Source organism: Streptomyces aureus (genome assembly GCF_000725495.1).
Classification (GTDB): Bacteria; Actinomycetota; Actinomycetes; order Streptomycetales; family Streptomycetaceae; genus Streptomyces; species Streptomyces aureus_B.
Genome location: NZ_KL647042.1, coordinates 56,173 through 171,515 on the forward strand (window position 1 = coordinate 56,173; position 115,343 = coordinate 171,515).

At 71.4% G+C, this 115,343-nt stretch carries 98 protein-coding genes and 1 tRNA gene (2 of these 99 only partly in view); 44 read left to right on the forward strand and 55 right to left on the reverse strand.

The window, feature by feature from the left end; translation table 11 throughout:
- On the reverse strand, nt 1–586 hold the 5' portion of the coding sequence (locus tag IO36_RS41400) for a quaternary amine ABC transporter ATP-binding protein (protein WP_037628397.1). It extends 494 nt beyond the left edge of the window; 586 of the gene's 1,080 nt are visible here — the first part of the coding sequence; the start codon lies at nt 584–586; the stop codon falls past the left edge of the window.
- Between the two features lie 178 nt (nt 587–764).
- Here IO36_RS41400 and IO36_RS41405 point away from each other — a divergent pair, with 178 nt between their 5' ends.
- The 4 genes from IO36_RS41405 (at nt 765) to IO36_RS41420 (ending at nt 5,402) form a co-directional block, all read left to right on the forward strand.
- Nucleotides 765–1,703, forward strand: a complete 939-nt coding sequence (locus tag IO36_RS41405) for a 5'-3' exonuclease (RefSeq protein WP_245173675.1) — start codon at nt 765–767, stop codon at nt 1,701–1,703.
- A gap of 100 nt (nt 1,704–1,803) precedes the next feature.
- On the forward strand, nt 1,804–2,640 hold the full coding sequence (locus IO36_RS41410) for a siderophore-interacting protein (protein ID WP_037628402.1): 837 nt from the start codon (nt 1,804–1,806) through the stop codon (nt 2,638–2,640).
- Between the two features lie 248 nt (nt 2,641–2,888).
- Nucleotides 2,889–4,439, forward strand: a complete 1,551-nt coding sequence (locus IO36_RS41415; protein ID WP_037628404.1) for an amino acid permease — start codon at nt 2,889–2,891, stop codon at nt 4,437–4,439.
- Nucleotides 4,440–4,442: 3 nt separating this feature from the next.
- Entirely contained in the window at nt 4,443–5,402 is a 960-nt protein-coding gene (locus tag IO36_RS41420; RefSeq protein ID WP_037628406.1) for an RluA family pseudouridine synthase, read from the forward strand.
- Nucleotides 5,403–5,516: 114 nt separating this feature from the next.
- Here IO36_RS41420 and IO36_RS41425 read toward each other — a convergent pair whose 3' ends face one another.
- The 6 genes from IO36_RS41425 to IO36_RS41450 all read right to left on the reverse strand — a co-directional run bounded on the left by IO36_RS41425 (nt 5,517) and on the right by IO36_RS41450 (nt 11,064).
- Complete coding sequence (locus IO36_RS41425; protein ID WP_037628408.1) at nt 5,517–7,019, reverse strand: cytochrome P450; 1,503 nt, start codon at nt 7,017–7,019, stop codon at nt 5,517–5,519.
- Between the two features lie 76 nt (nt 7,020–7,095).
- Complete coding sequence (locus IO36_RS41430) at nt 7,096–7,716, reverse strand: GTP-binding protein (protein ID WP_037628410.1); 621 nt, start codon at nt 7,714–7,716, stop codon at nt 7,096–7,098.
- Nucleotides 7,697–8,146 carry a DUF742 domain-containing protein gene (locus IO36_RS41435; RefSeq protein WP_037628411.1) on the reverse strand — a complete coding sequence of 150 codons (450 nt, stop codon included), beginning with the start codon at nt 8,144–8,146 and terminating at the stop codon, nt 7,697–7,699. The genes IO36_RS41430 and IO36_RS41435 overlap by 20 nt, the downstream gene beginning before the upstream one ends.
- Complete coding sequence (locus IO36_RS41440; RefSeq protein WP_037628413.1) at nt 8,143–8,550, reverse strand: roadblock/LC7 domain-containing protein; 408 nt, start codon at nt 8,548–8,550, stop codon at nt 8,143–8,145. Before IO36_RS41440 ends, IO36_RS41435 begins: the two co-directional genes overlap by 4 nt.
- Nucleotides 8,547–10,133 carry a sensor histidine kinase gene (locus IO36_RS41445; protein ID WP_037628415.1) on the reverse strand — a complete coding sequence of 529 codons (1,587 nt, stop codon included), beginning with the start codon at nt 10,131–10,133 and terminating at the stop codon, nt 8,547–8,549. Before IO36_RS41445 ends, IO36_RS41440 begins: the two co-directional genes overlap by 4 nt.
- A gap of 304 nt (nt 10,134–10,437) precedes the next feature.
- Complete coding sequence (locus IO36_RS41450) at nt 10,438–11,064, reverse strand: TetR/AcrR family transcriptional regulator (RefSeq protein WP_037628417.1); 627 nt, start codon at nt 11,062–11,064, stop codon at nt 10,438–10,440.
- A 179-nt stretch (nt 11,065–11,243) separates the two neighbouring features.
- On the opposite strand from IO36_RS41450, the gene IO36_RS41455 reads away from it, so the two are divergent.
- The 4 genes from IO36_RS41455 (at nt 11,244) to atzF (ending at nt 18,046) form a co-directional block, all read left to right on the forward strand.
- Entirely contained in the window at nt 11,244–12,068 is an 825-nt protein-coding gene (locus tag IO36_RS41455) for an urea amidolyase associated protein UAAP1 (RefSeq protein ID WP_037628419.1), read from the forward strand.
- On the forward strand, nt 12,065–12,664 hold the full coding sequence (locus tag IO36_RS41460) for an urea amidolyase associated protein UAAP2 (protein WP_037628421.1): 600 nt from the start codon (nt 12,065–12,067) through the stop codon (nt 12,662–12,664). Before IO36_RS41455 ends, IO36_RS41460 begins: the two co-directional genes overlap by 4 nt.
- Nucleotides 12,661–16,188, forward strand: coding sequence for a 5-oxoprolinase/urea amidolyase family protein (locus IO36_RS41465; protein ID WP_037628423.1), 3,528 nt, complete (start codon nt 12,661–12,663; stop codon nt 16,186–16,188). Before IO36_RS41460 ends, IO36_RS41465 begins: the two co-directional genes overlap by 4 nt.
- 193 nt (nt 16,189–16,381) lie before the next feature.
- The gene (gene atzF / locus IO36_RS41470) at nt 16,382–18,046 is read left to right on the forward strand and encodes an allophanate hydrolase (protein WP_037628425.1); all 1,665 of its coding nucleotides are present in this window, start codon (nt 16,382–16,384) and stop codon (nt 18,044–18,046) included.
- A gap of 291 nt (nt 18,047–18,337) precedes the next feature.
- Here atzF and IO36_RS41475 read toward each other — a convergent pair whose 3' ends face one another.
- The 12 genes from IO36_RS41475 to IO36_RS41530 all read right to left on the reverse strand — a co-directional run bounded on the left by IO36_RS41475 (nt 18,338) and on the right by IO36_RS41530 (nt 30,809).
- Nucleotides 18,338–21,199, reverse strand: coding sequence for a DEAD/DEAH box helicase (locus IO36_RS41475; protein ID WP_037628427.1), 2,862 nt, complete (start codon nt 21,197–21,199; stop codon nt 18,338–18,340).
- Nucleotides 21,200–21,239: 40 nt separating this feature from the next.
- Nucleotides 21,240–22,130 (reverse strand): diacylglycerol kinase, encoded by an 891-nt coding sequence (locus IO36_RS41480; RefSeq protein ID WP_037628428.1) that lies wholly within the window; start codon nt 22,128–22,130, stop codon nt 21,240–21,242.
- Nucleotides 22,131–22,333: 203 nt separating this feature from the next.
- Nucleotides 22,334–23,278, reverse strand: a complete 945-nt coding sequence (gene tatC, locus IO36_RS41485) for a twin-arginine translocase subunit TatC (RefSeq protein WP_037628429.1) — start codon at nt 23,276–23,278, stop codon at nt 22,334–22,336.
- Nucleotides 23,279–23,325: 47 nt separating this feature from the next.
- A complete protein-coding gene (gene tatA / locus IO36_RS41490) occupies nt 23,326–23,610 on the reverse strand; it encodes a Sec-independent protein translocase subunit TatA (RefSeq protein WP_037628430.1) in 285 nt (94 codons plus the stop codon).
- A gap of 251 nt (nt 23,611–23,861) precedes the next feature.
- Complete coding sequence (locus tag IO36_RS41495; protein ID WP_037628431.1) at nt 23,862–24,056, reverse strand: hypothetical protein; 195 nt, start codon at nt 24,054–24,056, stop codon at nt 23,862–23,864.
- Between the two features lie 21 nt (nt 24,057–24,077).
- The gene (locus IO36_RS41500) at nt 24,078–24,338 is read right to left on the reverse strand and encodes a hypothetical protein (protein WP_037628432.1); all 261 of its coding nucleotides are present in this window, start codon (nt 24,336–24,338) and stop codon (nt 24,078–24,080) included.
- A gap of 143 nt (nt 24,339–24,481) precedes the next feature.
- On the reverse strand, nt 24,482–25,507 hold the full coding sequence (locus IO36_RS41505; RefSeq protein WP_037628433.1) for a helix-turn-helix transcriptional regulator: 1,026 nt from the start codon (nt 25,505–25,507) through the stop codon (nt 24,482–24,484).
- A 15-nt stretch (nt 25,508–25,522) separates the two neighbouring features.
- Nucleotides 25,523–26,476: a helix-turn-helix transcriptional regulator gene (locus IO36_RS41510; RefSeq protein ID WP_037628434.1), complete on the reverse strand. Its 954-nt coding sequence runs from the start codon at nt 26,474–26,476 to the stop codon at nt 25,523–25,525.
- Between the two features lie 133 nt (nt 26,477–26,609).
- The gene (locus IO36_RS41515; protein ID WP_037628435.1) at nt 26,610–26,981 is read right to left on the reverse strand and encodes an FKBP-type peptidyl-prolyl cis-trans isomerase; all 372 of its coding nucleotides are present in this window, start codon (nt 26,979–26,981) and stop codon (nt 26,610–26,612) included.
- Between the two features lie 61 nt (nt 26,982–27,042).
- Nucleotides 27,043–28,050 (reverse strand): FKBP-type peptidyl-prolyl cis-trans isomerase, encoded by a 1,008-nt coding sequence (locus IO36_RS41520; RefSeq protein ID WP_037628646.1) that lies wholly within the window; start codon nt 28,048–28,050, stop codon nt 27,043–27,045.
- Between the two features lie 128 nt (nt 28,051–28,178).
- Complete coding sequence (pafA, locus tag IO36_RS41525; RefSeq protein ID WP_037628436.1) at nt 28,179–29,540, reverse strand: Pup--protein ligase; 1,362 nt, start codon at nt 29,538–29,540, stop codon at nt 28,179–28,181.
- Nucleotides 29,541–29,549: 9 nt separating this feature from the next.
- A complete protein-coding gene (locus tag IO36_RS41530) occupies nt 29,550–30,809 on the reverse strand; it encodes an MFS transporter (RefSeq protein ID WP_037628437.1) in 1,260 nt (419 codons plus the stop codon).
- Between the two features lie 107 nt (nt 30,810–30,916).
- On the opposite strand from IO36_RS41530, the gene IO36_RS41535 reads away from it, so the two are divergent.
- Nucleotides 30,917–31,930 carry a LacI family DNA-binding transcriptional regulator gene (locus IO36_RS41535; protein ID WP_037628438.1) on the forward strand — a complete coding sequence of 338 codons (1,014 nt, stop codon included), beginning with the start codon at nt 30,917–30,919 and terminating at the stop codon, nt 31,928–31,930.
- Between the two features lie 114 nt (nt 31,931–32,044).
- Here the strand turns inward: IO36_RS41535 and prcA are convergent, their stop codons facing one another.
- The 6 genes from prcA to arc all read right to left on the reverse strand — a co-directional run bounded on the left by prcA (nt 32,045) and on the right by arc (nt 38,160).
- Nucleotides 32,045–32,788 carry a proteasome subunit alpha gene (gene prcA / locus IO36_RS41540; RefSeq protein ID WP_037628439.1) on the reverse strand — a complete coding sequence of 248 codons (744 nt, stop codon included), beginning with the start codon at nt 32,786–32,788 and terminating at the stop codon, nt 32,045–32,047.
- Between the two features lie 56 nt (nt 32,789–32,844).
- On the reverse strand, nt 32,845–33,690 hold the full coding sequence (gene prcB / locus IO36_RS41545) for a proteasome subunit beta (protein WP_037628440.1): 846 nt from the start codon (nt 33,688–33,690) through the stop codon (nt 32,845–32,847).
- The gene (locus IO36_RS49485; RefSeq protein WP_425535577.1) at nt 33,642–33,875 is read right to left on the reverse strand and encodes an endonuclease VII domain-containing protein; all 234 of its coding nucleotides are present in this window, start codon (nt 33,873–33,875) and stop codon (nt 33,642–33,644) included. Before IO36_RS49485 ends, prcB begins: the two co-directional genes overlap by 49 nt.
- A 397-nt stretch (nt 33,876–34,272) precedes the next feature.
- A complete protein-coding gene (locus IO36_RS41555; RefSeq protein ID WP_037628443.1) occupies nt 34,273–34,491 on the reverse strand; it encodes a ubiquitin-like protein Pup in 219 nt (72 codons plus the stop codon).
- A gap of 156 nt (nt 34,492–34,647) precedes the next feature.
- The gene (gene dop, locus IO36_RS41560; protein ID WP_342455147.1) at nt 34,648–36,159 is read right to left on the reverse strand and encodes a depupylase/deamidase Dop; all 1,512 of its coding nucleotides are present in this window, start codon (nt 36,157–36,159) and stop codon (nt 34,648–34,650) included.
- A 234-nt stretch (nt 36,160–36,393) separates the two neighbouring features.
- On the reverse strand, nt 36,394–38,160 hold the full coding sequence (arc, locus tag IO36_RS41565) for a proteasome ATPase (RefSeq protein ID WP_037628445.1): 1,767 nt from the start codon (nt 38,158–38,160) through the stop codon (nt 36,394–36,396).
- Between the two features lie 253 nt (nt 38,161–38,413).
- Between arc and IO36_RS41570 the strand changes: the two genes are divergently transcribed.
- On the forward strand, nt 38,414–38,719 hold the full coding sequence (locus IO36_RS41570; protein WP_037628447.1) for a ferredoxin: 306 nt from the start codon (nt 38,414–38,416) through the stop codon (nt 38,717–38,719).
- A 98-nt stretch (nt 38,720–38,817) separates the two neighbouring features.
- On the opposite strand, the gene IO36_RS41575 is transcribed toward IO36_RS41570, so the two are convergent.
- The 3 genes from IO36_RS41575 to IO36_RS41590 form a co-directional block, all read right to left on the reverse strand.
- Entirely contained in the window at nt 38,818–39,393 is a 576-nt protein-coding gene (locus IO36_RS41575) for a hypothetical protein (RefSeq protein ID WP_037628449.1), read from the reverse strand.
- 945 nt (nt 39,394–40,338) lie between these two features.
- On the reverse strand, nt 40,339–41,241 hold the full coding sequence (locus IO36_RS41585) for a tRNA (adenine-N1)-methyltransferase (protein ID WP_037628452.1): 903 nt from the start codon (nt 41,239–41,241) through the stop codon (nt 40,339–40,341).
- Between the two features lie 41 nt (nt 41,242–41,282).
- Nucleotides 41,283–43,076: a site-2 protease family protein gene (locus IO36_RS41590; protein ID WP_037628453.1), complete on the reverse strand. Its 1,794-nt coding sequence runs from the start codon at nt 43,074–43,076 to the stop codon at nt 41,283–41,285.
- Nucleotides 43,077–43,280: 204 nt separating this feature from the next.
- Between IO36_RS41590 and IO36_RS41595 the strand changes: the two genes are divergently transcribed.
- Together IO36_RS41595 and IO36_RS41600 are read left to right on the forward strand one after the other, a co-directional pair.
- The gene (locus tag IO36_RS41595; protein WP_037628455.1) at nt 43,281–44,273 is read left to right on the forward strand and encodes a RecB family exonuclease; all 993 of its coding nucleotides are present in this window, start codon (nt 43,281–43,283) and stop codon (nt 44,271–44,273) included.
- A 38-nt stretch (nt 44,274–44,311) separates the two neighbouring features.
- Entirely contained in the window at nt 44,312–44,983 is a 672-nt protein-coding gene (locus IO36_RS41600; protein WP_037628456.1) for a response regulator, read from the forward strand.
- 227 nt (nt 44,984–45,210) lie between these two features.
- On the opposite strand, the gene IO36_RS41605 is transcribed toward IO36_RS41600, so the two are convergent.
- From IO36_RS41605 to metH, 3 genes are all read right to left on the reverse strand, one after another.
- Entirely contained in the window at nt 45,211–46,815 is a 1,605-nt protein-coding gene (locus IO36_RS41605; RefSeq protein ID WP_037628457.1) for an ABC transporter substrate-binding protein, read from the reverse strand.
- Nucleotides 46,816–47,279: 464 nt separating this feature from the next.
- A complete protein-coding gene (locus tag IO36_RS41610) occupies nt 47,280–47,981 on the reverse strand; it encodes an HAD family hydrolase (protein ID WP_037628458.1) in 702 nt (233 codons plus the stop codon).
- Nucleotides 47,982–48,121: 140 nt separating this feature from the next.
- Nucleotides 48,122–51,649 carry a methionine synthase gene (gene metH, locus IO36_RS41615; RefSeq protein WP_037628459.1) on the reverse strand — a complete coding sequence of 1,176 codons (3,528 nt, stop codon included), beginning with the start codon at nt 51,647–51,649 and terminating at the stop codon, nt 48,122–48,124.
- Between the two features lie 267 nt (nt 51,650–51,916).
- Here metH and IO36_RS41620 point away from each other — a divergent pair, with 267 nt between their 5' ends.
- From IO36_RS41620 to IO36_RS47245, 7 genes are all read left to right on the forward strand, one after another.
- On the forward strand, nt 51,917–52,681 hold the full coding sequence (locus IO36_RS41620) for an IclR family transcriptional regulator (protein ID WP_037628648.1): 765 nt from the start codon (nt 51,917–51,919) through the stop codon (nt 52,679–52,681).
- Nucleotides 52,682–53,255: 574 nt separating this feature from the next.
- On the forward strand, nt 53,256–54,044 hold the full coding sequence (locus IO36_RS41625) for an MIP/aquaporin family protein (protein WP_037628461.1): 789 nt from the start codon (nt 53,256–53,258) through the stop codon (nt 54,042–54,044).
- A gap of 115 nt (nt 54,045–54,159) precedes the next feature.
- Entirely contained in the window at nt 54,160–55,698 is a 1,539-nt protein-coding gene (gene glpK / locus IO36_RS41630; RefSeq protein WP_037628462.1) for a glycerol kinase GlpK, read from the forward strand.
- Between the two features lie 19 nt (nt 55,699–55,717).
- Nucleotides 55,718–57,334 carry a glycerol-3-phosphate dehydrogenase/oxidase gene (locus IO36_RS41635; RefSeq protein ID WP_037628463.1) on the forward strand — a complete coding sequence of 539 codons (1,617 nt, stop codon included), beginning with the start codon at nt 55,718–55,720 and terminating at the stop codon, nt 57,332–57,334.
- Nucleotides 57,335–57,644: 310 nt separating this feature from the next.
- Nucleotides 57,645–58,847 carry a PAC2 family protein gene (locus IO36_RS41640; protein WP_078943780.1) on the forward strand — a complete coding sequence of 401 codons (1,203 nt, stop codon included), beginning with the start codon at nt 57,645–57,647 and terminating at the stop codon, nt 58,845–58,847.
- 459 nt (nt 58,848–59,306) lie between these two features.
- A complete protein-coding gene (locus IO36_RS41645; protein ID WP_037628464.1) occupies nt 59,307–61,049 on the forward strand; it encodes a S8 family peptidase in 1,743 nt (580 codons plus the stop codon).
- 63 nt (nt 61,050–61,112) lie between these two features.
- On the forward strand, nt 61,113–61,745 hold the full coding sequence (locus IO36_RS47245) for a hypothetical protein (protein WP_037628466.1): 633 nt from the start codon (nt 61,113–61,115) through the stop codon (nt 61,743–61,745).
- Nucleotides 61,746–61,844: 99 nt separating this feature from the next.
- On the opposite strand, the gene mshC is transcribed toward IO36_RS47245, so the two are convergent.
- From mshC to IO36_RS41670, 4 genes are all read right to left on the reverse strand, one after another.
- Nucleotides 61,845–63,074, reverse strand: a complete 1,230-nt coding sequence (gene mshC / locus IO36_RS41655) for a cysteine--1-D-myo-inosityl 2-amino-2-deoxy-alpha-D-glucopyranoside ligase (RefSeq protein WP_037628468.1) — start codon at nt 63,072–63,074, stop codon at nt 61,845–61,847.
- Between the two features lie 105 nt (nt 63,075–63,179).
- Complete coding sequence (locus IO36_RS41660) at nt 63,180–64,007, reverse strand: SCO1664 family protein (RefSeq protein ID WP_078943781.1); 828 nt, start codon at nt 64,005–64,007, stop codon at nt 63,180–63,182.
- On the reverse strand, nt 63,971–64,561 hold the full coding sequence (locus tag IO36_RS41665; RefSeq protein WP_037628470.1) for a DUF3090 domain-containing protein: 591 nt from the start codon (nt 64,559–64,561) through the stop codon (nt 63,971–63,973). Before IO36_RS41665 ends, IO36_RS41660 begins: the two co-directional genes overlap by 37 nt.
- A 115-nt stretch (nt 64,562–64,676) precedes the next feature.
- Nucleotides 64,677–65,363 carry a histidine phosphatase family protein gene (locus tag IO36_RS41670; RefSeq protein ID WP_037628472.1) on the reverse strand — a complete coding sequence of 229 codons (687 nt, stop codon included), beginning with the start codon at nt 65,361–65,363 and terminating at the stop codon, nt 64,677–64,679.
- Between the two features lie 98 nt (nt 65,364–65,461).
- Here IO36_RS41670 and corA point away from each other — a divergent pair, with 98 nt between their 5' ends.
- Nucleotides 65,462–66,460 carry a magnesium/cobalt transporter CorA gene (gene corA / locus IO36_RS41675; RefSeq protein WP_037628651.1) on the forward strand — a complete coding sequence of 333 codons (999 nt, stop codon included), beginning with the start codon at nt 65,462–65,464 and terminating at the stop codon, nt 66,458–66,460.
- A gap of 14 nt (nt 66,461–66,474) precedes the next feature.
- Here the strand turns inward: corA and IO36_RS41680 are convergent, their stop codons facing one another.
- Together IO36_RS41680 and IO36_RS41685 are read right to left on the reverse strand one after the other, a co-directional pair.
- Nucleotides 66,475–67,263 (reverse strand): hypothetical protein, encoded by a 789-nt coding sequence (locus tag IO36_RS41680; RefSeq protein ID WP_037628653.1) that lies wholly within the window; start codon nt 67,261–67,263, stop codon nt 66,475–66,477.
- A 228-nt stretch (nt 67,264–67,491) separates the two neighbouring features.
- A complete protein-coding gene (locus IO36_RS41685) occupies nt 67,492–68,547 on the reverse strand; it encodes an LLM class F420-dependent oxidoreductase (RefSeq protein WP_037628474.1) in 1,056 nt (351 codons plus the stop codon).
- 154 nt (nt 68,548–68,701) lie between these two features.
- Here IO36_RS41685 and IO36_RS41690 point away from each other — a divergent pair, with 154 nt between their 5' ends.
- Entirely contained in the window at nt 68,702–69,685 is a 984-nt protein-coding gene (locus IO36_RS41690) for an aldo/keto reductase (RefSeq protein WP_037628476.1), read from the forward strand.
- The gene (locus tag IO36_RS41695) at nt 69,682–71,964 is read left to right on the forward strand and encodes a helix-hairpin-helix domain-containing protein (RefSeq protein WP_037628478.1); all 2,283 of its coding nucleotides are present in this window, start codon (nt 69,682–69,684) and stop codon (nt 71,962–71,964) included. Before IO36_RS41690 ends, IO36_RS41695 begins: the two co-directional genes overlap by 4 nt.
- 104 nt (nt 71,965–72,068) lie before the next feature.
- Here the strand turns inward: IO36_RS41695 and IO36_RS41700 are convergent, their stop codons facing one another.
- Entirely contained in the window at nt 72,069–72,761 is a 693-nt protein-coding gene (locus IO36_RS41700; RefSeq protein WP_037628480.1) for a hypothetical protein, read from the reverse strand.
- 47 nt (nt 72,762–72,808) lie between these two features.
- On the opposite strand from IO36_RS41700, the gene IO36_RS41705 reads away from it, so the two are divergent.
- Nucleotides 72,809–72,997 carry a DUF5703 family protein gene (locus tag IO36_RS41705; RefSeq protein ID WP_037628483.1) on the forward strand — a complete coding sequence of 63 codons (189 nt, stop codon included), beginning with the start codon at nt 72,809–72,811 and terminating at the stop codon, nt 72,995–72,997.
- A 180-nt stretch (nt 72,998–73,177) separates the two neighbouring features.
- Here IO36_RS41705 and IO36_RS41710 read toward each other — a convergent pair whose 3' ends face one another.
- From IO36_RS41710 to IO36_RS41720, 3 genes are all read right to left on the reverse strand, one after another.
- The gene (locus IO36_RS41710; protein WP_037628485.1) at nt 73,178–74,125 is read right to left on the reverse strand and encodes a chaplin family protein; all 948 of its coding nucleotides are present in this window, start codon (nt 74,123–74,125) and stop codon (nt 73,178–73,180) included.
- Nucleotides 74,126–74,344: 219 nt separating this feature from the next.
- On the reverse strand, nt 74,345–74,578 hold the full coding sequence (chpH, locus tag IO36_RS41715; protein ID WP_037628487.1) for a chaplin ChpH: 234 nt from the start codon (nt 74,576–74,578) through the stop codon (nt 74,345–74,347).
- 246 nt (nt 74,579–74,824) lie between these two features.
- Nucleotides 74,825–76,150: a M20/M25/M40 family metallo-hydrolase gene (locus tag IO36_RS41720; protein WP_037628489.1), complete on the reverse strand. Its 1,326-nt coding sequence runs from the start codon at nt 76,148–76,150 to the stop codon at nt 74,825–74,827.
- 198 nt (nt 76,151–76,348) lie between these two features.
- On the opposite strand from IO36_RS41720, the gene IO36_RS41725 reads away from it, so the two are divergent.
- From IO36_RS41725 to IO36_RS41750, 6 genes are all read left to right on the forward strand, one after another.
- Nucleotides 76,349–76,433: transfer RNA gene (locus tag IO36_RS41725), tRNA-Leu, on the forward strand.
- 359 nt (nt 76,434–76,792) lie between these two features.
- A complete protein-coding gene (locus IO36_RS41730) occupies nt 76,793–77,734 on the forward strand; it encodes a glycoside hydrolase family 11 protein (RefSeq protein WP_051901343.1) in 942 nt (313 codons plus the stop codon).
- Nucleotides 77,735–77,766: 32 nt separating this feature from the next.
- Complete coding sequence (locus tag IO36_RS41735; RefSeq protein ID WP_051901334.1) at nt 77,767–78,771, forward strand: polysaccharide deacetylase family protein; 1,005 nt, start codon at nt 77,767–77,769, stop codon at nt 78,769–78,771.
- 328 nt (nt 78,772–79,099) lie between these two features.
- Nucleotides 79,100–82,975: a Pls/PosA family non-ribosomal peptide synthetase gene (locus IO36_RS41740; protein WP_037628490.1), complete on the forward strand. Its 3,876-nt coding sequence runs from the start codon at nt 79,100–79,102 to the stop codon at nt 82,973–82,975.
- Nucleotides 82,976–83,048: 73 nt separating this feature from the next.
- The gene (locus IO36_RS41745; RefSeq protein WP_051901335.1) at nt 83,049–84,476 is read left to right on the forward strand and encodes a M1 family metallopeptidase; all 1,428 of its coding nucleotides are present in this window, start codon (nt 83,049–83,051) and stop codon (nt 84,474–84,476) included.
- A gap of 4 nt (nt 84,477–84,480) precedes the next feature.
- Complete coding sequence (locus IO36_RS41750) at nt 84,481–84,855, forward strand: YchJ family protein (protein WP_037628492.1); 375 nt, start codon at nt 84,481–84,483, stop codon at nt 84,853–84,855.
- Between the two features lie 23 nt (nt 84,856–84,878).
- Here IO36_RS41750 and IO36_RS41755 read toward each other — a convergent pair whose 3' ends face one another.
- Nucleotides 84,879–85,580, reverse strand: coding sequence for a FadR/GntR family transcriptional regulator (locus tag IO36_RS41755; protein ID WP_037628494.1), 702 nt, complete (start codon nt 85,578–85,580; stop codon nt 84,879–84,881).
- Nucleotides 85,581–85,710: 130 nt separating this feature from the next.
- Between IO36_RS41755 and IO36_RS41760 the strand changes: the two genes are divergently transcribed.
- Together IO36_RS41760 and IO36_RS41765 are read left to right on the forward strand one after the other, a co-directional pair.
- Nucleotides 85,711–86,238 (forward strand): gluconokinase, encoded by a 528-nt coding sequence (locus IO36_RS41760; protein WP_037628496.1) that lies wholly within the window; start codon nt 85,711–85,713, stop codon nt 86,236–86,238.
- A 133-nt stretch (nt 86,239–86,371) separates the two neighbouring features.
- Nucleotides 86,372–87,769, forward strand: coding sequence for a GntP family permease (locus tag IO36_RS41765; protein ID WP_037628497.1), 1,398 nt, complete (start codon nt 86,372–86,374; stop codon nt 87,767–87,769).
- Nucleotides 87,770–87,949: 180 nt separating this feature from the next.
- On the opposite strand, the gene IO36_RS41770 is transcribed toward IO36_RS41765, so the two are convergent.
- The 5 genes from IO36_RS41770 to IO36_RS41790 form a co-directional block, all read right to left on the reverse strand.
- Nucleotides 87,950–88,585, reverse strand: a complete 636-nt coding sequence (locus IO36_RS41770) for a cytochrome b/b6 domain-containing protein (RefSeq protein WP_037628499.1) — start codon at nt 88,583–88,585, stop codon at nt 87,950–87,952.
- The gene (locus tag IO36_RS41775) at nt 88,569–89,258 is read right to left on the reverse strand and encodes a molybdopterin-dependent oxidoreductase (RefSeq protein WP_051901344.1); all 690 of its coding nucleotides are present in this window, start codon (nt 89,256–89,258) and stop codon (nt 88,569–88,571) included. Before IO36_RS41775 ends, IO36_RS41770 begins: the two co-directional genes overlap by 17 nt.
- A 462-nt stretch (nt 89,259–89,720) precedes the next feature.
- Nucleotides 89,721–91,286 carry an APC family permease gene (locus IO36_RS41780; protein ID WP_037628501.1) on the reverse strand — a complete coding sequence of 522 codons (1,566 nt, stop codon included), beginning with the start codon at nt 91,284–91,286 and terminating at the stop codon, nt 89,721–89,723.
- Between the two features lie 40 nt (nt 91,287–91,326).
- Nucleotides 91,327–92,274 (reverse strand): hypothetical protein, encoded by a 948-nt coding sequence (locus IO36_RS41785; RefSeq protein WP_037628503.1) that lies wholly within the window; start codon nt 92,272–92,274, stop codon nt 91,327–91,329.
- Nucleotides 92,275–92,587: 313 nt separating this feature from the next.
- Complete coding sequence (locus IO36_RS41790) at nt 92,588–94,243, reverse strand: FAD-binding dehydrogenase (protein ID WP_037628505.1); 1,656 nt, start codon at nt 94,241–94,243, stop codon at nt 92,588–92,590.
- A 299-nt stretch (nt 94,244–94,542) separates the two neighbouring features.
- On the opposite strand from IO36_RS41790, the gene IO36_RS41795 reads away from it, so the two are divergent.
- The 6 genes from IO36_RS41795 (at nt 94,543) to IO36_RS41820 (ending at nt 99,381) form a co-directional block, all read left to right on the forward strand.
- The gene (locus tag IO36_RS41795; RefSeq protein ID WP_037628506.1) at nt 94,543–95,436 is read left to right on the forward strand and encodes a DMT family transporter; all 894 of its coding nucleotides are present in this window, start codon (nt 94,543–94,545) and stop codon (nt 95,434–95,436) included.
- A 98-nt stretch (nt 95,437–95,534) separates the two neighbouring features.
- Nucleotides 95,535–96,050 (forward strand): NUDIX hydrolase, encoded by a 516-nt coding sequence (locus IO36_RS41800; RefSeq protein WP_037628508.1) that lies wholly within the window; start codon nt 95,535–95,537, stop codon nt 96,048–96,050.
- Nucleotides 96,051–96,204: 154 nt separating this feature from the next.
- Nucleotides 96,205–96,597, forward strand: coding sequence for a YidH family protein (locus tag IO36_RS41805; protein WP_037628510.1), 393 nt, complete (start codon nt 96,205–96,207; stop codon nt 96,595–96,597).
- A complete protein-coding gene (locus IO36_RS41810) occupies nt 96,594–96,932 on the forward strand; it encodes a DUF202 domain-containing protein (protein ID WP_037628512.1) in 339 nt (112 codons plus the stop codon). Before IO36_RS41805 ends, IO36_RS41810 begins: the two co-directional genes overlap by 4 nt.
- A gap of 205 nt (nt 96,933–97,137) precedes the next feature.
- Complete coding sequence (locus IO36_RS41815) at nt 97,138–98,160, forward strand: phosphotransferase family protein (RefSeq protein WP_037628664.1); 1,023 nt, start codon at nt 97,138–97,140, stop codon at nt 98,158–98,160.
- 6 nt (nt 98,161–98,166) lie between these two features.
- Nucleotides 98,167–99,381: an acyl-CoA dehydrogenase family protein gene (locus tag IO36_RS41820; RefSeq protein WP_037628514.1), complete on the forward strand. Its 1,215-nt coding sequence runs from the start codon at nt 98,167–98,169 to the stop codon at nt 99,379–99,381.
- Nucleotides 99,382–99,522: 141 nt separating this feature from the next.
- Here IO36_RS41820 and IO36_RS41825 read toward each other — a convergent pair whose 3' ends face one another.
- From IO36_RS41825 to IO36_RS41835, 3 genes are all read right to left on the reverse strand, one after another.
- Entirely contained in the window at nt 99,523–100,116 is a 594-nt protein-coding gene (locus IO36_RS41825; RefSeq protein WP_037628516.1) for a TetR/AcrR family transcriptional regulator, read from the reverse strand.
- A 68-nt stretch (nt 100,117–100,184) separates the two neighbouring features.
- Complete coding sequence (locus IO36_RS41830; RefSeq protein ID WP_037628517.1) at nt 100,185–101,840, reverse strand: class I adenylate-forming enzyme family protein; 1,656 nt, start codon at nt 101,838–101,840, stop codon at nt 100,185–100,187.
- The gene (locus IO36_RS41835; protein WP_037628518.1) at nt 101,837–102,601 is read right to left on the reverse strand and encodes an SDR family oxidoreductase; all 765 of its coding nucleotides are present in this window, start codon (nt 102,599–102,601) and stop codon (nt 101,837–101,839) included. Before IO36_RS41835 ends, IO36_RS41830 begins: the two co-directional genes overlap by 4 nt.
- A 205-nt stretch (nt 102,602–102,806) precedes the next feature.
- Here IO36_RS41835 and IO36_RS41840 point away from each other — a divergent pair, with 205 nt between their 5' ends.
- Both IO36_RS41840 and IO36_RS41845 read left to right on the forward strand, forming a co-directional pair.
- Complete coding sequence (locus IO36_RS41840; RefSeq protein WP_037628519.1) at nt 102,807–104,051, forward strand: exo-beta-N-acetylmuramidase NamZ family protein; 1,245 nt, start codon at nt 102,807–102,809, stop codon at nt 104,049–104,051.
- Nucleotides 104,052–104,177: 126 nt separating this feature from the next.
- Nucleotides 104,178–105,491, forward strand: coding sequence for a serine/threonine protein kinase (locus IO36_RS41845; protein ID WP_037628520.1), 1,314 nt, complete (start codon nt 104,178–104,180; stop codon nt 105,489–105,491).
- A gap of 60 nt (nt 105,492–105,551) precedes the next feature.
- Here the strand turns inward: IO36_RS41845 and IO36_RS41850 are convergent, their stop codons facing one another.
- The gene (locus tag IO36_RS41850; protein ID WP_037628521.1) at nt 105,552–108,344 is read right to left on the reverse strand and encodes a penicillin acylase family protein; all 2,793 of its coding nucleotides are present in this window, start codon (nt 108,342–108,344) and stop codon (nt 105,552–105,554) included.
- A 297-nt stretch (nt 108,345–108,641) separates the two neighbouring features.
- On the opposite strand from IO36_RS41850, the gene IO36_RS41855 reads away from it, so the two are divergent.
- On the forward strand, nt 108,642–109,244 hold the full coding sequence (locus IO36_RS41855) for a hypothetical protein (protein WP_037628522.1): 603 nt from the start codon (nt 108,642–108,644) through the stop codon (nt 109,242–109,244).
- Nucleotides 109,245–109,402: 158 nt separating this feature from the next.
- Nucleotides 109,403–110,509 carry an RNA ligase (ATP) gene (locus IO36_RS41860; protein ID WP_037628523.1) on the forward strand — a complete coding sequence of 369 codons (1,107 nt, stop codon included), beginning with the start codon at nt 109,403–109,405 and terminating at the stop codon, nt 110,507–110,509.
- A gap of 23 nt (nt 110,510–110,532) precedes the next feature.
- Here IO36_RS41860 and soxR read toward each other — a convergent pair whose 3' ends face one another.
- Nucleotides 110,533–111,111: a redox-sensitive transcriptional activator SoxR gene (gene soxR / locus IO36_RS41865; RefSeq protein WP_051901336.1), complete on the reverse strand. Its 579-nt coding sequence runs from the start codon at nt 111,109–111,111 to the stop codon at nt 110,533–110,535.
- 106 nt (nt 111,112–111,217) lie between these two features.
- On the opposite strand from soxR, the gene IO36_RS41870 reads away from it, so the two are divergent.
- Nucleotides 111,218–111,679 carry a MaoC family dehydratase gene (locus IO36_RS41870; protein WP_037628524.1) on the forward strand — a complete coding sequence of 154 codons (462 nt, stop codon included), beginning with the start codon at nt 111,218–111,220 and terminating at the stop codon, nt 111,677–111,679.
- A gap of 99 nt (nt 111,680–111,778) precedes the next feature.
- Here the strand turns inward: IO36_RS41870 and IO36_RS41875 are convergent, their stop codons facing one another.
- The 3 genes from IO36_RS41875 to IO36_RS41885 all read right to left on the reverse strand — a co-directional run bounded on the left by IO36_RS41875 (nt 111,779) and on the right by IO36_RS41885 (nt 113,971).
- Nucleotides 111,779–112,405, reverse strand: coding sequence for a TetR/AcrR family transcriptional regulator (locus IO36_RS41875; RefSeq protein WP_037628668.1), 627 nt, complete (start codon nt 112,403–112,405; stop codon nt 111,779–111,781).
- A gap of 93 nt (nt 112,406–112,498) precedes the next feature.
- The gene (locus tag IO36_RS41880) at nt 112,499–112,753 is read right to left on the reverse strand and encodes a YiaA/YiaB family inner membrane protein (protein ID WP_037628525.1); all 255 of its coding nucleotides are present in this window, start codon (nt 112,751–112,753) and stop codon (nt 112,499–112,501) included.
- A gap of 66 nt (nt 112,754–112,819) precedes the next feature.
- The gene (locus IO36_RS41885; RefSeq protein ID WP_037628526.1) at nt 112,820–113,971 is read right to left on the reverse strand and encodes an acyl-CoA dehydrogenase family protein; all 1,152 of its coding nucleotides are present in this window, start codon (nt 113,969–113,971) and stop codon (nt 112,820–112,822) included.
- A gap of 117 nt (nt 113,972–114,088) precedes the next feature.
- Here IO36_RS41885 and IO36_RS41890 point away from each other — a divergent pair, with 117 nt between their 5' ends.
- Nucleotides 114,089–114,730: a TetR/AcrR family transcriptional regulator gene (locus IO36_RS41890; protein WP_037628527.1), complete on the forward strand. Its 642-nt coding sequence runs from the start codon at nt 114,089–114,091 to the stop codon at nt 114,728–114,730.
- Nucleotides 114,731–114,936: 206 nt separating this feature from the next.
- Nucleotides 114,937–115,343 carry the beginning of a DMT family transporter gene (locus IO36_RS41895; RefSeq protein WP_078943782.1) on the forward strand. 769 nt of this gene lie beyond the right edge of the window, so the window shows 407 of its 1,176 coding nt (coding positions 1–407); its start codon is at nt 114,937–114,939; the stop codon falls past the right edge of the window.

Consider the following 115,343-nt stretch of genomic DNA (forward strand, 5'->3'; position numbering starts at 1 on the left):
GGTCGAGCGCGCTGAACGACTCGTCCATGAGCAGCAGGTCGGCGTCGGTGGCGAGCGCGCGGGCGAGCCCCACGCGCTGCTGCATGCCGCCGGAGAGTTCGTCGGGCCAGGACTTCTCCCAGCCGGCGAGTCCGGCCAGTTCCAGGGCCGTGGCCGCCCGCTCGCGGCGTTCGGCGGCCGGTACGCCCTGGACCTCCAGGCCGTAGGCGGCGTTGTCCAGCACGCTGCGGTGCGGGAACAGCGCGAAGTGCTGGAAGACCATGCTGATCTTCCTGGAGCGGACCTCGCGCAGTTCGCGGGCGCTGAGCGCGGTGAGGTCCTGGCCGTCGAAGCGCACGTGTCCCGCGGTGGGCTCGAGCAGTCCGTTGAGCATGCGCAGGAGCGTGGACTTGCCGGATCCGGACAGGCCCATGACGACGAATATCTGCCCCGGTTCCACGGTGAAGGACGCGTCGATCACGGCGGCGGTGGTGCCGTCGGCGCGCAGTTCCTCGCGGTCGGCCCCCTGGCGGAGCCGTTCCACGGCCACTTGCGATCGTCTTCCGAACACCTTGTACAGATGGTCGGCCTCAAGCCTGGATGACACAGGTGCCTCTCGTCGTGGCAGGGAACACGCCGAACGGTGGATCTCCGTGTTCCGGGCTGCCGATGACGGTCGAGTACGTTGAATACACAACCGAGTTCGTTCAGTGGCCGCGCCTGCCCGGGCTCACACGGAGCAAACACGGGAGTGGTCCAGGTCACTGTCGGTGGCGTACGGCATGATGCGGAGCGTGACTCCCCCGACGCGCCGCCTCATGCTTCTCGACACCGCCTCGCTGTACTTCCGCGCCTACTTCGGCGTCCCGGAGTCGGTGAAGGCCCCGGACGGCACCCCCGTGAACGCGGTGCGCGGACTGCTGGAGTTCATCGACCGCCTGGTCAAGGACCATCGCCCGGACGACCTCGTGGCCTGCATGGACGCGGACTGGCGCCCGCAGTGGCGGGTGGACCTGATCCCGTCGTACAAGGCGCACCGGGTCGCCGTGGAGACCGAGACGGGTCCGGACGAGGAGGAGGTGCCGGACACGCTCTCGCCGCAGGTGCCGGTCATCGAGGAGGTCCTGGACGCCCTGGGCATCGCCCGCGTGGGGGTCGAGGGGTACGAGGCGGACGACGTGATCGGTACGTTCACCGGACGCGCCGCGGGCCCCGTCGACATCGTCACCGGCGACCGCGACCTGTACCAGCTCGTGGACGACGGGCGGGGGGTGCGCGTGCTGTACCCGCTCAAGGGCGTCGGCACCCTGCAGCTCACCGACGAGGCCTGGCTGCGTGAGAAGTACGGCGTCGACGGTCCGGGGTACGCGGATCTGGCGCTGCTGCGCGGCGACCCGAGCGACGGACTGCCCGGGGTGCCCGGCATCGGGGAGAAGACGGCCTCCAAGCTCCTCGCCGAGTTCGGCGACCTGGCCGGGATCATGGCCGCCGTCGACGACCCCAAGGCGAAGCTGACGCCCTCGCAGCGCAAGCGGCTCGACGAGTCCCGCCCGTACATCGCGGTGGCGCCGACGGTCGTCAAGGTGGCGGGGGACGTTCCGCTCCCCGAGGTGGACACCTCGCTGCCGCACGCCGCGCGCCACCCCGCGGCACTGGACGAGCTGGCGGCGCGCTGGGGTCTGGGCGGCTCGCTGCACCGTCTGCTCACCACACTGCAGGCTTAGGTGAACACTTCTGACATGACCGATACCGGTTCATGCATGGTTACCGCATCGGAAGAGGTGCTAACTTAGGTAAGCCTAAGCATGTGAACAGGAGGCAGTCATGGCAGAGCGCCCGGAACGCAAGCCCCGGAAGCCCCACTCCGCGAAGGTCGTGCGGACCGAGCGGCTGACCCCCCACATGCAGCGGGTGGTGCTGGGCGGCGACACCCTCGCGGACTTCGCCACGAGCGGCAGAACCGACCACTATGTGAAGCTGCTCTTCGGCCCCCCGGGCCTCACCTATCCCGAGCCCTTCGACCTGGAGCGCATCCGCGAGGAGTTCCCGCGCGAGCAGTGGCCGGTGACCCGGACCTACACCGTGCGCGCCTGGGACCCCGAGACGCTCGAGCTGTCCCTGGACTTCGTGGTGCACGGGGACGAGGGACTCGCCGGGCCGTGGGCCCTTCGGGCGCAGCCGGGCGAGGTCGTCCGTTTCATGGGACCCGGCGGCGCGTACGCGCCCGACACGAGTGCCGACTGGCATCTGCTCGCCGGTGACGAGAGCGCGCTGCCGGCGATCGCCGCCGCGCTGGAGTCGCTGCCCGACGCGGCCACGGTCCGCGCCTTCGTCGAGGTCTCCGGGCCCGAGGAGGAGCAGAAGATCGACTCCGACGCGGAGATCGTCTGGCTGCACCGCGGCGACCGGCCCGTCGGCGCCGCCCTGGTGGAGGCCGTACGGGCGCTGGAGTTCCCCGAGGGCCGGATGCACGCGTTCGTGCACGGCGAGGCCGGCTTCGTGAAGGAGCTGCGCGCGCTGCTGCGGGTCGAGCTCCAGGTCCCGCGCGAGGACCTGTCCATCTCCGGCTACTGGCGGCTGGGCCACAACGAGGACGGCTGGCAGGCCTCGAAGCGCGAGTGGAACGCCAAGGTGGAGGCCGAACAGGAGGCCCCGGCCTAGGACGTGTTGCGAAAGTCCCGCCTGCCGCGACTTTCGCAACACGCCCTAGACATCGGCCACTCCCCCGCCGTATCCGGAGGCGGACCCGCAACGCGGGTCCGCCTCCCGGCGTTTGCGCGGGCCGCGGGCACGTGAGGAATTGGGCCCGTCGCCGACACGGCCGCGACACGCGGGCGAAACAGGGTCTCCCTAATTTCTGTCACCCGACAGGAATCCGTTCGCCCTTCGCGCCGAAGGCAGGTGCCGCCGTGACCACCACCGCCCCCTCCGACGTACGCCCCGACCCGCCCGCGTCCCCGGACGACGCCTCACTGACCGAGTTCGGCTACCGCCAGGAACTGCACCGCAGCCTCGGCCGGTACGCCTCGTTCGCCGCCGGGTTCTCCTTCATCTCGGTCCTCACCACCGTCTTCCAGTTCTTCGCCTTCGGGTACGCGTTCGGCGGCCCGGTCTTCTTCTGGACCTGGCCGGCCGTGTTCGCGGGCCAGTTGGCGGTCGCCGCCTGCTTCGCGGAACTCGCCGCCCGCTACCCGATCTCCGGCGCGATCTACCAGTGGTCCTCGCGACTGTCGAACCCCTCCTTCGGCTGGTTCGCCGGCTGGATCATGGTGATCGGACAGATCGTGGTGGTCGCGGCGGCTGCCCTGGCGCTGCAGATGGTCCTGCCCGCGATCTGGTCCGGCTTCCAGCTGATCGGCGACGACCCGTCCCCCACCAGCCCCGACGGCGCGGCGAACGCGGCCGTGCTCGGCGTCGTCCTGCTCGTCCTGACCACGCTGGTGAACGTCCTCGACAACCGGGTGATGTCCGCGGTCAACCGGATCGGCGTCACCGCCGAGATCATCGGCGCCGTCCTGATCATCGTGCTGCTGTTCACCCACTCCGAGCGCTCCCCCGGCATCACGTTCCACACCGGCGCCGGCACCGGCGGCCTGTTCGGGGCGCTGATGGTGGGCTCGTTCATGGCCGCCTACGTGATGATCGGCTTCGACAGCGCCGGGGAGATGAGCGAGGAGACCCATCACCCGAGGCGCACCGCGCCCCGGACGATCCTCACCGCGCTCGGCGCCGCGGGCCTGCTCGGCGGGCTGATCGTGCTGGGCGGCCTACTCGCCGCCCCGAGCCTGACCGACGGCCGTCTCGGCGTCGACGGACTGGGCTACGTCCTGACCAGCAGCCTCGGCGACGGGGTCGGCCGGGCGCTGCTCGCCGACGTGGTGGTGGCCGTCGCGGTGGCGACACTGGCGATCCAGACCGCCGCCGGCCGGATGCTGTTCTCCATGGCCCGCGACGGCCGGCTCCCCTTCTCCGCCCGGCTCGCGAAGGTCGACCCGCGCACCGGTATGCCGGGTGCCCCCGCCGTGGTCGTCGGTGTCCTCGCGGCGGCCCTGCTGCTGCTGAACTTCGCCTCCCCGGACGCGTTCCTGGCGATCGGCACCACCTGCATCGTGATGCTGTACCTCGCCTACGCGATGGTCACCGGTCCGCTGCTGGTGCGCCGGCTGCGCGGGGGCTTCACCGCGCAGGGCACCGACGAGACGGGCGCCCCGCTCTTCTCGCTGGGCCGCTGGGGTGTCCCCGTCAACGCGCTCGCCCTCCTCTACGGGCTGTTCATGACGGTCAACCTGGCCTGGCCGCGCGCCGCGGTGTACGACCCGGCGGGCGGACACTGGTACTTCCGCTGGTTCACCCTGCTGTTCCTCGGGGTGACGCTGGCGGTGGGCGCGGGGTACCGGGCGTTCGCGGCCCGGGCGGCGAAGGCGCGGACACCGGAGGCGGCCGAGGCCTCGTACGCTTGACCGGTGCGACGCAAGCCCCGGATCCCGCCCACTCCCCTCCCCCAGCGCCACGGGGTCGACCCCGTGCGGATCAAGCTGCCGCCGGAGGGGAGCTGGGCCACCGCGCGGGCGTACCTGGTGGACCGGCTCGCGGCGGGCGACGGTGTGATCGACGCGATGATCGGCGAGGGGCTGATCGTCGGCGAGGGCGGCCGGCCGCTGACCGCCGAAGCCGCCTACGAACCGGGGATGTTCCTGTGGTTCCACCGAGAACTGCCCGACGAGGAGCCGGTGCCGTTCCCACTGGAGGTGGTGTACCGGGACGACCACATCGTCGTCGCCGACAAGCCGCACTTCCTGGCCACCACACCGCGCGGCAGCCACGTCGCCGAGACGGCGCTGGCCCGGCTGCGCCGTGACCTCGGCCTGCCGGAACTGGGCGCGGCGCACCGCCTCGACCGGCTGACCGCGGGACTCGTCCTGTTCACCGTGCGGCCCGGGGAACGCGGCGCGTACCAGGCGCTGTTCCGCGACAGGCTGATCGGCAAGGAGTACGAGGCCGTGGCACCGTACGACCCCGGGCTCGCCCTCCCGCGCACGGCCCGCAGCCGCATCCTGAAGGAGCGCGGGGTGATGGCCGCGCGGGAGGTGGCGGGCGAGCCGAACGCGGTCACCGAGGTCGAACTGGCCGAGTTCCGGGACGGGTTGGCCCGCTACCGGCTGATCCCGCGGACCGGGCAGACCCATCAGCTGCGGGTGCACATGAACACGCTGGGCGTGCCCATCCTGGGCGACCCGCTCTACCCGGTGGTGACCGGTCCGGTGCCGCCCGGCGACTTCCGGCGTCCGCTGCAACTGCTGGCGCGGACACTGGAGTTCACCGATCCGCTCACCGGCCGGGCCCACCGGTTCGCGAGCGGGCGAACCCTGGAGGCGTGGACCTCGTACGCGACCTGGTCGGCCGGGGAAGCCGGACAGCCGTAGGCCCGCCACCGGGCGCGCGGAGCACGGACCGCCGCGGGCCCGGGGCGCACGGACCGCCGCCGCCCCGGGCGCGTGAGGTCCGTGCCCGGGGCGGCGGTCCGGCCGCAGAGTGGATCAGTAGCCGCGCCACCAGCGCAGCAGGCGCTGCCAGGCGCCCGGGCGCCCGGCGGGTCCTGCCGGTTCGGGGGCGGCCGGCCCGGTTGTGGGAACGGCGGGTGCGGACGCGGGGACCGCGGGTGCGGCGGGGGCCGTGTCCTCGGTGGTCACCTGCCAGGGGGCCCGCTGGGAGGGCAGCGCGCGCACGGACGGCCGCTGCATGACGTCCTGGGTCGGCTTGGGCTCGAACCGCACGGGCAGGTCGACGAGGTGGCGCGAGGACATGGTGCTGCGCCAGCGCAGGTCGCTCTCGTCGCAGTCGAGTTCGACGTCCGGCAGCCTGAGCAGCAGGGCGTCGACGCCGACGTCGGCGATGGCGCGGCCGATGTCCTGTCCCGGGCACTCGTGCGGGCCGCCGCCGAAGGCGAGGTGGGAACGGTTGCCCTGCATGCTCGCGGCGAGGTCGGGCCGGATGCGGGGGTCGACATTGCCGGGCGCGATGCCGAACAGCAGCCCGTCGCCCTTGCGGATGCGCTGGCCGCCCAGCTCCGTGTCCTGCTTGGCGAAGTAGCCGAGGACGGCGCTGAAGGGCGGCTCGTTCCACAGCGACTGCTCGACCGCCTCGGGCACGGTCATCTGCCCGCCGTTGAGCTGGGCGCGGAAGCGCGGGTCGGTGAGCAGCATGCGCAGCACGTTGGCGATGAGGTTGGCGGTGGCCTCGTAGGCGGCGAGGAGGACGAGCCGCAGGTGCTGGGCGACCTCGTCGTCGGTGAGCCGGGCCGGGTGGTTGATGAGATGGGTGGTGAAGTCGTCGTCGGGTTCGGCCCGGCGCCGCAGGGTGTGCTGGGTCAGCAGGCTCATCACGTACTCGTTGCTCGCGATGGCGGTGTCGGTGCCTTTGAGCAGGTCGCGGGTGGCGTGCACCATGCGGTCGTTGTAGTCCTCGGGCATGCCGATGATCTCGCAGAGCACGGACATCGGCAGATGCTCGGCGAACTGTCCGACCAGGTCGGCCTTGCCGAGCGGGCAGAACGCGTTGACCAGGCGCTGGGTGGCGCGGTTGATGTAGCGCCGCAGGCTGCGGAAGTCGATGGTGGACATGGCGCCGGTGACGGCGCCGCGCAGGCGCAGGTGCTCGTCGCCCTCGGCGTGGGAGCAGATGGGCTGCCAGGCGATGTGGGGCGCGAGCGGGTGGTCGGCGCCCGCCGTCCCGTCCTGGACGGCGGTCCACAGCCGGCTGTCGCGGGCGTAGTGCGCGGGGGTGCTGACCATGTGCAGGTTCTCGGCGTGGCCGAGGACCACCCAGATCGGGACGTCGTTGTGCAGCAGCACGGGGGCGACGGGGCCGTGCTCGGCGCGCAGCTTCTCGTACAGCGCGCCCAGGTCCTCGGCCTCGGGCCCGTACAGACGGCGCAGTCCGCCCGGTCCGACGCCGGGTCCTGCGGCGTGTGCGGGGCAGCCCGGCGGGGGGCCGAACGCGGGTTCTTCCGTACCTGTGGGGGTATGGGATTCGGTCGTCACAATGATCGCTCCGAAGCTCAAATACGTTCTATGGATGGGCAGTTGGCGTACGGATGCCACTTTCACCGTACGGCGTTCAGCGGTGCGCCGACGTCATCGCGAGGGAATGGAGGAACCGCATCAGGGTCATCAGGGTGTCCCGGCTCGACGCCCTGCGGCGGGCGTCGCAGCGCACGATCGGGATCTCCTCGGGCAGATCGAGCGCGGCCCTCAGGTCCTCGACGGGGTACCGGGGGGCGTCCGGGAAGTCGTTGATCGCGACGACGAACGGGACCCCGCGCTCCTCCAGGCGTCCGATGACGTCGAAGCTGACCTCCAGCCGGCGGGTGTCGATCAGGACGACGGCGCCGAGCGCTCCCTCGAACAGGCCGTTCCACAGGAACCAGAAGCGTTCCTGGCCCGGAGTGCCGAACAGGTAGAGGACGAGCTGGTCGGTCAGGGAGATCCGGCCGAAGTCCATGGCGACGGTGGTGGCCGTCTTGGTCTCGGAGCCGTAGTCGTCGTCGACGCCGATGCCGGCCTGCGTCATGGTCTCCTCGGTCGTCAGCGGTCTGATCTCGCTGACGGAGCCCACCATGGTCGTCTTGCCGACGCCGAAGCCGCCCACGATCACGATCTTGACCGCCGCCCGCGCGGTGTGCGGGAGGTGGTCCTCGGCGCGAGGACCCGTGACGGTGTCAGAGCCTTTGAAGTCCATGCATCACCGCTTCGAGGAGGGAACGGTCGGGGAGCGCCTGACGGACGATCGGGGCGCGCGCCCGCACCAGTTCGGCCGCCAGCAGCTCGGTGAGCAGGACGGTCACCACGCTGAACGGCAGATGGAGATAGGCCGAGATCTCGGCCACGGACAGGGGGGTCGCGCACAGCCGCAGCAGCGCCGACTGTTCGGGCTGGATGCCGGGCGGGGGTGTGGCGTCCCGGGCGACGACCAGGGTGACGAGGTCGACCTCGGCCCGCTCGCCGCCCTCGGCGCCGCCCGTGAGGACGTAGAGGCGCTCGGGGTTCCCGGGCCGGGCCGGGCCCGCCTCCCCCTCGGGGCCTTCCGGGTCCACGGGGGGAGGCGGGGGTGCGGGGGGTTCCGGGGGCCGCTCCCTGGGCTGGCGCCGCCGTCGTTGCGGAGGACTCATACGGTCTGCCCGTTGCGGCGCGGAGGACTGGTGAGATGGGCGCCGATGCGGACGACGAGGTCGCGCATGCGGTTGCTCATCAGTCCGGGCTCCGCGGTCTGGTTGGCGAGCACGGCGAGGTAGGCGTTGGGTCCCGCCGACATCAGGTAGAAGTAGCCGCCGTCGATCTCGATGATGACCATCCGCATCCGGCCGTCGCTCCTCGGGATCTCGCCCGCGACGGCGCCCGCGAGGCTCTGCAGGCCCGCGCAGGCGGCGGCCACCCGGTCGGCGGCGTCCGGGTCGCCGCCGTAGCGGGCGATGCGCAGCCCGTCGGCGGAGAGCACCACGATCTGCTGGATGCCCGGCACTCCGTCGGCGAGTTCCTTGAGCATCCAGTCGAAGTTCGCTCGCTGCTGGATCACTTGAGGTCCCCCTCGTCGTCGGCCTCGGCAGGGGCCGGCTGGTTGTCCGTGCTGAACGCGGTCGGGTCCGGGTCGCCCTTGAGCCCGTTCATGAACGCCTCGACCCACAGCCCGGGTTCGGGCTCCTTCTCCTTCGGCGCGGGTTCGGCCTCCCAGGCGACGGCGGTCGCGGCGGACTCGGCCGCCTCCTGCTCGGCGCGCGCCTCGGCGTAGCGCCGGCTGAGCGGGACCTTCATCCGGCTGCGGCGCTGGGGAAGACCGTTCGGGGTCCATTCCGTGACGACCGGGACGTCGTCCTCGCGCGGGTCGGCGCCGGAGGAGGGGATGCGGGGGCCGGTGGTGGGCTTGCGCTTCTTGGGCTTGCGCGCGGGGCCCTCGACACCGCCGTTGTCGATGCCGGCCACGGAGGAGGCCCCGACGCCGTGCGCGAGACCGGGGGCGAAGTCGGTGGTGAGCATGGAGTGCGGGGCGACGAGGACGGCGCGGACACCGCCGTAGGCGGACTGCCGCAGCGAGACCTGCATGCCGTACATCTGCGCCAGTCGTCCGACGACGGCCATGCCGAGGCGGGGTGCCTGGCCCATGGTGTTGGGGTCGACGCCCTCCGCGGCCAGCCGGAGCAGCTCCTCGATCCTGCCGCGGGCCTCGTCGCTGAGGCTGACGCCGCCGTCCTCGATCTCGACGGCGATGCCGGTCTGCACCTCGATGGCGGTGACGTGCACCTTGGTGTGGGGCGGCGAGTACCGGGTGGCGTTGTCCATGAGCTCGGCCAGGGCGTGGATGAGCGGCTCGACGGAGACGCCCTCGACGGCGATGTCGACGATGTTGTGCAGCTCGATGCGCCGGTACTCCAGGATGCGGGACATCGCGCCGCGCAGGACGCTGAACAGCGGTACGGGCTCGGGCCACTGGCGTCCGGGACGGCCGCCGCCGAGCACGGCGATGGAGTCGGCGAGCCGGCCGATCAGCGCGGTGCCGTGGTCGATGCGCAGCAGGTCGTCGAAGACCTCGGGGTTGCGGCCGTGATCCTCCTCCATCTCGCGCAGTTCGTTGTTCTGCTGGTGCACGATGGCCTGGACCCGCCGGGCGATGTTGACGAAGGAGCGCTGGGCCGCGTCCCGCATCGACTCCTCGGTGTCGATGATCTTGAGGAGCTTCTTCAGCAGGTCCTTCTGGGCCGCCGGGATCTCGTGGAAGCCGGGGGTGTCGCGCCCCAGGGTGCGGACGACCTCCGAGGGCGAGTCCCCGTCGTGCAGCCGGTCGATCGCGTACGGCAGGACCTCGCGGGTGAAGCGCACGGTCTCCTGGTCGTGCGCGGCGACGCGCCGCTCCAGGGACGCGGTGCGGCGCGCGAGGTCGGCGCGCAGTTCCCGGGCGACGCGGCCGCGGCGGACGGCCTCGCCGCCGACCGCGATGACCAGCAGCGTGGCGAAGCCGCCGCACAGGGCCACCGCGACCCGGGCCGGCTCCGTCACCGAGGCGACGGCGGCGCCGGTCGCGACCGCCATCAGGACGGCCGGCAGCAACAGCACGCGCGCGTAGGGAAGTTCACTGTCACCGGGAGGCGATTGAACACTCACCATGTATGCCCTCTGAGACAAGTCGGCTGGGGGTGGGGGAGATGTGCGGGCGAAACGGCACGGATCGGCATGGGTCAAACCAGATCTTCGGAACTTTTGGGAACAAGCGCACGATTACATCCCAACCCGGTGCGCTGCGGGCGAGCTTAGTCCGACCGGATCATCGCTGTGTCATATTCAGCAAGCACCTGAAACCGCCCATAAGACTGGAGTACCCTCAGCCTCATTTACACGCTGTGCCCCCATTCGCACACGGTGCGTAATGGTGAACAGGCGTACGGGAGCGCCTCGACGGAGGCCCGGGGCCTCAGATTCCGGCGATGCGCAGCGCCGCGTCGGCCGTGGCCTCGGCGAACGCCGACACGGGGCGCTGCGGGTCGGAGCGGTGCACGAGGATGACCCCCTCGATCAGCCCGAACAACAGATCCGTACGCAGCTCGAGCTCACTCTTGGCGAGCGCACCGCCGGCCGCGGTCGCGGCGAGCAACTGACGGTAGGTGTCCTTGAGTTCGGCCCGCACGGCATGGAATCCGGCGAAGCGTTCGGTGCGCACCTCGGGCAGCAGATAGAGGCCGCCGAGGTTGTGCGGTCCCCCGCAGAGCACCTCCACGTCGGTGCGGCACAGCACCCACAGCCGCCGCTCCGCGGGCGCCGTGTCGTCGGCGAGGAGCTCCCGGGCACAGGAGAGGGAGGGCCTGACCGTGGACTCCAGGAGTTCCGCGAGCAGTTCCTCCTTGCCGGTGACGTAGTGGTACATCGACGCCTGGCGCATGCCCGCGCGTTCGGCGACGGCCCGCGTGGTGGTGGCCGCGTATCCCCGCGTGGTGAACAACTCGGCGGCGGCGTCGAGGAGTTCGGCGCGCGGCTCCAGCCCGCTGTCCGGCCGCTGCGCGGCCCGAGGCCGCCCGACCCGGCGTCCACCACCCGTTCCCATGCGTTCGATCCTCGCACACGCCCCGCGCCCCGACCGGGCACGACGGCCCCCTCCGCCCCCGCCGCGTCCACGGTGAGGGACCGGTAACCACGCGGCAACACACGGGACACGGCCGTGACGCACCCCGCCCCTAATTTCTGTCGCGCGACAGAAATGACCGAGGAGCCGGAGGACCCGCGATGGCGACAGCGACCACCCACGGAGCACGCGATCACGCCCGCGCCCAGCAGGGGACCCGCGCCGAGGCCATGCCCGTCGTCCCCGCGGACGACTGGCCGGCCCCGCCGCCAGGGGCGGGCCCGCTCGTCTGGGCCGAGACCGTGGCGGGCGGCAACTACACCCACAAGGTCCTGGCCCGGGGCACCGAACTGCGCCTGACCGACCTCACCGGCGACGGCTGCGCGCATCTGCTGCTGTACGTCGCGGACCGGCCGTGGGAGCGCCTGAACGTCGCCGACACCGTCAAGGTCCAGTGGAACGCCTATCTGGGCGAGGGCCGGCTGCTCCTGTCCGACCAGGGCCGCGTCCTCGCCTCGGTGGTCGCCGACACCTCGGGGCGGCACGACGCCCTGTGCGGCACCTCCACGCTCGTACGCAACACCGGGCGCTACGGGGACGGCACCCCGCAGTCGGCGTCCCCGGCCGGGCGGGAGCTGTTCAAGCTCGCCGCCGCCAAGAACGGCCTCGGCCCCCGCGATCTGCCGCCCTCGCTCTCCTTCTTCCAGGGCGTGCGGATACGCGAGGACGGCTCCCCGGACTTCACCGGCTCGGCCGGACCCGGCGCCGCCGTCACCCTGCGCGCCGAACTGGACCTCACCGTGCTGATCGCCAACGTGCCCCACCCGGCCGACCCGCGCCCCGACTACACCAGCGGCCCGCTGGAGGTACTGGCCTGGCGCGCCCGGGCCACCGCGCCGGGCGACCCGCTGTGGGACGCCACCCCCGAGGGCCGCCGCGCCTTCCTGAACACCGCCGAATTCCTTGCCACGAGGGGGCTCGCATGACGCACGCAACCGTCCCGGCCCGGGCCGCCTGGTCCGCCGTCGTCCGCGCCGGCCAGACGCTCACCGTCACCGACCTGCACGGCAACCAGGCCGTCGACTTCCTGGTCTACGACGCCGCCGACACCGCCGTCCGCTACAGCGCCCCCGACACCGTCCAGGCCCAGGGCACCATCTTCCTGACGACCGGCAGCGTGCTGATGTCCAACGAGCACACCCCGCTGATGACCGTCGTCGCGGACGAGGTCGGCCGCCACGACACGGTCGGCGGCGCCTGCTCCAAGGAGTCGAACACCCTGCGCTACGGCCACCACACCTGGTCCCAGCACGCCTGCGTGGACAACTTCCTCGCCGAGGGCGCCCGGTACGGCCTCGGCAAGCGCGACCTGGTGTCGAACATCAACTGGTACATGAACGTGCCCGTCGAGCAGGACGGCACCCTCGGCATCGTCGACGGCATCTCCGCCCCGGGCCTGGAGCTGACCCTGCGCGCCGAACGCGACGTGATCGTGCTGGTCTCCAACTGCCCCCAGATCAACAACCCGTGCAACGGCTTCGAGCCCACCGCGGTCGCGATGACGATCGGGGAGCCCGCATGAGCTTCGACACGCTCCTGGTCGCCAACCGCGGCGAGATCGCCGTCCGGATCATCCGCACCGCCCGCGAACTGGGCCTGCGCACCGTCGCCGTGTACTCCGACGCCGACCGCGCGGCCCCCCACGTCCGCCTCGCCGACGAGGCCGTGCGGCTCGGCCCGGCCCCCGCCAAGGAGTCCTACCTCGACGGCGACCTGGTCCTGAAGGCCGCCAAGGACACCGGGGCCGGGGCCATCCACCCCGGCTACGGCTTCCTCTCCGAGGACGCGGCCTTCGCCCGCCGCTGCGAGGACGCCGGGATCGTGTTCGTCGGCCCGACTCCGGAGCAGCTGGAGCTGTTCGGCGCCAAGCACACCGCGAGGGCGGCGGCCGAGACCGCCGGGGTCCCGCTGGCCCCCGGCACCGGGCTCCTCCCCGGCCTCCACGAAGCGCTGGAGGCCGCAGGGCGCATCGGCTATCCCGTCATGCTCAAGGCCACCGGCGGTGGCGGCGGCATCGGCATGTCCGCCTGCCGGTCCGCCGCCGAACTCACCGAGGCCTGGGACCGGGTGCAGCGCGTCGCCGCCGCCTCCTTCTCCTCGGCCGGGGTGTTCCTGGAACGCCTGGTCGAACACGCCCGCCACGTCGAGGTGCAGGTCTTCGGCGACGGCCACGGCCGGGTCGTCACCTTCGGCGACCGCGACTGCTCGCTCCAGCGCCGCAACCAGAAGGTCCTGGAGGAGGCACCCGCCCCCGGCCTGCCCCCCGCCGTCAGGGAACGACTGGCCTCCGCAGCCCGGGAGCTGTGCGCCTCCGTCGGCTACCGCTCCGCCGGCACCGTCGAGTTCGTCTACGACGCCGCCCGCGAGGAGGCGTACTTCCTGGAGGTCAACACCCGCCTCCAGGTGGAGCACCCGGTCACCGAGGAGATCTACGGCGTCGACCTGGTCGCCTGGATGCTGCGTCTGGCCCGGGGCGAGTCCGAGGTCGTCCGCGAGCCGGGGGCGCCCCGCGGTCACGCGGTCGAGGCCCGCGTCTACGCCGAGGACCCCTCCCGCGACCACCGCCCCAGCGCGGGCCTGCTGACACGGGTCGCGTTCCCCGCCGGCGTCCGCGTGGACGGCTGGGTCGAGACCGGCACCGAGGTCACCACCTCCTACGACCCGATGCTCGCCAAGGTCGTCGCCCACGGCAGCGACCGGGCCGAGGCCCTGGAACGCCTCGACCGGGCCCTCGCCGCCACCCGCGTCGACGGGATCGAGACCAACCTCGGCCTCGTACGCGCCGCGCTCGCCGAACCCTCCTTCCGGCGGGCGGCCCACTCCACGGCCACCCTGGCCCGGGTGAGCGACCCCACCCCGCGCATCGAGGTCGTCTCCGGCGGCACGCTCACCACCGTCCAGGACTGGCCAGGACGCACCGGCCACTGGCAGGTCGGGGTCCCGCCGTGCGGCCCGATGGACGACCTCTCCTTCCGGCTCGGCAACCGCGCCCTCGGCAACCCCGAGGGCGTACCGGGCCTCGAATGCACGCTCCAGGGGCCGGCGTTGAGGTTCACCCACGCCACGACGGTCTGTGTCACGGGCGCTCCCGCCCCGGTCACCGTCGACGGGTCCGCCGTCGCCCAGTGGGAGCCGCTGACCGTACCCGCCGGGGCCGTCCTGGAGGTCGGAGCGCCCACCGGGCACGGACTTCGCACCTATGTGCTGTTCGCGGGCGGCGGCCTGGACGTGCCCGACTTCCTCGGCAGCGCGTCCACCTTCACCCTGGGCCGCTTCGGCGGCCACGGGGGACGCGCCCTGCGCACCGGCGACGTCCTGCACGGCGGCACGGCCACCGGCGGGGGAACACCCGTGCCGCCCGCCGAACGCCCCGGTTTCACCTCCGAGTGGCGCGTCGGCGCCCTCGAAGGACCGCACGCCGCACCGGAGTTCTTCACCGAGGACGACATCCACGACTTCTACGCCGCCGACTGGAAGGTCCACTTCAACTCGGCCCGCACCGGCGTACGGCTCGTCGGGCCCAAGCCCCGCTGGGCCCGCACCGACGGCGGCGAGGCCGGTCTGCACCCCTCCAACATCCACGACACCCCCTACTCGGTCGGCGCCGTCGACTACACCGGCGACATGCCCGTGCTCCTCGGCCCCGACGGGCCCTCCCTCGGCGGCTTCGTCTGCCCCGCGACCGTCGTCAGCACCGAGCGCTGGAAACTCGGCCAGCTCCGCCCCGGCGACACCGTGCGCTTCGCCCCGCTCGCCGACGACGGCACCGAGCGGCCCCCGATCGTCGACGGCGGGATCCTCGCCCGGGACGGTGACGTCACCTACCGCCGCAGCGGCGACGACAACCTGCTCGTCGAGTTCGGCCCCATGCAGCTCGACCTCGCCCTGCGCATGCGGGTGCACGCGCTGATGGAGGCCGTGGCGGCGGCCGGCCTCGACGGCGTCACCGACCTGACGCCGGGCATCCGCTCGCTCCAGATCCGGACGGACCCCGTCCGGCTCCCCCAGCGCGAACTCCTGGACGCCGTACGGCGCACGGTCCGCGCACTGCCCCCGACCGACCGGCTCGTCGTCCCCTCCCGCACCGTCCATCTCCCGCTGTCCTGGGACGACCCCGCCACCCGCGAGGCCATCGCCCGCTACATGGCCGGCGTCCGCGACGACGCCCCCTGGTGCCCGTGGAACATCGAGTTCATCCGCCGCGTCAACGGCCTGGACTCGGTCGACGACGTGTACCGCACCGTGTTCGACGCCGAGTACCTGGTCCTCGGCCTCGGCGACGTCTACCTCGGCGCCCCGGTCGCCACCCCGCTCGACCCGCGCCACCGGCTGGTCACCACGAAGTACAACCCGGCCCGCACCTGGACCGCCGAGAACTCGGTCGGCATCGGCGGCGCCTACCTGTGCGTCTACGGCATGGAGGGCCCCGGCGGCTACCAGTTCGTGGGCCGTACGACCCAGGTGTGGTCGGCCTGGCAGCAGCGCGGCGCCTTCGAACCCGGCAAGCCGTGGCTGCTGCGCTTCTTCGACCGGATCAAGTGGTACCCGGTCGAGGCCGACGAACTCCTCGAACTGCGGGCGGACATCGTCTCCGGCCGCTTCGTCCCGCGTGTCGAGGAGGGCACCTTCTCGCTCGCCGCCTACGAGACCTTCCTCGCCGAGAACGCCGAGTCCATCGCGGACTTCCGGTCCCGGCAGGGCGAGGCGTTCACCGCCGAGCGGGAGGCCTGGGAGGCGGCGGGCGAGTTCGCCCGGGCGGAGGCCGCGGCCGCACCGCCGGCACCGCCCGCCGAGATACGGATCCCGCGGGGCGGCCGGCTGGTCGAGGCCGAGTTCGCCGCGTCGGTGTGGCAGCTGAACGTGGCACCGGGCGACCGGGTCACGGCGGGGCAGCCGTTGCTCGCGCTGGAGGCGATGAAGATGGAGTCCCGCGTCCCCGCACCCGTCGACGGCATGGTCCACCAGGTCCTCACCCGCCCGGGCGACCAGGTGGAGGCGGGCACGGCCCTGCTCGTCCTCGCCCCCCTGGAACCGTCCGCGCCCTGAATCCCCCGCCATGCCCGCCCCCGGCCCGGGTGGGGCACGGCACCCGGCCAGTACGGCCCCCGACCGGCACGGCGATCGGCCGGTACAGCACCCGGCCGGCACGGCACCGTCGTCCGCCCGTGCGGCCCGGCACGCGGGCCGTACGCACCCCGGTCCGCGCGCCGCCGGGAACCGCCCAGCACAAGGAGACCCGATGTCCGCCCTCACCCGAGTCCGTCTGGCGTACGACCGTATCGAGGCCGTGGACCGGCCCGAGATCTGGATCGGCCTGCGTCCCCGCGCGGAGGCCGAGCGCGAGGCCCGTGCCGTGGACGAGCGGGTCGCCGCCGGCGAGCGCCTTCCGCTCGCCGGCCGGGTCCTCGCCGTGAAGGGCAACATCGACGTGGCCGGGCTGCCCACCACCGCCGGATGCCCGGCCTACGCGTACACCCCCGCGGCCGACGCGCCCGCGGTCGCCCGGCTCAGGACCGCCGGGGCCGTCGTGCTGGGCACCACCAACCTGGACCAGTTCGCCACCGGACTGGTCGGCACCCGCTCCCCCTACGGCGCCGTCCGCGGCGCCCTGGACCCGGAGCGGATCAGCGGCGGCTCCAGCTCGGGCTCGGCCGTCGCCGTGGCCCTCGGCATCGCCGACCTCGCCCTCGGCACGGACACCGCGGGCTCCGGGCGCGTGCCCGCCGCGTTCAACGGAATCGTCGGCCTCAAGCCCACCCGCGGCCTGGTGCCGACCACCGGCGTCGTCCCCGCCTGCGCCTCCCTGGACTGCGTGACCGTGTTCGCCCGCACCCTGACCGAGGCCGAGCAGGCCCTCGCCCACCTCACCTCCCCCGCCGCACGCGAACTCCCGCCCCTGGCACAGCGCTCGCCCGGCCCCTGGCGCGTGGCGGTCCCGCCGACGGCGCAGCTCGGCGAACTGGACGAGGGCTGGGCGGAGGCGTTCGAGGCGGCCGTGGACCGACTCGTCGCGGCGGGCGCGGAGGTGCGCTCCCTCGACCTCACGCCGTTCACCGAAGCCGCAGCGATGCTCTACGAGGGCGCGTTCGTCGCCGAGCGCTACACCGCCGTGGGGAGCTTTGTCGACAAGCAGACCGCCGAGGGAGGAGCCGGGCTCGACCCGACCGTCGCCGGGATCATCACCCGCGCCCGGGAAATCCCGGCACACCGGCTGTACGCGGACCAGGAACGGCTGGCCGCGCTGCGCACCCGGGCCCTCGCCGAACTGGGAGACGCCGACGCGTTGTTGCTGCCGACGGCACCGGGTCATCCCACGCTCGCCGAGGTCGCCGCCGACCCGCTGGGCGCCAACGCCCGGCTCGGTCGCTTCACCAACTCCACGAACCTCTTCGACCTGGCGGCCATCGCCGTCCCCGCCGGGCGGACCCCGGCGGGGCCCCCGTTCGGCGTGATGCTGATCGGGCCGGCCTTCACCGACGAGCGGCTCGCCCGGATCGCCCGCTCGCTGGAACCGGACACCCGCCTCGCCGTGGTCGGGGCGCATCTGACCGGTCAGCCGCTCAACACCCAGCTGCTGTCCCTGGGCGCCCGCCTGGACCGTACGACGACGACCGCCGCCGTCTACCGGCTGCACGCCCTGGACACCAGCCCGCCGAAGCCGGGGCTCGTCCATGTCGGTGCGGGCGGGGCCGCGATCGAGACCGAGGTGTGGCGCCTCCCGCCGGACGGCCTCGGACGTCTGCTGACGGCACTCCCCCGCCCGATGGCCCTGGGCAGCGTCGAACTGGCCGACGGCACCCATGTTCCGGGCTTCCTGTGCGAGCCGGGTGCCGTGGCCGGAGCGGCCGACATCACGGCGTACGGGGGCTGGCGCGGGTATCTGGACCGCGACACGGACGACTGACCCGCCCTCGGCCCCGTCCTCGCCCTCGCCCCGTTCCCGACCTCGCCTTCGTCGGCGTCGGCACCTGCCGAGGCCCTTCACCCGCCCCGGAACGCATGTGGCCGGTGATGTGCGGCCTCCCTTCGGGAAGACAGCACACCACCGGCCACAACGGCTCGGCTCCACACCGGCCCGGCTCCACGACGGCCCGACTCCACACCCCGGCTCCACAGCAGCCGGGCGGGGCCACCCGGGCCTCTCGGCCCGTCGCTCCCCCGGCCGCCCCTGTCCGCCGGTCTTCCGGTCTTCCGGTCAGCCCACCGACGAGTAGGCCACCACCCCGCGCAGCAGGCCGTCGACCGCCTTGCGGGCGTTCTTCGCGACCGTCGACTTCTCCCCGCCCGAGACGGGCGCGGCGGCCGCGATCTGGCCGAGGACGTCGATGACCTGCTTGCACCAGCGCACGAAGTCACCGGCGGGCATCTCGGCCTCGCGCAGCACCTCGTCCAGGCCCTTGCCGGAGGCCCACTCGTGGGCGGCCCAGGCGAAGCCGAGGTCCGGCTCGCGCTGGCCCACGCCCTCGGTCTGGTTGATCCGGAAGTCCTCCTCCAGCGCGTCCAGCCGGCCCCAGATGCGCACCATCTCGCCGAGCGCGGCCTTGGCCTTGCCGGAGGGCACCTTCGGGGCCATCGCGTCGTCCGAGACCCGCGACTCGTACACCAACGCCGAGACACAGGCGGCCAGTTCGGCCGGGGACAGTCCGTCCCAGACGCCGGCCCGCAGGCATTCGCTGGCCAGCAGGTCGAGTTCGCCGTACAGCCGGGCGAGCCGCTTGCCGTGCTCGGTGACCTCGTCGCCGCGCAGGTAGTCCAGCTCGGTGAGCAGGGCGACGATCCGGTCGAAGGTGCGGGCGATGGTGTTCGTCCGGCCCTCGATGCGGCGCTCGAGCTGCGAGGTGTCGCGCTTGAGCCGGTGGTAGCGCTCGGCCCAACGGGCGTGGTCCTCGCGGTCGTTGCACCCGTGGCAGGGGTGGGCGCGGATCGCCGCGCGCAGCCGGGCGATCTCGCGGTCGTCGGCGGCCTCGGAGCGCCGCTTGCGGTGCCGGTCCGGGACGATGTGCCCGGCCTTGGTGCGCAGCGCGGAGGCGAGGTCCCGACGGGACTGCGGCGACCGCGGGTTGAAGGACTTGGGGATCCGCATCCGGTCGAGCGCCTCGACCGGCACCGGGAAGTCCATCGAGGCCAGCCGCTTGACCTGGCGCTCGGCGGTCAGCACCAGCGGGCGCGGGCCGTCGTGCTGCTCGAAGCCCCGGTGGCCGTTGGAACGGCCCGCGGGCAGCCCCGGGTCCAGGACGAGTGCCAGTCCCGCGTACTTGCCGGTGGGCACGTGGATCACGTCACCGGGCTTCAGCTTCTCCAGGGCGACGGCCGCCTCGGCACGGCGCTGGGACATGCCCTGGCGGGCCAGTTCGGTCTCGCGGTCCTTCAGTTCGCGGCGCAGCCCCATGTAGGCGTCGAAGTCCCCGAGGTGGCAGGTCATCGACTCCTTGTAGCCATCGAGGCCCTCTTCGTTGCGCTGGACCTGCCGGGAGATCCCGACGACCGACTTGTCGGCCTGGAACTGCGCGAAGGAGGTCTCCAGCAGCTCGCGCGAGCGGTGCCGGCCGAACTGCTCGACCAGGTTCACCGCCATGTTGTAGGACGGCTTGAAGCTGGAGCGCAGCGGATAGGTGCGGGTGCCGGCGAGGCCGGCGAGGTGCTCGGGACTGAAGCCGCGCTGCCACAGCACGACCGCGTGGCCCTCGACGTCGATGCCGCGGCGGCCGGCCCGGCCGGTGAGCTGGGTGTACTCGCCGGGTGTGATGTCGGCGTGCTGCTCGCCGTTCCACTTGACGAGCTTCTCCAGCACCACGGAGCGGGCCGGCATGTTGATGCCGAGCGCGAGGGTCTCCGTCGCGAAGACGGCCTTGACCAGGCCGCGGACGAACAGTTCCTCGACGACCTCCTTGAAGGTCGGCAGCATGCCGGCGTGGTGGGCGGCGATGCCGCGCTCCAGGCCCTCCAGCCACTCGAAGTAGCCGAGGACGTGCAGGTCCTCGTCCGGGATGGAGGAGGTGCGTTCCTCGACGATCTCCCGCACCCGGGCGCGGGCGGCGTCGTCGTTCAGCCGCAGTCCGGCGTACAGGCACTGCTGGACGGCGGCCTCGCAGGCGGCGCGGCTGAAGATGAAGGTGATCGCGGGCAGCAGTCCCTCGGAGTCGAGCCGCTCGATGACCTCGGGCCGGCCCGGCGTCCAGATCCGCGAGCGCTGTCTGCGCTCGCGCTCCCGGTCGGCCTCGCGCATCGCGCGGCCGCGTCTGCGGTCCTGGTACGAGGGGCGGCTCGCCTCCATGCGCGCCATGCGCGTGAGGTCGGGGTTGACGGCCTTGCGCTGGCCCTCGCCCTCCTCGAACAGGTCGTACATCCGGCGTCCGGCCAGCACGTGCTGGAACAGCGGGACGGGCCGGTGCTCGGAGACGATCACCTGGGTGTCGCCGCGGACGGTGTCCAGCCAGTCACCGAACTCCTCCGCGTTCGACACGGTCGCCGACAGTGACACCAGGGTCACCGACTCGGGGAGGTGGATGATCACTTCCTCCCAGACGGCTCCGCGGAAGCGGTCGGAGAGGTAGTGCACCTCGTCCATCACCACGTAGCCGAGCCCGAGGAGGGTCTGTGATCCCGCGTACAGCATGTTCCGCAGGACCTCGGTGGTCATGACGACCACCGGTGCCTCGGAGTTGACGCTGTTGTCGCCGGTGAGCAGGCCGACCTTGTCCGCGCCGTAGCGTCGGCACAGGTCGGCGTACTTCTGGTTGGAGAGCGCCTTGATCGGCGTGGTGTAGAAGCACTTCTTGCCCTGCTGGAGGGCGAGGTGGACGGCGAATTCGCCGACGATCGTCTTGCCCGAGCCGGTGGGCGCGGCCACGAGCACACCCTTGCCCGCCTCGAGCGCCTGGCAGGCCTCGATCTGGAAGGGGTCGAGGCCGAAGTCGTACATCTCGCGGAAGGACGCGAGCGCGGTGGCCTGCTCGGCAGCGCGCCTGCGCGATGCCGCATACCGCTCGGCCGGTGAGAGGTCCTCTGTCATCGTGCTTTCGAGACTACCGGGAGGCACTGACACAAGGACGATCATTATCCGGATCAGGGGCCGTGAAACCCCGGATCCGCGCAGCTCAGGGAAGTGCGACGCGGACCGCACCGCGTATGCACTCCGCGGTGAGCGGCAGCGGGCCGAGCGCTTCGCCGTCCGCGTAGCCGGTGACGCCCTCGGCGAGGAGTTCCACGCGGGCCGCCCGGTGCACGCTGACCACGGGATGGCCGACGTGGGTGCCCCGGTAGACGCGGGGGAAGATCTTGAGCAGGGTGGCGCGCGAGCAGTCCCCGACGACCGTGATGTCGAACAGCCCGTCACCGAGGCTCGCGCCGGGGCAGATCCTCATGCCGCCGCCGTACGACGATCCGTTGCCGACGGCGACCAGCGTGGCCTCGATGTCCCGGGTCTCGCCGTCGTCGAGCGTGATGCGGTACGGGAGGGGCCGGAAGGCGGCCAGCTCGGCGACCATGGCGACGTCGTACTTGAAGCGGCCGACGGGCAGCCGCATGCGGTTGCCGCGGTCGTTGACCTTGGAGTCGAACCCGGAGGCCAGCACGGTGCCGAACCAGGTGTCGTTCACCCGGCCCAGGTCGACCTCGCGCAGCCGCTCGCCCTTCAGCGCCTCGGCGATCATGCGGCCCGCGGCGGCGGGGTCCGCCACGGGCAGCCCGAGGGCGCGGGCGAAGTCGTTGCCGGTCCCGGCGGCGACGAGGCCGAAGGGGGTGCGGGTCCCGGCGACGGCCTGGAGGGCGAGGTTGGCCATCCCGTCACCGCCGACCGCGACGAGGGCGCCGGTGCCGCCGGCGACCGCCTCGCGGGCCCGGGCGAGCGCGTCGGCCGCGTCCTCGCCCTGGACCGTCTCGACGGAGAAGCCGGCGGTGCGCAGGGCCTCCGCGGCGGGCAGCGCCGCCCGGGCGCCCCGTCCGCGGCCCGCGGTGGGATTGACGATGAGGGTGATCTCGCTGGTCACAGCCCGACCCTACGAGCTCCGCGCCCCCACCGGGTCACGTCGCCATAACCGTTGCCCCGCCTTGACGCGGTGGATCTCCTCGACGCCCGTTCCGCCGGGCGCCGTCGCCGTTTTCCACTGGTCGCCACACGCGAGTGGGGCCCGGCCGGTGATCAGGTCGGGCCCCACTCGTATGTCTTTCGGCGCGCGTGCGCGGGCCGGGATCAGGTCACGTCGTCGTAGCCGTTGATCCGCTCGCCATTGGCCTGTTCCGGGAGCGACCGGCTGGCCGTCACGGGCTCGATCTCGCCGATGGCCTCGGGGGTGAGGTCGAGGTCGGAGGCTTCGTCGTCCCCGGGGCCCTCGGCCTCCTTGCGGGCCCGGCGCCGGTCGTTGAGCAGCGCGAAGCCCACGGCGATGAAGTAGAGGCCCCAGATCGGTGCGGCGAGCGCCAGCATCGTCATCGGGTCCGGGCTCGGGGTCGCCACGGCCGAGAAGGCCGTGATGCCGATGATCATGCCGCGCCACCAGCCGAGCATGCGCTTGCCGGACAGCACCCCGGTCAGGTTCAGCAGGATCAGCAGCAACGGCATCTCGAAGGCGAGACCGAAGACGACGATCATGCGGGTGACCAGATCGAGCAGGTCGTCCAGCGGCAGCAGGTTCTCGGCGCCGTCGGGCGTGAGGTCGATCATCACCTTGGCCGTGGTGGGCAGCACCGAGAAGGCGAGGTATCCGCCGGCGAGGAACAGCGGGAAGCCGAAGCCGACGAACGCGTACGCGTACTTCTTCTCGTTGCGGTGCAGGCCCGGCGCGACGAACGCCCACAGCTGGTACAGCCAGATCGGCGCCGCGAGCACGACACCGGCCATCAGGGCGACCTTCAGCGCGAGCGTGAACGGCGCGAGCAGACCACTGACGGTGATGTGCGCGCAGTGGACGTTCTTGGACTTGGCCAGCTCGCCGAAGGTCTGATGGCAGCCGATCTCGTCGAGCATCGGCTTGGTGATGACATCGATGATGTCCCTGTAGAAGAAGGCCGCGACGATCGTGACGACGAGGATCGCCAGAACACCCTTCGCAAGCCGGTTGCGCAGCTCACGCAAGTGATCCACGAGGGGCATCCGGCCCTCGGGATCCCTCTCCTCATTGCGGGCGGACTTGAGCAACCCACATCCTCATCTCGTGCAGCGGACCGGTTGTCCCGGTCCTCGCGTCAGCGCTGGGTCGTGTCCGTGGGCTCGTTGACCGGGCGGGAGCTGGTCACATCGCCGGGCGACGCCTGGATCGTGCGCTGAGCGGGAGCGGGCTCCTCGGCGGGCTGCGCGCCGGTGTCGGCCTGCTTGCCGTCGTCCTTCATCGCCTTCGCCTCGCTCTTGAGGATGCGGGCGGACTTGCCGAGCGAGCGAGCCATGTCGGGCAGCTTCTTGGAGCCGAACACGAGAACGATCACCACGACGAGGATCAGCAGGTGCCACGGCTCAAGTCCGTTGCGGAACATAGAATTCACCTTCTCAGCGAGGCGGGGCGACGGGCCCGTCCGACCAGTCGGACACGTGTCCGAACATCATGCTTGCAGCGATCGTAGCGCCTGGCGGTGAACGCGGAACAATCCCCATGCGTACACCTGCCCCGCGGACCGTGCCTCGTTGCCGGGCCGCGATCAGCAGCGTACCTGGCGGGACGGGCGGCACGACAGAGCGGACGCGTACCGCTTTCGCGGCACTGGTCACATTGGTTCCGCTTTGACCGTCACGGGTGCTCGGCGGCGCGGGCCGCGTTCACCGCCGCCCGTTCGAGCTCCTCGGCCGCCTTTCCGATACGGCCCGCCGAGTCCGCGACCTGCGCCCCCAGACGCCGCGCCTCCAGGAAGACCTGGACGGCGAACACACCCAGCACCGCAAGACCCAAGAAACCCGCGCACACAGCGAACATCGGCCAGAACATGGCCCCGAGCCTAGTCCCCCGTCAGGCCGTGGAATGCAGCCGCAGCGTACGGACCCCGCCGCCGGTGAGGAGTTCGACGATGCGTTCGCCCGCGGGCTTGCGCACCGCGGAGCCGCAGGCGGGGCAGGTGAAGGAGTAGAACGTCGTGCGACTGCTGGCGCCGATGGCCAGGCGCAGGGCGCCGGGGGTCAGCTCGAAGCCGGCCCGGCAGTCGGGGCAGGCGGCTTTGAACATGACCTCGACGACCCGGCGCATCCCGGCGAACGCCGTCCCCACCGACATCTCCGCCGCGCCCGAGGACGACCCTCCCCGGCCCGGCGCTCCCGCGGACACCCCGGGGCGAGCCTGCGCGCCCGCCCGTCGCCCGTTCCCCGGCTTCCCGGAGCCCCCCGGCCCGCCCTGCGCACCCGACATCGACGACGTCCTCAAAGCCCTTGCTCCCGCCCCTCGTACGGTCTGTCCCGGACCTCCCCGAGCCCGTCGGGCCCGTCGTAGGCGGCGAGCGCCTCACGGGCCGCGAGCCGGGCGCTGTCCGCGAGAGCCGCCGGCGAGACGATCCGTCCGTCACCGCCGAGACGCAGGGCCAGCCGCCGCAGCGAGGCGGGATCGGGTGTCCGCAGGGTGATACGCAGCCCGCCGTCCGGCAGCTCATCCGCGCTGTCGTGCGGGTAGTACTCGGCGACCCAGCGCCCGCCGGGACCGACCTCGACGACCACCTCCGGATCCTCGGCCGCGGGCTGGACGAGCCCCTCGGACAGGTCCCGCAGCTCTATCTCGGGCGGCGCGGACGGCTCGTCCAGGATGCGGATCTCGGCGACCCGGTCGAGCCGGAAGGTCCGGCGCGCCTCCGAGCGCCGGCACCACGCCTCGACGTAGGTGTGCCCCACGGTGACCAGGCGGATCGGGTCGATCTCGCGCTCGCTCAGCTCGTCCCGCGCGGGCGAGTAGTAGCGGATCCACAGCCGGCGCCGCTCGGAGATCGCCCGGTCGACGTCGGCGAAGACACCGCCCTCGGACTCGAAGGTCACCGACAGCCGGGAGCTGGCCCCCGCCGCCTCGCCCGAGGCGGCCTCCACCTTGGCGGTGGCCCGCAGCAGCGCCTGCCGGTCGCCCTCGCGCAGCCCCGGCAGCGTGGACACCGCACGGGCGGCCACCAGCAGCGCGGTCGCCTCGTCGGCGGCGATCCGCAGCGGTTCGGCGACGTCGTCCGGGTTGTGCCACCAGATCCGGTCGCCGTCGGTGTCGATGTCCAGCAGATCACCGCCGCGGAAGCTGGTCCCGCACAGCGGCAGCACGTCGAGGTCGGAGATCAGCTCGTCCTCGGTGATCCCGAAGGCACGGGCGACGTCGCCGACGCGGGCGCCGGGGCGCTCACGCAGATAGGTCACCAGCGAGAGCATCCGCCGGGTCTGGTCGATCGCGTTCGCGGGCCTGGCCGGTCTTCCTGCCACGTTCTTGCTTTCCCCTCAGCCCTTGGCCACGGCGCGCAGCCGGTCGATCACTTCGGCCCTCAGTTCCGCGGGCTCCACGACCACCACGTCCGGCCCGAACTCGACCAGCAAGGCGTCCAGGCCGTGCCCGTACGGAATTTCCAACTCGTCCCAGCCGTCCCCGAGTTCCCGCACGGAGACCGCCTTGGCCCGCAGCGGGTAGCCCGCGCCCGAGCGCAGCCGGATCAGCGCGGAGCGGTCGGCGATCTCCCCGGCCCAGCCCGCCACCGTCTCCCGCACGGTCACGACGTCGGGCACCTCGGCGGTGTACCGGCCCGCGCGGGCGCGGACCTTGCCGGTGATCCGCGAGAGCCGGAAGACGCGCTCCGCGCCGCGGTCGCGGTCGAAGCCCGCGAGATACCAGTGGCCGCGCCAGCACTCCAGCGCCCAGGGCTCCACGTGCCGGGTCCCGGGCTGCGCGGCGTTGGCCTTGCGGTAGTCGAAGACCACCGGGCGGCGGTCGCGGCAGGCGAGCATCAGCGGCTCGAAGGCGGCCTCGTGGACGGGGATGTGCGGCTCCAGGGCTCCGTGGGAGCCGTAGGGGTCCACGTCCTCGGGCAGGCCCGCGGCCCGCAGCTTCTGCAGCGCCCCGCTCGCGGCGCCGGCCAGCCGGGCCTGCTGCCAGACCTTGGCGGCCAGACCGAGGGCGGCGGCCTCCTCGGCGTCGAGGGTGATCGGCGGCAGGCGGTTGCTGTCGCGGCGGGCGAGATAGCCGACCTCGCCGTCGAGGTTCTCCACCGTCTCGATGACCAGGCCGAGTTCGCGCAGATCGTCCTTGTCCCGCTCGAACATCCGGTTGAAGCTGTCGTCCGATCCGGCTTCCATGTAGGCCTCGATGGACTCGCGCAGCTCCCGCTTGCTGAGCGGCCGCCGCGTCCCGAGCAGACACAGTGCGAGGTTCATCAGCCGCTCGGCCTTGGCAATGGCCATCGACGCCCTTCCTATGGTGCTTCCGACCGATGACCGTACCGCCCCGGGGTGTCGCGGCAAAAGCCGAGGGCCCATGCCCGGACGGGCATGGGCCCCAGATGATCCGATACGGATCGGATCCGGTCCGCCGTGATCAGACCGCGATCAGGTCGACCACGAAGATCAGCGTCTCGCCCGGCTTGATCGCCGGGGTCGGGCTCTGGTTGCCGTAGGCGAGGTGCGCGGGGATGGTCAGCTGGCGACGGCCACCGACCTTCATGCCCTGCACGCCCTTGTCCCAGCCCTTGATGACACGGCCGCCGCCGAGCGGGAACTTGAACGGGGCGCCCCGGTTCCAGCTCGCGTCGAACTCCTCACCCGTGCTGAACGACACACCCACGTAGTGCACCGTGACGTTCTGGCCCGACTTGGCCTCGGGGCCGTCGCCCTCCCAGATGTCCTTGATCTGAAGGTCCGCCGGCGGCTCGCCCTCGGGGAAATCGATCTCGGGCTTCTCGATGCTCACGTCTTTGCTCCTGCTTTGTGTACGTAAGGACAACACGGACAGTCTTACATCCCCGGAGGGGTTACATCTTCGCCAGGATGTCGACCGAGAAGACGAGCGTGGAGTCCTTCTTGATACCGCTGCCGGCCGGCGGGTTGTCGCCGTAGCCCAGCGCCGGCGGAATCACGATGAGGACGCGGCTGCCCACCTTCTTGCCCGTCAGCCCCTGCGCCCAGCCCTTGACGACCTGCTGCAGCGAGAACGACGTCAGCTGACCCCGCTTGTACGTCGAGTCGAACTCCTTGCCGCTGTCCCACAGCACACCCTCGTACTGCACCAGGACCGTGCTGTCGGCCTTCACCTCGGGACCGTCACCCTCGATGACATAGTTCGCCACGAGCTTCGTCGGCGCGTCCTTCTTCGGCACCGTGATCTTGGGAGCCGAACCGTCCGTGTTCGTGCCCACCACGGGCAGCGACGCGTCCTTCTGCGGCACGTCCTTGCCCTTGGCCGAACTCTTCGAGTTGAACGTGTCCTCGATGTCCACCACGAACACCAGCGTGTCGGTGCCCTTGATCCCCGCCTGAGCGTTCCCCGACGTGCCGTAGCCCCACGTCGGCGGCACCGACATCTCGACCCGGCTGCCCGTCTTCTTCCCGACCAGGCCATAACGCCAGCCGTCGATGATCTGGCCCTGCGCCAGCTGGATCACCAGCGGCGTCCCCCGGTCGTAGGAATTGTCGAAGACCTTCGCCGTGGCCCAGATCTGCCCCAGGTAATTGGCCTGGATGTAGTCGTTCTCCGCGACCGTCTTGCCACCGCCCGCGATCACCGTCCGCACCGCCAGATCCTTCGACGGCTCCCCCGGCCCCTTGGCCACGGTCGGCTTCTCACCGAACTTCGTCCCCGCCGTGATCGCCGGCAGCGGACCGTCCACGATCTTCGGCGGCGGCGGCGCCGACGCGGCCTCCGAAGCCGAGGGCGACGGGGTCTTGCTGGACTTCGCCGAACCGGAATCACCGTCGTCACCGCATCCGGCGAGCGTGACCAGTCCAGCGGGTACGGAAAGAAGGAGTGAGCGTCGGCGCACGGTGGGAGCCTCGTATCGGTCGATCATGGTTGATGGCGTGCGCGCAACTCTACGACGTGAGAAGGGCGCCGTACGGAAAACGTACGGCGCCCCGCGTTGCGTTCCGCGTCACCCACGGAACACCCGGCTCACATCCCCGCGATCAACTTCTCCACCCTGTCGTCCACCGAACGGAACGGGTCCTTGCACAACACCGTGCGCTGCGCCTGGTCGTTGAGCTTCAGATGCACCCAGTCGACGGTGAAGTCCCGCCGCTGCTCCTGGGCCCGCCGGATGAAGTCGCCCCGCAACCGCGCCCGAGTCGTCTGCGGAGGCACCGACTTGCCCTCGAAGATCTTCAAGTCGTTGCAGATCCGAGCCGCTTGCCCCTTGCGCTCCAGCAGGTAGTACAGCCCACGACGCCGGTGGATGTCGTGATACGCGAGGTCTATCTGCGCGACCCGCGGATGCGACATCGTCATGTTGTGCTTCGCCCGGTACCGCTCGATGAGCTGGTACTTCATGACCCAGTCGATCTCCGTGCCGATCCGGTCCAGATCCTCGGCCTCGATCGCGTCCAGCGTACGGCCCCACAGTTCGAGGACCTGTTCGACCGTCCCCGTCCGGATGCCGCGGCGCTCGCAGAAGTCCACGGCCTTCTCGAAGTACTCCCGCTGCACCTCCAGCGCGGAAGCCTCACGACCACTCGCCAGCCGGACCTTCCGGCGCCCCGTGATGTCATGACTGACCTCACGGATCGCCCGAATGGGGTTCTCCAGCGTGAGGTCACGCATGACCGTGCCCGCCTCGATCATGCGCAGCACGAGATCCGTGGCACCGACCTTCAGCAGCATCGTCGTCTCGGACATGTTCGAGTCGCCCACGATCACGTGCAGACGGCGATACCGCTCGGCGTCCGCGTGCGGCTCGTCCCGCGTGTTGATGATCGGCCGGGACCGGGTCGTCGCGGAACTGACACCCTCCCAGATGTGCTCGGCCCGCTGACTCACGCAGTACACCGCACCACGCGGCGTCTGCAGCACCTTCCCCGCGCCGCACAGCAACTGCCTCGTCACCAGGAACGGGATCAGAATGTCCGCCAGCCGCGAGAACTCCCCGTGCCGCGCCACCAGATAGTTCTCGTGGCACCCGTAGGAGTTTCCGGCCGAGTCGGTGTTGTTCTTGAACAGATAGACGTCGCCCGCGATCCCTTCCTCGTGCAGGCGTCGTTCTGCGTCCACCAGGAGACCCTCGAGAATGCGCTCGCCGGCCTTGTCGTGGGTGACGAGCTCCGTCACGTTGTCACACTCGGGTGTCGCGTATTCCGGATGTGATCCCACGTCGAGATAAAGGCGGGCACCGTTCCGCAGAAAGACATTGCTGCTGCGGCCCCATGACACGACACGGCGGAAGAGGTACCGCGCCACCTCGTCGGGAGACAGTCGACGCTGTCCCCTGAACGTACACGTGACGCCGTACTCGTTCTCCAGCCCGAAAATGCGGCGGTCCATGACAGAACATTACGCCCGATCCCCTGAGCTGAAACGGGGTTCGACGGCTCGGTTTGGATCATTTTCCGATGACACCGCGACAACACCACCTCTCCCGGGCACCCCCAGCACCCGGCCCGTGGCCAGCAGAACCACCAACGCGGCGGCCCCCGCCACCCCCGGAACGGCGAAACCCCACGCCGCCCCGCCCCACTCCACCACCGGGCCCGCGAGCCCCGTCCCCACCGACGCGCCCACCGTGAACGTCGTCACCAGCCAGGAGAACGCCTCCGTCACCGTACCCGCCGGCGCATGCCGGTCCACCAGCACGAACGCACACGCGATGCTCGGCGCCAGGAACACCCCCGCCAGCGTCGCCAGAGCCGTCATCGCCACCGGACCCGGCACCAGCATCAGCGGCAGGTAACACACCGCCAGAAGAGCCACCAGCACGCGCAGTCGCCGCTCCGGCGCCCCGCCCCACCTGCGCGCCCCGTACACCACACCGCCCAGCAGCGCACCGAGCCCGATCCCCGCCATCATCCAGCCGTACACCGCGTCCCCGCCGTGCACATCCGCGTACGACACCGCCGCCACCGTGATCGAACCCAGCGCGATCCCGATGAACAGGAACGCCCCCAGCAGCGCCAGCAGCCCCGGCGAGCGCAGCGCGCCCAGCCAGTGCGCCTCACGCGGCGCCGAACGCCACGCCCGCGAAGGCTCCGAGACCACCACCGACAGAGCCCCCAGCACACCGATCACAGCGAGGATCAGCAGCGCCGCCTGCGCCGACCACAGCGACACGCACAGGGTCACCAGCAGCGGCCCGACGGTGAACATCACCTCCTGCGCCACCGCGTCCATCGCGTACGCGGTGTGCACCTGCTCCTCCTCGCGCAGCACCGACGGCCACAGCGCCCGCAGCCCGCCCTCCAGCGGGGGCGTGAACAGGCCCGCCACGGCCATCGCGGCACAGGCGAGCGCCACCGGATCCGTACCGGCCAGCGCGAAGACCACCATGCCCAGCGCCGAGACGACCGCCGCCGGCAACTGCACCCGCGGCTGGCCGTACAGGTCCACCAGCCGGCCCAGCACCGGCTGCCCCACGGCGTTGGCCACCCCGTACACGGCGGCGAGCGCGCCCGCCAGGCTGTACGTGCCGCCCCCGGCCCGCACGAACAGCACCACCGCGATCGCCGCGGTCGCGTTCGGCAGCCGCCCCACCAGCGTCCCGACGAGCAGCCGGGTGGCGTGTCTCGCCCTGAGGATCTCCAGGTATCCCGCGGCCATGACCTGCCCTTCCGGTAGCGCACGACGCCCAAGTTTTACGTATAACGTCCTGCTCAATACGTACCATGTCCGCTGACCACGAGTCCAGACGAAGGAGCAGCCCCACGGTGCCAAGAGGGAGCACGCGCCCCACCAGCCGGGACGTCGCCGAGGCCGCCGGGGTCTCCCAGGCAGCCGTCTCCCTGGTCCTGGGCGACAAATGGCGCGGCCGCGTCTCCGCCGCCACCGCCGACCGCGTCCGCCACGCCGCCCAGGAACTCGGCTACCGGCCCAACCTCGCCGCCCGCAACCTCCGCCTCGGCCGCACCCGCACCGTCCTCCTCGTCGTCCCCGCCCTCACCACCGAATTCTTCGCCGGCGTCTACACCGGCGCCGCCCGCGTCGCCGCCCAGCACGGCTTCGGAGTCGTCCTCTACCCCTCCCCCGAGGGCATCGGCCCCGCCCGCGACCCCTTCGGTTCCGCCCAGGCCGCCCTCGACGGCGTCATCGCCTCCTCCATGGCCGCCGACGCCCTCACCGCCATCCGCGGCGACCAGCTCCCCCTCGTCATGCTCGACAGCGACCCCACCGGCAGCCAGGGCGCCGCCACCGTCAACCTCGACATCGCCGACGGCGTCCGCCAGATCAGCGGCCACCTCCTCGGACTCGGCCACCGCCGCTTCCTCCACCTCGCCGCCGACATCCCCTCCTGGACCTTCGAGGTCCGCGCCCGCGAACTCGCCGCCTGCCTCGTCGAAGTCCCCGGAACCAGCCTCCACGTCGCCCGCGCCCCCATCTCCTTCGAAGACGCCCTCGCCGCCACCCAGACCGCCCTCACCACCCCCGGCCCCCGCCCCACCGCCGTCATCTGCGACGACGACAAACTCGCCGCCGGCGCCTACAAGGCCGCCCGCCGCCTCGGCCTGCGCATCCCCGACGACATCTCCATCACCGGACTGGACGACCTCGCCCTCGCCCGCGCCCTCGACCCCGAGCTCACCACCGTCCACCTCGACGCCGAGCGCTTCGGAGAACAGGGCATGAAAGCCCTCCTGGCCGTCCTGGACGGCCGCACACCCCCCGAGGAGGACATCCCCGTCCACCTCGTCGTACGCGGCTCCACGGCCCCACCGAACGCCTAGAACCCCGCCACCCGCACCGGCCCCGGACACACGGAAGGGGCCGCACCGGTCTGCACCGGAGCGGCCCCTTCCCCACGAGCACCCGCGAAACGGGCACCCGGTCACACCACGACCTCACTCGTCGTCGGCGTCCTCCGCCTCCGTCGCGGTCTCCGCACCCCCGGCCTCCAGCAGCCGGGACAGCTGCCGCCCGACGATCCGCTTGAACTTCCGCTGCTGCGGACGCGTCCGGTCCAGCACCGCGACCTCGAGACGCTCCGCCGGAATCTCCCGCTCGCCGCCGTTCGGCTCCCGGGACAACGACTGGACGGCCAGCTTCAGCGCCTCGGCCAGCGACATGCCGTCCCGGTGCTGAGTGTCCAGATACGTACTGATCTGCTCGGCGTTACCACCGACGGCCACCGAACCGTGCTCGTCCACGATCGACCCGTCGTGCGGCAACCGGTAGATCTGGTCACCGTCCGGCGTCTCACCGACCTCCGCGACCACCAGCTCCACCTCGTACGGCTTCTCCGCCGCCGACGAGAAGATCGTGCCCAGCGTCTGCGCGTACACGTTCGCCAGACCACGGGCGGTCACGTCGTCACGGTCGTACGTGTAGCCACGAAGATCGGCGTACCGCACACCGCCGATCCGCAGGTTCTCGTACTCGTTGTACTTGCCGGCGGCCGCGAAGCCGATCCGGTCGTAGATCTCGCTGAACTTGTGCAGCGCACGGGACGGGTTCTCGCCGACGAACACGATGCCGTCGGCATACTGCAGCACGACCAGGCTGCGGCCACGCGCGATGCCCTTGCGGGCGTACTCCGCCCGGTCCGCCATCGCCTGCTGGGGTGAGACATAGAACGGCGTCGACACCGGCTATCCGTCCCTTTCTGTCGAAGTCACTGGATCACCTGGGAGTGGGACGGTCTTCAGTACAGCGCGGCACGCGGGCCGTCGGGCTGCTCGAGCCGCCTCTCCAGGATCACGCGGGCGATCTCGGAGGCCTCCTCGTCGGTGAGCCGGCGGAAACCGCTCTCCGTGATCACGGTGACGATCGGATAGATCCGGCGCGCGACATCGGGACCACCGGTCGCCGAGTCGTCGTCGGCCGCGTCGTAGAGAGCCTGGATGACCAGCGTCGTGGCCTGGTCCTCCGTCAGATCCTTGGCGTAGAGCTTCTTCATGGCACCGCGCGCGAAGAGCGAGCCGGAGCCCGTGGCCGCGTAGCCGTGCTCCTCGGAGCGGCCACCGGTGACGTCGTACGAGAAGATACGGCCCCTGCCGCGGTCCACGTCGTACCCCGCGAACAGGGGGACCACGGCCAAGCCCTGCATCGCCATGCCGAGGTTGGAACGGATCATCGTGGACAGGCGGTTCGCCTTGCCCTCCAGGGAGAGCTGCGCGCCCTCCACCTTCTCGAAGTGCTCCAGCTCCAGCTGGAACAGCTTCACCATCTCCACGGCCAGACCCGCCGTGCCGGCGATGCCCACCGCCGAGTACTCGTCGGCCGGGAAGACCTTCTCGATGTCGCGCTGGGCGATGATGTTGCCCATGGTGGCGCGGCGGTCGCCGGCGAGGACGACTCCGCCGGGGAACGTGACGGCGACGATCGTCGTGCCGTGCGGGGCCTCGATCACGCCCTGGACGGGCGGCAGTTGCCGCTTGCCCGGGAGCATCTCCGGCTGGTGCTCGGAGAGGAAGTCCATGAAGGACGACGACCCGGGCGTCAGGAAGGCAGCCGGTAGACGCCCGGTGCTACGAGTGTTGGCTTCCACGCGTTTCCTTCCAGGTATGTCGCAGCCCGTCTCATGACATCGGGCCGATCCTTGAACTGCCCCAGTGCGGCGTTGCAGCTGAAGCACAGTACGCCTCGGACCCTACCCGTCTGATGGCAGTGATCCACATGTTCGGCAGGGGCGGTTAGGCAGATGCAGCAGATGCCCCGCTGATCCGCGACCATCGCGTCCAACTCGGCCGGTGTGAGGCCGTATTTACGCTGGAAATAGCTGATCCGGTTCCGCTCCGCACGACACGTACGGCAGTAACTCGCCCAGCCGTCCGACGAAGACTTGTTGCGCTCCCATGCGGAGTGCGGCTTCACGACCTGGCACTGTGGGCAGCGCTTGTGACCCCGCGGTACGGGCACCTTGACCCGTACCGCTTTACCCTTCGCCTCTTGACGCTGCCGGTAGTACTCCGCGGAGCATTCCCGGCAGTACGCCTGGAGGCCGTCGGCCGCCGACCTGTTGCTCGCGAAGGCTGCCCGCGGTTTGCTCTGCTTGCACCGCGAGCAGCTTCGCGCTTCCACTTCTTCAGCCACGTTCGACTCGAACCTGCGATTCGATGGAAAAAGTGGCTTACTGCCCGCCCTTCTGAACGAAGGACCTCACGAAATCCTCGGCGTTCTCTTCGAGTACATCGTCAATTTCGTCAAGAACCGAGTCGACATCGTCGCTCAGCTTTTCCTGGCGTTCCTTGAGGTCGTCGGTCGTGTTCGCTTCCTGCGACTGTTCCTCGACCTCCTCGGTGGAACGCGTCGCCTTCTGCTGTCCGCCGCCGGTGTCCTTGGTCGCCATAACCCTCACCCCGCTCGGTTCGACGTTCTTGATCAGACCCTACAAGCAGGGTCCGACATCGGCCCCGCAGTTGCCACAACGTACGGGGACCACCTCGATGATTCCCGTAACGCCGGGTGTTCCACCCTGTTCGGCCCGTGCCGTCCCGGGGGAAGTTCAGTTGCCCGAAAGGACCCTGACCAGGTCCTCCGCCGTCCGGCAGCGGTCCAGGAGCTCCTTGACGTGATTACGCGTTCCGCGAAGGGGCTCCAGGGTTGGGACGCGCTGGAGCGAGTCCCGGCCGGGCAGGTCGAAGATCACCGAGTCCCAGGAGGCCGCCGCGACGTCGTCCGCGTACTGCTCGAGGCAGCGGCCGCGGAAGTAGGCGCGGGTGTCCTCCGGCGGGGTCGTACGGGCCCGCTCGACCTCGTTCTCGTCCAGGAGCCGCTTCATCCTGCCGCGGGCCGCCAGACGGTTGTAGAGGCCCTTCTCGGCGCGTACGTCGGCGTACTGGAGGTCGACCAGGTGGAGCCGGGCGGCGTCCCAGTCGAGGTCGTCGCGGCGCCGGTAGCCCTCCATGAGCTCGCGCTTGGCGACCCAGTCCAGTTCGCCGGAGAGGCTCATCGGGTCGTTCTCCAGCCGGTTCAGGGTGTCCTCCCAGCGCAGGAGGACGTCCTTGGTCTGTTCGTCGGCGTCCGCCCCGAACCGCTCCTCGACGTACTTGCGCGACAGCTCGAAGTACTCCATCTGCAGTTGCACGGCGGTGAGTGTGCGGCCGCTGCGGAGCGTGACGAGGCGCTTGAGGGTCGGGTCGTGGGAGACCTGGTGGAGGGTGCGTACGGGCTGGTCGACGGCCAGGTCGACGGCGATGAAACCGTCCTCGATCATGGACAGGACGAGTGCCGTCGTGCCGAGCTTGAGGTACGTCGAGATCTCGGAGAGGTTCGCGTCCCCGATGATCACGTGCAGCCGGCGGTACTTCTCGGCGTCGGCGTGCGGTTCGTCGCGGGTGTTGATGATGGGGCGCTTGAGGGTGGTCTCCAGGCCGACCTCGACCTCGAAGTAGTCGGCGCGCTGGCTGAGCTGGAAGCCGTGTTCGTGTCCGTCCTGGCCGATGCCGACGCGGCCCGCTCCGGTGACGACCTGGCGTGAGACGAAGAACGGGGTGAGGTGGCGCACGATGTCCGAGAAGGCGGTCTCGCGCTTCATCAGGTAGTTCTCGTGCGTGCCGTAGGAGGCGCCCTTGTTGTCGGTGTTGTTCTTGTAGAGGTGGATCGGCTGGGCGCCGGGGAGCTGGGCGGCCCGTTCGGCGGCCTCGGCCATGATCCGCTCGCCGGCCTTGTCCCACAGGACGGCGTCGCGGGGGTTGGTGACTTCGGGGGAGCTGTATTCCGGGTGTGCGTGGTCGACGTACAGCCTGGCTCCGTTGGTGAGGATGACATTGGCCAGGCCGATGTCCTCGTCGGTGAGCTGGCTGGAGTCGGCGGCCTCCCGGGCGAGGTCGAAGCCTCGCGCGTCCCGCAGCGGGTTCTCCTCCTCGAAGTCCCAGCGGGCGCGGCGCGCCCGGTGCATCGCCGCCGCGTAGGCGTTGACGATCTGGGACGAGGTGAGCATGGCATTGGCGTTGGGGTGACCGGGGACGGAGATCCCGTACTCCGTCTCGATGCCCATTACTCGCCGTACGGTCATGCGGCCCTCCTTGCCCGGCGGCGCCCTCGGTCGGGGGCGCTGCTCAAGTACCGCTGGCGCTCCGGTGCGTGTGCGGTGCCCGTCCCCGCACTGCGCGACTCGGCGGTACGAAAGAGCCTAGAACGCCTCTGCGCTGGTGGGGAGATCATTTGCGTCATTGCTGTGTTCCGGCCGTGACCGGAAAAGCAGGCGGCTGCGGGTGCCCGTGGTGGGCACCCGCAGCCGCCCTGTCTTTTACAGGTATTGACCGGTGTTGGCCACCGTGTCGATGGAGCGTCCGGTGTCTGCGCCCTGCTTTCCGGTGATGAGCGTACGGATGTAGACGATCCGTTCGCCCTTCTTTCCGGAGATGCGGGCCCAGTCGTCGGGGTTGGTGGTGTTGGGGAGGTCCTCGTTCTCCTTGAACTCGTCCACGCATGCCTGGAGGAGGTGGGAGACCCTGAGGCCCTTCTGGTCGTGTTCGAGGAAGTCCTTGATGGCCATCTTCTTGGCGCGGCCGACGATGTTCTCGATCATGGCGCCGGAATTGAAGTCCTTGAAGTAGAGGACTTCCTTGTCGCCGTTGGCGTAGGTGACTTCCAGGAAGCGGTTCTCCTCGGATTCGGCGTACATCTGTTCCACGGCGGTCTGGATCATGCCGTGGACGGTGGCCGCCTTGTCTCCGCCGTGTTCTCCGACGTCTTCGGAGTGCAGGGGGAGGCGTTCGGTGAGGTACTTCTGGAAGATGTCCTTGGCCGCTTCGGCGTCCGGGCGTTCGATCTTGATCTTCACGTCGAGCCGGCCGGGCCGCAGGATGGCGGGGTCGATCATGTCCTCGCGGTTGGAGGCGCCGATCACCACGACGTTCTGCAGGCCTTCGACACCGTCGATCTCGGCGAGGAGCTGGGGGACGATGGTGTTCTCCACGTCCGAGCTGACGCCGGATCCGCGGGTGCGGAAGAGGGATTCCATCTCGTCGAAGAAGACGATGACGGGGGTGCCCTCGCTGGCCTTCTCCCGGGCACGCTGGAAGACGAGGCGGATCTGCCGCTCGGTCTCGCCGACGTACTTGTTCAGGAGCTCGGGGCCCTTGATGTTGAGGAAGAAGCTCTTGCCGGTGGCCTGGCCGGTGACTTCGGCGACCTTTTTGGCCAGTGAGTTGGCCACGGCCTTGGCGATGAGCGTCTTTCCGCATCCGGGGGGTCCGTAGAGGAGGACTCCCTTGGGCGGACGCAGTTCGTGTTCCTTGAAGAGGTCGGGGTAGAGGTACGGGAGCTCGACGGCGTCGCGGATCATTTCGATCTGGCCGCCCAGACCGCCGATCTGCTCGTAGCCGATGTCGGGGACCTCTTCGAGGACGAGTTCCTCGACCTCGCTCTTGGGAACGATTTCGTAGACGTATCCGGATCGGGGTTCGAGGAGCAGGGCGTCTCCGGGGCGGATGGTGACGTCCAGGAGTGGTTCGGCGAGCCGGACCACTCGTTCCTCGTCGGTGTGTCCCTGGACGAGGGCGCGTTCGCCGTCCTCCAGGATCTCCTTGAGGGTGACGATGTCGCCGACGCTCTCGTATTCCATGGCCTCGACCACGTTGAGGGCTTCGTTGAGCATCACTTCCTGGCCGCGCCTGAGCTCGTCGAGCTCGACGCTGGGGCTGACGTTCACGCGGAGTTTGCGGCCTCCGGTGAAGATGTCGGCGGTGCCGTCCTCGTTCGCCGCGAGGAAGACGCCGAAGCCGGCCGGTGGCTGTGCGAGCCGATCGACCTCTTCCTTGAGGGCCACGATCTGGTCGCGGGCCTCACGGAGGGTGTTCGCCAGTCGTTCGTTCTGTGCGGACACGCCTGCCAGGTTGGTCTGCAACTCGACGATCCGCTCTTCGAGAATCCTCGTGTGTCGCGGAGAGTCGGCGAGCTTGCGCCGCAGGACGGCGATCTCCTGCTCAAGGTAGGCAATCTGCCCGGCGGGGTCATCGGACCCTCTTCCCGGGCGGATGCCGCGGTTCATGTCGTCGTCGTGGGCTGCCACGGTCCTCACCTCCTCCAAGGGGAGCTGGACGCTTCCAGACCCTACCTGGGTGGGTGTCGATTGAAACCCCTAGATCACAAAGACTGTCGGGGTGTGTCCGATCTTCACCCTTGCGCTCTCCCTCACGCCAGGGGAATACCCACCGAACATGATTGGGAAGCGGGCGGAGGTAGGGTCGAAGTGTTCAACACCCGTCAGAGCTGGCCCGATTCCCCAGTCTTCGGTTCGCTCGACGCAGAAAACGGCAGGAGAAATGACCGTGCAGCAGGAGGCCGGAGTCGACGGCGAGGCGCTTGAGGTCTGGATCGATCAGGATCTCTGTACCGGCGACGGGATCTGCGTGCAGTACGCGCCCGAGGTCTTTGAGCTGGACATTGACGGTCTGGCGTACGTGAAGAGTGCCGAGGACGAGCTGTTGCAGGAGGTGGGGGCCACAACGCCCGTGCCGCTGCCGCTTCTGCGTGATGTCGTGGACTCGGCGAAGGAGTGTCCGGGGGACTGTATTCATGTCCGTCGGGTTTCGGACAAGGTCGAGGTCTTCGGGCCTGACGCGGAGTGACCTCTCGGGCACCCCGCGTCGCCCCCTGACCGGTTGAGAACACCCTCCGCGGCGCGGAGGGTGTTCTCTTTTGTTCGGGTTTCGCGCCGGGGGCGCGTTCAGGTTCCGTGCGCTTCGGACGGCGTCGAGCGGATGAACGCGCCGTTCTTCCACTGCCACTTGGCGGTCTGCTTCAGGTCGGGGCAGCAACTGGGTACGTCGATCGAGGAGTAGCCGAGGAGCATGGCGGTGACGGCTCCGTCGCGTACGGCGAAGTCCGTGACGCTGAGGCGGTCCTTGGGGTCGATCAGGGTCGCGACGACCCTGGGCTGCTTGGCTCCCTGGGCCTGGGTGAGGACGTAGACGCCGTCGGGAGGGGTGCCGGAGCCGGCGTCGCAGCGGACGACGGCGACGGTCTCGGGGCGGCCGTCGCCGTCGAGGTCGCCGCCGGCCTTCTTCTCCACGAGCGCTTTGGTGGGGCCGCAGACGATCGGGAAGTCCACGCCGGCTGTGTCGGGGGCGGTCGCTGGAGCTGCCGCGGGTCTGCCGCCGGTGCCGGGCTGGGCCGCCCTGGCCGCGTCGGGCTGGACGACGGAGGACAGGGCCACGACTCCGGCGATGGCGGTGGCCGTGGCGACCCACTGGAGGGGGCTGGTCTGCGTGTGTGCCAGTTCCGGGACAACGGATTGCTGCACTGGGGGTGTCTCCCGCGAGGGCTGTGCCGGTGGGGTGGGTGTCCCGCATGGTGCCACACGTCACAGCCTGGTGGAACGGCGGGGTCCGGAGTTGTGAAGAGTTCCGGTGCGGTGTCCGTCGGGGTCTGCGGGCGGCCCCTCCGTCCCGGCCGGGGTGGCCGGAGGGTGGGGGGCGGGCCCCTGCGGGGAAACCGCGGGCGGAGGACCGGGGCCCGCCCCGCGCGGATCCACGGCCGGGTGACCGGAGGTTCCGCGTGGAGCACGTGGAGCCAGGGGCGTGGCCTGCTCGGAGCCGTGGCGGCCCGGCACCGGGCCATGTGCGGGGCCTGTCGGACGGCGCCCGGAGAGTCCGGCGAAGGGCTCCGCGCGGAACGAGGGGCGGGGCGGGCGGGGCCGGTACGGAGCCACTGGCGGGGGCCTACCGGACGGCGCCCGAGACTCCTGAGCAGGACTTGACGCGGAACGACGGGCGGGGCCGGTACGGAGGCACTGGCGAGCCCGGTATGGAAGGGCGGGCAGGTCCGGTACGGAATCACGGGCGGGCCCGGTACGGAACCACGGGCAGGGACCCGCACGGAACTACCGGACGGGGCGCGGCACCGGGCGGCGGGCCCGGCCAACGGTGCGGCTGCGGCTGCGGCTGCGGCTGCGGCTGCGGTCATCGTGCTCGCCGCGGGTCACCGACGTCTCCGCGCGGTCGGTCGGGGCGTGGATCAGGGTCGCTGCCGGACTGCCGGGCACCCGGTTCCGCGGCTCCGGCCGAAGCATCGGGCGGCGGTCCTGCCGAGTGATACGGGGGGCCGGCTCGGTGGCTCCGGCGGGTGGTGTCCCCGGGCTTCTGCCGTACGGGGCACGGTTTCTGGTGGTGTGTCAGCGGCGAAGAACTGTGGCCGAGTTACCGGAGAGGTCCGGGAACTCGGCCACAGGGCTGGTGCGTTGGGCGGGTCAGCGGCCGGCGCCGCCGTCCGCGTTCGGGCCGGCGTAGTCCTCGCCGTAGGCGCCCTTGGCGGGGCGGCGTCGGCGCATGGGCGGTTCGACGCCGTCCGCGAGGCGGCGGGCGGTGAGGAGGAAGCCGGTGTGGCCGATCATCCGGTGGTCCGGGCGGACGGCCAGGCCCTCGATGTGCCAGTTGCGGATCATCGACTCCCAGGCGGTCGGCTCGTTGAAGCAGCCGATCTCGCGGATGGACTCGACAGTGCGCGCGAGCTGGGTGGTGGTCGCCACGTAGCAGCAGAGGATGCCGCCGGGGACGAGCGCCTTGGAGACGGCCTCCAGGCACTCCCAGGGGGCGAGCATGTCGAGGATGACCCGGTCGACGTCGGTGTCGCTCAGGTTGTCCTGGAGGTCGCCGACGGTGAGCTGCCAGGCGGGGTGGGGGCCGCCGAAGTAGCGCTCCACGTTCTGCTGGGCGATCTCGGCGAAGTCCTCGCGGCGCTCGTAGGAGTGCAGCATGCCCTGGTCGCCGATGGCGCGCAGCAGGAAGCTGCTCAGCGAGCCGGAGCCGACTCCCGCTTCCACGACGCGGGCGCCGGGGAAGATGTCGGCGAAGGCCAGGATCTGCCCCGCGTCCTTGGGGTAGACCACGGCGGCGCCGCGGGGCATGGACAGGACGTAGTCGGGGAGCAGGGGGCGCAGCGCGAGATAGGCGACGTTCCCCGTGGTGCGGACAACGCTGCCCTCGGGAGCGCCGATCAGCTCGTCGTGGGGGAAGGAACCCTTGTGGGTGTGGAAGTTCTTCCCGGCCTCGAGCGTGAACGTGTAGTGGCGGCCCTTGGGGTCGGTCAGCTGAACCTGGTCCCCGACCTTGAAGGGCCCGCGCCTGCGGGCGGCACCGGTCGGTTCGGACATGTGAACAGCCTACCGGTCCCGGACGGGGCCGCCGACCACGGTCAGGAGGGGCGGGCCATGGCCTTGACGAAGGCGCGTTCCACGTCGGCGGCGGACAGGACGCCGTAGATCTCTCCGGAGTCCTCGACGACGAGGTATTCGGTGGCGGGGCTGGCGCGCAGGGCGTCGAGGAGGTCTTCTCCGGCGAGTTCGGCGGAGACGCGCATGCCGTCGGTGAGGTCCTGGGCGAGGCCGCTGACGGCGACCCAGGGGCGGCGGTGTTCGGGGACGCCGACGATGGCGGCCTCGCGGACGAGGGAGAGGGGTTCTCCGTCGGCGTCGACGACGACCAGGGCGCGGGCGCCGACGTCGTTGGCGCGGCGGAGTGCCTCGGAGAGGGGGGTGGTGGTCTCGACGGGGACGGCGCGGCGGGTGAGGGCGCGGGCGCGGAGTTCCGGGAGGTGTTCGCGCAGGCGGGCCATGCGGAGGCTGTTTCCGGCGCCGGTCCAGATGATCGCCGCGAGGATGGCGGCGAGGAGGGCGTCGGTGATGGTGTCCATGCTGCCGGTGTTCTCGGGGGCGGCGCCGAGTGCGTCGGACTGCGTGAGGAGGGGGAGTCCGATGAGGACGGAGACGGCGAGGGCGCGGCCGACCCAGGCGGCGGCGACGGTGCCGCTCATGGCCCTGCCGGTGATCTTCCAGACGACGGCGCGGAGCATGCGGCCGCCGTCGAGGGGGAGGCCGGGGAGCAGGTTGAACGCGGCGACGATGAGGTTGGAGATCATCAGGCCGGCGAGGAGGACGCCGGGGACGGTGCCGGGCTCGACGGGCTGCATGGCGAGGTAGAAGACGCCGGACAGGACGAGGGAGAGCAGGGGGCCGACGAAGGCGAGGACGAACTCGCGGCCGGGGGTCTCGGCTTCCTTCTCGATCTCGGAGACGCCGCCGAAGAACTGGAGCTGGATGCGGCGGACCGGGAGTTTGAAGCGGAGGGCGGCGACGGTGTGGGCGAGTTCGTGGACGAGGACCGAGGCGTAGAAGGCGACGGCGAAGAAGAGGGAGACGAGGTAGCGGGCGGCGCCGAGGTCGGGCAGGACGCGGTCGAGCTGGCCGCCGAAGACCCAGGTGATGAGGGCGGCGACGAGAAACCAGCTGGGTGCGACGTAGACGGGGACGCCGAAGGGGCGGCCCATGAGGATGCCGCCGCCGGGTTCCTTGGGCCTGCGGGGCGGGCGTCCCTTGCCGGTGCGGGCGCGGGTGCGGTGGGGGGCGCCGGGGTCGTCGCCCTGGGTTCGGCCCTGGCCGCCGGGGGGCCCGGGGGCGCGGTCCGGCTCGCTGCCAGTGGTGTCGTCCCGGGTGGGCTCGGTGTGCGCGGCGGTGGCGGGGGCCTTGGCCAGCGGGTCGCGGGGGGACGGAGTGTGGGGCGCGGTCTCCGGTGCCGGGGGCTCGACCGGCGTACGGGTGCCGGCATCCGCGTCGGAGGAGACGGTGGCGTGGTCCGCGTCGGAGGAGACGGTGCCGGTGTCGGTGTCGGTATGGGTGTCCGTGGCCGGGTCGGCCGGTGCGCTGCCGGAGTCGCTGCCCGACGGTGAGACGCCGGACTCGGCGGGGCTCGACGAGGAGACGTCGGAGTCGGCGGCGGCGTCGGGTCCGGACGAGGTGGTGCCGGTGTCCGTGCCGGACGGTGTCCGGGAGTCGTGATCGGGGGCCGTGGGCCTCGGCCCGGTGGTCTCGGGCCGTGCCGGTCCCGGGTGCGCGCCGGAGGCCGCACCGGTGGAGGCGGTGGGCCTCTCCTGGTGCTCGGTGGCCCCGCCGGTACCGGACCGCGGCTGCCCGCTCCCGCCGCTCTCGTCCACGATGTCCCCTCGTTCGAAGCGTCCCCCGCCCCCCGGTTCGTGCGGAGCGGGAGGGTCTGGGTCGATGGTATGCGTCCGTCGCGGTGCGTTCCGCCCCGGCACCCCCTCTGTTTTCCGTGCCGTGGTGCCCGCCGCGTCCCGGCGTGCCGTCGTTGTCCACCGGTGCGGGTTCCGTGTCGGTGGCGGGCCGTATGGTCTGTTGTCATGGAAACCAGCACCGAGGGCGCCTCGCCCGAAGAGGGGGCCGTGGCGGGCGAAGCCGTCGCGGGCGTTCCGGCTCCCGCGACGGGAGAATCCGTGCCCGGCGGAACCGTGACGGAGCAGAACGTGCCGGAGCGATCCGTGCCGCACGTCCCGGCTCCCGTGGTCGCGCGGGCGCCCGCCTCGCTGTCGCCCTCGCGCGCCGGCGACTTCATGCAGTGTCCGTTGCTGTACCGGTTCCGGGTGATCGACAAGCTCCCGGAGAAGCCGAGTGAGGCGGCGACCAGGGGGACCCTGGTGCACGCGGTGCTCGAGCGGCTGTTCGACGCACCGGCCGCGGACCGTACGGCGCCGCGCGCGAAGTCGTTGATCCCGGCGCAGTGGGACCGGCTGCGGGAGTCGAAGCCCGAGGTCATGGAGCTGTTCGCGGACGACCCCGAGGGTGAGCGGCTGGCGCGCTGGCTGTCCGAGGCGGAGCGGCTGGTGGAGCGCTGGTTCACGCTGGAGGACCCGACGCGGCTGGAGCCGGCGGAGCGGGAGCTGTTCGTGGAGGCGCGGCTGGATTCCGGGCTGACGCTGCGCGGGATCATCGACCGGGTCGACGTGGCGCCGACGGGCGAGGTCCGGATCGTCGACTACAAGACGGGGAAGGCACCGCGGCCGGAGTACGCCGAGGGTGCCCTGTTCCAGATGAAGTTCTACGCGCTGGTGGTGTGGCGGCTGAAGCGGGTGGTTCCGCGCCGGCTTCAGCTCGTCTATCTGGGCAGTGGTGACGTGCTGACGTACGACCCGGAGATCGGGGATCTGGAGCGGGTCGAGCGCAAGCTGCTGGCGCTGTGGGACGCGATCTCGGAGGCGACGGAGACGGGCGAGTGGCGGCCGCGCCCCACGAAGCTGTGCGGCTGGTGTGATCATCAAGCGGTGTGTCCGGAATTCGGTGGTACTCCCCCGGCATATCCGCTGCCGGTCAGGGCGCCCGGGTCGGGTGCCGGGTAGCAGGGCAGAATGGGGCCGGACTAGCGAAGGAGACTTACGTGGCCATCCGCGTCCTACTGGTCGACGACCAGCCGCTGCTGCGCACCGGCTTCCGGATGATTCTGGAAGCGGAGCCGGACCTCGCGGTCGTCGGCGAGGCCGGTGACGGTCTCCAGGCACTCGATCAGGTGCGTGCCCTGCAGCCCGATGTGGTTCTGATGGACATCCGTATGCCGCGGATGGACGGTGTGGAGGCGACCCGGCAGATCACGGGTCCCGGCCGGGACGGTCCGGCGAAGGTGCTCGTGCTGACGACGTTCGACCTCGACGAGTACGTGGTGGAGGCGCTGCGGGCGGGGGCGAGCGGTTTTCTGTTGAAGGACGCTCCGGCCAATGAGCTGGTGCAGGCGATCCGGGTGGTCGCGGCGGGTGAGGCGATGCTCGCGCCGAGCATCACGCGCCGGCTGCTGGACAAGTACGCGGGTCATCTGCCGTCGGGGGACGAGCCGGTCCCGGACACGCTGCACACGCTGACCGACCGTGAGGTCGAGGTGCTGAAGCTGGTGGCGCGGGGTCTGTCGAACGCGGAGATCGCGGCGGACCTGTTCGTCAGCGAGACGACGGTGAAGACGCATGTGGGGCATGTGCTGACGAAGCTGGGGCTGCGCGACCGGGTGCAGGCCGCGGTGTACGCGTACGAGAGCGGGCTGGTGCGTCCCGGGGCACAGTAATCCCGGCCGGGTCGCGGCCGGTCCCGGCCCGTATACGAAAGGGCGCCCGTTCCATTTCGGAACGGGCGCCCTTTCGTATACGGACTGCCGGCGTGGGTGCCCGGAGCGGGTGCCCGGAGCCCGACGTGCGGCCGTCGGGTCCGGCTCGCCGCAACCGAAAGACCCGGGACCGTCGGTCCCGGGTCTTGTCCCGGGCCTGGGGCCTCGGGTCGTTCGGCTGGGTCAGATCACTCGCTGACGCCTCGGCCCAGCTCCCACAGCTGCAGGGTGGAGGAGGAGTTGAGCGCCCACTCCGAGCCCGTGATGTCGTCACGCGCGGCTATGTACTGCTTGCCCTGCCAGAGCGGGATCACGGGAACGTCGTTGGCGACGATGTTCTGGATCTCGGTGAGGCTCTTCGACGCGGTGAGTCGGTCGGCCTCGCGACGGGAGTCCGGGATCAGGGTGTTGTTGATCCGGGTGTTCACGTACGGGGAGCCGAGGAAGTTGTCCTTGTCGAGGAACGGCGCCAGGTAGTTGTCGGCGTCGGGGAAGTCGGGGAACCAACCCATGCCGTAGACGTCGTAGTCACCCTTCTGCTCCGCGGGGCGGAACTTGGCCCACGGGGTGCCCTGGACGGTGACGTCGAAGAGACCGCTCTTGTTGAGCTGGTTCTTCAGGACGGTGAACTCCTCCGCGGTGACCGCACCGTAGTGGTCGGTCGTGTAGTGGAGGGTGAGCTTGACCGGGGTGGTGATACCGGCCCTGGCCAGCAGGGACTGGGCCTTGCTGACGCTCGGGTCGCCGTACTTGTTGAAGAACGCGTTGGCGTGGCCGGTGATGGTCGCGGGGACCAGCGAGTAGAGCGGCTCGGCCTGGGATCCGTAGACCTTGGAGACGAGCTCGCCGCGGTTGATCACCTGGGCCATGGCCTGGCGGACGGCGGTCGTCTTGACCGTCGGGGCCTTGGTGTTGAAGGCGAGGTAGCGGATTTCCAGACCGGGCATCTCGTTCAGGTTGACGTTGCCACCCGAAGCGTTGTCCAGCTTGGTGATCTGCTCGGGCGTCATCGAACGCGTCATCAGGTCGATGTCGCCCTTGTCGAGGGCCGAACCCATGGTGTCGGCGTCCGCGAAGGAGCGCAGCTCGACCTTGGAGTTCTTGACCTTCAGCTGTCCCTTGTACCGGGAGTTCTTCGTGAAGACGGCCTTGGTGACGGTGTCGTCGGTGGAGTCGATCTTCACGGTGTACGGGCCGGAGCCGTCCACGGAGAAGCCGTCGCGCAGCTTGTTGCGGTCGTAGTCGTTCGGGTTCACGATGCCGGCGACCGGGGTCGACAGCTTGAACGGGAACGTGGCGTCGGCGATCTTCAGGTGGAAGATCACCTCGCGGTCGCCGCGGGTCTCGACGGTGTCGATGGTGGAGAGCAGGGCCGCCACACCACTGTCGGCCTTGATGGCGCGCGCACGGTCGATCGAGAACTTGACGTCCCTCGCGGTGATCGCGTCACCGTTGGAGAACTCCAGGCCCTCGCGCAGGGTGCACGAGTAGCGCTCGTTCCCGCTGTCGGTGAAGCCGCACTTCTCGGCCGCTTCGGGCTGGGGCTCGCCGTCGCCACGGGGCTGGATCATCAGCGTCTGCACGGTCTGGCGCAGCACGTTCCACGTGCCGACGTCGTACGCGTACGCCGGGTCGAACGGTGCCGGGGCATCCTTCGACGCGGTGAACTGGTCCGTGGTACCGACAACGATGGCATCGCCGCTGTCGCCCCCGCTGGCGGACCCGCCGCACGCGGCGAGCACTGGGGCGAGCAGGCCGACCACGGCCGGCATCACCAAAGTCTTGCGGTTCATGCTCGTGTTTCTCCAGAGCTGTAGGTTCCGCGAACCGGCATGCAGGGGTGGCGCGGCGGTCACGGGGTTACGGCGATGTTCTCGCGATGACATTAGTCCGCACCACAAGGTCGGCCATACCGATGCCGGAACGGTATTTCGCTCACGCTGCGAAACCGGACGCGGACGCACCGATAAGTGGACACGGGAAGGATTAGTGCAGCCTTTCACCAATCGGGACACAAGGGCACGTGAGGGCTTCGTGAAGGAGTGGTGCGGGCACAAGTCGGTCCCGCTGTCGACCCTCCGTCACGTGGCGAACGTCACACGGTAAAATTGATTGAGCGTTCCGGAATTAGTCATTCCGCCCCGATTTGCATTCCGGGGAATCCTCGCCCGCGCTTACCACAGAGAACCGCCGCCACATTTCCGCGCGGGTGATTCCCGACGCTGTGTGACGGCGGTGACGACGTTCGGTGATCGGCTCAGTGACTTTTTGTCATCAGCCGATGCAGAAAGGGCAGGTCGACCTCTTCGAGGGAATGGACCACGGTGCGGCGGGCGGCCGGGGCGATGGGTTCGACGGAGGGCACGGCGACGACCTGGCAGCCTGCGGCCTCCGCGGAGGCGACGCCGGTGGAGGTGTCCTCGATGACGGCGCAGCGTGCCGGTTCGGCGCCGAGCCGGGAGGCGGCCAGGAGGTAGGGGTCGGGGAACGGCTTGGTCCGTTCCACCTCGTCGCCCGCCACGGTCAGGGCGAAGTAGTGGGAGCCGACGGCGCCGAGGACACGGTCGATGATCCGCCGGTGCGAGGCGGAGACCAGCGCGGTCGGGATCTCGTGGGCCGAGAGTTCGGCGAGGAGTCTGGCGGCGCCCGGCATCAGCGGCAGGGAGTGCCCGATGCGCTCCTCGAAACCGTCGTTGAGCAGCACGGACAGTTCGGGGAGGGTGATGTCGGCGCCGGTGGCCTCGATGAGGAATCCCGCGCTGCGGGTCATGGGGCCGCCGACGACGACATGGCGCCAGGAGTCGTCCAGCGTGTGTCCGAGGGCTTCGAAGACCGCGACCTCCACGTCCCACCAGAAACCCTCGGTGTCCACCAGGGTTCCGTCCATGTCGAGGAGTACGGCCTGCAGGGCTGAGCCTTCGGCCGTACGAGTTCCGAGCGCGGGGACCGTACTGGTCATCCTGGCGCACCTCCCTTGAGGGACGATCAGGCCGGCCGCCCCCTGTACGCCAGGGGACGACCGGCCTGCGATGGACCGACCAGTGTACGACTTATCCGATCAGTGTGCGTCGAGCCGGGCGCCTGGGCGCGTCGGGACGATCACCGTGCGTTGAAGTACTTCGCCTCGGGGTGGTGGATCACGATGGCGTCGGTGGACTGCTCGGGGTGGAGCTGGAACTCCTCGGAGAGGTGGACGCCGATGCGCTCGGGTTCCAGGAGCTGCGCGATCTTGGCGCGGTCCTCCAGGTTCGGGCAGGCGCCGTAGCCGAGGGAGAAGCGGGCTCCGCGGTACTTGAGGGCGAACATGTCGTCGATGTCGGAGGGGTCCTCCCCCGCGAAACCGAGCTCCGAGCGGACGCGGGCGTGCCAGTACTCGGCGAGGGCCTCGGCGAGCTGGACGGACAGGCCGTGCAGTTCGAGGTAGTCGCGGTAGGCGTTGGCCTCGAAGAGCTTGGCGGTCTCCTCGCCGATGCGGGATCCGACGGTGACGACCTGGAGGCCGACCACGTCGGTCTCGCCGGATTCCTCGGGGCGGAAGAAGTCGGCCAGGCACAGCCGGCGGCCGCGGCTCTGCCGGGGGAAGGTGAACCGGGTGCGCTCGTTGCCGCGGTCGTCCAGGATGATCAGGTCGTCGTCCTTGGAGACGCACGGGAAGTAGCCGTAGACCACGGCCGCTTCCAGCAGGTTGTCGCGCTGGAGCCGGTCGAGCAGTCCGCGCAGCCGGGGCCGGCCCTCGGTCTCGACGAGTTCCTCGTACGTCGGTCCGTCGCCGGCGCGGGTCTGCTTGAGGCCCCACTGGCCCTTGAACAGGGCACCCTCGTCCAGCCAGGAGGCGTACTCCTTGAGCTGGATGCCCTTGATCACGCGGGTGCCGGTGAAGGGCGCCTTCGGGACGGGGTTGTCGGTGGCGACGTCGGAGCGGACGTGGCCCTCCTGGGGCCGCTCCTCGGTCTGGACGGCGGTGGTGGCCCGCACCCGGCGCTGCTTGAGCTCGGGCAGGACCGCGCCGGGCACTCCGCGCTTGACGCCGATGAGGGCGTCCATCAGCCGCAGGCCCTCGAAGGCGTCGCGGGCGTAGCGGACCTCGCCCTGGTAGATCTCGTGCAGGTCCTGCTCGACGTAGGCGCGGGTGAGGGCGGCGCCGCCGAGGATGACCGGGTAGTCGGCGGACAGGCCGCGCTGGTTGAGCTCTTCCAGGTTCTCCTTCATGATCACCGTGGACTTGACCAGCAGCCCGGACATGCCGATCACGTCGGCCTTGTGCTCCTCGGCGGCGTCCAGGATCGCGGAGACCGGCTGCTTGATGCCGAGGTTGACGACGTTGTAGCCGTTGTTGGACAGGATGATGTCGACGAGGTTCTTGCCGATGTCGTGGACGTCGCCGCGCACGGTGGCGAGCACGATGGTGCCCTTGCCCTCCGCGTCGGACTTCTCCATGTGGGGTTCGAGGTAGGCGACGGCCGACTTCATGACCTCGGCGGACTGGAGCACGAACGGCAGCTGCATCTGGCCGGAGCCGAACAGTTCGCCGACGACCTTCATGCCGTCGAGCAGGGTCTCGTTGACGATGTCGAGGGCGGGGCGGTCCTGGAGGGCGTCGGCGAGGTCGGCCTCGAGGCCGTTCTTCTCGCCGTCGATGATCCGCCGCTTGAGGCGCTCGTCCAGGGGCAGCGCGGCCAGTTCCTCGGCCTTGCCGGCCTTGAGGGACTTGGTGGTGGCGCCCTCGAACAGGGCCATCAGCTTCTGCAGCGGGTCGTAGCCCTCGGCGCGCCGGTCGTGGATGAGGTCGAGGGCGGTGGTGACCTCCTCCTCGCTGAAGCGGGCGATCGGCAGGATCTTGGAGGCGTGCACGATGGCCGAGTCGAGGCCCGCCTTCACGCATTCGTCCAGGAAGACGGAGTTCAGCAGGATGCGGGCGGCCGGGTTCAGGCCGAAGGAGATGTTCGACAGGCCCAGGGTCGTCTGCACGTCGGGGCGGCGGCGCTTGAGCTCGCGGATCGCCTCGATGGTGGCGATGCCGTCCCCCCGGGACTCCTCCTGTCCGGTGCAGATGGTGAAGGTCAGACAGTCGATGAGGATGTCGGACTCGTGGATGCCCCAGTTGGTGGTGAGGTCCTCGATGAGCCGCTCGGCGATGGCGACCTTCGTCTCCACCGTGCGGGCCTGGCCCTCCTCGTCGATGGTGAGCGCGATCAGCGCGGCGCCGTGCTCCCGGGCCAGCCGGGTGACCTTCGCGAACCGGGACTCGGGTCCGTCGCCGTCCTCGTAGTTGACCGAGTTGATGACCGCGCGGCCGCCCAGGCGCTCGAGGCCGGCGCGGATGACCTCGACCTCGGTGGAGTCGAGCACGATGGGCAGGGTGGAGGCGGTGGCGAAGCGGCCGGCCAGTTCGTCCATGTCGGCGACGCCGTCGCGGCCGACGTAGTCGACGCACAGGTCGAGCATGTGCGCGCCTTCGCGGATCTGGTCGCGGGCCATCTCCACGCAGTCGTCCCAGCGGCCCTCCAGCATGGCCTCGCGGAACTTCTTCGAGCCGTTGGCGTTGGTCCGCTCGCCGATCGCCATGTAGGCGGTGTCCTGGCGGAACGAGACGGTCTGGTAGAGGGAGGCGGCGCCGGGCTCGGGCCGGGGGTCGCGCCCGGCGGGGGCGAGGCCGTTGACCCGCTCCACCACCTGGCGCAGGTGCTCGGGGGTCGTGCCGCAGCAGCCGCCGATCAGGGACAGTCCGTAGTCCCGTACGAAGCTCTCCTGCGCGTCGGCCAGGCCCTCGGCGTCCAGGGGGAAGTGGGCGCCGTCCTTCGTCAGGACCGGCAGGCCGGCGTTGGGCATGCACAGCAGCGGGATGCGGGAGTGCCGGGTGAGGTAGCGCAGGTGCTCGCTCATCTCGGCGGGGCCGGTCGAGCAGTTCAGGCCGATCATGTCGATGCCGAGCGGTTCCAGCGCGGTCAGCGCGGCGCCGATCTCGGAGCCCAGCAGCATGGTGCCGGTGGTCTCGAAGGCCATGGAGACCAGCAGGGGCACCCGGTGGCCGGTGGCCTCCATGGCGCGGTGCGCGCCGAGGACGGACGCCTTGGTCTGCAGCAGGTCCTGGGTCGTCTCGACGATCAGCGCGTCGGCGCCGCCGGACAGCAGGCCCTCGGCGTTCGCCTGGAAGCCGTCGCGCAGGGTGCCGTAGGAGACGTGGCCGAGGGTGGGCAGCTTGGTGCCGGGGCCGATCGAGCCGAGCACCCAGCGCTGGCGGCCGTCGCGGGCGCCGAAGGAGTCGGCGACCTCGCGGGCGATGCGGGCGCCGGCCTCGGAGAGCTCGTTCACGCGGTCCGCGATGTCGTACTCGGCCATCGCGGAGTGGTTCGCGCCGAAGGTGTTGGTCTCGACGCAGTCGACGCCGACCTCGAAGTACGCCTCGTGGACGGAGCGCACGATGTCGGGGCGGGTGACGTTGAGGATCTCGTTGCAGCCCTCGAGGTTCTCGAAGTCCTCGAGCGTCGGGTCCTGCGCCTGGAGCATCGTGCCCATCGCGCCGTCGGCCACCACGACACGGGTGGCGAGCGCTTCTCGAAGTGCTTCGGTCCGCCTGCGGCCCTCGGCGGGACCGGACGAAAGGGACGGGTTCGGCAACGAGGCCATGAAGGTGCTCCCTGGAGTGCGACGGCTGTCGGCTTTGCGCTTCCCATGGAAGGCGCACGCCGTCAGGGTAGCCCGGAGCACCGCGGAGGGGGCGGGGGCGTCCACGAGGCGGACGGGCGTGGCGTGGGTGACGCCCGTGTGGCGGCGGACGGAACGCGGGGCGACCACCCATTGGCGGGAGCTCGGTGACGACCGGTAGTGTTCGACATTGCCGAACGGCAGCGGGTGGACGCGCCGACGGTCGAAGGGGACGGAGGCAGCACGGCGATGGCACGGAACATCCAGTCGCTCGAACGGGCAGCGGCCATGCTGCGGCTGCTCGCGGGCGGCGAGCGGCAGCTCGGCCTGTCGGACATCGCCTCCTCGCTCGGTCTGGCCAAGGGTACGGCCCACGGCATCCTGCGCACCCTCCAGCAGGAGGGGTTCGTCGAGCAGGACTCGGTCTCGGGCCGCTACCAGCTGGGCGCCGAGCTGCTGCGGCTGGGCACCACCTATCTGGACGTGCACGAACTGCGGGCGCGCGCCCTGGTGTGGACCGACGACCTGGCCCGCGCCAGCGGTGAGAGCGTGTATCTGGGCGTGCTGCACCAGCAGGGCGTGCTGATCGTGCACCACGTCTTCCGGCCCGACGACAGCCGGCAGGTCCTGGAGGTCGGGGCGATGCAGCCGCTGCACTCCACGGCGCTGGGCAAGGTGCTGTCGGCGTACGACCCGGTGGCGCACAGCGAGGTCCTGGAGGTCGAGCGCAAGGCGTTCACCCCGCGCACGATCAGCGAGCTCGACGACTTCGAGGGTGTCCTCGACGTGACCCGGGCGCGCGGCTACGCGGACGACGTCGAGGAGACGTGGACGGGGGTCGCCTCGGTGGCCGCGCCGATCCACAACCGGCGGCGGATGCCGGTCGGCGCGGTGGGCGTCACCGGGGCCGTGGAGCGGGTCTGCAAGGACGGCGAGCTGCGCCCGGAGCTGATCGCGGCGGTGCGCGACTGCGCCCGCGCGGTGTCGCGCGACCTGGGCGCCGGACGCTTCTGACGCGAACGACGTTCGCGGAGCCCTGGCGGCGCGTTCGCAGGGTCTCAGCAGCGCGTTCCCCGGCTCCAGCGGCTCGTTCGCGGGGTCCTTGCAGCGCCTTCGCAGGCCCCAGCAGCACGTTCGCCGGCCCGTAGCGGCGCGTACGGCGCCCGCCGGGAGCTTCCGGCGCCTCGGGGACCCCGGGGCGGCCGCTCCGCGGCGAGGGCCCGCCGACGGCGTTTTTCACACCCCTGGGTCCCGTTTTCGTACGGGCCGGGATGAGGCACACGCAGGGCTCGAGGCCGGGAAGCGGAACGCTTCCCGGCCTCCTTCGCATGCCCTCGGACGTGCGGCGACGCACCGATAGCACACAGCTATCAATAACGATCGCGTTTTCAATAACCGAACCCTTGACGGAGCGATGAAGCGGGAGCAAGACTCCCGTCCATCGGTCGACATTGTCGAACACCTACCGGCAATAGGCGTTAAGGTGTGGCAATGCCGGGGCCGACATCGCTCTCACTCCCCGAGAGCACGAACCACCGGTGGGACCCGGGGTTCGGCTTCCCCTGGACGAAGGACAAAGGAGTCGCGGGTGTCCAGCTCCGACATCTTCATCGGCGAGACCATCGGTACCGCCGTTCTCATCCTGCTCGGCGGCGGCGTGTGCGCCGCCGTGACCCTCAAGGCCTCCAAGGCACGTGCCGCCGGATGGCTGGCCATCGCCTTCGGATGGGGCTTCGCGGTCATGACCGCGGTCTACATCTCGGCGCCGCTGTCCGGCGCCCACCTCAACCCGGCCGTCAGCCTGGCGCTCGCCATCAAGGACGACGACTACAGCAACCTCGCCACCTACTGGGGCGGACAGCTGCTCGGCGCCATGATCGGCGCGGTCCTGGTCTGGGTCGCCTACTACGGCCAGTTCCTGGCGCACCTCACCGACAGAGAGATCGTCGGAGTGCCCGAGGAGAAGGTCACGAAGGCGGTCGAGGCGGAGGAGTCCGGCGCCGGCCCGGTGCTCGGTGTCTTCTCCACCGGCCCCGAGATCCGCAACGCCGTGCAGAACCTCGCCACCGAGATCATCGGCACGGTGGTGCTGATTCTCGCCATCCTCACGCAGGGCCTGAACAACAACGGCGACGGCCTGGGCGTCCTCGGCGCCCTGATCACCTCCTTCGTGGTCGTGAGCATCGGTCTCTCCCTCGGCGGCCCCACCGGCTACGCGATCAACCCGGCCCGTGACCTCGGACCGCGCATCGTGCACGCCCTGCTCCCCCTGCCCAACAAGGGTGGTTCCGACTGGAGCTACGCCTGGATACCGGTCGTCGGCCCGCTCATCGGCGGCGCGATCGCAGCAGGCATATACAACGTCGCCTTCGCCTAGGAGCCCCGCTCCAGCACGCTTGGAAGCCGCGTCCCATGCACCATGAGCCGCACAGCACAGCTTTGAAGCACAGCGCCGTATACAGCCCCTCTCCCACGGACACCAGGAGCACCAAGTGACCGACGCACACACCGCCGGCCCCTTCATCGCCGCGATCGACCAGGGCACCACCTCGTCGCGCTGCATCGTCTTCGACCGCGACGGCCGCATCGTCTCCGTCGACCAGAAGGAGCACGAGCAGATCTTCCCGAAGCCGGGCTGGGTCGAGCACAACGCCGCCGAGATCTGGACCAACGTCCAGGAGGTCGTCGCCGGAGCCGTCTCGAAGGCCGGCATCACCCGGGACGACATCAAGGCCATCGGCATCACCAACCAGCGTGAGACCACGCTGCTGTGGGACAAGAACACCGGCGAGCCCGTCCACAACGCGCTCGTCTGGCAGGACACCCGCACCGACGCGCTCTGCAAGGAGCTCGGCCGCAACGTCGGCCAGGACCGCTTCCGCCGCGAGACCGGCCTGCCGCTCGCGTCGTACTTCGCCGGCCCCAAGGCCCGCTGGCTGCTGGACAACGTCGAGGGCCTGCGCGAGCGCGCCGAGGCCGGGGACATCCTCTTCGGCACCATGGACACCTGGGTCATCTGGAACCTGACCGGCGGTGTGAACGGCGGCAAGCACGTCACCGACGTCACCAACGCCTCCCGCACCATGCTGATGAACCTGCACACGCTGGAGTGGGACGACAAGATCGCCGAGTCCATCGGCGTCCCGCTGGCGATGCTGCCGGAGATCCGCTCCTCCGCCGAGGTCTACGGCGAGATCACCGGCGGACCGCTCGGCGAGCTGCTCGGCGGCATCCCCGTCGCCTCCGCGCTCGGCGACCAGCAGGCGGCCCTGTTCGGCCAGACCTGTTTCTCCGAGGGCGAGGCCAAGTCCACCTACGGCACCGGCACGTTCATGCTGATGAACACCGGTGACAAGATCATCAACTCCTACTCGGGGCTGCTGACCACGGTCGGCTACCGGATCGGCGACCAGGACCCGGTCTACGCCCTCGAAGGCTCCATCGCCGTCACCGGCTCGCTCGTCCAGTGGATGCGCGACCAGATGGGCCTGATCCAGTCCGCCGCCGAGATCGAGACGCTCGCGTCCTCGGTCGAGGACAACGGCGGCGCCTACTTCGTGCCGGCCTTCTCCGGTCTGTTCGCCCCGTACTGGCGTCCCGACGCCCGCGGTGTGATCGCCGGACTGACCCGGTACGTCACCAAGGCGCACATCGCGCGCGCCGTCCTGGAGGCCACGGCCTGGCAGACCCGTGAGATCAGCGACGCCATGACCAAGGACTCCGGCGTCGAGCTCACGGCCCTCAAGGTCGACGGCGGCATGACCTCCAACAACCTGCTGATGCAGACCCTGGCCGACGTCCTGGACGCACCCGTGGTGCGCCCGATGGTCGCCGAGACCACCTGCCTCGGCGCCGCCTACGCCGCCGGCCTGGCCGTCGGCTTCTGGACCAACACCGAGGACCTGCGCGCCAACTGGCGCCGGGCCGCGGAATGGACCCCCAACATGGCCGCGGACGTGCGCGACCGTGAGTACAAGAGCTGGCTCAAGGCCGTGGAACGGACCATGGGCTGGATCGAAGACGAGAACTGACGAGGAGTAAGAACCCGCAATGACCAGTCAGTCCACCCTGCAGTCCGTGCCCGCCCTCGGTACGCACCCGGCCTCCGGCTCGAACCCGAGCCGCGCCGAGGCCCGGGAGCAGCTCTCCAAGGCGACGTACGACCTCCTCGTCATCGGCGGCGGCATCCTGGGCATCTCCACCGCCTGGCACGCCGCGCAGTCCGGGCTCAGGGTGGCGCTGGTCGACGCCGGCGACTTCGCCGGCGCCACCTCCTCCGCCTCCTCCAAGCTCCTCCACGGCGGTCTGCGCTACCTGCAGACCGGCGCGGTGAAGCTGGTGGCGGAGAACCACTTCGAGCGCCGTGCGGTCTCCCGCCAGGTGGCCCCCCACCTGGCGAACCCGCTCACGTTCTACCTCCCCGTGTACAAGGGCGGGCCGCACGGCGCGGCGAAGCTCGGGGCGGGCGTCTTCGCCTACTCCGCCCTGTCGGCCTTCGGTGACGGGGTCGGGCACCTGCTCAGCCCCTCGAAGGCCGCGCAGGACGTGCCCGAGCTGCGCACCGACAACCTCAAGGCCGTGGCCGTGTACGGCGACGACCAGATGAACGACTCCCGGATGGCGCTCATGACGGTCCGCGCGGCCGTCGAGTCGGGCGCCACGGTCCTGAACCACGCCGAGGTGACGGGCCTGCGCTTCACCCGCGGCCGGGTGACGGGCGCCGAGCTGCGGGACCGGCTGTCCGGCGACGAGTTCGGCGTGGACGCCCGGCTCGTGCTGAACGCGACCGGCCCCTGGGTCGACCACCTGCGCAGGCTGGAGGACCCGAACGCCGCTCCGTCGATCCGGCTGTCCAAGGGCGCGCACCTGGTCCTCAAGCGCACCTCCCCGTGGAAGGCGGCGCTGGCCACCCCGATCGACAAGTACCGCATCACCTTCGCCCTCCCCTGGGAGGACATGCTCCTGCTCGGCACCACCGACGAGGAGTACGAGGGCGACCCGGCGGACGTGGCGGTCACCGAGAAGGACACGGCCCAGATACTCGACGAGGCCGCGTTCTCCATCCGCGACCAGCAGCTCTCGCGGGACCTGATCACCTACTCCTTCGCCGGTCTGCGGGTGCTGCCCGGCGGCCCCGGCGACACCTCGAAGGCCAAGCGCGAGACGGTCGTCACGGAGGGCCGCGGCGGGATGCTGTCCGTCGCGGGCGGCAAGTGGACGACCTTCCGCCACATCGGCCGTACGGTGATGCAGAAGCTGGAGTCGCTGCCGGGCCGCCCGCTCGGCGAGGACTTCGAGCCGATCTCCGAGCTGCCGCGCAAGCTGCCGCTGCCCGGTGTCGCCAACCCGCGCGCGGTCGCCCACCGGCTGCTGGTGGACGGCCCGGCGCCCGGTCCGCGCATGGCCGCCGACACGGCCCGGCACCTGGCCACCCACTACGGCTCGCTGGCCTTCGACATCGCCCGGCTGGCGAACGAGAACCCGGCGCTGGGTGAGCGGGTCCACCCCGACGCCCCGGAGATCTGGGCACAGGTCGTCTACGCCCGGGACAACGAATGGGCCGAGACGGCGGACGACGTGCTGCGCCGCCGTACGACCCTGACGATCCGGGGTCTGGCCACGGACGAGGTCCGCGGCCGGGTCCAGGACCTGCTCGACGGCAACTAGGCGCCCGCCCGGACCTGACCCGGTGCGGGACGGCCGAGGGGCGGCTCCCACGGGGGGTGCCGCCCCTCGGCCGTGTGCGTTCGCCCCGCGTCCGCGGACCCGTCCGCCCCGGCAAGGCGTCCGGCGGACCCGCGAGTTGGCCGGGTGCGGCGCGGACGGGCGCGCGGGTCGGGGTCGCGGGCGCGCGTGTTTCCGGGCCCCGGACGGGGCAGTGATCCGTTCACTCCCCCGTGCAAGGGGGCTGCGGAGGCCCCCTCGGCACGCCGTAAGGTTGAGGCGCACGTGAGGGCAGATCGGAAGGAGGCGCTGGGTGATCGAGCTGGAGGGGGTTCCCGAGCTGATCGACCCAGTCATGGTGGCCGCGTTCGAGGGCTGGAACGACGCCGGTGACGCCGCCTCCGCCGCGGTCGCGCATCTGGACCGGGAATGGAAGGGCGAGGTGTTCGCGGCGCTGGACGCCGAGGACTACTACGACTTCCAGGTGAACCGTCCGACGGTGTGGCTGGACGGCGGCGTACGCAAGATCACGTGGCCGACCACGCGGCTGTCGGTGGTCCGCGTCGGCGGCGAGAAGCCGCGCGACCTCGTGCTGGTCCGGGGCATCGAGCCGTCGATGCGCTGGCGCTCGTTCTGCAACGAACTGCTGGGCTTCGCGCACGAACTGGGCGTGGAGCTGGTGGTGATCCTGGGCGCGCTGCTCGGTGACACCCCGCACACCCGTCCGGTGCCGGTCAGCGGGGTCACCTCGGACTCCGACCTGGCGCGCACGATGGACCTGGAGGAGACCAAGTACGAGGGCCCCACGGGCATCGTCGGCATCCTCCAGGAGGCGTGCACGCACGCGGGCGTACCGGCCGTGTCCCTGTGGGCGGCCGTACCGCACTACGTGTCGCAGCCGCCGAACCCGAAGGCGACGCTGGCGCTGCTCAACCGCCTGGAGGACCTCATCGACCTGCGCATCCCGCTGGGCGAGCTGCCCGAGGACGCGCGGGCCTGGCAGCTGGGCGTCGACCAGCTGGCCGCCGAGGACAGCGAGGTCGCCGAGTACGTGCAGACGCTGGAGGAGGCCCGGGACACCGCCGAGCTGCCGGAGGCCTCGGGCGAGGCGATCGCCCGCGAGTTCGAGCGGTATCTGCGCCGCAGGGACGGCGGGGGTCCGACGGCGGGAGCCTCCGGCCTCGCGACGGAGGGCGGCGAGCCCGCCTCGTACCTCCGGGACACTCCGGGGGGCCGCACCCGGCCGCCGGTGGCACAGCGCCCCGAGTCCGGCAACGGACAGGAGGGCGGCCCGGACGCCCGGGACCGTACGTCCGGCTCCGGGGACGGTCCGGGATCGCCCGACGAACCCGACGCACCGGCGGCGGACGCGGCGGCGCCCGAGGAGACACCGGAGTCCCCAGAGCCACCGGATGCCTCCGGGCCGTCCGATCCGCCCGGCTCCTCCGACTCCCCCGGCTCCCCCGGTTCCTCCGACTCGCCGGGCTCCGGCGGGGAGGACTCCTCCGAGGAGTGACAGGCCCGCAAGGGGCGGTACGCGCCACGCGTACCGCCCCTTCGTGTTGCCCGGGGTCCCCGGCGCGGACGCGGCCGGACCAAGCCCGCGCCGGCCCGGTCCCCCACGTCCGCCGCGGTGCCGTCCGCCCGGGCGGCTCGTGTCCGGGGGCGTTCAACCACCCATGGCGTCCCACGACATGACATCCGTCTCGCCTGCCTTCGGCCGGAATTCGGCGTGACATCTGTTTCAGGACGGATTGCACACGTTGCCCAATTCAACTTGTTCTCAAACCAAGTTGGCGCATTCGGGGTGGACGGGATCCGGTGGGCGTGCCAGGTTGTGCGTCGAAGGCGCCGCCCCTCGAGGGGAGTCGGCGCGCGGCGCCGGCCGCAGGACAGCGCACGGCACGGCGCGGGACACGCAGCGAACGGCACACGCAGGGACCGGCACCCCAGGGATCGAAGGGAGCGGTACGCGATGACCGACCAGGTACAGCCGGCGCAGGGCCCGGGATTGTCCGGGCCGGGGCCCGACGGAGCGGGATTCACCTACCGAGGAGCCGAGCAGGAGCTGATCGTCGTCGCCCGTCCGGAGGTCAGGCTGCGGGCACGGGCCGAGGGCGTCCGCTCGGCCGCGGGCGCGGACGTCTCGGCCCTCGACATGTTCCTCAGTGACGAACAGCTCGTGCTGGAGCCGCTGTTCGGCGGCGAGGACCGGATCGGGCAGTCCGCGGCGGGCACCGGGAACGGGCCCGACCTCGCGCTGTTCTACCGGCTGCGCGGTGCCCGCAGTCGTGCTCAGGAGCTGCGGGCGCGGATCGCCGCGCTGCCGGGGATCGACGCGGCGTACGTGAAGCCGGGTGCCGTTCCCGCGGCGCCGGAACCGGCGCTGTGGGCCGGCCGCGGCGAGGACGACCGGCGGCTGAAGGAAGGGGCGCCCATCACCCCGGACTTCACGGGGCGGCAGGGCTATCTGCGCCCGGCGCCCGAGGGCGTCGACGCGTACTGGGCGTGGCAGCGTCCGGGCGGTTCGGGCCGGGGCGTCACCGTGATCGACGTCGAGGGCGCCTGGCAGCTCGGGCACGAGGACCTGGCGTCGAAGCTGGCCGGTGTCGTGGTGGGCACACCGCACACGGACCTGGCCTGGCGCAACCACGGCACCGCCGTGATCGGGGTGATCGGCGGTGACCGCAACGAGCACGGGATCACCGGAATCGTGCCGGAGGCCGTGACCGCGGCCGCGTCCGTCCAGGGCATCGGGACGGCCGCGGCGATCCACGCGGCGGCCGAACGGCTGGGCCCGGGCGACATCATCCTGGTCGAACTGCACGCTCCGGGGCCCCGGTTCGACTTCGAGGAGCGCGACAGCCAGGCCGGCTACATCCCCCTGGAATGGTGGCCCGACGACTTCGCCGCCATCCAGGACGCGACCGCCCGGGGCATCCTCGTGGTGGCGGCCGCCGGGAACGGCGCCGAGTCGCTCGACGACGCGCTCTACGAACGCCGTCCCGCGGAGTTCCCCGAGTGGTGGCGCAACCCGTTCAATCCCTCCAACCCCTCCTCCGGCGCGATCCTGGTCGGCGCGGGCGCGCCGCCGCCCGGCACCCACGGGCGCGACCACGGGCCGGACCGTTCACGGCTCGCGTTCTCCAACTACGGCGCGCGCGTGGACGCGCAGGGCTGGGGACGCGAGGTCACGACCACCGGCGGCTTCTGGGACCGGCCCGGCGATCTGCAGGGCGGGGCCGAGGAGATCGCCTGGTACACGGACACGTTCTCCGGGACCTCATCCGCCTCCCCGGTGGTGGTCGGTGCCCTGGCCGCGCTGCAGGGCATGCTCAAGGCCGCGGGCCAGGCGCCGATGTCCTCGGAGCGTGCGCGCGTCCTGCTGCGGGCGACGGGTTCCCCGCAGCAGGACGCGCCGGGCCGGCCCGCCTCCCAGCGCATCGGCAGCCGGCCCGACATCAAGGCGGCGGTGACCCGTCTGCTGCCGGAGGCGGTCGGCTCGGGCCGCGCCGAGCGGTACTGGGACGAGCTGCTGCCGTATCCGCGTGAACTTCCGCCGAGGCTCCGGCTGTTCGTCGCCGGTGCCTGGCGCAGCCTCGACAGTCCGTCCCCCGAGATCCGCCAGGCGGTGCACACCGCCTTCGCGGGGGGACGGCCCGACGTGAGGGTCTGGTTCGCGGACGACGAGATCGTCGGCCTGGTGATCACGGGCTGAGGACGTCGTCCCGCCGGACCGGAACGGAACGCAACCAACCATGAATGGAAGGTGGCACCGAGCATGAGCACGATCCCGCAGATGAGCCAGCAGGGACAGCAGCAGTACCCGAGCACCTCGCCCTACCAGCAGCAGGGCATCGCCCAGCAGCAGCCGTTCGGGCAGCAGATGCCGTTCGCGCAGCAGATGCCCCTCGGCCAGCAGATCAGCCAGCAGGCGCAGATGGGGCAGCAGGCGCACATCGGGCCGCAGACGCAGTTCGGACCGCAGACTCAGCAGTCCTTCGGCCGGCCCGAGACCGGACAGCAGGTTCCGCAGCATCTTCAGCAGCAGCTCCAGCAGCTCGGGCAGCAGCCGCCGTTCCAGCAGCTGCTCCAGCAGCTCGGCGGTCAGCAGCTCGGCGGTCAGCAGCAGCACCAGCGGATCCAGCAGGGCGAGGCGCTGATCCTGCAGAGCGCCGTGGAGACCAGGTCCCTGGCCATCGGCATGGCCCAGCACTTCCAGGACGTCGTGACCCCGCTGCCCGGCCAGCCGCAGGCCCTGTACCTGTTCATCGACAACGGCTGGCGCCGGCTCGTCCACCCCGACCCGGTGACCCACGAGGTGGTCCAGAAGGCCTTCGCCTACGGGCAGCAGGTCTACGGGATCTACGACACCGCCACCGGGGCGGTCCAGTCCGTCATCGTGACCCGCTAGGAGCAGGGTTCCGCGAGAACGCCGAGTGCCGGGCGGAGGAGGTCTCCGCCCGGCACTCGGGTGTCCCGCCGCGCTCGGGGAGCGCGGCGGCAGGGGTTGCTACAGGGCGACGCCGAGGAGGGCGTCGACGGCCCGCGAGACGACGCCGGGGGCGCTCTCGTCCGTGCCGCCGCTCTCGTGCTGGAGCGCGGCCCACCGGTCGACGGCGGCGAGCGCGGCCGGGGCGTCGAGGTCGGCGGAGAGCGCGGCGCGGATCTCCTCGACGAGCGCGTCGGCGGACGGCCCGTCGGGGCGGGACACCGCGGAACGCCAGTCGGCCAGGCGGGCGACGGCCTCGTCGAGGACGCTGTCCGTCCACTCCCAGTCGGAGCGGTAGTGGTGCGCGAGCAGCGCCAGCCGGATGGCGGCGGGGTCGACCCCGTCGCGCCGCAGGCGGGACACGAAGACGAGGTTGCCCTTGGACTTCGACATCTTCTCGCCGTCCAGCGCGACCATGCCGGCGTGGACGTACGCCTTGGCCATCGGGAACTCGCCGGTCAGCACCTGGGCGTGGGAGGCGCCCATCTCGTGGTGCGGGAAGGCGAGGTCGGAGCCGCCGCCCTGGACGTCGAAGGTCATGCCGAGGTGGTCGAGGGCGATGGCGACGCACTCGATGTGCCAGCCGGGGCGTCCGCGGCCCAGTGAGCCGCCGTCCCAGCTCGGCTCGCCGTCGCGGGCGGCCATCCACAGCATCGGGTCGAGGGGGTTCTTCTTGCCGGGCCGGTCCGGGTCGCCGCCGCGCTCGGCGGAGAGCAGGCGCATGGTCGCGGCGTCCAGGTTGGAGACCTTGCCGAAGTCGGGGTCGGCCTCGACGGAGAAGTACACGTCGCCGTCGAGTTCGTACGCCGCCCCGGCGTCCCGGAGCCGCTCGACGAGCGGCACGATGCCGGGTATCGCCTCGACGGCGCCTATGTAGTGGCGCGGCGGCAGCATCCGCAGGGCCGTCATGTCCTCACGGAAGAGGGCGGTCTCCTTCTCGGCGAGTCCCACCCAGTCGACGCCGTCGCGCTGGGCCCGCTCCAGGAGCGGGTCGTCGACGTCCGTCACGTTCTGGACGTAGTGAACCTGCCGCTTGGTGTCGAGCCACACGCGCTGCACGAGGTCGAACGCGTTGTAGGTCGCCGCGTGCCCCATGTGGGTGGCGTCGTACGGCGTGATACCGCACACGTAGATACGGGCGACGGGACCGGGGGTGAGGGTGACGAGCCCACCGGTCGCGGTGTCGTGGATCCGGAGGTCGCGGCCCTCACCAGGCAGGGCGGGGACCTCAGAAGCGGGCCAGGCATACATGTCATGAGCCTAACCGGACGGGACTTCCGCATACGAACCGGGCAGCACCGGTTGGCCGGAAGAGGCTCTTTTCCCCGGCCCGCGCGGCACGGACGGGCCCTCGCGTTACACGGGGGGCCAGGGAATGGCGGGCCAGTCGCCGCTCGGTTCCGGGTGCCTGCCGGAGGCGAGCATCGCCCCGACCCGGGCGCGGGTGGCCTCGATCTCGGCGGCGGTCACGAGTTCGGCCAAGCGGGTGGCGAGCGGTGCGCCCGGCTCCAGCGCGTCGCGCAGGGAGGCCAGGACCTGGAGGGCCTCCTCGGTGAGCGGCTCCCCGGCCCAGCCCCACAGCAGGGTGCGCAGCTTGTTCTCGGCGTTGAAGGTGACCCCGTGGTCGATGCCGTAGAGGCGGCCCTCCTGCGACGGCAGCAGATGGCCGCCCTTGCGGTCGGCGTTGTTGATCACGGCGTCCAGGACGGCGAGCCGGCGCAGCCGGGCGTCGTCGGCGTGCACGAGCAGCGCCGTCTCGCCCTCGCCGACCTCGGCGAAACCGATCGCCTTCCAGCCCTCGGCGGGCTCCTCGCCCTCCACGAGCGCGAGCAGTCCCTGCCCGTCCTCGGTGGCGGTCGGCTCGATCCACATCTGGCACATGCCCTCGCCGTAGGGCCCGTCGCGGAGCACGGTGGTGGGCACGAGCCCCCAGCCGGTGGCCTCGGAGACCTCGTAGGCGGCGACCTCGCGCTGGGCGAGGGTGCCGTCGGGGAAGTCCCACAGCGGCCGCTCGCCGGCGACGGGTTTGTAGACGCAGAACGCCTCGCGGCCCTCGTAGGACACGGAGCAGTACAGCACCGTGTTGGAGGCCTCACGGATCTGTCCGCGCACCTTCAGCTCGCCCCGGGCGAGCAGCTCGGCGGTCGTCACGCTCCGCGGCGGTATCCGTTCTGGCGCGGACATACGTGTCCTTCCGGGTCGAGCGGGAGGCTGCAGAGCGGGCAGGGGGGCCGGCCGGCGTTGACGACGTCGAGGGCGCGCTTGGCGAAGGCCCTGGCCTGGGTGCCGGTGAGGCGGACGCGGAGCATCGGGGGGCCGTTCTCCTCGTCCTGGAGGAGCCGCTCCTCGGCCTCGGCGAGGTCCTCGTCGGACTCCGCCTCGACCTCCACGAGGGCCTGCGCCTCGACGATCATGCGCTGTTCCTCGCCGTCCCAGGCCAGTGCCATGGTGCCGACCCGGAACTCCTCCTCGACGGGGGTGTCGAGGGGCGCGGTGTCGGACACGTCCGTCGCGGCCATGGCGGGGACGGGGGCGCTGCCGCCGGTGCGCCGGACGACCTCGTCGAGGAGCTCGTCCATGCGCTCGGCGAGCGCGGCGACCTGGGTCTTCTCCAGGGCCACGCTCGTCACCCGGGGGCCGGAGGATGCCTGCAGGAAGAAGGTACGGCGTCCGGGCAACCCGACCGTGCCGGCCACGAAGCGGTCCGGGGGGTCGTAGAGGAACACCTGACGGGACACGTCCTGTCTCCATTGAATCGGCATGGGCCGGCGGTCGGCGCCGGCCCGCATCGGCGGGGAACGGGTTGACAACTACTGTGCTGGTTCGACCGCTTCACCCTACTGCGGCCGACGATCACGGTGCGCCCGCACCGCCCCCGACCGGAGCGTCGCCGTCCGGGGTTTCCTCGCGCGGGGCGAGCGAGGCGAGGTCGCCGGTGTCTCCGAGGCGGACGAGAAATGGCCTCAGCCGGGTGTAACGGATCGCCGTTATGGAACACGGTTCTACGGAGATCCGCTGAAAGAGGTCGAGATGAAGTCCGAGTGCGTCGGCGACGAGCGACTTGATGATGTCGCCGTGCGAGCACATGAGGTAGACGGCGTCGGCGCCGTGGTCGCGCTCCACGCGCGCGTTCCACTCGCGTACCGCTTCGGCGGCGCGGTGCTGCATGGCCCGCATCGATTCGCCGCCGGGGAAGGCGGCCGCGGAGGGGTGCGCCTGGACGACGTCCATCAGCGGCTCGTCCTTGAGCTCGGCGAGCTTGCGGCCCGACCAGTCGCCGTAGTGGGCCTCTCCGATGCGTTCCTCGGTGTGTACGGGGACGTCGGGGCGGGCCTCGAGCAGCGGCTGGACGGTTTCGCGGCAGCGCTGGAGGGGGCTGGTGACGACCTCGGCGATCGGGAGTGCGGCCAGCCGGCCGGGCAGGGCGGCGGCCTGCTGCGTCCCGCGTTCGTCGAGCGCTACGCCGGGTGTCCAGCCGGCGAGCAGTCCCGCGGTGTTGGCGGTGGAGCGTCCGTGCCGGACGAGGATCAGCGTGGGCATGCGGCCCAGCGTAGACGGACGGCGCCGAAAGGCGGCGGGCCCTGTGGAAAGCGGCCCCCGGTGTGCGCGGGGGCCCCGGCGGCGGGAGAATGCGCACCGTGATCGTCGACTGCGCCATCTATCGTGACGGCCGCCGCACCGAGGGTGCCGACGACCTCTCCGAGGCCCTGGCCCAGTGCCGTGCCGGTGGCCACGCCTTCGTGTGGATCGGTCTGCACGAGCCGACGGAGGACGAGTTCGACCTGGTCACGGAGGAGTTCGCGCTGCATCCGCTGGCGGTCGAGGACGCCCTCAAGGCCCATCAGCGGCCGAAGCTGGAGGTGTACGAGGACTCGCTGTTCGTGGTCCTCAAGCCGGTGTCGTACGAGCCGAAGAGCGACACCGTCACCTCCGGCGAGGTCATGGTGTTCGTGGGCGACTCGTTCGTGGTGACCGTGCGGCACGGCGAGGAGTCGCCGCTCAAGGCGGTCCGGCAGCGCCTGGAGGCGGATCCCGACACGCTGCGGCACGGGCCGACGGCGGTGCTCTACTCGATCGCGGACGCGACCGTGGACCACTATCTGGAGGTGGCGACCGAGCTCGGCACGGACCTGGAGGAGCTGGAGGCGGAGGTGTTCTCGCCGCAGCTCGGCGGGTCGCGCCACACCGCGTCGCGGATCTACGCGTTCAAGCGGCAGGTCCAGGAGTTCCGCCGGGCGACGGTGCCGCTCGCGGTGCCGCTGGCCCGGCTCTCGGGGTCGGGCCTGAAGGTGGCGGACGTGCCGTTCGTGCACGACGAGGCGCAGCCCTTCTTCCGGGACGTCAACGACCACCTGATGCGGGTGAACGAGTCCGTGGAGCAGTTGGACCGGCTGGTCTCGGACATCCTGTCGGCGCATCTGGCGCAGATGAGCGTGCGGCAGAACGACGACATGCGGAAGATCTCCGCGTGGGCGGCCATGGCCGCGGTCCCCACGATGATCGCGGGGGTCTACGGCATGAACTTCGACCACATTCCGGAGCTGCACTGGCGGTGGGGCTATCCGGCGGTGATCGCGGTGATGGCCGTGCTGGAGGTCCTGCTGTTCCGGCTGTTCAAGCGCCGGGGCTGGCTGTAGCGGGCCCGCGGGGGTCAGGCGAACTCCGGTGCGGCCGTGGCGGGGCCGTTCAGGGCGCCGCGCCGTTCGGGCATCTTCAGGGTGACCATGCGGCGCCAGCCGGCGGCCCGCTCGTAGGCGTGGACGGCGTGGATGCCGGCGGCGAGGACGGCGGCCTTGGGACGGGACCAGCCGAGGATCCGGCCCATGCGGGCCATCACGGCGAGGCTGACGTCCCGGTAGACGCGGATCTCGGCGAGGGCGCACTCGCGCAGGGCGCGCTGGATGGCGCGGCCGTGGCCGGCGTAGGCGAAGCGGAGCAGTTCCTCGTGGCAGTAGGCGAGGTGGTTGTCCTCGTCGGCGGAGATCATCCTGACCGCGCGGCCGATGTCGGGGTGGTCTGCGAAGTGCCTGCGCAGGAGGTCCATCTGCTCGGAGGCGCGCTGCTCGGTGACCCGGCTGTGGGCCAGATAGGTGACGATGTCCTGCACGGTCAGGGGCTGCTCGCCCTTGAGCTTGTCGTGCGCGAGGCCGATGCCGTGCCGTTCCAGGAGCATCGTGTAGTCGGTGTCGGAGGGCACCTCGACGGGCTGGAGGCCGCGCTTCCTCAGGAGGGCGTTGAAGATCCTGCCGTGCTTGTCCTCGTCGGCGCCGTGCCGGGCGATCTTGGGGGCGAGGTCGCGTTCGGCCGCCGGGACGAGTGCGGCGATGCGGGCGTTCTCCCAGCCGCCCTGCGACTCGCCGCTGGCGGCGATGGAGCAGAAGAGACGGTAGGACTCGTCGTTGTCGAGGATTTCCTGGAACAGGCTCTTGGCGGACAGCATCATTGACACCCTCTCTGCAGAGTTGTGCAGAAAACGAGTCAAATGGGTTGTTCACGGACCGGCAACCGATGTGTCCGACTAATCGGCCGAACGATGGACGACGAACGAGGTCCGGGGGCGCGTAACCAAGGGGCCGTCCGTGCGTTGTTCCTCGTGACGGCCGTGGCGGGGAAGACCCCCGAGCCCCCACCACGGCCGCAGAACTTTCCCGCCGGCCCCGCGCCCCGGTTACGCGAGTCCGGCCCGCTCCAGGGCCTCGGTGCCGGCCCGCAGCGAGGCGAGCCGGTCCTCCAGCGTGAAGCCCGCGGGGGCCAGCGTGAGCGTGGTGACCCCGGCGGCGGCGTAGGCCTGCATGCGGTCGGCGATGCGGTCCACGGAGCCGAGCAGGGTCGTCTGGTCGATCAGGGAGTGCGGGATCGCGGCCGCCGCGCCCTCCTTGTCGCCGGACAGGTACTTCTCCTGGATCTCGGCGGCTTCCTTCTCGTAGCCCATGCGCCGGGCCAGCTGGTTGTAGAAGTTCTGCTTGAAGCTGCCCATGCCGCCGACGTACAGCGCCGTGTACGGGCGGAACATGTCGGCGAGCGCCGTGACGTCCTTGTCGTCGCCGACGGCGAGCGGCAGGGTCGGGCAGACGTCGAAGCCCTCCATCGTCTTTCCGGCCTTCTCGCGGCCCGCGCGCAGGTGCTTGATCGCGGTGTCCTCGAGGTGCTCGGCGGAGGGGAAGATGAGCAGCGCGCCGTCCGCGATCTCGCCGGTCTGCTCCAGGTTCTTCGGGCCGATCGCGGCGATGTAGAGCGGGATGTGCTCGCGCTCGGGGTGCACGGTCAGCTTGAGCGGCTTGCCCGGGCCGCCCGGCAGCGGCAGCGTCCAGTGCTCGCCCTCGAACGACAGCCGCTCGCGCGTCATGGCCTTGCGGACGATCTCCACGTACTCGCGGGTGCGGGCCAGCGGCTTGTCGAACCTGACGCCGTACCAGCCTTCGGACACCTGGGGGCCCGAGACCCCGAGGCCGAGGCGGAAGCGGCCGCCCGACAGCGAGTCCAGGGTCGCGGCGGTCATCGCGGTCATCGCGGGCTGGCGGGCCGGGATCTGGAAGATGGCCGAGCCGACGTCGATGCGCTCGGTCTGGGCGGCGACCCAGCTGAGCACGGTGGCCGCGTCGGAGCCGTAGGCCTCGGCGGCCCAGCAGACGGCGTAGCCGAGGCGGTCGGCCTCCTGGGCGACGGCGAGGTTGTCCGCGTCCATTCCGGCGCCCCAGTAGCCGAGATTGATGCCGAGCTGCATGGCCGATCCCCTTACCGATCAGTAACGTCCCTTGTGCCCGAGACCCTAGCGTGCGGGTGCCCCGGCCGGGGAGGCACGGTGTCCGGGCCGCACCGGGATTTCCGTTGTCCACAGGCCCCCACATCATCGGTGCCGGACAGTAATCTCGGCGTCCATGGAGCAGAGGCATCTCGGCCGTACCGGCCTGCGTGTTTCCCGGATCGGACTCGGCACCCTCACCTGGGGCCGGGACACCGACGAGCATGACGCCGCGGACCTCGTGAAGACGTTCTGGGAAGCGGGCGGGAACCTCGTCGACACGGCGGACGTGTACGGCGACGGGGACGCCGAATATCTCCTCGGGCGGCTGATGGAAGGGCTCGTTCCGCGCCGGGACCTGGTCATCTCGACGAAGGCGGGGAGCGTGCGCGAGCCGGACCGCCGATTCGACGGCTCGCGCAGCCATCTGCTGTCGGCGCTGGACGCCTCGCTCGCCCGCCTGGGCACCGACTACGTGGACGTGTGGCACGTCCACGCCTACGACCCCGACACCCCGCTGGACGAGACCCTCCAGGCCCTCGACCTGGCCGTCAGCAGCGGCCGCGCGCGCTACGCCGGCGTGTCCAACTTCTGCGGCTGGCAGCTCGCCAAGGCCGCCACCTGGCAGCTCGCGGCCCCCGGTATACGCACCCGGCTGGCCAGTACGCAGATGGAGTACTCCCTGTTGCAGCGCGGCGTCGAGCGCGAGGTGCTGCCCGCCGCCCTGGACCTGGGCGTCGGCCTGCTGCCGTCCTCGCCGCTCGGGCGCGGTGTGCTCACCGGCAAGTACCGGGGCGGCACGCCCGCCGACTCCCGGGGCGGCTCGGAACACCTCGCGCCCTTCGTGGCGCCCTACCTCGACGACACGGCGAGCGGCGTCGTGGAGGCCGTGACGACCGCGGCGGACGGCCTGGCCGTGACACCGCTCCAGGTGGCCCTCGCCTGGGTCCGCGACCGGCCGGGGGTCGTCGCCCCGATCGTCGGCGCGCGCAACGCGCAGCAGCTCACGGCGGCGTTGTCAGTGGAGACGCTTAGTCTTCCTGACGAGATCTGCCGGGCGCTCGACGACGTGTCGGCCCCGGTGCACCACTATCCCGATCACGACTGGAGCACGCTGTGAGCACCGAGCCCGAGACCACCCAGGACGCGGAGCCGGGGACGCCGGGCTCGGACACGGCAGCCGTGCCCGCACCGGCGGGCGAGGACGCGGACCGGGCGGACGGGCTCTCCGAGGACGCCTCGGAGGAGGTGGCCGAGGACGCTTCCTCCGAGGACACCGCGGGCGAGGGAGCGGACGCCGGGGAGGCCGGGTCCGCCGAGGCCGCCGAGGGCGCCGCCCAGGTCTCCGAGGCGGCCGCCGAGCTCGCGGCCCAGCGCGTGGAGCGGGAGCGGATCGAGCGGCGCAAGGCCGAGAAGCAGGGCCCGATCGAGGCCGGGGGCAAGCTCAGCGGCACGGCCGCGGACCTGCTAGCGGCGGTGCGGGCCGTGGAGAGCGGCGAGAAGCCCGTGGCCACCCCCTTCCGTGAGCCGGAGCCCGCTCCGCGCAGGGCCGCCCCGGAGCCCGTGCGGCGGCCTCAGCCGATCGCCGCCCCGGCCGCACCGGCGCCGGGCGCCGCGCCCGAGGCCGTGGCCGCCGTCCGCGCGGTGCTCGCCGGTGCCGGTGCTCCCGAAGGGCTCGCGGCCCAGGTCGTCGCGGTGCTGGGCGAGGGAGCCGCAGGTCAACTGCGCGAGGACCCCTGGCAGTTGCTCCGGGTCTCCGGTGTGCGGCCCGAGCAGGCCGACGGGTTCGCCCGCGCGGTGCTCGGCGCGGAGTGCGGTCCGGACGACGAACGCCGTGGCACGGCGCTGACCGTGTGGCTGCTGGAGCAGGCAGCCGTCGCCGGGCACACCGCGCTGGACGCCCCGGTCCTCGTCTCGGCGCTCTCCCAGCGCTCGGTGCCGGACCCGGACGCGGCCGTGCAGAGCGCCCTCGCGGAGGGGGAGGCACTGGTCTTCCAGGACGCGCTGGACAGCGCCGCCCCGGCGCCGGCCGCCGAGGAGGACGCGGAGGAGCCCCAGGAGCGCCCGGTACGGATCCTGATCGGCCTGGAGCGGTACGCGCTGGCCGAGGAGAGCCTCGCCGACGGACTCGCCCGGCTGATGAACTCGGTGCCCAAGGCGGACGGTTCGGCCGACGACTGGGAGCGGGCCGCGGCGTCGGCACCCCGTTCCGCGGGTGAGCTGATCCGGACGGTCGGCGCCCACGGTCTGGTGCTGCACACCGGCGGGGACGCCTCCCGGGCGGAGGCGGCGGCGCTGCTGCGGGCGTGCCGTGCGCTCGGTCTGCGCGGCTGGGCCGCCACGCACACCGATGGCGGCCGGGACTCCTTCGCGGCCCGCGCGACCGGGTCGGCGGAAGGCGCCGCGGACGGGTCCGGGGACGGTCACGGGGACGGCCCGGCGGCCGGTGCCGTCACCGTCGCCGGACTCCTCTCCGGCGCCGAAGGACCGGGCCGGGACGCGGACGGCGCGCTGGACCTGGACGTCCTGGTCGTCCTGGACGCCCCGCAGCTCGACGTCGAGACGGCGGCGATGCTCGCGGAGTCGCTCGCGGACGGGGCCCGGCTCGTGCTGAGCGGTGACCCGGGTGTGCTGTGGTCGGCGGGCCCGGGCCGGGTCTTCGCCGACCTCCTCGCCGCCCGCGCCTGCCCGCAGGTGGCCTCGCGGACCCCCGACCCCGGGCCCCTCGGCGAGCTGGTCTCCGGTATCGGGATCGGCGAGCTCAACCAGGTCGAGGCGCCCGGCAAGGAGGTCGTGATCGTCCCGGTGCGCGACGCGGGCGAGGCGGTCCACCGGACCGTGCAGCTCGTGGCGGACTCGGTGCCGCGCGCGATCGGTGTCCCGGCCGGGCAGACACAGGTCATCACCCCGGGCCATGGCGGCACGGCCGGCACCCGCGCCCTGAACAGCGCGCTCAAGGAACGGCTGAACCCCGGCCCGGGCCGCTTCGGCGGCTTCGACCCGGGCGACCGGATCGTCCACTCCCCCGCGCCGGGCCGGACCGTCATGGGCCGGGTGGTACGGGCCGACGCCGAGGGGCTGCACCTGGAGTGCTCCGGCACCCCCGTGGTCGTGGCCAAGGAGCGGGTGGAGGGGACCGTGCGGCACGGCTGGGCGCTCACCGCGCACCAGGCGGTGGGGCTCCGCTGGCCCGCCGTGGTGGTCGTGCTCCCCGGTGACGCGGCGGGTGCCCTGACCCGGCCGTGGGTCTACACCGCCTTCGGGCGGGCCGAGCGTCATCTCTCCGTCGTGCACGGTGTGGAGCAGGGGCTGGCGCGCGCGGTCGCCGAGGTCCCGCAGAAGCCGCGCACGACCCGTCTGGGAGCCCTGCTGAAGGCGCAGACGCCGACGGCGGACTGACCGGCACCTCACTCGGGCGGCTTCCCGGGGCCCAACGCGAAGGTGGTGGTCACCGGGTCGATCCGGTGACCACCACCTCGCGTATCGCTTCGGGGCCGCCGGTCTCAGCGGTCGGCGTCGAGCGGGTCCAGGGAGTCGAGCTCCCCGTCGGGGCCGAGGTCGTCGTCCAGGTCGTCCGACTCCTCGTCGAACACGGCGCTGACGTCGAAACGGCACACGACCCGCTGCGGATCGATCGACTCGAAGGGGGTCTCCAGCCACTCGCCGGGCTCGGCGGGTTCGTCGGCGGCGGTCACCCAGAGTGTGGAGTCGCCCTCCTCCAGCCCGAATTCCTTGTGCCGGGTGGCGATCTCGTCCGGTTCGAACTCTCCGAACAGAACCCCGAGCGCTCCGTGGACGGTGCCGGACGCCGCGTCGAAGCCCTCGCTCGCGGTGGCGCCGTCCTCCTCCACCGCCTCCACCCGCTGGGCCTGCGCCAGCAGCCGCTGCGGCTCCACCACCGCGTAGTCCCGGCGGATCACCACGCTCAGCGCGTTCGGCTCCTCGGGTCCGGTGTACGGGGGCAGCGTGTCGTCACCGCCGGGGATCTCGAAGGGAGTGACCTCGTCGTAGCGGTCGTAGAGGAGCTCGTCGTACTCCTCGGCGGCCGCGGCGAGCTCGTTGAACGCCTCGTAGACGTCCGGGTCGTCATCGCCCGTCCTGCCTTCGACCGCGGCCAGGTGGCGGTCGAGTGCGGCCTTGACAGCCTCTGCGGCGGCGCGTACCTCGGCAGCGGTGGGCTGCACAGCATCAGACATAGTGCAGACGCTATCCGTACCGGGCCTCTGCCCGCACAATAGATGCGATGCCGGAATACGAATTTGTCGACGTGTACGTACCTCGCGGGGTCACCCGCAAGGAGACGACGCGTCTGCTGACGGACCATGCCGAGTACGGACACTGGGAGCTGGACCGCCTGAGCCTGCTCCGTGACGGCAGCCGCAGAGTGCGGTTGCGCCGACGGATCATCCGACAGGTACGCGCCACGTGGTGACACGAGGACGCTGAACCGGTACGGGCCCCGTCGTCGCGGGGCCCGTACCGTCACTCACGTCCCGGGTAGAGCCGTGGCGCCCGGGTCGCAGCCGTGCCGCTCGGCGATCGCGGCTGCGCTCCCCGGTCGTACGTCCACGCCCGACCCTCCGATGTGATCATCGGATCTCCGTCGGCGCGCTCACGCGGCGGCGCGCGCCTTGCGGTAGAGCACGGCGCCGGCCAGCAGCGCGGCGGCTCCCGCCGGGACGACCGCGCCGATCGGCAGCTCGCTTCCCGTGTGGGCCAGCTGGGCCGCGCTGTCCGCGGCCGGGGTGCGCACGACCGCTTCGGAGCCACCGGTCCGGCCGATCTGCACGGCTCCGCCAGTGTGCTTGCCGCCACCCGAGGTGGAGGTGCCGGGGTGATTCGGCGTACCGGGGTTGCCCGGGTGACCGGGGGTTCCGGGGTTGCCAGGGGTTCCGGGGTTGCCCGGGGTTCCGGGGTTGCCCGGGTGACCAGGCTGACCCGGGTGACCGGGGGTCCCAGGGTTGCCCGGGTGGCCAGGATGCCCGGGGTGACCCGGGTGCCCCGGGTGCTCGCAGTCACCGCCGTGGTGTCCCGGGTGTCCGGGGTGGCCCGGCTGTCCAGGGTGGCCGGGGTGACCCGGCCGGCCCGGGTGGTGTGTGCCGTGGCCGCCGGTCGGCCCGCCGTTCGCGCAGTTGTCGCCCGCCGCCGCGTTGCCGACGCCCACGACGTTCACGCTGTTGCCACAGACGTTCACGGGAGTGTCGACGGGGACCTGTACATGGTTGCCGGAGCCCACGCCCGGCGAACGAGTGGTGCCGCCGCCGGCGTGGGCGCCTCCGCCCGACCGGCCGGCGTGGCCGCCCTGAGCACCCTGGCCGCCGTGGTTGACGCAGGTGTTGCCCATCGCCGGGTTGAGCAGCCCGACCACGTTCACCGTGTTGCCGCAGACGTTGACGGGCACGTGCACGGGCGCCTGCACCGTGTTGCCCGACAGCACGCCGGGAGAGTCCGACGCGGAGCCGGCCGCCGTCGAGTCGGCGTGCGCGGAGACGGCGGTGACCGCGAGGACGCCGCCGGCCGCCGCCACGGTCATCAGGCCTTTGCGGGTGACCTGTCGCATAGCTGAAATCCCTGCCTTCAGTCCTGGGGACGTGGACCAACAGTCCTGGGGACGTGGACCATCGAGAACACGCGCACGCCGCGGGGCGCACGCGGGGAAGCCGGTCGGCCCCGGAGCGCATGGCGCGCACTCCGGGGCGGACGGCTCAGACCTTCACGAAGTGACCCTCACGAGAGGCCGTGGGACGCACGGGGCGCTCTCGGGGGATGAGACGCAACGTCAGTGGTTGAAGCAGGTGTTGCCGAAGGCGGGGTTCAGCAGCCCGATCACGGAGACCGTGTTGCCGCAGACGTTCACGGGAACGTGGACGGGCACCTGAATGACGTTGCCGGAGGCGACGCCCGGGGACTGCACGGCGGCACCCTGGGCGCCCGAGTCGGCGACGGCCAGACCCGCACCCGCGAGAACCAGACCACCCGTGGCGGCCGCGGCGGCGGCAATCTTCTTGATCATTATTCCTCCTGATAGGCAAACGCGGTCCAAAGCAGCGGATCGCAACACCTGTAACGAGGAGGGAGTACTAGAGCTATGGGCTTATGGTCGCATTCACCCATTGCGGGCGATCTCCGCACGCGCGGGCGAATGCGGGCGTCAACACGGCACACCCGCCCGGCGGCACGGCACCCGAACGGCGGCATGCCCCCGGCCCGGCGGGGCCGCGCCGGGGAGGCGCCGGGGACGTGCCGCCAAGGGCGCGGGTCACGAAGCGTCGATGAACCGGTCCAGTACCCGTACGCCGAACTGGAGCGCGTCGACCGGCACCCGTTCGTCGACGCCGTGGAACATGCCCGCGAAGTCCAGCTCCGGGGGCAGCTTGAGCGGGGCGAAGCCGAAGCAGCGGATGCCGAGGTCGGCGAAGGACTTGGCGTCGGTGCCGGCCGAGAGCATGTAGGGCACGGCCCGCGCGATCGGGTCCTCGGCCGAGAGCGCTGTCTGCATGGCCTCGACGAGGGCACCGTCGAAACCGGTCTCCAGCGCCTTGTCCGCGTGCACGTCCTCGCGCTTGACCCGGGGGCCGAGGATCCGGTCGAGGTCGGCGAGGAACTCCTCCTCGTAGCCCGGCAGGAAGCGGCCGTCGACATGAGCGGTGGCCTGGCCGGGGATGACGTTGACCTTGTAACCGGCGCCCAGCTGCGTCGGGTTGGCGGTGTTCTGCAGGGAGGCGCCGATGAGCTTGGCGATGCCGCCGAGCTTGGCCAGCGTCTCGTCCATGTTCTCCGGGTCCAGCTCGGTGCCGAGGGCGTCGCCGAGCTCGTCGAGGAAGTGGCGCAGGGTCTTGGTCACGCGCACCGGGAAGGTGTGCCGGCCGAGCCGCCCGACGGCCTCGGACAGCTCGGTGATCGCGTTGTCCTTGTGGATCATCGAACCGTGCCCGGCGGTGCCGTCCACGGTCAGCTTCATCCAGTGCATGCCCTTCTGGGCGGTCTCCACGAGGTACAGCCGCAGCTTCTCGTTGACCGTGAAGGAGAACCCGCCGACCTCGCCGATCGCCTCCGTGACGCCCTCGAAGAGGTCCGGGTGCTTGTCGACCAGGTGCCGGGCGCCGTACGTGCCGCCCGCCTCCTCGTCGGCGAGGAAGGCCAGGACGATGTCGCGCGGGGGCTTGCGGCCGGTGCGCATCCGCTCCCGTACGACCGCCAGGGTCATGGCGTCCATGTCCTTCATGTCGACCGCGCCCCGGCCCCAGACCATCCCGTCGGCGATCTCGCCGGAGAAGGGGTGGTGGGTCCAGTCCGCCGCGTTGGCCGGTACGACGTCGGTGTGGCCGTGGATGAGCAGCGCGGGCCGCGAGGGGTCCTCCCCCTCGATGCGGGCGACCGTGGAGGTGCGCCCCTTGTGCGACTCGAAGACCTGCGGCTCCAGTCCGACCTCGGCCAGCTTCTCGGCGACGTACTCCGCGGCCTTGCGCTCGCCCGGGCCCGAGTGGTCCCCGTAGTTGCTGGTGTCGATCCGGATCAGCTCGCGACAGAGGTCCACGACCTCGTCCTCGCCCGTGACGTTCCTGGTCGTGCCGCTCTCGCTCACGCTGGTTCCTCCCGCTGTCGCCGCTGGTGGTCCCCCTCATCCTCCCTCCGACCCGCCCCGGTGCCCAAGGGCGGGCCCCGCCCGTCACACGCCGTTCACGCCGGGAGCGGGGGCGGAGGGGGGTGATCGGGGACCCCCGGAAAGCCTGGTAATGTTTCACCTGTCGCCGCGAGGGAAACACCGCGCGACAGACACCTTGTCCGGGTGGCGGAATGGCAGACGCGCTAGCTTGAGGTGCTAGTGCCCTTTATCGGGCGTGGGGGTTCAAGTCCCCCCTCGGACACGTCGGAGCGATCGGGGAAATCTCCGAAAACTTTCGACGTGTCGACACCTTTCAGTGATCTTACATGGAATGCAATCGGCGACCGCTGCCGCCGAAGTAGGCAATTCACCCGCCCTGAACAGGCAAGTTGCCACGTCTGCCCATTGCCGGCGACTGCGAATGTTTCGGATTGCGCGTCGAAAGTATTGACAGTTGACAGGGCCAGATCAACACTGTTCGCGATTTCACAGCGCTCCACCTCACGAGAACGAGGAGGAAAGACGCACATGACCGACGCATCCGCACATCCGTCGGGCCGCAGCGGCCTTCGCCCGGAGACCTTCCGTCACCTCAGGCTGCTCATCAGCGGTGTCTGCACCATGCTGCTGGTGGCCGTGGCCGCGATGACCCTGCCCGGGACCGCCCGGGCCGACACGGTCGTCACGTCGAACCAGACCGGCACCAACAACGGGTACTACTACTCGTTCTGGACCGACAGCGCCGGAACCGTGTCCATGAACCTGGGCTCCGGCGGCAACTACGGCACCTCCTGGAGCAACACCGGGAACTTCGTCGCCGGCAAGGGCTGGAGCAACGGGGGACGCAGGAGCGTGACCTACTCGGGCACCTTCAACCCGTCCGGCAACGCCTACCTGTCGCTCTACGGATGGACGTCCAACCCGCTCGTCGAGTACTACATCGTCGACAACTGGGGCACCTACCGGCCCACGGGAACGTACAAGGGCACCGTCACCACCGACGGAGGCACGTACGACATCTACAAGACGACGCGGACCAACGCGCCCTCCGTCGAAGGAACCCGCACCTTCGACCAGTACTGGAGCGTCCGGCAGTCGAAGCGCACCGGCGGAACCATCACCACCGGCAACCACTTCGACGCCTGGGCCCGCGCCGGGATGAACCTGGGCAGCTTCAACTACTACATGATCCTCGCCACCGAGGGTTACCAGAGCAGCGGGAACTCCAACATCACCCTGGGCGACACGGGATCGGGTGGCGGTTCCGGGGGCGGCGGAACCGGTGGCGGGGGCTCGGGCGGGTGCGCGGCGGCCCTGTCCGCGGGCCAGCAGTGGAACGACCGCTACAACCTCAACGTCGCCGTCACGGGATCGAGCAACTGGACCGTGACGATGAACGTGCCGTCCCCGGCGAAGATCCTCTCGACCTGGAACGTCAGCGCCGCCTACCCGAGCTCCCAGGTCCTGACGGCCAAGCCCAACGGCAGCGGCAACAACTTCGGCGTCACCATCCAGGCCAACGGCAACTGGACCTGGCCCACGGTCTCCTGCAGCGCGAGCTGACCCCCGCCCCCACACGGCTGAAGGACCACACCATGAGATTCCGCACGAGACTTCGCACGCGTTCCGGACCGCGGCGCTCGTTACGCTCGCTGGTCACGGGACTGGCCGTCGCGGCGACGGCGGTCGCCGGACCCCTCGCACTCGGCACCGGAGCGGCGCACGCCGCGACCTGCTCCGGGTACGTCGGACTCACCTTCGACGACGGACCGTCGAGCAGCACGTCGAGCCTGCTCGCCGCCCTCAAGCAGAACGGCCTGCGGGCCACGATGTTCAACGAAGGCCAGTACGCGGCCTCCAACCCCGCGCAAGTACGGGCCCAGCTCGACGCCGGCATGTGGGTGGGCAACCACAGCTACACCCACCCGCACCTCGTCCAGCAGAGCCAGGCACAGATCGACTCGGAGATCTCCCGGACCCAGCAGGCCATCACCGCAGCCGGCGGCGGCACTCCGAAACTGTTCCGTCCGCCGTACGGAGAGACCAACGCGACGGTGAAGGCGGTGGAGGCCAAGTACGGTCTGACCGAGATCATCTGGGACGTCGACTCGCAGGACTGGAACGGCGCGAGCACCGACGCGATCGTGCAGGCGGCGGGCCGGCTCACCAACGGGCAGGTCATCCTCATGCACGACTGGCCGGCCAACACGATCGCCGCGATCCCGCGCATCGCGCAGGGTCTGGCCGCCCGCGGCCTGTGCGCCGGGATGATCTCCCCGGCGACCGGTCGTGCCGTGGCACCCGACGGCGGCGGCACGGGCGGCGGCGGTGGCGGCGGGTGTACCGCCACGCTGTCCGCCGGCCAGCAGTGGAGCGACCGGTACAACCTGAACGTCACGGTCACCGGCTCGAACGACTGGACCGTGACGATGAACGTGCCGTCCCCGGCGAAGATCCTCTCGACCTGGAACATCAGCGCCGGTTATCCCAGCGCCCAGGTCCTGAAGGCCAAGCCCAACGGCAGCGGCAACACCTTCGGCGTAACCGTCCAGACCAACGGCAACTGGACCTGGCCCACGGTCTCCTGCACCACGGGCTGACCTGGCGGAACCGCACCGAGGAACAGCGTCACCCGCCGCACCCGGCGAGGGCCCCGACCACCGGATCGGGGCCCTCGCTCGCTGTGTTCACGAGGTTACGCAAAGATGTGGGGCAGATCTCGTCACGCTGACGTATCCCCACGTCACAGCGTTGCGGAACGGGCCCGCCGCACCCCCTCGGGGACGCCTCGCATCGCTGATCCCCAGGTCCGAAGCTAGCGTCGTACTAAAATTGCAGGCTTGTTCGGAGCTGGACCGGAATATCCCCAGGCGTACCTGCGGGCCCACCGGCTCCCCGGAGCATCCGGGAACAACACGTGAGGACCCGATGGCAGCCCTCCAGCAGAGCCCCGCACTCGCGTTGTCCGACGACGAGGTGCGGGCGGAGTTCGGTGACCAGGCGCGCTTCTCCGCAGCCTCGGCCGCCTCGCCGCGCACGCTCGTGGACATCCTCGACGCCTCGGTCCGGGCCCACCCGGACGAGCCCGCTCTCGACGACGGCCGGCGCGCCCTGAGCTACCGGGCCCTGGCCGCCGAGGTGGACGCCCTGCGGTCGCGGCTGGCGGAGGCCGGGGTGGGTCTCGGCGACCGGGTCGGGGTACGGGTCCCGTCCGGCACGAACGAGCTGTACGTGGCGATCCTCGCGGTCCTCGCGGCCGGCGCCGCCTATGTGCCGGTGGACGCCGAGGACCCCGACGAGCGGGCCGAGCTGGTCTTCGGCGAGGCCGGGGTGCGCGCGGTGATCGGCGCCGGGCACGAGCTGACCGTGAACGGCCGCTCCGAGGTGCCCGCCGGGCGGCCGGGCGTCGAGCAGGACGCGTGGATCATCTTCACCTCGGGTTCCACCGGCAAGCCCAAGGGTGTGGCCGTGAGCCACCGCAGCGCCGCCGCCTTCGTGGACGCGGAGGCGAGTCTGTTCCTCACCGAGGAGCCGATCGGCCCCGGTGACCGGGTCATGGCGGGTCTGTCCGTCGCCTTCGACGCCTCCTGCGAGGAGATGTGGCTGGCCTGGCGGTACGGGGCCTGTCTGGTGCCCGTGCCGCGCTCCCAGGTGCGCAGCGGCGCCGATCTCGGCCCCTGGCTGGTCGAGCAGGAGATCACCGTCGTCTCGACCGTGCCCACGCTCGCCGCGCTGTGGGAGCCGGAGACCCTGAACGAGGTCCGGCTGCTGATCTTCGGCGGCGAGGCCTGCCCGCCCGAGCTGACCCAGCGCCTGGTGACCGAGGGCCGTGAGGTGTGGAACACCTACGGGCCGACCGAGGCGACCGTGGTGGCCTGCGCCGCGCTGCTGACCGGCGAGGAGCCGATCCGGATCGGGCTGCCGCTGAACGGCTGGGAACTCGCGGTCGTCGACGAGGCGGGCGAGCCGGTCCGCATGGGCGGCAGCGGCCAGCTGGTGATCGGCGGTGTCGGGCTCGCCCGGTACCTGGACGCGGAGAAGGACGCCGAGAAGTACGCGCCGCTCCCGTCGCTGGGCTGGGAGCGGGCGTACCGCAGCGGTGACCTGGTCCGGGCGGAACCGGAGGGACTGATCTTCCTCGGCCGGGCCGACGAGCAGATCAAGCTCGGCGGCCGCCGGATCGAGCTGGGCGAGGTGGACGCGGCGCTCCAGGCGCTGCCCGGGGTCGCGGGCGCCGCGGCGGCCGTGCGGACCGCGCGCGGCGGCAATCAGCTGCTCGTCGGCTATGTGGTCACCCAGGACGGCTGGGACCAGGCCGTGGCGGTCGAGAAGCTGCGGGCCGAACTGCCGGCCGCGCTGGTTCCGCTGATCGCGCCGGTCGAGGACCTGCCGACCCGGACGTCGGGCAAGGTCGACCGCAACGCGCTGCCCTGGCCGCTGGAGGGCCTGGAGAGCGGCGGGGCGAAGGAGGAGCTGTACGGCACCGAGGCCTGGCTCGCCGAGCAGTGGGCCGAGGTCCTCGGCGTCCCCGTGCGGAGCGCCGGCGACGACTTCTTCGCGATCGGCGGCTCCAGTCTCGGAGCCGCCCAGCTGACCACGCGGCTGCGCACCCGCTACCCGAGCGTCGCCGTGCTCGACATCTATCAGCAGCCCGTGCTGCGCAAGCTGGCCCGCCATCTGGAGCGCTCCGGCCAGGACGACGGCGCGGAGCGGGTCGTCGCGCCGGTCCCGCTGCGCGCCAAGCTGGTCCAGCTGCTGGTGCTGGTCCCGCTGTTCGCGCTGCTCGGGCTGCGCTGGACGGTGGCGCTGGCCGCCCTCGGCAACGTACTGCACTGGTTCGGCCCGTATCCCTGGGCGCCGAGCGCCTCCTGGTGGCTGGTGGGCGCGGGCGCGCTGGTCCTCTACAGCCCGCCGGGGCGGCTCGCCGTCGCCGCCGGCGGTGCGCGGCTGCTGCTGCGCGGGGTGAAGGCCGGCCGGTACCCGCGCGGCGGGAGCGTCCATCTGCGGCTGTGGACGGCCGAGCGGCTCGCCGCCTTCAGCGGGGCGACGTCGCTGACGGGGTCCTGGCTGGAGCGGTACGCGCGGGCCCTGGGCGCCCGGATCGGCCAGGACGTGGACCTGCACTCGCTGCCGCCGGTGACCGGCCTGCTCAAGATGGGCCGGGGTGCCGCCGTCGAGTCCGAGGTGGACCTGTCGGGGTACTGGCTGGACGGCGACCGGCTGGAGATCGGCGCGGTCAAGGTGGGCGCCGGTGCCGTGGTCGGCACGCGCAGCATCCTCTTCCCCGGGTCCCGGGTGGGCAAGCGCGCCGAGGTGGCGCCGGGTTCGGCCGTGGCGGGGCAGATCCCGACCGGGCAGCGCTGGGCCGGGGCGCCCGCGGTCAAGCTCGGCAAGGCGAAGCGGGCCTGGCCCAAGGACAGACCGCAGCGCGGCACGTACTGGCGGGTGATGTACGGCGCGACCGGGTTCGCCCTGACCGTGCTGCCGGTGCTGGCCGCCGTCGCGGCGCTGCTGGTGGCCCGGGTGTTCGTGAGCCCGGACGCCGGGCTCGGCGCGGCGCTGCGCGGGGCGGGGATCGCCCTGGTCCCGGCGACGCTCGCGTTCGGTCTGGCGTACGCGCTGCTGATCCTGGTGGCCGTGCGGCTGCTGAGTCTCGGGCTGCACGAGGGCACGCATCCCACGCACAGCCGGGTCGGCTGGCAGGCGTGGACGGTCACCCAGCTGATGGACCGCTCGCGGGAGATGCTGTTCCCGCTGTACGCGGGGCTGATCACGCCGGTGTGGCTGCGGCTGCTCGGTATGCGGATCGGCCGGGGCGCGGAGGTGTCGACCGTGCTCGCGCTGCCGAGTCTGACGACGGTCGGCGACGGCGCGTTCCTCGCGGACGACACGCTGACGGCGCCGTACGAACTCGGTGGCGGCTGGATGCGCATCGGGCGGGCGGAGATCGGCCGGCGGGCGTTCCTCGGCAACTCCGGGATGACCGCGCCGGGCCGCAGTGTGCCGGACGGCGGTCTGGTCGGGGTGCTCTCGGCGACGCCGAAGAAGGCGAAGAAGGGCAGTTCGTATCTGGGGCTGCCGCCGATGAAGCTGCCGCGCGCGGCGCAGGGCGGCGACCAGAGCCGCACGTACGAGCCTCCGGCGCGGCTGCTGTGGGCGCGCGGGCTGGTGGAGCTGTGCCGGCTGGTGCCGGTGTTCTGCTCGGCGGCGCTGGCCGTGCTGACGGTGGCCGCGCTGTGCGCGCTGGGCCCCTGGGCGTGGGTGTTCTCCGGTGCGGTGCTGCTGGCCGCGGGTGTGCTCGGGTGTCTGGTGTCCGTGGTGGCGAAGTGGCTGCTGGTGGGCCGGCACCGTTCCGGCGAGCATCCGCTGTGGAGCGGTTTCGTGTGGCGCAACGAGCTGGCGGACACCTTCGTGGAGGTCGTGGCCGTGCCGTGGCTGGCGGGATCCGTGCCCGGTACTCCGCTGATGACGGCGTGGCTGCGCGGCCTGGGTGCCCGGATCGGCAGGGGCGCGTGGGTCGAGAGCTACTGGCTGCCCGAGTCGGACCTGGTGACGCTGGGGGACGCGGCGACGGTGAACCGGGGCTGTGTCCTGCAGACCCACCTCTTCCACGACCGGATCTTGCGGACGGATACTGTGGTCCTCCGTGAGGGCGCCACTCTGGGTCCGGGCGGAATCGTCCTGCCCGGCAGCACCGTCGGGGCCCGTTCCACCCTGGGTCCCGCGTCGCTGGTGATGGCGGCGGAGTCCGTTCCCGACGACACCCGCTGGCTGGGCAACCCGATCGAGGCCTGGCGTTCGTAGCAGAATTGACCTGATCGGACACGAAGGGCGGTACGGCGGCACGTCGAGCACAGGGCAGGGAGCAGTCGCAGCAGTGAGCGTTCAGCAGACAGCGGGACCGGACCCCTATTTCCCGGCGAACGGAGACCCCCGTTACCGGGTGCACCGGTACGAGCTCGCGCTGGACTACCGCCCCGGCCCGAACCGGCTGTCCGGCACCGCGCGGATCAACGCGATAGCGGGCCGTTCCGCGCTGACCGAGTTCCAGCTGAACCTGGCCGATTTCCGGATCGGCCGGGTCCGGGTCGACGGCAAGGCCCCGCACTACTCGCACCGGGGCGGCAGGCTGCGCGTCCGTCCGCCGAAGCCGGTGCGGGCCGGTGCCGCGTTCACCGTCGAGGTGCACTGGTCGGGCAATCCCAAGCCGGTGAGCAGTCCCTGGGGCGGGCTCGGCTGGGAGGAGCTGGAGGACGGGGCGCTGGTGGCCAGCCAGCCGGTCGGTTCGCCGTCCTGGTACCCGTGCAACGACCGGCCGGCCGACAAGGCCGCGTACCAGATCTCGGTCACCACGCCGTCGGCGTACGCGGTGGTGGCGGGCGGGCGTCTGCTGACGCGGACGACGAAGGCGTCGACGACGACCTGGGTGTACGAGCAGCCCGCGCCGACCTCCAGCTATCTGGTGGGCCTGTCGATCGGCAAGTACCAGACGGTGCTGCTCGGCGATCCGGGTCTCGGGGGCGTGCCGCAGTCGGGGTATCTGCCCGCGCAGCTGCTGCCCGAGTTCTCCCGGGACTTCGCGCGGCAGCCCGCGATGATGGAGCTGTTCCAGAACCTGTTCGGGCCGTATCCGTTCGGCGAGTACGCCGTGGTGGTGACCGAGGAGGAGCTCGACGTCCCGGTCGAGGCGCAGGGTCTTTCGCTGTTCGGCTCCAATCACGTGGACGGGGCGCGGGGTTCGGAGCGGCTGATCGCGCACGAGCTGGCGCACCAGTGGTTCGGCAACAGCGTGTCGATCGCGGACTGGCGGCACATCTGGCTGAACGAGGGGCTCGCGAAGTACGCGGAGTGGCTGTGGTCGGAGCGCTCCGGCGGGCGCCCGGCCCGTCAGCTGGCGGCCGCCGCGCACCGGAAGCTGGCCGCGCTGCCGCAGGATCTGCTGCTGTCGGACCCGGGCCGCAAGCTGATGTTCGACGACAGGCTCTACGAGCGCGGCGGGCTCACGGTGCACGCGGTCCGGTGTGCGCTGGGCGACGAGGCGTTCTTCCGGATGCTGCGCGGCTGGGCGACGCTGCACCGCGGCGGCACGGTCACCACCTCGGTCTTCACCGCGCACGTCGCGCGCTACGCGCCCGAGCCGCTGGACGACCTGTTCACGGCGTGGCTGTACGAGACGGCGCTGCCGCCGCTGCCGGAGGCCGCCGCCCCGCTCCCGGAGGCCGCCCCGCGGCTGCCGGCCCGGCCTTCCTATCCGCCCACGTATCCGGCCCCCGGCGCGGACCCGGCCCGGGTCCGGGGAGAATGACGCGATGACCAGCCGTTCCTGTCCCTGTGGGCTCACCGGGCCCTACGCGCGCTGCTGCGGGCGCTTCCATCGCGGCGAGGCCGCGGCGCCGAGTGCCGAGGCGCTCATGCGGTCCCGCTACTGCGCCTTCGTGCAGGAGGACGAGGCCTACCTGCTGCGTACGTGGCATCCGCGGACGCGGCCGGCCCGGGTGGAGTTCGAGCCGGGGATGCGGTGGACGGGCCTGGAGATCCTGGACACGGGGCAGGGCTCGGCGTTCCACACCACGGGGACCGTGACGTTCCGGGCCTCCTGGCGGGGCGGTTCGCTGCACGAGCGGAGCCGGTTCGAGCGGGTGGACGGGGCCTGGGTGTACGTCGACGGGGACTTCCTCGACTGAACCCGGCGCCGGCGCGCCGGTCGTCAGGGGGCGAGGACGTCCAGTTCCTGGAGCGCGCCGGCCGTGATCTCGCGGGTGAGTTCCTCGGCGCGCCGGGAGTCGCCCTCGCGGACGGCCTCGGCGAGCTGGACGTGCAGGGTCACGGCGGCGGGGTCGGGGTCCTCGAACATGACGTCGTGATGGGTGCGGCCGGACAGGACCTCCGCGACGACGTCGCCGAGGCGGGCGAACATCTCGTTGCCCGAGGCCTTGAGGATCACGCGGTGGAAGGCCACGTCGTGGACGAGGTAGCCCTCGAGCTGGTGGCCGCGTGAGGTGGCGACCATGCCGAGCGCGCACTCGGTGAGTTCCGCGCACTGCTCGGCGGTGGCGTGCCGGGCGGCCAGCCCCGCGGCGACGGGTTCGATCGCCGAGCGCAGGACGGTGAGGGAACGCAGCTGGTGGGGACGGTCTGCGCCGGCCAGCCGCCAGCGGATGACCTGGGGGTCGTAGACGTTCCACTCGGACTTGGGGCGCACCGTCACGCCCACGCGGCGGCGGGATTCGACCAGGTACATGGATTCGAGCACCCGGACCGCCTCGCGCATCACGGAGCGGGACACCTCGAAGCGCTGCGCGAGCTCGTCGGTGCGCAGGACGCTGCCCGGCGGGTAGTCGCCCGCCGTGATCGCCGGCCCGAGGGTCTCCAGTACGTGCCCGTGCAGCCCCCGGCCCCGTGTGGTCATGGAGCCAGCGTACGAGGCCGACCCCGGGAACAAAAAGTCAGACTTATATGTCACACACTCTTGAATTCATCCGACCTAATAGGTTTCAGTGTCGTCTACATCAGATGTCGACGAAGACAGCGAGAGCGTGATGCAGCACAGTCCCATCCCCCACGTCGTCGTGGTCATGGGTGTCGCGGGAACCGGGAAGACCACCATCGGCCCGTTGCTCGCGGCCCGGCTCGGCGTGCCGTACGCCGAGGGCGACGACTTCCACCCGCCCGCCAACATCGCCAAGATGTCGGCCGGCACGCCGCTGACCGACGAGGACCGGTGGCCGTGGCTGGACTCCATCGGGCACTGGGCGCACGACCGGGCCGGGCTCGGCGGTGTGGTCTCCAGTTCCGCGCTCAAGCGGGCCTACCGGGACCGGCTGCGGGCGGCGGCACCCGGGATCGTCTTCGTGCATCTGACCGGCAGCCGTGAACTCATCGAGGACCGGATGGCGCACCGCACGGGGCACTTCATGCCCACGGCGCTCCTCGACTCGCAGTTCGCCACGCTCCAGCCGCTGGCGGCGGACGAGGCGGGCGTCGAGGTGGACGTGTCCGGCGGCCCCGGCGACATCGCCGACCGGGCCGTGACGGCACTCGGCGCACTCGAACCGCCCCGGCCGTAGGCCCGTCCTCCCGCAGGCCCCGTAGGCCCTTCCCCGCACCGCCTGCTCCCTCCACCGCTCCCCGCGGCCCGTTCCGCGGGCACCGAGCGGGCTCCACCCTTCCCGCGTCCGTTACTCAAGCAAGGGACCAACCGTGACCAGACTCAGTGTCGAGATGCTGGCAGCGGACACCGTCGAACCGATCACCTCGGCGGGCCACGCTCGACTGGGCATAGCCGTGCTGCTGGGCATAGCCGTCATCGTCCTGCTCATCACCAGGTTCAGGCTGCACGCCTTCCTCGCCCTGACCATCGGCTCGCTGGCCCTCGGCGCGTTCGCCGGGGCCCCGCTCGACAAGACCATCGTCAGTTTCACCACCGGGCTCGGCACGACCGTCGCCGGCGTCGGTGTCCTCATCGCCCTCGGCGCGATCCTCGGCAGGCTGCTCGCCGACTCGGGCGGCGCCGACCAGATCGTCGACACGATCCTGGCCAAGGCGGGCGGGCGCGCCATGCCGTGGGCGATGGTGCTGATCGCCTCCGTGATCGGTCTGCCGCTGTTCTTCGAGGTCGGCATCGTGCTGCTGATCCCGGTGGTCCTGATGGTCGCCAAGCGCGGCAACTACTCGCTGATGCGCATCGGCATCCCCGCGCTCGCGGGCCTGTCGGTGATGCACGGTCTGATCCCGCCGCACCCCGGCCCGCTGGTCGCCATCGACGCGGTCCACGCGAACCTCGGCATCACCCTCGCCCTCGGCGTCCTGGTGGCCGTCCCCACGGTGATCGTCGCCGGTCCGGTGTTCTCCCGGTACGCGGCCCGCTGGGTGGACGTCCAGGCTCCCGACCGCATGGTCCCGGCGCGTGCCTCGGAGGACCTGGAGAAGCGCCCGAGCTTCGGCGCGACCCTCGTCACCATGCTGCTCCCCGTGGTGCTGATGCTGGCGAAGGCCCTGGTGGACATCGTTGTCGACGACCCGGCGAACGCGACCCAGCGTGTCTTCGACGTCGTCGGAGCGCCGCTGATCGCGCTGCTCGCCGCGGTGATCCTGGGCATGTTCACGCTGGGGCGGGCGGCCGGCTTCACCAAGGAGCGCATCTCGACGACCGTCGAGAAGTCGCTGGCCCCCATCGCCGGCATCCTGCTCATCGTGGGCGCGGGCGGCGGCTTCAAGCAGACGCTGATCGACTGCGGTGTGGGCCAGATGATCCTGGAGATCTCCAAGGACTGGTCGATCCCCGCGCTGCTGCTGGCCTGGCTGATCGCGGTCGCGATCCGGCTCGCGACCGGTTCGGCCACCGTCGCCACGATCTCGGCGGCCGGTCTGGTCGCGCCCCTCGCGGCCGACATGTCGACCGCCCACACCTCGCTGCTCGTCCTCGCGATCGGCGCGGGCTCGCTCTTCTTCAGCCATGTCAACGACGCCGGCTTCTGGCTGGTGAAGGAGTACTTCGGTCTGGACGTCGGCCAGACGGTCAAGACCTGGTCCGTCATGGAGACGATCATCTCGGTGGTGGGCGGAGCCCTGGTGCTGCTGCTGTCGCTGGTCATCTAGCGGGCACCGCGTCCAGGGCCGCGGCCTGACGAACGGGCCGGGGAGGGAGCAGCGTGCGGCTCCCTCCCCGGCCCGTTCCGTCGTCGTACGGTCCGTTACGCCCGTCCGGCGCCGCGGCGTACGGTCGTTCCCGGACGGCGCCGGTCCCCCACCCGGGTCCCGGCCGTCGGCGGCTCCCGGTCAGGGCCGCCACAGCGGATGCTCGCGGTCGGCCCACCGGCGGCTCACCGATCCCGTGCGCAGGCCCCGCCGGGCCTCCGGATCGGCCAGCGCCATGCCGATGTGGCCCCCGACGACGATGCCGAGGGTGAGGGCGAGCCAGTCGTGGACGAAGGTCGCCGACGTGCGCCACATCAGCGGGGTGAGATGGGTGAACCACATCAGCAGGCCGGTGCCCGTCATCACCAGCGTCGCCCCGGCGATCCAGGCGGCGTAGACCTTCTGTCCGGCGTTGAACTTGCCCGCCGGGCGCGAGGCCGGGTCCTTGTCGCGGCGCAGCGCCGAGCGCAGCCACACCCGGTCGTGCGGGCCGAAGCGGTTCAGGAAGCCCAGGTCCCGGCGGAAGGCGCGGGAGGCGAGGCCCGCGAGGACCGGCACCGGAAGCATCAGACCGGCCCATTCGTGGATCCGGACCACCAGTTCGCGGCGGCCCACGAGTTCGGCGAACTGGGGGATGTAGAGGCAGGCGGCGGTGGCGATGCACACGCCCATCAGCGCCGCCGTGACCCGGTGGACCCAGTGCTCGGCGCGGGTGAAGCGCCGTACGTCGGAGGAGTGCGCGGCGACGGCCGGCGTGTCGTCAGCTCGTGGGTTCATCGTCGCGTCCGTTCGAACGGCCGACCCAGGCGTCGACGTCGTACCCCCGGTTCTCCCAGTAACCGGGACGGACGTCCTTGGTGACCGTGATGCCGGAGAGCCACTTGGCGGATTTGTAGAAGTACATCGGGGCCACATAGAGGCGGACGGGGCCGCCGTGGTTGTGGCCGACGGGCTTGTCCTGCATGCGCAGGGCCACCAGGACGTCGGGGCGGTAGGCCTGGCGCAGGCTGAGGCTCTCCGTGTACGTCCCGTCGAAGCAGGTGAAGCGGATCGCGCCGGCCGAGGGGCGCAGCCCGGCGGCGTCGAGGAGGTGCGCGAGGCGTACGCCCTCGAAGGGGGTGCTCGGGACCCGCCAGCCGGTGACGCACTGGACGTCGTGCACCAGCCGGGTCTGGGGCATGGCGCGCAGGTCGGCGAGCGTGTACTCGGCGGGGTGGTCGACCAGGCCGTCGACGGTGAGCCGGTAGGTGGTCTCGTTCTTGTGGGGGACGGAGGCGGCCACCGAGTAGTAGCGGAAACCGCCGCCGTTGGGCAGGAGCCCGGTCAGTCCCGTGGGGTCGCGCTGCGAGGCACCGGCGAGGAAGGCGTCCGTCGCGCGCTGGAGCGCGGGCGCCGTCAGGACGCCCAGGGCGCCGAGTCCGAGGGTGCCGAGCAGGACCCGGCGGCCGATGGGCCTGCCGCGCCCGGCATACGCCTCGTGCTCCCCGGGTTCCGCCTCACCGGGCGCCCCGTGTTCTGCGGGTTCCGCGTGGGCCTCCCGGCCGGGGCGGCCGTCACGGTCCTCCGGAGCCGGCTCGTCCGGCCGTTCCGGCTCGCGAGGTTCGGGCCGTTCCGGCTCTCGGGGTTCCGGCCGTTCCGGCTCTCGGGGTTCCGGCCGTTCCGGCTCTCGGGGTTCCGGCCGTTCCGGTTCGAGGAGCTCCGGCGGTTCCGGTTCGCGGGATTCCGGCCGTTCCGGTTCCCCCGGCCCCGGTCGTCCCTGTTCCGGTTCCCCCGGCCTGTCAGTGTTCACCCCTCGATTCGAGCACCCGCGACCCCCAAAAGGCCAGCGGTCGCGGGTGCTCGTCAGCGTTCCGTCATCTCTTCTTACCCACGGCGCGGGTCCGTGTGCCGCGGAGAGGACGGCGGGGCCACGTCAGGAGGCGGACTCGGCCGCCTTGTCCAACTGGAAGGCCTCGTTGCCGAGGCCGATCCTGGCGTGCGCCTCGGGCTTGCGGGAGCGCAGCACCACCCCCTGGACCAGTCCGGCGACCAGGGCCACCCCGATGACGGCGGGCAGCAGGACGTTCAGCGCCGAGTCGGGACCCGAGCCGACGAGGACGTCGAAGTCCTTGACCGTGTAGACGGCGATGACGAGGAGGGCGAGGCCCGCGAGGCCGGAGGTGACCAGGCGCCAGGACTGGGCGCGGGCCGCGCCGCGGCGGACGAAGAACACGATGACCGAGAGCGAGGCCGCCGCCATCAGGAGGGTGACGCCGAGCGCGCCGACGTTGCCGCCCCAGGTGAACAGCTGGAGCACGGGCGCGGTCGGGTCGCCGGTGGGCTTGTCGTCGGAGAGGGCGAAGCCGCCGACGACGACGAGGGAGACGACGGTGTGCAGCAGCGAGCCGGTGCCGGGGGCGCCGCTGGACTCCGAGGTGCGTCCGAAGGCGCTGGGCAGCAGACCCTCGCGGCCCATGGCGAAGGCGTAGCGGGCGACGACGTTGTGGAAGCTGAGCAGCGCCGCGAACATGCCGGTCACGAACAGCACGTGCAGGACGTCGGTGAAGGTGGAGCCGAGGCGGGACTCGGTGAGGAAGAACAGGAGTCCGGCGCTCTGCTTCTGGGACGTGCCGACGATCGCCGAGGGTCCGGTGGCGACGGTGAGCGCCCAGGAGCTGATGGCGAAGAAGACGGCGACGAAGCCGATGGCCAGGAACATCACGCGGGGCACGAGGATGTGCGGGCGGCTGGTCTCCTCGGCGTACACCGGGGCCTGCTCGAAGCCGGTGAAGGCGGCGATGCAGAAGCACAGCGCGGTGCCGACGCCCGCGCCGGTGAGCGTGTCCGGGTTGAAGGCGTGCAGCGACAGGCCGGCCTTGGCCGGGTCACCGACGGCGGCGACGTCGAAGACGACGACGAGGGTCACCTCGATGACCAGCAGCACGCCGAGCACCCAGGCGTTGACGTCGATCTTGAGCCAGGCCAGCGCGCCCACGACGAGCACGGCGGCCAGCGCCGGTATCCACCAGACGACCTCGGTGTGGAGGTAGGTGGCGCAGAGCCCCGAGACCTCGAAGCCGAAGAGGCCGTAGATGCCGACCTGGAGCGCGCTGTAGGCGACCAGGGCGACCGCAGCGGCGCCCGCGCCGGGGGTGCCGCCGAGTCCGCGGGAGATGTAGGCGTAGAAGGCGCCCGCGTTGTGGACGTGCCGGCTCATCTCGGCGTACCCGACGCTGAAGAGCACGAGGACGATACCGAGGATGACGAAGAGCAGCGGCTGCCCGACGATGCCCATCACCGCGAATGTGGTGGGCATGACACCCGCGACCACCATGAGCGGGGCGGTCGCCGCGAGGACCGACAGGAGCAGGCCCGCCGTCCCCAGCCGGCCGGCGCGCAGGGCCCGGTCCTGGCCCTTGAACGTGCTGATGCCGGCGCCGTCGGCGTCCGGTCTTCCCGTGCTCGACGTACTCGATGTGCTCGAACTGCCCGTCGTCATCGCGGGGTCGTCCTTTCGGATGGTCGGTCTTCGGGGGCGTTCACACCGTGCCGAGCACGCGGTCGCGCGCGGCACGGAAGGCTTGGTGGCCGTCGCGGTCGGGGTACGACCACGGAGCGGCGGTCGGATGCTCCGCGATGCGCAGGAACAGGGCGGCGGCCTCGCCGTCCCGTCCCTCGCAGATCTTGGCGTGGGCCAGGTGGTTGAGGTCGACGATCCGGCGCGGATGGTCGACGTGGTCCCACTCCAGCCACCAGTCGAAGGCGGCCTTCATCACCTGGCGGGCCCGGCGTCCGTCCCAGTGCCCGGAGGAGACCGGGTCGGCGGGCACGATCCCGGCGCCGGCGAGCACCCGGAAGCGCTCGGCGTGCGCGACGACCGGGAGGATCGCGAGCGGCGAGTCGGCCGGCGCCTGCTCGGCCGACCAGTTGGCGAAGTCGTACACCTCGTGGAGCGGGTCCTGGCCCGCGTCGGCGCGGCGCTCGGCGAGCCGGGCGACCATCAGGTGGTGCGCGTGATGGTGGACGGCGTGCCGGTGGCGCACCTCGTCGAAGAGGCGGACCACGTCGTCCTCGGCCCCGAGCGTGCGCTCTAGGAGGAGCAGGCCGAGCCAGGGCGTCGGGTCGTCCGGGGTCAGGTCCGCCGCCCGGTGGCAGGCCTGGCGGGCGGTGTCCGGACGCTCCTTGCCGAGCAGGGCGCGCTGGACGGTGGCGCAGCCGAGCAGGACGGCCGCGTCGGCGGACTCCGGTTCGGCGAGCTGCCAGTCGCGGGCCCAGGCGACGGTCGCGGACTCCTGCGCGAGGACGGTGACGCGATGGCCGCGGCGGTCCCAGTCGTCGCCGGTCGCCGCGAGCAGGTCGCGGACGTCGGTCCACCGCCCCTGGTTCAACGAGGTACGTGCGACTGCGAGTTCGGCGTCGTCGAGGGCGGCGTCGAAGGCCTGGGACGTCCGCTTGCGGCCGCGGCCCAGGGGTGGGGGTGGTGACACCGCTGCTCAACCTCACAGGCGCGGTTCGTCAAAGGGGGGTGATCACGCACAGCAAACCCGGAGTCACGGGTTCAAGTCAAGCTCCGGCCAAGTCCTGCACGTGTCAACTGCCTTCACCTGACCCTGAGTTACCTGATGGCCGCCGTGAATGTCCCGAACGGCCGCCCTTCACAAGCGACTTGAGCAGCGCACTTGCCCCGGGTCCGCGAACGGCGGCTCCTCCGAGGAGTGTTGCGCCGCCGCCGCGAGCCGATGGCCGGAACAGCCGCCCGGCCCCACCCGCCGGACGGCTGCCGTGTGCCGGCCTGCGCCGTCAGTTCACCGCCTTCGCCGCCGCCCGGCCCGCCGTGCGGCCCGAGAAGAGGCAGCCGCCGAGGAAGGTGCCCTCCAGCGAGCGGTACCCGTGGACCCCGCCGCCGCCGAATCCGGCGGCCTCACCGGCGGCGTACACACCTTCCAGCGGTTCGCCGCCCTCGGTCAGCACCCGCGAGGACAGGTCCGTCTCCAGACCGCCGAGGGTCTTGCGGGTCAGGATGTTCAGGCGCACCGCGATCAGCGGTCCCGCCGCTGGGTCGAGGATGCGGTGCGGGGCGGCCGTGCGGATCAGCTTGTCGCCGAGGTAGTTGCGGGCACCGCGGACGGCCATGACCTGGAGGTCCTTGGTGAAGGGGTTGGCGATCTCCCGGTCCCGGGCGACGATCTCGCGGCGCAGCGCCGCCTCGTCGATGAGCGGCTTCTCGGTGAGGGCGTTCATCCCGCGCACCAGTGCGCCGAGGTCCTTCTCGACGACGAAGTCGACGCCGTTGTCCATGAACGCCTTGACCGGGGCGGGGACGTCCGCGCGGGCCCGGCCGAGGACGCCCCGCACCGACTTGCCGGTCAGGTCGGGGTTCTGCTCCGAGCCGGAGAGCGCGAACTCCTTGCCGATGATCTTCTGGTCCAGCACGAACCAGGTGTAGTCGTACCCGGTGCTCATGATGTGTTCGAGGGTGCCGAGGGTGTCGAAGCCCGGGAAGAGCGGGACGGGCAGCCGGTTGCCGCGCGCGTCCAGCCACAGGGAGGACGGCCCCGGCAGGATGCGGATGCCGTGCTTGTCCCAGATGGGGTTCCAGTTCTGGATGCCCTCGGTGTAGTGCCACATGCGGTCGCGGTTGATGAGGCGGGCGCCGGCTCCCTCCGCGATCCCGAGCATGGCCCCGTCGACGTGCGCGGGGACACCGGAGATCATCCGCTCGGGCGGGGCGCCGAGCCGCTCGGGCCAGTTGGCGCGCACGAGGTCGTGGTTGCCGCCGATGCCGCCGGAGGTCACGATCACGGCCTGGGCCTTGAGCTCGAAGGAGCCGGTGACGGTCCGGCTGCTGGCCTGGCCGCGCTCGATGCCGGACGGCTCCAGGACCTCGCCGGTGACGGTGTCGACGGAGCCGGCGCTGCGGGACAGCCCGGTGACCCGGTGCCGGAACCGCAGCTCGACCAGCCCCCGGGCGACCCCCTCCCGCACCCGCCGCTCGAAGGGGGCGACGAGACCGGGGCCGGTCCCCCAGGTGATGTGGAAGCGCGGCACCGAATTGCCGTGCCCGTTGGCGTCGTAGCCGCCGCGCTCGGCCCAGCCGACCACGGGGAAGAAGCGCACGCCCTGGGCGTGCAGCCAGGGCCGCTTCTCGCCGGCCGCGAAGTCGACGTAGGCCTCGGCCCACCGGCGCGGCCAGTGGTCCTCGGGACGGTCGAAGCCGGCGGTGCCCATCCAGTCCTGGAGGGCCAGCTCGTGCGTGTCCTTGATCCGCATCCGGCGCTGTTCGGGCGAGTCCACGAAGAACAGACCGCCGAATGACCAGTGCGCCTGGCCGCCGATGGACTGCTCGGGTTCCTGGTCGAGGAGGATCACCCTGCGGCCGGCGTCGACGAGCTCCGCGGTCGCCGCGAGGCCCGCGAGCCCCGCTCCGATGACGATCACATCTGCGTCGTAGGCCATGGGCCCGTCCTCTCGGCATTCCGACGGGTCGGATCGGGCCGGTGTCACGGGGACGACCTGATGACGTTTGTCACGAACCGATCGGCGGCGTCGCTGGTTGGTGAGACAGGAAAACCGGCCGGCCACGTGGCCGACCAGCACTTGTTACTGATCGGTCCGAATCCTTCGGCACGAAAGGTGACCGAGTCAACCGCCCGGTTCCGGTTGTTCCCGGCGGCAGGCACGCGGACCATGGCACTACAGTCGGCGGTTACGCACCACTGGCCCGCCCCGACTCCTGACGCATCGAGGTACCCAGCGTGTCGGTACTGGTTCTGGTCCTCGCCGTGAGCGCGGCCTGCTGCCTCGGCTTCGGCTTCGTGCTCCAGCAGAACGCCGCCTCGCACGCGCCCCTGAGCGACTTCCTCTCCCCCCGCATCCTGCTCGACCTCATCCGGGTACCGCGCTGGCTGGGCGGCATCGGGCTCATGGTGTGCGGCATGGTGCTCGGGGCGATCGCGCTCGGCAACGGCGAGCTCTCGCTGGTGGAACCGCTCCTGGCGACCAACCTCCTGTTCGCGCTCGCGCTCTCCCGGCATCAGACGAAACAGCCGCTCGGACGGCAGGGCTGGGCCGGACTCGTCCTGCTCGCGGGCGGGGTCACGGCGTTCATCGTGGCCGGGCAGCCCCAGGGCGGCGAGGCGGTCAGCGACCCGCTGCGGCACTGGCTGATCATCGGGATCGTGATCGGTCTCGCCCTCCTGCTCACCACCCTTGCGAAACGGTCCCGGCTGAGCGCCGGACCCGTGCTGCTCGCCACCGCCGCGGGGCTCCTGTACGGGCTCCAGGACGCGCTCACCCGCATCAGCGGGCAGCGGTTCGGCTCCGGCGGGCTGGGCGAGCTGCTCACGGGCTGGCAGCCGTACGCGGTGCTCGTCCTCGGGGTGACCGGGCTGATCCTCGTCCAGAGCGCCTTCGAGACCGCCCCGCTGCGGATGTCGCTTCCCGCGCTCACCGCCGCCCAGCCGCTGGCCGGCATCGCCTGCGGGGTGGGCTTCCTCGGGGACCAGCTGCGCACCGACCCCGGTGCGCTGGCCTGGCAGGCCGCGGGGATCGCCGGGATCGTGGTGGGGATCGTCCTGCTGGGCATGCATCCGGCGATGCCCTCCGGAACGGCGGAACCGGAACGCTCGCGGGACCTCCAGCCACACTGAGCGCGCCTTCGAGGCCGGCCGGCTCCCGCGCCCCGGGCACCACCCGGACGGCCGCGAGCGCCCCCTGCGAGCGAACGGGAGCTGCTTGGATGGATCCCATGAGTTCCGCTGACGAGATCCTCGACATCGTGGACGAGAACGACGAGATCATCGGGCAGTCCCCGCGCGGGGAGGCCTATGCGCGCGGGCTGCGCCACCGATGCGTGTTCATCGAGGCGCGGGACGCCGATGGCCGGCTCTTCGTCCACCGGCGCACCCCGACCAAGCTGGTGTTCCCCTCGTTCTACGACATGTTCGTGGGCGGGGTGGTCGGGGCGGGCGAGTCCTACGACGACGCCGCGCTCCGCGAGGCCGAGGAGGAACTGGGGGTCTCCGGGCTCCCCCGCCCGACCCCGCTGTTCAAGTTCCTGTACGACGACGGGGCGGGCGCGACCTGGTGGTCGTACGTCTACGAGGTCCGCTGCGAGCTCCCGGTGGACCCGCAGGCCGAGGAGGTCGCCTGGCACGACTTCCTCACCGACGACGAGGTGGAGCGCCGGCTGGACGAGTGGACCTGGGTGCCGGACGGGCTCGCGGCGTACGAGCGGCTCACGGACTACCGGGCGATGGACTGACGGACCGGCGGGTGAGCCGGGTGAGCCGTGTCGCGGCCCTGCCCGTACGCCCCCGGTCGCGGCCCTCGCGGTACCGCGCCGGGGCGCCCGCGGCCGGGCTCCTCGGGCGGTGCCGGAGGGGCCGGGCGCGGGGCTCCCGGGTAGGGTCCTGGACGTGATCGAACTCGTGCGCAACGTCCGGCTGTGGTTCGCGCCGCAGCAGATCCGGCACGAGGGCAGCACCCCGGACTACCGCTTCTCCCTGGCCAACGAGCGGACGTTCCTGGCCTGGCTGCGCACCGCGCTCGCGCTCATCGGCGGCGGATTCGCCGTGGACCAGTTCCTGCCGGACCTGCGCTGGGCCTGGCGCGCGGGCCTGGCCCTGGCCCTGCTCGGCGCGGGCGTGCTCTGCGCCCTGCGGGCCGTCAACCACTGGATACGCTGCGAGCGGGCCATGCGGCGCGGCGAGGACCTCCCGGTGTCGCGTTTCCCGGCGGTGCTGAGCATCGTCGTGGCCGTCGTCGCGGTCGCGATGGTCGTCGTCGTCCTGGTCGGCTGGGCGGGATGAACACCCCCGCGCCGAAGGAGCCGGAGCGACGCGATCCGGGTCTCCAGCCGGAGCGCACCCGGCTGGCCTGGCGCCGTACGACCCTGTCCTGCACCGTCGCCGCCGTGCTCGCCGCGAAGGCGGTCCTGCACGACCGGGACTCGGCCGCCGGGATCGTGGCGTTCGCGTGCTGCTGCGTCCTGTGGCTGGCGTTCCTCGGGCTCGCCCACCGCCGTATCCGGGCCCTGGCGGGCGGGGGCCCGGCGGGTCCGGCCGCGCTCGCTCCCCGGCACGGGACCGTGGCGGCGCTGTGCACGGTGGCGCTGGCCGTGTGCGCGGCCGCGCTGATCTTCTAGGACCGGCCGGGGTCCGAGGGGCCTCTCCGTTTCCCGCCGCTCCCGTCCCTCCGTGCCCCGAAACCCCCTCCGGGCCCGGGTGACGCCCCCCGCCGGGCCAGGCTCCCCGGGCGAGACGCCGATCACGTTTGGCACAGCCGCTGGACGACATACCGACTGGTCGGCATCATGGTCATGTCCCGTTCCCGTGTGCTGAGGAGCAATGATGAGCCCGGACCACCCGCCAGGTCTCGATCTCGACCGGCTGCGCGGCCTGCTCGACCGTGAGCGGCCCGGACTCGTGAACGGCCCGCTCACGGGCCGGCTGATCGAGGGCGGACGGTCGAACCTCACGTACGCGGTCTCCGACGGCATCGGCCGTTGGGTCGTACGGCGGCCCCCGCTCGGCCATGTGCTGGCCACCGCGCACGACATGAAGCGCGAGCACCGGGTGATCAGCGCGCTGCACCCGACGGCCGTGCCGGTCCCCGACCCCGTGCTCCTGTGCGAGGACGAGTCGGTGCTCGGCGCGCCCTTCTACGTCATGGAGTTCGTGGAGGGCACCCCCTACCGCACCGCCGGCCAGCTCGCCCCGCTCGGCCCGGAGCGCACCCGCGACGCGGTGCTCGGCCTGGTGGACACCCTGGTCGAACTGCACGCGGTCGACCCGGCGGAGGTCGGCCTCGCCGACTTCGGCCGCCCCGAGGGTTTCCTCGACCGGCAGCTGCGGCGCTGGGGCAAGCAGCTGGACGCCTCCCGCAACCGCGAGCTGGCCGGCATCGACGAACTGCACGCGGCGCTGGGCCGGGAACTGCCCGCTTCCCCCGCGCCCACCGTCGTGCACGGCGACTACCGGCTCGACAACGTGCTGATCGGACCCGACGACCGGATCAGGGCGATCCTGGACTGGGAGATGTCCACGCTCGGCGACCCGCTCACCGACCTCGGGCTGCTCGTCATGTACAGCACGCGCCTGGAGCTGCCGAACTCCCCCATCAGCACGACCGCCTCGGCCGCGGGGCATCCGCCGGCGAGCGAGATCGTCGAGCGGTACGCCGCGCGCTCGGGGCGCGACGTCTCCGCGGTCTCCTGGTACACGGCCTTCGCCTGGTTCAAGCTGGCCGTGATCCTGGAGGGCATCCACTACCGGTACACCAAGGGCCAGACCGTCGGCGGGGGCTTCGACCGCATCGGCGAGCTGGTGCCCGTCTTCATCGAGCACGGCCTGACCACCCTCCAGGAAGGCTGATCCGCCATGGACTTCGCATTCGACGCGCGCACCGAAGAGCTGCGCGGGAAGCTGCTCGCCTTCATGGACGAGTACGTCTATCCGGCGGAGGCCGTCGCCGAGGAGCAGCGCGCCCTGCTGGCCTCGCCGTGGGACACGCCCGCCGTGGTCGGCGAGCTGAAGGCCGAGGCCCGCAGGCAGGGTCTGTGGAACCTGTTCCTGCCGGACTCCGAGTACGGCGCCGGGCTGACCAACCTCCAGTACGCGCCGCTCGCCGAGATCACCGGCCGCAGCCCGCACCTGGCGCCCACCGCGCTGAACTGCGCCGCCCCGGACACCGGGAACATGGAGGTGCTCGCCCAGTTCGGTGACGAGGGCCAGCGCAAGCAGTGGCTGGAGCCGCTGCTCGCCGGGGAGATCCGCTCGGCGTTCGCGATGACCGAGCCCGAGGTCGCCTCCTCCGACGCCACCAACATCACCACGCTGATCGAGCGCGACGGCGACGACTACGTCATCATCGGCCGCAAGTGGTACATCTCCGGGGCGATGAACCCCGACTGCAAGATCTTCATCGTGATGGGCAAGACCGACCCGGACGGCCCCGACATCCGCCGTCAGCAGTCGATGGTCCTGGTCCCCCGTGACACCCCCGGTGTCGAGGTCCGGCGTGCGATGCAGGTGTACGGCTACGAGGACCACTCCCACGGCGGGCACGCGGAGGTCGTCTTCGACCACGTCCGGGTGCCGGCGGGCAACCTGGTCGGTGAGGAGGGCGGCGGTTTCGCCATCGCCCAGGCGCGGCTCGGTCCGGGCCGCATCCACCACTGCATGCGGCTGATCGGCATGGCCGAGCGGGCCATCGAGCTGATGTGCCGGCGGGCGGTGTCGCGGACCGCGTTCGGCAAGCCGCTGGCGCAGCAGGGGGTCGTGCAGAACTGGATCGCCGACGCGCGGGTCGCCGTCGAGCAGCTGCGGCTGCTGGTGCTGAAGACGGCCTGGATGATGGACACGGTGGGCAACAAGGGCGCCCACACCGAGATCCAGGCCATCAAGATCGCCACTCCGCGGACGGTCGTGGACATCCTCGACAAGGCGGTGCAGCTGCACGGGGCGGGGGGCGTGAGCCAGGACTTCCCGCTGGCGGAGCTGTGGGCCGCCGCGCGGACGCTGAAGCTGGCGGACGGTCCCGACGAGGTCCACCAGCGGTCGCTGGCGCACCGGGAGATCAAGAAGTACGTCTGACGCCGGAGGGGCGGGGGGATTCTTTCGCCCCTCCGCCCCTACCCGACCCGTAACCAGGGGCTCCGCCCCCGGCCCCCCGCTCCTCACACGCCGGAGGGGCTGATTCTCAGCCCCTCCGGCGTGTGAGGCGAAGAAACGTCTTCAGGGGCGCAGGGCGCGGAGCAGCAGGTCTGCCAGGTGGTCGGCCACCTGTTGGGGGGCCAGGGGGCCGTCGGGGCGGTACCACGTGGACAGGTGGTGGACCGAGCCGAAGTGGTAGTCGACGACCAGGTCCGCGGGCGTGGCCGTGGAGAAGACGCCCTTCTTCTGGCCCTCCTCGACCAGCGCGCGGAACCGTTCGTGGTACCGGCGCCGCTCGGACCGCACCTGCTTGAGCTTCTCGGGGCCGAGATGGTGCATCGACCGGAAGAAGATCGAGGCGTCGTCGAGGTTGTCGATGGTGGTGACGACCACGTCGGCCGCCGCGCGGCGCAGCCGCTCCTCGACCGGGGCGTCCGCGTCGGCGAACGCGTCCAGCCGCTCCTGCTGGAGCCGCAGCACGCGCGCGTAGACCTCGTGCAGGAGGTCGTCCTTCGAGCCGAAGTAGTGGTAGAGCGCCCCCTTGGTGACACCCGCCGCCTCGACGATCTCCTGCACCGAGGTGCGGTCGTAGCCCTGCTCGGCGAAGAGCCGGGTGGCGGCGGCCAGTAGCCGCTGCGGGACGGGCGTGCCGTCACCGTCCGTCGTCCTGGGCACTGCCGCCACCTGCCTTTCGTGCGTTCACTTCGCTGTACGTCGTCCGCGGGGAGTCCTGGAGACTACCCTCAGTCCTTGGAACGGGAACGGAGTTCCCGGCGGAGGATCTTCCCACTCGCCGTCTTCGGCAGGTCGGGCAGGATCTCCACCCGCCGCGGATACTTGTAGGCGGCCAGTCTCTCCTTGCAGTACGCGGCCAGCGCGTCCGGGTCCTCGGTGGCTCCCGGACGCAGGCTGATGTACGCCATGACGGTCTCGCCGCGGTAGCCGTCCGGGACGCCGACGACGGCCGCCTCGCGGACCGCGGGGTGGGTGTGCAGGACGTCCTCGACCTCGCGCGGCCACACCTTGAAGCCGGAGGCGTTGATCATGTCCTTCTTGCGGTCGACGACGTAGAGCCAGCCGTTCTCGTCCATGAAGCCGATGTCGCCGGTGCGCAGCTCGCCGTCCGGGAAGGTCTCGGCGGTCGCGTCGGGGCGGCGCCAGTAGCCGGGGACGACCTGCGGGCCGCTGACGAGGATCTCGCCCTGTTCTCCGAACGGCACCTCCGCGCCGTTGTCGTCGACGATGCGCACGACCGAGTCGGGGCCGGGCACGCCCACGGCGAGCGTCCCGGAGGCCGGGTCCACCGGTGCCTCCAGCCCCGGGGGGACGGAGGCGCAGGGCGCGGTGCACTCCGTGAGTCCGTATCCGTTGCGGATGTACGGGCCGAAGCCGGCCCGGAAGCGCTCGACGAGGGCGGGCGGCAGCGGGGCGCCGCCGGAGGAGATGTTGGCGAAGGACGAGAAGTGGTCCGGTGTGACGTCCGGGTGGGCGGCGAGGGCCATGAAGGCGGTGGAGGGGCCGACGGTGTAGAGGGGCCGGTGCTCGGCGAAGGCCTCGAGGACCACTCCGGCCTCGAAGCGGTAGGCGAGGACCAGGGTGCCCGCGCTGTTCAGACAGGCGGCGAGCTGGCAGACCATGCCGGTGATGTGGAACAGGGGCGCCAGCGCGAAGTACACGGGGGCGTCGGGCAGGGCGAGGCCGGTCCGCTGCCGCTCGGCGTTGTACATGATGTTGCCGTGGGTGTTGGTGGCTCCCTTGGGGGTGCCGCTGGTGCCCGAGGTGTAGCTGATCAGCGCGATGTCGGACGGTCCGAGGGTGCGGCCGGCCGGTGCCTCGTGCCCGTGCCGGGCGACGGCGAGGAGGTCGTCGGCCCCCGCGTCGAGGGGCAGCCGCTCGAATGCCAGGACGCGCGGGTCGTCGCGGGTCTGGAGGTCGAGTTCGCAGGCGGTCAGCACGATCCGTACGGGCGAGTCGGCGGCGGTCTCGCGCAGATAGGCGTCGAAGGCGCGGTCGGAGCAGACGAGGGCGGTGACCTCGGCGTCGTGCAGGACGTGCCCGACCTCGCCGGACTTGTACATCGGGTTGACCGGTACGACGGTCGCGCCGGCCTTCCAGGCGCCGAGGAGGGCGATCACGAAGTGCGGGGAGTTCTGGAGCATGACCGCCACCCGGTCGCCCCGTTCCAGGCCCCGGGCGGCGAGGTGGCCGGCCACGGAGTCGCTGAGTTCGTCGAGCTCCCGGTAGCTCAGCCGCCCGTCGAAGTAGGCGAGCGCGGGGCGGTCGGGGGTGCGGGCGGTGACGTCGGCGAGGGCGTGCACGAGGGTGTCGGCGGGGTTCACCGGGGCGCGCTGGGCCTCGCTGAGCAGTGCCACCCAGGGCCGGTCCGCGTAGCGGGTCACTTGGCGGTCTCCCACTTCTGCTGGAGGTGGTTCATGTTCGTCATCCAGCGGTCGGGGTCGGCGGCCCGCGCCTGGTAGTAGGCGGCGACCTCGGGGTGCGGCAGGACCAGGAAGCGGTCCTCCTCGATCCCCTTCATGAGCGCGTCGGCGACGGCCTCGGGTTCGATGGCGGTGGGCTGGAGCACCAGGTCGCCGGCGCTGCCGGTGGCCTCCAGCATGTCGGTGCGCACACCCTGCGGGCAGATGGCGTGCACCTTCACCCCTCGGTGGCGGTACGTCAGGGACAGCCACTCGGCGAAGGCGTACGCGCCGTGCTTGGTGACGCTGTAGGGCGCGGCGCCGATCATCGTGAGCAGTCCGGCGGCCGAGACGGTCGAGACGAACCGGCCGTGGCCGCGCTCCAGCCAGTCCGGGAGGAGGGCGTGGGCGGCGCGGACGTGGGCCATGACGTTGACGTCCCAGGCCAGGGCCCACACGCTCTCGTCGGCCGCTTCGGAGCCACCGGAGGCGACGCCGGCGTTGGCGCAGTAGACGTCGACGGTGCCGCCGAGGGCGTCGCGGGCCTCGGCCACGATCGCGGAGGCGTCGCCGGCGACCGCGATCCCGCCGATCTCGTCGGCGACGGCCTTCACCTTGTCGGCGTCGAGGTCGTTGACCACGACCCGCGCTCCCTCGGCGGCGAACCGGCGGGCCAGCGCGGCCCCGATCCCGCCCCCGGCTCCGGTGACGACGACTCCCGCACCCTGCATGGCTTCCACCACGGGTCTCCTTCGACGCGACGTGACACGGCTCTGCTGCGGCACCAGACTAACCAGTCGGTATGTAACAAGGGAAGGGGCTCCCGGCCGTCGCGGGGCGGCCGGGACGAGTGGCCACGACAGGCCGGGAGGGCCCGCGGCCTACGAACTTCCCCCGGGAGCCCTTAGCGTGCCTGTGCCAGCCTTCCGCGATCACGGAGGTCCCACCATGCGCATGTCCCGACGGTCACTGCTCACGGCCGGCACCGCCGCGGCCGCCCTGACCCCGCTGCCCGCGGGGGCGGCGCCGGCCGCGAGGGGCGCCACCCGGCTGCGCACCGGCTTCGAGCGGCTGGCGGACGACGGATACGCCCGGCTCGGCGGCGGACGCGTCGGGATCGTCACCAACCCGACGGGCGTGACCCGCGACGTGCGGCACATCGTGGACGTCATGCACGCCGACGCCCGGGTGGACCTGAGGGCCGTCTTCGGCCCCGAGCACGGTTTCCGGGGCACCGCGCAGGCGGGCGGGTCCGAGGGCCGCTACGACGACCCGGCGACCGGACTGCCCGTCTACGACACGTATCTGAAGAGCGGCCAGGCACTCGCCGACGTCTTCACCGCGTCCGGCGTGGACACGGTCGTCTTCGACATCCAGGACGTGGGGGCGCGCTTCTACACGTACATCTGGACGCTGTACGACTGCATGGAGGCGGCCCGGCTGGCCGGGAAGCGGTTCGTGGTGCTCGACCGGCCGAACCCGGTCACCGGGCGGTCGGCCCGGGGCCCCGTCCTGCACCGCGAGTTCGCGACGTTCGTGGGCCGCGAGCCGATCGCGCAGGCGCACGGGATGACGGTGGCGGAGCTGGCCGGGCTCTTCAACGGGGAGTTCCTGACGACGCCCGTGGAACTGGACACGGTGCTCATGTCGGGCTGGCGGCGCGGGGACTTCTACGACGCCTCGGGGCTGCCCTGGGTGCCGCCGAGCCCGAACATGCCGACGCCGGACACCGCGCTGGTGTACTCGGGGACCTGTCTCTTCGAGGGGACGAACCTGTCCGAGGGGCGGGGCACGACCCGTCCCTTCGAACTGCTCGGCGCCGAGGGCGTCGACGGGCGCTGGGCCGCCGCGGCGGCTGAACTGGGCCTGCCCGGCGTGCACTTCAGAGAGGCCTACTTCGCACCCACCTTCTCCAAGTTCCAGGGCAGGACCATCGGGGGCGTCCAGATCCATGTGCACGACCGGGCCGCGTACGACCCCGTCCGCACCGGGGTCGCGCTCCTGGTGACCGCGAAGAAGGCCTGGAGCGGCTTCGCCTGGCGCTCCGACAACTGGATCGACAAGCTGACGGGCTCGACGCTGGTGCGCACGATGACCGACGCGGGCGCCGGCACGGACGAGATCGTCGCGGCCTGGGGCGACGAACTGGAGGCGTTCCGCAAGGTCCGCGCGCACTACCTCATCTACAAGTGAGCCGGGGCCCTGTTGCACGAACGAGTGACTTGTGCGTGACGGATAGGTCGTGACGTATGGCCAACTTTCCCCGCCGGGTGGACGATGCGCCCATATCGCACCGCCCGCGGGGTCAGGGGGCCTGACATGACGGAACCGGCAGTGAGTGTCTCTCCCTACTGGGAGATCACCTTCGACGCGGACGGGGACGTGGACGGTCGCGAACGCGACCGGCTCCTCGATCAGGTGCGGCGGCGCAAGGTCCGCGACCTGATCGTGTTCGCGCACGGCTGGAACAACGACCGTTCGACGGCGACGCGTATGTTCAGCCAGTTCTTCGAGCCCGTCCCCTCCCTCGCGCCCACCGCCCGCCTCGGCTACGTCGGGGTGGTCTGGCCCTCGATGCGGTTCTGCGACGAGCCGATCCCCGACTTCCCGCGCTCGGTGGCCGCCGGCGTCGCCGAGGACGGCGCCTCCCCGCTCGGCAAGGACACCCGGCACGCCCTCCTGGAGGTCTTCCCCGGCCGCGCCACCCTGGTCGAGCAGATCGTCCGGCTCCTCGACCAGCAGCCGGACGACGGGGCCTCGCTGGAGGAGTTCGGCCGTCTCGTACGGCTGCTCGTCGAGGCCCGGCCGCAGGGACCGGGGGTCTCGTTCGCGGCGGACACCCTCGCGGAGGGCGTTCCGGAGAGCGATCCGGAGATGCTCTTCGGCGACACCGCGGCGGTGTGCGCCGCGTTCGCGCAGGCGCTCTCCGGGACGGACGGCCCCTCGTTCGGGCTGCCCCGACTGTGGGACGGAGCGCTCGAACTGCTGCGCCAGGCCACGTACTACGCCATGAAGAGACGGGCGGGCACCGTCGGTGAACGCGGGCTCGGGAGGGTGGTGGGGCAGCTCGCGGCGGCGGCGCCGGACGTGCGCGTCCATCTGATCGGGCACAGCTTCGGCGGCCGGCTGGTCTCCTTCGCGCTGCGCGGGCTGCCCTCCGGAGTGCACACCGTGAAGTCGGTGACGCTGCTCCAAGGCGCCTTCTCCCACTACGCGTTCGCCCCGCGGCTGCCCCACGACCCGCGCGCGAGCGGGGTGCTGGACGGGCAGTACCACCGCATCGACGGCCCGCTGGTGTGCTGCTACTCCCACTTCGACGAGGCGCTCGGCACGGTCTATCCGCTGGCCTCGCGGATGGCGGGGGACGACCGGTCGGTCGTGGCGGACTTCGGCATCGGCGGCATGCTCGGCGCGCAGTGGGGCGCGATGGGCCACGACGGGGTGCAGGCGGTGCCGGGGACGGCATCGTTCACGCTCACCGAGGCGCTGCGGACGCGGCTGCCGGTCTCGGGGTGCGTGAACGTCGACGCCGCCTCGGTGGTGTGCCGGGGCGGCGCTCCCGCGGGCGCGCACAGCGACATCTGTCATCGCGAGCTGGCCCAGGTGGTGCTGGCGGCGGGCCGCGTCGGGTGACCCGCCGCCGCGTCGTCGCCGGCCGCCCCCGAGGGCGGTCGCGGCGGCGCCGTCTCCTGCCTATCGGTGCGAGGTGTACTCGACGACCTGCTGGAACGTCGGCCGGTTCTGCCAGGTGATCTTGCCGTGCTTGATGCCGCCGAGCGTCCGCTGGACGATCGAGTCGGCGCACCACTGGTCGCCCGCCGAGCACTGGTCGTCGCCGGGGTAGACGGTCGATGCGCTCTTGCCGGCCGCCTCCTTCAGCGAGCTGATCAGCAGGTCACGGCAGGCGGTCAGGCTGCCGCCGCCGCAGTACGTCCGGGACAGGCCGCCCTGCACGGACTGCCCGAGCACCGTCCGGATGTCCTTGTCGACATAGCTCCACCAGCCGTACTGGAAGGAGCTTCCGGCGTGCGAGCCGGTCGGTCCGTGTCCGGCGGAGGGCGCCTCGTCGACGGGGAGGTTGTTGCCGAAGGCGGTGTACAGGTCGCTCCCGAGCCCCGGCTGGAACTCCGCCTTGACCAGCAGCGGCCACCAGGCGTCCAGGATGCGGATCGCGTCGGCGTTGGCGTAGGTGTGCGAACCCGCCGAGGTCTCCGTGCGCCTGGCTCCCGCGGTCACCCAGGCGGACAGCTTGCTCACGGCCGCGGCGGCCGTGGTGTCCGTGACCGTGGAGCTGTTGACGACCTTGAGCAGGTTCGGGAGCACGTCCTCGGCCCGCAGGTCGGCGAGCGAGGCGTCGGACATCGCCTTCACCAGCGCGGACCTGGTCACTCCGCCCGCCGCGACCAGCTTGGACACGCGGTCCTCCAGGAGGTCGCCGCGGTGCACCGAGCCGTCGCCCCAGGAAGCCGTGGTGTAGTCCTTGGCCTGCTTGTTGTTCCAGGAGATGTAGTAGTCCTGGTCCACCGAGTTGGGGTGCGCGGACGCCGGGGTGTAACCGGCCGTGTTGGTGGCCGGGTCCCAGTTCTGCCACTCGTACGCGGCCTGCGCCCACACCGGGAACTCGGCGTCGACCCCGCTCGCCCGGACCGGGTTGTCGCCGCTGTTGTAGTAGGCGGTGTGCGCCGAGTCGGCGTAGAACCAGTTGAAGGTGTAGTTGATGTTCTGCACCGCGCTCTGGAAGGTCGCCGGGCTCTTCACGAAGTCCGGGTCGTTGAGCATCTGGAAGCCGATGATCGAGTCGGCCTCGTGCATGAAGGAACTGCGCAGGGTGGTGTACGCGACCTTCTTGCCGCCCACCGTCGCGCGGTACTCCACGGGCCCGTACTTGGTGCGGTAGACCTGCATCCGGTACGAGCCGGCGGCGGTGCCGTCGGCCACGGTCGGCTTCCAGGAGTTGGTCCGCTCGACCTTGTCCATCGCCGTGCAGGTGCCGTGGTACAGGTAGTGGTAGTCGTCCTGGCACAGTTCGACGGCGTAGGTGTCGATGATGTCCTGGCCCGAGGTCGTCGCGCTCCAGGAGTAGTCCTGGCCCCGGCCGAGTTCGACGTACATGCTCAGGCCCGCGAAGGAGGCGCCGCGCGCGCTGATCCCGGGTCCCTGGATCTCCTGGAGCATCAGCAGCTGTGGCGTGAAATAGCCGGTCTGCGGTCCGAAGACGGCGATGGGGTGGCCGCTGGCGGTGTGCTTCCCGCTGACCACCAGGGCGTTGGACATACCGCGCTTGGCGGAGGTCAGGGAGGTCTTGGCGGCCGTGGCCGAGGCGCTGGTGGCGCTCGCGGTGGCCGCGCTGCCGGTACGGTCGTAGACCAGCGGTTCCTGGCTCACCGAGCCGGCGTCGGGCAGCGCCTCGCCCTGGAGGCTGTCCGGCCGGGAGGCGTAGGGGAAGCTCTCGCCGTTGTGCAGGGTGAGCGCGGCTTCGGGGTCGTTGCGCTCGCGGAAGGACTCCCAGACCTTGGTGCCCTCGGTCACTCCGTACTGGTTCTGGGCGGCGAGCAGCGACAGGGCGTTGTTGACCTCGCCGCCGCCTCCGGAGCCGAAGAGCGAGCCGATGACGGAGGCCAGCGCGACCAGGTCGGTGAGCTTGAAGTGGTCGATGGTGCCGGCGTTGGTGATGGAGTCCTTGTGGCCGGTCAGGACGTACTCGCCGGGGAAGTAGCGACCGCTGTCGGAGGCGTCGATGTAGGCGTTGATGCCGTCGATGTAGGCGTTGGCGTCGGCGAGGGCCTGGGTGCCGCGGGCTCCGGCCCTGCTGGTCGCCTCGTCGATCTGGGCCTGCAGATCGGCCTCGGTGTAGGGCGCGTTGCGCCAGAACTCCTGCTCCAGACCCTGGTTGGAGGCCGCGCCGCCGGCGAAGCTGGTCAGCTGGCCGCGTCCGACGTGCCGGAAGACGTCCATCAGCCACAGCCGGTCCTGGGCGGCGGCGTATCCGGCGCCGTACTCGGTGCCGTAGCGGGTGGTTCCGGAGATGTGCGGGACGCCCGTCTTCTTGTCGCGGACGATCGCGACGTCGGTGCGCCCGCCGGGCTTGGTGGTCGACTCGACCTGGCCCGAGGCGACGCCGAAGGAGGCGTCGTTGAAGAAGTCGTTGATCTTGGCGTCGGTCAGGGTCGAGTAGCCCGAGGCCAGGTTGCCGTACAGGCCGAGCTGGTCCTCGGCATGGCTCGGCTGGGTGCCGAAGGCCTGGTTGAGCAGGATCTGGGCGAGGGTGGCGTTGCCGTTCTCACCGGGCGGCAGGATGTCGGAGCACTGGCCGCCGCAGTAGTCGTTCGCGGCGGCCGTCGTCGAGGTGTCCGCGGCCGCCGCCTGGGAAAGCGGCGACAAAAGACCGGCAATGAGCACGCATAGGGATGCTGCCTTGAGGAACTTGGGGAATCTGCGGGGAGTTCTCAGTCTGTCCAAGGTGGTGCGTGGGGTGCTCGGTGGCATGTCGGCTCCTACCGATGGGGGTGGCCGGACGTTACCGCCGGTATCCCCGCGTTTGAAGATGAACATGCGTCAGTTTTTTGGATTCACAGTGAGTGAGGGAGCGCCGGGGAACCGGCGGACGGCCGGCCGACGGGGACGGGAGGCGGGTCCAGGACACATCGCGGGTGGCTCGCGGGGGGCCGTCGAAAAATTGGATGGAGCCGAATCGCTTGTCGATACGTCTACTCGACGACGTCCGTACGGGACGGCGCCGAAGTGACCGGAGTTCAGGTGCAGGTGTGACGGAGGTGCAGGACGATGGCCGGTTTCCGGAGTCTGGCGAGACAGGCGCGAGATCCGAGGTGTGATCTGGCACTGCGGCGGTACTCACTGCGCAAGTGCCTGGAGAGGTTCGCCCCCTACGGGCATCGGGCGACCTGGGACCACCTGTGTTCCCGGGCCGGGTTCGGTCCCGAGGACCGCTCCCCCGATCCGGCGCGGCTCGTGGCCGCACTGGACGAGCTGGAGGAGGCCCGTTCCGTCTGGCTCGCCTACGAGGCCGAGTTCGCCGAGCGCCGCAAGAAGGAGAAGCACGACGGACTGCGCAGGCCCGGCAGTGTCGACGACTGGCACCGGCTGACCTGGGGCGGTTTCGGCGTCGCCTGGTGCGACAACCCCCGTGTCCACCCCCATGAACCGCTGGCCGAGGTGCTGCGCCGGCTGATCGCGGCACTGGAGCGCGCGCCGGGCACCGTCTGCCCCGTGTGCACCGGAGAGCGCCTCGTCTGGATGTACGACCTGGCCCACGAACCGTCGTCGGGCCCCGTCTGCACGAGCTGCGGCATCGTGGTGCCACGGCCCGTCCTGACCCCGGAGGCGCTCGCCGGCGCCCGGCGCAGCCGGCTGCTCGTGTCCGCGTGACCGCCCTTCCCGGCCGAGCGGCCCGCCCGCGCGGCCGGGTGTACGCCGAAACCGCGGGGCGGTGACGGTAGCAGCAGGAAATCCGCTGGTTCCAGCCGTTTCCCGTACGGACAGTTGGGGGCGATGAAACACGGCTGAGCAACCCCAGGGGGTCCCCCATGTCGACGCTGCGCGTCACCGCCGAAGTGCTGACGATCCACGAACATCCGAACGCCGACGCGCTCGAGCTGGCCCAGGTGGGCCTGTACCGGGCCGTGGTCGCCAAGGGCGCTTACCGCACCGGCGAGTGGGCGCTGTACATCCCGGAGCAGTCCGTGCTCCCGGCCCCGCTGATCGAGGAACTGGGGCTGACGGGACGGCTGGCGGGCAGTGCGTCGGACCGGGTCAAGGCGGTGCGGCTGCGCGGGGAGCTGTCGCAGGGCATCGTGTGCCGTCCCGGGGCGCTGGCGGACGTCGACCTGGAACGGGCCGCCGAAGAGGGCACGGACTTCGCGGAGTTCCTCGGCATCGCGAAATGGGTGCCGCCGATCCCGCCCACGATGAACGGCGACGTCGAGGCCGCGCCCGATCTGCTGCCCTGGGTCGACATCGAGAACATCCAGCGGTATCCGGACATCTTCACGGCGGGCGAACCGGTCGTGGTGACCGAGAAGCTGCACGGTTCGGCCTGTCTGCTGACCTACCTCGCCGACGAGGACCGCGTCCAGGTGTCCTCCAAGGGCTTCGGCGCCAAGTCCCTGGCGCTGAAGGAGGATCCGCGCAATCTGTACTGGCGCGCGGTGCACGGCCACGGGGTCGCGCGGGCCGCCGCCGGGATCGCCCGGCGCCTCGGCGCGCGCCGCGTCGGCATCTTCGGCGAGGTGTACGGAGCGGGCGTGCAGGATCTGACGTACGGCGCCGACGGCCGCCGCGAGACGATCGGCTACGCCGTGTTCGACGTGTCCGCGGAGATCGGCGGCGAGGTCCGCTGGCTGGACGCCGAGGAGCTGCTGGCGGGCGAACTCCCGCTCGTACCCCGGCTGTACGCGGGTCCGTACGACGTCGCGCGCGTGCTGGAGATCGCCTCCGGCAACGAGACCGTGTCCGGGAGCGCGCTGCATCTGCGCGAGGGCGTGGTGATCCGGCCCGGGGCTCCGGCTCCCGGCGGGCCGGAGGGCGCCTTCGTCGCCGCCGAGCGCTACAGCCCGGTGACGGGCGGCCGGGCCATAGCCAAGGCGGTCAGCCCGGCCTATCTGACCCGCAAGGGCGGCACCGAGTACGAGTGAGGCGGGCGCGGGCGGGGGACGCGTCAGCGGCAGTCCCCCGCCGTCGGCTCCCGCAGCGGACCCGGTGCGCACGCCCCCGTCGGCCCGGACTTCTCGCGCACGGGCGGCGGCCCGGGCTCCTCTCGCGCGGGCGCCGGCCGGGTCCCGGCGCGCTCCACCATGAGCCGGGAGCCGGCCGTGCGCTCGCCGAGGACGTCGTCGGGGTTGGAGAGCACGCAGGTCTCCAGGGACAGACAGCCGCAGCCGATGCAGTCCGTGAGGTGATCGCGCAGCCGGCCGAGCTGCTTGATGCGTTCGTCGAGTTCGGAGCGCCAGGCCTCGGACAGCCGGGCCCAGTCCTCCCGCGTCGGGGTGCGCTCCTCGGGGAGTTCGGCGAGCGCCTCGCGGATGGTGGCCAGCGGGATGCCGACGCGCTGGGCGGCCCGGACGAAGGCGACCCGGCGCAGCGCGTCACGGTGGTAGCGGCGCTGGTTGCCCGAGGTGCGGCGGCTGCTGATCAGGCCCTTGGACTCGTAGAAGTGCAGGGCGGAGACGGCCGCGCCGCTGCGGGCCGACAACTGTCCGACGGTCAGCTCGTGGACCGTCTCGGGGATCTGGGGCACGTCCCCAACCTACCTACCGCGCCACCCGTCCGGTCCGTTGACATGTGCCTCCCGGGCGACCATGCTAAGCAGTCGCTTAGACTATGAGACGCGGGAGGCCAGGGACATGGCGGAGCCGAGGACGTTCACGACGGTCGAGGAGCTGCGCAGCGCCGTGGGCGAGCAGCTGGGTTACACGGACTGGGTCGAGATCGAGCAGAAGCGGATCGACCTCTTCGCGGAGGCGACCGGCGACCACCAGTGGATCCACGTCGACCCCGAGAAGGCCGCGGCGGGGCCGTTCGGCACCACGATCGCGCACGGCTATCTCACCCTGTCGCTCCTGCCGCTCTTCGGCCCCCAGCTGATCGCCGTCGAGGGCGTGAAGATGGGCGTCAACTACGGGACGAACAAGGTCCGCTTCCCCGCCCCCGTCCCGGTCGGCTCGCGGCTGCGCGCCACCGCGGCGATCACCGGGGTGGAGGACGTGCCGGGCGGGGTGCAGGTCTCCGTCGCCTTCACCGTGGAACGCGAGGGCGGCGACAAGCCGGTCTGCGTCGCCGAGTCGGTGGCGCGCTACTACCTCTGAACGGGCCCCGCGCCGGGCTCCGAAGGGCCCGGCGCCCGCCCCGGGCCCGGCGCGACCGGGACCCGGCGAGCCGGGCGGACGGGAACGACCGAACACGCCCTAGCCCTTGAAGCCCACCATCCGCCGGACCAGGTCGGCGTACAGCGCGCCGACCTCGTCCGGGGTCCGGGGACCGTCGACGTTGAACCAGCGGGCCACGTCGATGCACAGGGACAGCACGGCGAGGGTGGTGCCGGGGACGTCCGGGACGTCGAACTCGCCCGTGGCGACACCGTCCTGGATGATGCGGCGCACCTCGGCGTCGACCTGGCGGCGCAGCGCGATGATCTCCGCGCGCGCCTCGGGCCCGAGGGCCTCCAGCTCGTACTGGACCACGCGCGCGGTGGTGTGCTGGCCCGCGTGCCAGCGTACGAAGGACCGCACGGCGTCGGAGAGCCGCTCGGCCGGAGTGCCCCCGGCGTCGGCCGCGGTGCGCACGATGTCCAGCGCCTTGTCGTGGCCGATCCGGCTGATCCGGTGAAGCAGCTCTTCCTTGGTCTTGTAGTGGATGTACAGCGCGGCCGGGCTCATGCCCGCGCGGCCCGCGATGTCCCGGGTCGTCGTCGCGTGGTACCCGCGCTCGGCGAAGGCCTCCACCGCGGCGATCAGCAGCCGCCGCGCCGCGTCCGGGGTCACCTCGGCCCACGGCTGCATCTCGCCGCCGGGCGTCTCCTGCGCCGTACTCATCGCTGTTCGCCCCTTCTCGACTGACAGGGTGAACACCATACCCCTGAACCTGAGCGGGCGCTTAGCGTCGATCGGGTCACGGCGGCACGGGGATCAGAGCTTCTCGAAGGGGTCGTAGACCCGGCCGCCGGGCCGGCCGCCGTCCTGGCGGTCGCGGATCACCTTGGCCAGCGTGAAGGAGGACGTCACCAGGTAGAGGACGGCGATGGCCAGGAAGCCCCGCACCCACGCGTCGGCCTGGAGCTTGAAGATGCCGAGCGCGGTGGCGGCCATCGCGACGGAGAAGGACGCCACGGCCTGCCCGTAGAAGGCGGCCGTGTTCTGGTGTTTGGCGGGTGTCTCGGTCATGGGGACAAGGATCGGCGGATGTGGCCCCCGCCACATCCGCCGTCGTACTCAGGGACGTACTCAGACTCAGAACGCCGAGACCCCGGTCAGGGCCCGCCCGATGACCAGTTTCTGTATCTGACTGGTGCCCTCGTAGAGGGTCATCACCCGGGCGTCGCGCAGGAGCTTGCCGACCGGGTACTCGTCGATGTAGCCGTAACCGCCGTACACCTGGAGGGCGTTGTTCGCCGCGCGCACGGCCGCCTCCGAGGCGAAGAGCTTGGCCTTAGAGGACTCGGTCGCGAACGGCAGCCCGCGGTCCACAAGATCGGCGACCCGCCAGGTCAGCAGGCGCGCCGCGTCCACGTCCACGGCGATGTCGCTGATGAGCTCCTGGACGAGCTGGTGGTGCGCGATCGTCTTCCCGAACTGCTCGCGCTCGGTCGCGTACGTCACCGCCGCGTCCAGTGCGGCCTGGGCGATGCCGACACAGCCCGCGGCCACCGACATCCGCCCCTTGGCGAGTGCCGACATGGCCACCGAGAAGCCCTTGCCCTCGGGCCCCATCATCGCGCTCGCCGGCACGCGCACGTCCTCGAGGACGAGTTCGGCGGTGGCCTGGCCGCGCAGTCCCAGCTTGCCGTGGATCGTGCGGCGGGTCAGACCGGGGGTGTCGGTGGGCACCAGGAAGGCGGAGACGCCCTTGTGGCCCGGGGCGTCGGTGGAGCGGGCGAAGAGCAGCACGACGTCGGCCCAGGTGCCGTTCGTGATGAACATCTTGGCGCCGTTGATCACGTAGTCGCCGCCGTCGCGCACGGCGCGGGTGGAGAGCTGTCCCGCGTCGGAGCCGGTGCCCGGCTCGGTGAGCCCGAAGCAGCCGACGTACTCGCCGGCGGTCAGCCCCGGCAGCCAGCGCCGCTTCTGCTCCTCGCTCCCCCAGGACGCGATCGTCTTGGCGACGAGCCCGAGCGAGACGGAGACGATCCCGCGCACGGAGGAGTCTCCGCGGCCCAGCTCTTCGGTGACCAGGCAGTACGCGAGGTGGTCGCCGCCGCTGCCGCCGTACTCCTCGTCGACGGTGAGGCCGAGGAAGCCCACCTCGCCGAGCTTCTTCACGATCGACCGGTCGACGTCCTCCGCGCGGTCCCACGCGACGACGTGCGGGGCGATCTCGCGCTGCACGAAGTCCCTGGCGAGCTGCCGGACGGCGGTCTGCTCATCACTGAGCCCGAGGTTCATGCCGGGTCACCCCACAGATAGCGGACTACTGGGAACGGACTACTGGGAACGGACTTTGAAAGCCGTACATTTAAATTAGCACTGCTAGTTTCACGGTGCAGCCCTACTATGTGCGCCATGGCCCGACCGCGCAAGCCCCTCCTCAGCACCGACCGCATCGTCGAGACCGCGCGGACGCTGGTGGACGCCGAGGGCCTGGCGGCGCTCTCGACGCGCCGGCTCGCGGCGGAACTGGGGGTGAGCGGGCCCTCCCTCTACAACCACTTCCGCACCAAGGACCAGATCCTGGAGGCGGTCGCGGACTCGGTGAGCGCCCAGGTCGAGCTGTCGATGTTCGAGGACGGCCGCGACTGGCGGACCGCGCTGCACGACTGGGCCGTCTCCTACCGCGCCGCCCTGCGCGACCACCCGAACATCGTCCCGGTCCTCGCCCGCGGCCCCGGGCGCAGGCCGGCCGGTCTCCGGCTCGCCGACGCCGTCTTCGGCGCGATGGTCAGGGCGGGCTGGCCGCCGTCCCAGGCCACCTCGATCGGGGCGCTGATGCGGTACTTCATCATGGGGTCCGCGCTGGGTTCCTTCGCCGGGGGCTTCGTGGACGACGAGAGCGCCTACGACCCGGCCGACTATCCGCATCTGGGGCAGGCGCACCTCCTCGCCGAACAGCAGGAGAAGATCGACGAGCGCGCCTTCGAGACGGGCCTCGGAGCCCTGCTGGACGGCCTCGCGGTGCAGTACGCGGGGCTGGTGCGCGAGGGCTGAGCGGGGCGCGCCCCCGGCACGGCCCCGGGCTCGCCCCCGGACACGGCTCGGGGCCGGCCCTGGGGTGCGACTCAGGGCTCGCCCCGGGCGCGACTCATGGCTCGCCCCGGGGCACGGCTCGGGCCGGCCCCCGGCTCACGGGCGCGCCGACCTGGGCGTCCGAAATCCGCGAGACCGGCGGCCGCGGTCCGCCTAGCCTCGGGGGCATGACGAACGCCTCCCTCATCTCCCGTATCGCGCCGCCCGGCCGGCGCGCGCCCCTGCTCGCCGCCGGTGCGGCGACCGTCACCGTCGGGCTGTGGGCCTCCGCGTTCGTCGCGATCCGCAGTGCCGGCGCCGCGTACTCGCCCGGCGCGCTCGCGCTCGGCCGGCTCCTTTCGGGGGCGCTCGTGCTCGGCGTCGTCTGCGCCGTCCGCAGGGAGGGGCTGCCCCCGCGCGGCGCCTGGCGCGGCATCGCGATATCCGGGCTGCTCTGGTTCGGTTTCTACATGGTGGCGCTCAACTGGGGCGAGCAGCAGGTCGACGCCGGCACGGCGGCGCTGGTGGTGAACATCGGCCCGATCCTGATCGCCCTGCTGGGCGCCCGGCTGCTCGGGGACGCCATGCCGCCGCG

Bases quoted from the DNA above. Each gene is read 5' to 3' on its own strand.
- IO36_RS41860 (WP_037628523.1), top strand. From the start codon at position 109,403: ATGTCGACGCTGCGCGTCACCGCCGAAGTGCTGACGATCCACGAACAT.
- IO36_RS41585 (WP_037628452.1), bottom strand. From the start codon at position 41,241: ATGTCCGAACCGACCGGTGCCGCCCGCAGGCGCGGGCCCTTCAAGGTC.
- IO36_RS41810 (WP_037628512.1), top strand. From the start codon at position 96,594: ATGAACACCCCCGCGCCGAAGGAGCCGGAGCGACGCGATCCGGGTCTC.
- IO36_RS41815 (WP_037628664.1), top strand. From the start codon at position 97,138: ATGAGCCCGGACCACCCGCCAGGTCTCGATCTCGACCGGCTGCGCGGC.
- IO36_RS41700 (WP_037628480.1), bottom strand. From the start codon at position 72,761: ATGTCTGATGCTGTGCAGCCCACCGCTGCCGAGGTACGCGCCGCCGCA.
- IO36_RS41530 (WP_037628437.1), bottom strand. From the start codon at position 30,809: ATGGCCGCGGGATACCTGGAGATCCTCAGGGCGAGACACGCCACCCGG.
- IO36_RS41750 (WP_037628492.1), top strand. From the start codon at position 84,481: ATGACCAGCCGTTCCTGTCCCTGTGGGCTCACCGGGCCCTACGCGCGC.
- IO36_RS41890 (WP_037628527.1), top strand. From the start codon at position 114,089: ATGGCCCGACCGCGCAAGCCCCTCCTCAGCACCGACCGCATCGTCGAG.
- IO36_RS41605 (WP_037628457.1), bottom strand. From the start codon at position 46,815: ATGAACCGCAAGACTTTGGTGATGCCGGCCGTGGTCGGCCTGCTCGCC.
- IO36_RS41450 (WP_037628417.1), bottom strand. From the start codon at position 11,064: ATGGGAACGGGTGGTGGACGCCGGGTCGGGCGGCCTCGGGCCGCGCAG.
- IO36_RS41855 (WP_037628522.1), top strand. From the start codon at position 108,642: ATGGCCGGTTTCCGGAGTCTGGCGAGACAGGCGCGAGATCCGAGGTGT.
- IO36_RS41690 (WP_037628476.1), top strand. From the start codon at position 68,702: ATGGAGCAGAGGCATCTCGGCCGTACCGGCCTGCGTGTTTCCCGGATC.
- IO36_RS41635 (WP_037628463.1), top strand. From the start codon at position 55,718: ATGACCAGTCAGTCCACCCTGCAGTCCGTGCCCGCCCTCGGTACGCAC.
- IO36_RS41755 (WP_037628494.1), bottom strand. From the start codon at position 85,580: ATGACCACACGGGGCCGGGGGCTGCACGGGCACGTACTGGAGACCCTC.
- IO36_RS41435 (WP_037628411.1), bottom strand. From the start codon at position 8,146: ATGAGTCCTCCGCAACGACGGCGGCGCCAGCCCAGGGAGCGGCCCCCG.
- IO36_RS41870 (WP_037628524.1), top strand. From the start codon at position 111,218: ATGGCGGAGCCGAGGACGTTCACGACGGTCGAGGAGCTGCGCAGCGCC.
- IO36_RS41800 (WP_037628508.1), top strand. From the start codon at position 95,535: ATGAGTTCCGCTGACGAGATCCTCGACATCGTGGACGAGAACGACGAG.
- IO36_RS41840 (WP_037628519.1), top strand. From the start codon at position 102,807: ATGCGCATGTCCCGACGGTCACTGCTCACGGCCGGCACCGCCGCGGCC.
- IO36_RS41555 (WP_037628443.1), bottom strand. From the start codon at position 34,491: ATGGCGACCAAGGACACCGGCGGCGGACAGCAGAAGGCGACGCGTTCC.
- IO36_RS41875 (WP_037628668.1), bottom strand. From the start codon at position 112,405: ATGAGTACGGCGCAGGAGACGCCCGGCGGCGAGATGCAGCCGTGGGCC.
- chpH (WP_037628487.1), bottom strand. From the start codon at position 74,578: ATGATCAAGAAGATTGCCGCCGCCGCGGCCGCCACGGGTGGTCTGGTT.
- dop (WP_342455147.1), bottom strand. From the start codon at position 36,159: ATGACCGTACGGCGAGTAATGGGCATCGAGACGGAGTACGGGATCTCC.
- IO36_RS41460 (WP_037628421.1), top strand. From the start codon at position 12,065: ATGACGCACGCAACCGTCCCGGCCCGGGCCGCCTGGTCCGCCGTCGTC.
- IO36_RS41740 (WP_037628490.1), top strand. From the start codon at position 79,100: ATGGCAGCCCTCCAGCAGAGCCCCGCACTCGCGTTGTCCGACGACGAG.
- IO36_RS41790 (WP_037628505.1), bottom strand. From the start codon at position 94,243: ATGGCCTACGACGCAGATGTGATCGTCATCGGAGCGGGGCTCGCGGGC.
- IO36_RS41510 (WP_037628434.1), bottom strand. From the start codon at position 26,476: ATGGCCATTGCCAAGGCCGAGCGGCTGATGAACCTCGCACTGTGTCTG.
- IO36_RS41670 (WP_037628472.1), bottom strand. From the start codon at position 65,363: ATGCCCACGCTGATCCTCGTCCGGCACGGACGCTCCACCGCCAACACC.
- mshC (WP_037628468.1), bottom strand. From the start codon at position 63,074: ATGTATGCCTGGCCCGCTTCTGAGGTCCCCGCCCTGCCTGGTGAGGGC.
- pafA (WP_037628436.1), bottom strand. From the start codon at position 29,540: ATGGACCGCCGCATTTTCGGGCTGGAGAACGAGTACGGCGTCACGTGT.
- IO36_RS41735 (WP_051901334.1), top strand. From the start codon at position 77,767: ATGAGATTCCGCACGAGACTTCGCACGCGTTCCGGACCGCGGCGCTCG.
- IO36_RS41465 (WP_037628423.1), top strand. From the start codon at position 12,661: ATGAGCTTCGACACGCTCCTGGTCGCCAACCGCGGCGAGATCGCCGTC.
- IO36_RS49485 (WP_425535577.1), bottom strand. From the start codon at position 33,875: ATGGTCGCGGATCAGCGGGGCATCTGCTGCATCTGCCTAACCGCCCCT.
- IO36_RS41885 (WP_037628526.1), bottom strand. From the start codon at position 113,971: ATGAACCTCGGGCTCAGTGATGAGCAGACCGCCGTCCGGCAGCTCGCC.
- IO36_RS41645 (WP_037628464.1), top strand. From the start codon at position 59,307: ATGACCGACCAGGTACAGCCGGCGCAGGGCCCGGGATTGTCCGGGCCG.
- IO36_RS41820 (WP_037628514.1), top strand. From the start codon at position 98,167: ATGGACTTCGCATTCGACGCGCGCACCGAAGAGCTGCGCGGGAAGCTG.
- IO36_RS41595 (WP_037628455.1), top strand. From the start codon at position 43,281: ATGGAAACCAGCACCGAGGGCGCCTCGCCCGAAGAGGGGGCCGTGGCG.
- IO36_RS41610 (WP_037628458.1), bottom strand. From the start codon at position 47,981: ATGACCAGTACGGTCCCCGCGCTCGGAACTCGTACGGCCGAAGGCTCA.
- IO36_RS41410 (WP_037628402.1), top strand. From the start codon at position 1,804: ATGGCAGAGCGCCCGGAACGCAAGCCCCGGAAGCCCCACTCCGCGAAG.
- IO36_RS41680 (WP_037628653.1), bottom strand. From the start codon at position 67,263: ATGCTGTCCGCCAAGAGCCTGTTCCAGGAAATCCTCGACAACGACGAG.
- IO36_RS41620 (WP_037628648.1), top strand. From the start codon at position 51,917: ATGGCACGGAACATCCAGTCGCTCGAACGGGCAGCGGCCATGCTGCGG.
- metH (WP_037628459.1), bottom strand. From the start codon at position 51,649: ATGGCCTCGTTGCCGAACCCGTCCCTTTCGTCCGGTCCCGCCGAGGGC.
- IO36_RS41570 (WP_037628447.1), top strand. From the start codon at position 38,414: ATGACCGTGCAGCAGGAGGCCGGAGTCGACGGCGAGGCGCTTGAGGTC.
- IO36_RS41850 (WP_037628521.1), bottom strand. From the start codon at position 108,344: ATGCCACCGAGCACCCCACGCACCACCTTGGACAGACTGAGAACTCCC.
- IO36_RS41730 (WP_051901343.1), top strand. From the start codon at position 76,793: ATGCTGCTGGTGGCCGTGGCCGCGATGACCCTGCCCGGGACCGCCCGG.
- IO36_RS47245 (WP_037628466.1), top strand. From the start codon at position 61,113: ATGAGCACGATCCCGCAGATGAGCCAGCAGGGACAGCAGCAGTACCCG.
- IO36_RS41780 (WP_037628501.1), bottom strand. From the start codon at position 91,286: ATGACGACGGGCAGTTCGAGCACATCGAGTACGTCGAGCACGGGAAGA.
- IO36_RS41660 (WP_078943781.1), bottom strand. From the start codon at position 64,007: ATGTCCGCGCCAGAACGGATACCGCCGCGGAGCGTGACGACCGCCGAG.
- IO36_RS41495 (WP_037628431.1), bottom strand. From the start codon at position 24,056: ATGTTCTGGCCGATGTTCGCTGTGTGCGCGGGTTTCTTGGGTCTTGCG.
- IO36_RS41455 (WP_037628419.1), top strand. From the start codon at position 11,244: ATGGCGACAGCGACCACCCACGGAGCACGCGATCACGCCCGCGCCCAG.
- IO36_RS41845 (WP_037628520.1), top strand. From the start codon at position 104,178: ATGACGGAACCGGCAGTGAGTGTCTCTCCCTACTGGGAGATCACCTTC.
- tatA (WP_037628430.1), bottom strand. From the start codon at position 23,610: ATGTTCCGCAACGGACTTGAGCCGTGGCACCTGCTGATCCTCGTCGTG.
- IO36_RS41760 (WP_037628496.1), top strand. From the start codon at position 85,711: ATGCAGCACAGTCCCATCCCCCACGTCGTCGTGGTCATGGGTGTCGCG.
- IO36_RS41500 (WP_037628432.1), bottom strand. From the start codon at position 24,338: ATGTCGGTGGGGACGGCGTTCGCCGGGATGCGCCGGGTCGTCGAGGTC.
- IO36_RS41475 (WP_037628427.1), bottom strand. From the start codon at position 21,199: ATGATCGTCCTTGTGTCAGTGCCTCCCGGTAGTCTCGAAAGCACGATG.
- IO36_RS41445 (WP_037628415.1), bottom strand. From the start codon at position 10,133: ATGGTGAGTGTTCAATCGCCTCCCGGTGACAGTGAACTTCCCTACGCG.
- atzF (WP_037628425.1), top strand. From the start codon at position 16,382: ATGTCCGCCCTCACCCGAGTCCGTCTGGCGTACGACCGTATCGAGGCC.
- IO36_RS41685 (WP_037628474.1), bottom strand. From the start codon at position 68,547: ATGCAGCTCGGCATCAATCTCGGCTACTGGGGCGCCGGAATGGACGCG.
- IO36_RS41710 (WP_037628485.1), bottom strand. From the start codon at position 74,125: ATGCGACAGGTCACCCGCAAAGGCCTGATGACCGTGGCGGCGGCCGGC.
- IO36_RS41430 (WP_037628410.1), bottom strand. From the start codon at position 7,716: ATGGACTTCAAAGGCTCTGACACCGTCACGGGTCCTCGCGCCGAGGAC.
- IO36_RS41770 (WP_037628499.1), bottom strand. From the start codon at position 88,585: ATGAACCCACGAGCTGACGACACGCCGGCCGTCGCCGCGCACTCCTCC.
- IO36_RS41705 (WP_037628483.1), top strand. From the start codon at position 72,809: ATGCCGGAATACGAATTTGTCGACGTGTACGTACCTCGCGGGGTCACC.
- IO36_RS41405 (WP_245173675.1), top strand. From the start codon at position 765: ATGCGGAGCGTGACTCCCCCGACGCGCCGCCTCATGCTTCTCGACACC.
- IO36_RS41880 (WP_037628525.1), bottom strand. From the start codon at position 112,753: ATGACCGAGACACCCGCCAAACACCAGAACACGGCCGCCTTCTACGGG.